The sequence below is a fragment of the Streptomyces sp. A1277 genome (assembly GCF_004795015.1).
Classification (GTDB): Bacteria; Actinomycetota; Actinomycetes; order Streptomycetales; family Streptomycetaceae; genus Streptomyces.
The window spans coordinates 1-115,343 of record NZ_SSBI01000002.1 but is presented as its reverse complement, the minus strand read 5'-3'; the positions used below and the strand labels follow the sequence as shown (position 1 = coordinate 115,343).

General features: G+C 69.8%; 90 protein-coding genes, 1 tRNA gene and 14 pseudogenes. 65 read left to right on the top strand and 40 right to left on the bottom strand.

Going from position 1 to position 115,343, the window contains the following annotated elements; genetic code table 11:
- Nucleotides 1-278 precede the first annotated feature (278 nt).
- The 4 genes and pseudogenes from E6R18_RS01965 (at nucleotide 279) to E6R18_RS01945 (ending at nucleotide 4,177) form a co-directional block, all read left to right on the top strand.
- Nucleotides 279-860, top strand: coding sequence for a TetR/AcrR family transcriptional regulator (locus E6R18_RS01965; protein WP_276607251.1), 582 nt, complete (start codon nucleotides 279-281; stop codon nucleotides 858-860).
- A gap of 270 nt (nucleotides 861-1,130) precedes the next feature.
- Nucleotides 1,131-1,203, top strand: a tRNA-Gln gene (locus tag E6R18_RS01955).
- A gap of 3 nt (nucleotides 1,204-1,206) precedes the next feature.
- Nucleotides 1,207-3,512, top strand: a pseudogene (locus E6R18_RS01950) (hypothetical protein).
- A gap of 146 nt (nucleotides 3,513-3,658) precedes the next feature.
- Nucleotides 3,659-4,177, top strand: coding sequence for a hypothetical protein (locus tag E6R18_RS01945; RefSeq protein WP_206308195.1), 519 nt, complete (start codon nucleotides 3,659-3,661; stop codon nucleotides 4,175-4,177).
- Between the two features lie 83 nt (nucleotides 4,178-4,260).
- Here the strand turns inward: E6R18_RS01945 and E6R18_RS01940 are convergent.
- From E6R18_RS01940 to E6R18_RS01925, 4 genes and pseudogenes are all read right to left on the bottom strand, one after another.
- A pseudogene (locus tag E6R18_RS01940) lies at nucleotides 4,261-4,636 on the bottom strand (ADP-ribosylglycohydrolase family protein); the annotation flags it as partial.
- A 46-nt stretch (nucleotides 4,637-4,682) separates the two neighbouring features.
- Nucleotides 4,683-4,916 (bottom strand): annotated as a pseudogene (locus E6R18_RS35195) (hypothetical protein); the annotation flags it as partial.
- Complete coding sequence (locus E6R18_RS01930; protein ID WP_240799565.1) at nucleotides 4,913-5,659, bottom strand: substrate-binding domain-containing protein; 747 nt, start codon at nucleotides 5,657-5,659, stop codon at nucleotides 4,913-4,915. The gene E6R18_RS01930 and the pseudogene E6R18_RS35195, both read right to left, overlap by 4 nt.
- Before the next feature lie 13 nt (nucleotides 5,660-5,672).
- Nucleotides 5,673-6,386, bottom strand: a complete 714-nt coding sequence (locus E6R18_RS01925; protein WP_206308194.1) for a ScbR family autoregulator-binding transcription factor — start codon at nucleotides 6,384-6,386, stop codon at nucleotides 5,673-5,675.
- A 551-nt stretch (nucleotides 6,387-6,937) separates the two neighbouring features.
- On the opposite strand from E6R18_RS01925, the gene E6R18_RS01920 reads away from it, so the two are divergent.
- Nucleotides 6,938-7,618, top strand: coding sequence for an HAD family phosphatase (locus E6R18_RS01920; protein ID WP_136315058.1), 681 nt, complete (start codon nucleotides 6,938-6,940; stop codon nucleotides 7,616-7,618).
- A 75-nt stretch (nucleotides 7,619-7,693) separates the two neighbouring features.
- Here E6R18_RS01920 and dhaL read toward each other — a convergent pair whose 3' ends face one another.
- The 4 genes from dhaL to E6R18_RS01900 form a co-directional block, all read right to left on the bottom strand.
- Nucleotides 7,694-8,356: a dihydroxyacetone kinase subunit DhaL gene (gene dhaL, locus E6R18_RS01915; RefSeq protein ID WP_136315057.1), complete on the bottom strand. Its 663-nt coding sequence runs from the start codon at nucleotides 8,354-8,356 to the stop codon at nucleotides 7,694-7,696.
- A 55-nt stretch (nucleotides 8,357-8,411) separates the two neighbouring features.
- Entirely contained in the window at nucleotides 8,412-9,410 is a 999-nt protein-coding gene (locus E6R18_RS01910; RefSeq protein ID WP_136315056.1) for a dihydroxyacetone kinase subunit DhaK, read from the bottom strand.
- Between the two features lie 446 nt (nucleotides 9,411-9,856).
- Entirely contained in the window at nucleotides 9,857-10,792 is a 936-nt protein-coding gene (locus E6R18_RS01905; RefSeq protein WP_136315055.1) for an aldo/keto reductase, read from the bottom strand.
- 101 nt (nucleotides 10,793-10,893) lie between these two features.
- The gene (locus E6R18_RS01900) at nucleotides 10,894-11,625 is read right to left on the bottom strand and encodes a sugar phosphate nucleotidyltransferase (RefSeq protein ID WP_240799573.1); all 732 of its coding nucleotides are present in this window, start codon (nucleotides 11,623-11,625) and stop codon (nucleotides 10,894-10,896) included.
- A gap of 313 nt (nucleotides 11,626-11,938) precedes the next feature.
- Here E6R18_RS01900 and E6R18_RS01895 point away from each other — a divergent pair, with 313 nt between their 5' ends.
- From E6R18_RS01895 to E6R18_RS01860, 8 genes are all read left to right on the top strand, one after another.
- Complete coding sequence (locus E6R18_RS01895) at nucleotides 11,939-12,301, top strand: metalloregulator ArsR/SmtB family transcription factor (RefSeq protein WP_136315054.1); 363 nt, start codon at nucleotides 11,939-11,941, stop codon at nucleotides 12,299-12,301.
- A 55-nt stretch (nucleotides 12,302-12,356) separates the two neighbouring features.
- Nucleotides 12,357-14,921, top strand: a complete 2,565-nt coding sequence (gene mgtA / locus E6R18_RS01890) for a magnesium-translocating P-type ATPase (RefSeq protein ID WP_240799564.1) — start codon at nucleotides 12,357-12,359, stop codon at nucleotides 14,919-14,921.
- Nucleotides 14,922-15,039: 118 nt separating this feature from the next.
- Entirely contained in the window at nucleotides 15,040-15,282 is a 243-nt protein-coding gene (gene tatA / locus E6R18_RS01885) for a Sec-independent protein translocase subunit TatA (protein ID WP_240799563.1), read from the top strand.
- Nucleotides 15,283-15,526: 244 nt separating this feature from the next.
- A complete protein-coding gene (locus E6R18_RS01880) occupies nucleotides 15,527-16,597 on the top strand; it encodes a glycoside hydrolase family 43 protein (protein WP_136315052.1) in 1,071 nt (356 codons plus the stop codon).
- 70 nt (nucleotides 16,598-16,667) lie between these two features.
- Nucleotides 16,668-17,213, top strand: coding sequence for a GNAT family N-acetyltransferase (locus tag E6R18_RS01875; RefSeq protein ID WP_136315051.1), 546 nt, complete (start codon nucleotides 16,668-16,670; stop codon nucleotides 17,211-17,213).
- 141 nt (nucleotides 17,214-17,354) lie between these two features.
- Nucleotides 17,355-18,458, top strand: a complete 1,104-nt coding sequence (locus tag E6R18_RS01870; protein ID WP_136315050.1) for a DUF5954 family protein — start codon at nucleotides 17,355-17,357, stop codon at nucleotides 18,456-18,458.
- 211 nt (nucleotides 18,459-18,669) lie between these two features.
- Nucleotides 18,670-19,281 (top strand): TetR/AcrR family transcriptional regulator, encoded by a 612-nt coding sequence (locus tag E6R18_RS01865; protein WP_136315049.1) that lies wholly within the window; start codon nucleotides 18,670-18,672, stop codon nucleotides 19,279-19,281.
- Entirely contained in the window at nucleotides 19,278-19,631 is a 354-nt protein-coding gene (locus E6R18_RS01860; protein ID WP_276607250.1) for a DUF6069 family protein, read from the top strand. The genes E6R18_RS01865 and E6R18_RS01860 overlap by 4 nt, the downstream gene beginning before the upstream one ends.
- Here E6R18_RS01860 and E6R18_RS01855 read toward each other — a convergent pair.
- On the bottom strand, nucleotides 19,618-20,241 hold the full coding sequence (locus E6R18_RS01855; protein WP_136315048.1) for a type III effector protein: 624 nt from the start codon (nucleotides 20,239-20,241) through the stop codon (nucleotides 19,618-19,620). The genes E6R18_RS01860 and E6R18_RS01855 overlap by 14 nt on opposite strands.
- A 127-nt stretch (nucleotides 20,242-20,368) precedes the next feature.
- Between E6R18_RS01855 and E6R18_RS01850 the strand changes: the two genes are divergently transcribed.
- Together E6R18_RS01850 and E6R18_RS01840 are read left to right on the top strand one after the other, a co-directional pair.
- Complete coding sequence (locus E6R18_RS01850) at nucleotides 20,369-20,800, top strand: Hsp20/alpha crystallin family protein (RefSeq protein WP_136315047.1); 432 nt, start codon at nucleotides 20,369-20,371, stop codon at nucleotides 20,798-20,800.
- Between the two features lie 580 nt (nucleotides 20,801-21,380).
- On the top strand, nucleotides 21,381-21,824 hold the full coding sequence (locus E6R18_RS01840; RefSeq protein ID WP_136315046.1) for a DUF2267 domain-containing protein: 444 nt from the start codon (nucleotides 21,381-21,383) through the stop codon (nucleotides 21,822-21,824).
- A gap of 447 nt (nucleotides 21,825-22,271) precedes the next feature.
- Here E6R18_RS01840 and E6R18_RS01835 read toward each other — a convergent pair whose 3' ends face one another.
- Nucleotides 22,272-23,663, bottom strand: a complete 1,392-nt coding sequence (locus tag E6R18_RS01835; RefSeq protein WP_136315045.1) for an MFS transporter — start codon at nucleotides 23,661-23,663, stop codon at nucleotides 22,272-22,274.
- Between E6R18_RS01835 and E6R18_RS01830 the strand changes: the two genes are divergently transcribed.
- Nucleotides 23,662-24,681: a LysR family transcriptional regulator gene (locus E6R18_RS01830; protein WP_240799561.1), complete on the top strand. Its 1,020-nt coding sequence runs from the start codon at nucleotides 23,662-23,664 to the stop codon at nucleotides 24,679-24,681. The genes E6R18_RS01835 and E6R18_RS01830 overlap by 2 nt on opposite strands.
- A gap of 233 nt (nucleotides 24,682-24,914) precedes the next feature.
- Here E6R18_RS01830 and E6R18_RS01825 read toward each other — a convergent pair whose 3' ends face one another.
- Nucleotides 24,915-26,384, bottom strand: coding sequence for an MFS transporter (locus tag E6R18_RS01825; protein ID WP_136315043.1), 1,470 nt, complete (start codon nucleotides 26,382-26,384; stop codon nucleotides 24,915-24,917).
- 157 nt (nucleotides 26,385-26,541) lie between these two features.
- On the opposite strand from E6R18_RS01825, the gene E6R18_RS01820 reads away from it, so the two are divergent.
- Complete coding sequence (locus tag E6R18_RS01820; protein WP_136315195.1) at nucleotides 26,542-27,189, top strand: TetR family transcriptional regulator; 648 nt, start codon at nucleotides 26,542-26,544, stop codon at nucleotides 27,187-27,189.
- Between the two features lie 935 nt (nucleotides 27,190-28,124).
- Here E6R18_RS01820 and E6R18_RS01810 read toward each other — a convergent pair.
- A complete protein-coding gene (locus tag E6R18_RS01810) occupies nucleotides 28,125-28,607 on the bottom strand; it encodes a TrmO family methyltransferase (protein ID WP_240799560.1) in 483 nt (160 codons plus the stop codon).
- A gap of 306 nt (nucleotides 28,608-28,913) precedes the next feature.
- Here E6R18_RS01810 and E6R18_RS01805 point away from each other — a divergent pair, with 306 nt between their 5' ends.
- From E6R18_RS01805 to E6R18_RS34615, 16 genes are all read left to right on the top strand, one after another.
- Nucleotides 28,914-29,609, top strand: a complete 696-nt coding sequence (locus E6R18_RS01805) for a hypothetical protein (RefSeq protein WP_206308193.1) — start codon at nucleotides 28,914-28,916, stop codon at nucleotides 29,607-29,609.
- A 387-nt stretch (nucleotides 29,610-29,996) separates the two neighbouring features.
- Nucleotides 29,997-30,899, top strand: coding sequence for a TauD/TfdA family dioxygenase (locus E6R18_RS01800; RefSeq protein ID WP_168712264.1), 903 nt, complete (start codon nucleotides 29,997-29,999; stop codon nucleotides 30,897-30,899).
- Nucleotides 30,900-30,926: 27 nt separating this feature from the next.
- Complete coding sequence (locus E6R18_RS01795; RefSeq protein ID WP_136315040.1) at nucleotides 30,927-32,030, top strand: hypothetical protein; 1,104 nt, start codon at nucleotides 30,927-30,929, stop codon at nucleotides 32,028-32,030.
- The gene (locus E6R18_RS01790; protein ID WP_240799559.1) at nucleotides 32,027-33,037 is read left to right on the top strand and encodes a cupin-like domain-containing protein; all 1,011 of its coding nucleotides are present in this window, start codon (nucleotides 32,027-32,029) and stop codon (nucleotides 33,035-33,037) included. Before E6R18_RS01795 ends, E6R18_RS01790 begins: the two co-directional genes overlap by 4 nt.
- 53 nt (nucleotides 33,038-33,090) lie before the next feature.
- A complete protein-coding gene (locus E6R18_RS01785; protein ID WP_168712263.1) occupies nucleotides 33,091-34,134 on the top strand; it encodes a methyltransferase domain-containing protein in 1,044 nt (347 codons plus the stop codon).
- Nucleotides 34,131-35,300 (top strand): hypothetical protein, encoded by a 1,170-nt coding sequence (locus tag E6R18_RS01780; RefSeq protein ID WP_168712262.1) that lies wholly within the window; start codon nucleotides 34,131-34,133, stop codon nucleotides 35,298-35,300. The genes E6R18_RS01785 and E6R18_RS01780 overlap by 4 nt, the downstream gene beginning before the upstream one ends.
- On the top strand, nucleotides 35,300-36,061 hold the full coding sequence (locus E6R18_RS01775) for an SDR family oxidoreductase (RefSeq protein ID WP_136315037.1): 762 nt from the start codon (nucleotides 35,300-35,302) through the stop codon (nucleotides 36,059-36,061). The genes E6R18_RS01780 and E6R18_RS01775 overlap by 1 nt, the downstream gene beginning before the upstream one ends.
- Before the next feature lie 57 nt (nucleotides 36,062-36,118).
- A complete protein-coding gene (locus E6R18_RS01770) occupies nucleotides 36,119-37,249 on the top strand; it encodes an amidinotransferase (protein ID WP_240799558.1) in 1,131 nt (376 codons plus the stop codon).
- A complete protein-coding gene (locus E6R18_RS01765) occupies nucleotides 37,242-38,297 on the top strand; it encodes a zinc-binding dehydrogenase (RefSeq protein WP_136315036.1) in 1,056 nt (351 codons plus the stop codon). The genes E6R18_RS01770 and E6R18_RS01765 overlap by 8 nt, the downstream gene beginning before the upstream one ends.
- Entirely contained in the window at nucleotides 38,294-39,541 is a 1,248-nt protein-coding gene (locus tag E6R18_RS01760; RefSeq protein WP_206308192.1) for an ATP-grasp domain-containing protein, read from the top strand. The genes E6R18_RS01765 and E6R18_RS01760 overlap by 4 nt, the downstream gene beginning before the upstream one ends.
- Entirely contained in the window at nucleotides 39,538-40,941 is a 1,404-nt protein-coding gene (locus E6R18_RS01755) for an MFS transporter (protein ID WP_136315035.1), read from the top strand. The genes E6R18_RS01760 and E6R18_RS01755 overlap by 4 nt, the downstream gene beginning before the upstream one ends.
- Nucleotides 40,926-42,542 (top strand): hypothetical protein, encoded by a 1,617-nt coding sequence (locus E6R18_RS01750; protein WP_136315034.1) that lies wholly within the window; start codon nucleotides 40,926-40,928, stop codon nucleotides 42,540-42,542. Before E6R18_RS01755 ends, E6R18_RS01750 begins: the two co-directional genes overlap by 16 nt.
- Nucleotides 42,543-42,562: 20 nt before the next feature.
- Nucleotides 42,563-43,741 carry a GNAT family N-acetyltransferase gene (locus E6R18_RS01745; RefSeq protein WP_136315033.1) on the top strand — a complete coding sequence of 393 codons (1,179 nt, stop codon included), beginning with the start codon at nucleotides 42,563-42,565 and terminating at the stop codon, nucleotides 43,739-43,741.
- Nucleotides 43,742-43,859: 118 nt separating this feature from the next.
- Nucleotides 43,860-44,387: a DinB family protein gene (locus E6R18_RS01740; protein WP_136315032.1), complete on the top strand. Its 528-nt coding sequence runs from the start codon at nucleotides 43,860-43,862 to the stop codon at nucleotides 44,385-44,387.
- Between the two features lie 308 nt (nucleotides 44,388-44,695).
- Nucleotides 44,696-45,196 carry a hypothetical protein gene (locus E6R18_RS01735; RefSeq protein ID WP_136315031.1) on the top strand — a complete coding sequence of 167 codons (501 nt, stop codon included), beginning with the start codon at nucleotides 44,696-44,698 and terminating at the stop codon, nucleotides 45,194-45,196.
- 1,601 nt (nucleotides 45,197-46,797) lie between these two features.
- Entirely contained in the window at nucleotides 46,798-46,908 is a 111-nt protein-coding gene (locus tag E6R18_RS34615) for a DUF6009 family protein (RefSeq protein ID WP_346764949.1), read from the top strand.
- 55 nt (nucleotides 46,909-46,963) lie between these two features.
- On the opposite strand, the gene E6R18_RS01715 is transcribed toward E6R18_RS34615, so the two are convergent.
- The 4 genes and pseudogenes from E6R18_RS01715 to E6R18_RS01690 form a co-directional block, all read right to left on the bottom strand.
- Nucleotides 46,964-47,509 carry a VOC family protein gene (locus E6R18_RS01715; protein ID WP_136315029.1) on the bottom strand — a complete coding sequence of 182 codons (546 nt, stop codon included), beginning with the start codon at nucleotides 47,507-47,509 and terminating at the stop codon, nucleotides 46,964-46,966.
- 4 nt (nucleotides 47,510-47,513) lie between these two features.
- On the bottom strand, nucleotides 47,514-48,494 hold the full coding sequence (locus E6R18_RS01710) for a TIGR03557 family F420-dependent LLM class oxidoreductase (protein ID WP_136315028.1): 981 nt from the start codon (nucleotides 48,492-48,494) through the stop codon (nucleotides 47,514-47,516).
- Nucleotides 48,495-49,058: 564 nt separating this feature from the next.
- Nucleotides 49,059-49,913 (bottom strand): SDR family NAD(P)-dependent oxidoreductase, encoded by an 855-nt coding sequence (locus E6R18_RS01700; protein ID WP_136315026.1) that lies wholly within the window; start codon nucleotides 49,911-49,913, stop codon nucleotides 49,059-49,061.
- Nucleotides 49,914-50,779: 866 nt separating this feature from the next.
- Nucleotides 50,780-51,065, bottom strand: a pseudogene (locus tag E6R18_RS01690) (hypothetical protein).
- Between the two features lie 108 nt (nucleotides 51,066-51,173).
- On the opposite strand from E6R18_RS01690, the gene E6R18_RS01685 reads away from it, so the two are divergent.
- The 4 genes from E6R18_RS01685 (at nucleotide 51,174) to E6R18_RS33930 (ending at nucleotide 53,199) form a co-directional block, all read left to right on the top strand.
- Nucleotides 51,174-51,803 (top strand): hypothetical protein, encoded by a 630-nt coding sequence (locus E6R18_RS01685; RefSeq protein WP_136315024.1) that lies wholly within the window; start codon nucleotides 51,174-51,176, stop codon nucleotides 51,801-51,803.
- Nucleotides 51,800-52,288 (top strand): hypothetical protein, encoded by a 489-nt coding sequence (locus tag E6R18_RS01680; protein WP_136315023.1) that lies wholly within the window; start codon nucleotides 51,800-51,802, stop codon nucleotides 52,286-52,288. The genes E6R18_RS01685 and E6R18_RS01680 overlap by 4 nt, the downstream gene beginning before the upstream one ends.
- A gap of 324 nt (nucleotides 52,289-52,612) precedes the next feature.
- The gene (locus tag E6R18_RS01675) at nucleotides 52,613-52,906 is read left to right on the top strand and encodes a hypothetical protein (RefSeq protein WP_136315022.1); all 294 of its coding nucleotides are present in this window, start codon (nucleotides 52,613-52,615) and stop codon (nucleotides 52,904-52,906) included.
- A gap of 122 nt (nucleotides 52,907-53,028) precedes the next feature.
- Nucleotides 53,029-53,199: a hypothetical protein gene (locus E6R18_RS33930; protein ID WP_168712261.1), complete on the top strand. Its 171-nt coding sequence runs from the start codon at nucleotides 53,029-53,031 to the stop codon at nucleotides 53,197-53,199.
- A gap of 181 nt (nucleotides 53,200-53,380) precedes the next feature.
- On the opposite strand, the gene E6R18_RS01670 is transcribed toward E6R18_RS33930, so the two are convergent.
- Both E6R18_RS01670 and E6R18_RS01665 read right to left on the bottom strand, forming a co-directional pair.
- Complete coding sequence (locus E6R18_RS01670; protein ID WP_136315021.1) at nucleotides 53,381-53,677, bottom strand: hypothetical protein; 297 nt, start codon at nucleotides 53,675-53,677, stop codon at nucleotides 53,381-53,383.
- Nucleotides 53,678-54,426: 749 nt separating this feature from the next.
- On the bottom strand, nucleotides 54,427-55,302 hold the full coding sequence (locus E6R18_RS01665) for a LysR family transcriptional regulator (protein ID WP_136315020.1): 876 nt from the start codon (nucleotides 55,300-55,302) through the stop codon (nucleotides 54,427-54,429).
- A gap of 123 nt (nucleotides 55,303-55,425) precedes the next feature.
- Here E6R18_RS01665 and E6R18_RS01660 point away from each other — a divergent pair, with 123 nt between their 5' ends.
- The 4 genes from E6R18_RS01660 (at nucleotide 55,426) to arsB (ending at nucleotide 58,490) form a co-directional block, all read left to right on the top strand.
- Entirely contained in the window at nucleotides 55,426-56,424 is a 999-nt protein-coding gene (locus tag E6R18_RS01660) for an NADP-dependent oxidoreductase (protein WP_136315019.1), read from the top strand.
- Entirely contained in the window at nucleotides 56,421-56,708 is a 288-nt protein-coding gene (locus tag E6R18_RS01655; RefSeq protein ID WP_240799557.1) for a hypothetical protein, read from the top strand. The genes E6R18_RS01660 and E6R18_RS01655 overlap by 4 nt, the downstream gene beginning before the upstream one ends.
- 355 nt (nucleotides 56,709-57,063) lie before the next feature.
- A complete protein-coding gene (locus E6R18_RS01650; RefSeq protein ID WP_136315018.1) occupies nucleotides 57,064-57,372 on the top strand; it encodes a metalloregulator ArsR/SmtB family transcription factor in 309 nt (102 codons plus the stop codon).
- Nucleotides 57,369-58,490, top strand: coding sequence for an ACR3 family arsenite efflux transporter (gene arsB, locus E6R18_RS01645; protein ID WP_136315017.1), 1,122 nt, complete (start codon nucleotides 57,369-57,371; stop codon nucleotides 58,488-58,490). The genes E6R18_RS01650 and arsB overlap by 4 nt, the downstream gene beginning before the upstream one ends.
- A gap of 653 nt (nucleotides 58,491-59,143) precedes the next feature.
- Here arsB and E6R18_RS01640 read toward each other — a convergent pair.
- A complete protein-coding gene (locus E6R18_RS01640) occupies nucleotides 59,144-59,524 on the bottom strand; it encodes a metalloregulator ArsR/SmtB family transcription factor (RefSeq protein WP_136315016.1) in 381 nt (126 codons plus the stop codon).
- Between the two features lie 105 nt (nucleotides 59,525-59,629).
- Here E6R18_RS01640 and E6R18_RS01635 point away from each other — a divergent pair, with 105 nt between their 5' ends.
- A complete protein-coding gene (locus E6R18_RS01635) occupies nucleotides 59,630-61,033 on the top strand; it encodes an NAD(P)-binding domain-containing protein (protein WP_136315015.1) in 1,404 nt (467 codons plus the stop codon).
- Nucleotides 61,024-61,230: pseudogene (locus tag E6R18_RS34610) on the top strand (MFS transporter); the annotation flags it as partial. The gene E6R18_RS01635 and the pseudogene E6R18_RS34610, both read left to right, overlap by 10 nt.
- A 356-nt stretch (nucleotides 61,231-61,586) precedes the next feature.
- Here E6R18_RS34610 and E6R18_RS34605 read toward each other — a convergent pair.
- Nucleotides 61,587-61,703, bottom strand: a pseudogene (locus E6R18_RS34605) (IS5/IS1182 family transposase); the annotation flags it as partial.
- Nucleotides 61,702-61,815, bottom strand: a pseudogene (locus E6R18_RS01625) (transposase); the annotation flags it as partial. The pseudogenes E6R18_RS34605 and E6R18_RS01625, both read right to left, overlap by 2 nt.
- A gap of 60 nt (nucleotides 61,816-61,875) precedes the next feature.
- Between E6R18_RS01625 and E6R18_RS01620 the strand changes: the two are divergent.
- The 3 genes and pseudogenes from E6R18_RS01620 (at nucleotide 61,876) to E6R18_RS01610 (ending at nucleotide 65,957) form a co-directional block, all read left to right on the top strand.
- Entirely contained in the window at nucleotides 61,876-62,859 is a 984-nt protein-coding gene (locus E6R18_RS01620) for a tetratricopeptide repeat protein (RefSeq protein WP_240799556.1), read from the top strand.
- A gap of 110 nt (nucleotides 62,860-62,969) precedes the next feature.
- Nucleotides 62,970-64,178 (top strand): IS4 family transposase, encoded by a 1,209-nt coding sequence (locus E6R18_RS01615; protein WP_136315014.1) that lies wholly within the window; start codon nucleotides 62,970-62,972, stop codon nucleotides 64,176-64,178.
- Nucleotides 64,179-64,836: 658 nt separating this feature from the next.
- Nucleotides 64,837-65,957: pseudogene (locus E6R18_RS01610) on the top strand (IS701 family transposase).
- 87 nt (nucleotides 65,958-66,044) lie between these two features.
- Here the strand turns inward: E6R18_RS01610 and E6R18_RS01605 are convergent.
- Together E6R18_RS01605 and E6R18_RS01600 are read right to left on the bottom strand one after the other, a co-directional pair.
- Nucleotides 66,045-67,261, bottom strand: a pseudogene (locus E6R18_RS01605) (IS256 family transposase).
- A gap of 251 nt (nucleotides 67,262-67,512) precedes the next feature.
- Nucleotides 67,513-67,710, bottom strand: a complete 198-nt coding sequence (locus E6R18_RS01600; protein WP_240799555.1) for a hypothetical protein — start codon at nucleotides 67,708-67,710, stop codon at nucleotides 67,513-67,515.
- 132 nt (nucleotides 67,711-67,842) lie between these two features.
- Here E6R18_RS01600 and E6R18_RS01595 point away from each other — a divergent pair, with 132 nt between their 5' ends.
- The 5 genes and pseudogenes from E6R18_RS01595 to E6R18_RS01575 all read left to right on the top strand — a co-directional run bounded on the left by E6R18_RS01595 (nucleotide 67,843) and on the right by E6R18_RS01575 (nucleotide 73,058).
- A complete protein-coding gene (locus E6R18_RS01595; protein ID WP_168712260.1) occupies nucleotides 67,843-68,448 on the top strand; it encodes an ABC transporter ATP-binding protein in 606 nt (201 codons plus the stop codon).
- Nucleotides 68,445-69,284, top strand: a complete 840-nt coding sequence (locus tag E6R18_RS34600; protein ID WP_240799554.1) for an ABC transporter permease — start codon at nucleotides 68,445-68,447, stop codon at nucleotides 69,282-69,284. Before E6R18_RS01595 ends, E6R18_RS34600 begins: the two co-directional genes overlap by 4 nt.
- Nucleotides 69,236-71,035, top strand: a complete 1,800-nt coding sequence (gene uppS, locus E6R18_RS01585; RefSeq protein WP_240799553.1) for a polyprenyl diphosphate synthase — start codon at nucleotides 69,236-69,238, stop codon at nucleotides 71,033-71,035. Before E6R18_RS34600 ends, uppS begins: the two co-directional genes overlap by 49 nt.
- Before the next feature lie 169 nt (nucleotides 71,036-71,204).
- Nucleotides 71,205-71,801 (top strand): hypothetical protein, encoded by a 597-nt coding sequence (locus tag E6R18_RS01580; protein WP_136315011.1) that lies wholly within the window; start codon nucleotides 71,205-71,207, stop codon nucleotides 71,799-71,801.
- Nucleotides 71,802-72,054: 253 nt separating this feature from the next.
- A pseudogene (locus E6R18_RS01575) lies at nucleotides 72,055-73,058 on the top strand (IS5 family transposase).
- 227 nt (nucleotides 73,059-73,285) lie between these two features.
- On the opposite strand, the gene E6R18_RS01565 reads toward E6R18_RS01575, so the two are convergent.
- Genes E6R18_RS01565 through E6R18_RS01545 form a run of 5 tightly spaced genes read right to left on the bottom strand, consistent with a single transcriptional unit; the run spans nucleotide 73,286 to nucleotide 79,289 of the window.
- Nucleotides 73,286-74,431 (bottom strand): IS701 family transposase, encoded by a 1,146-nt coding sequence (locus E6R18_RS01565; RefSeq protein ID WP_136315188.1) that lies wholly within the window; start codon nucleotides 74,429-74,431, stop codon nucleotides 73,286-73,288.
- A gap of 53 nt (nucleotides 74,432-74,484) precedes the next feature.
- A complete protein-coding gene (locus E6R18_RS01560; RefSeq protein ID WP_136315008.1) occupies nucleotides 74,485-75,552 on the bottom strand; it encodes a methyltransferase domain-containing protein in 1,068 nt (355 codons plus the stop codon).
- Nucleotides 75,549-76,910, bottom strand: a complete 1,362-nt coding sequence (locus E6R18_RS01555; RefSeq protein WP_168712259.1) for an MFS transporter — start codon at nucleotides 76,908-76,910, stop codon at nucleotides 75,549-75,551. Before E6R18_RS01555 ends, E6R18_RS01560 begins: the two co-directional genes overlap by 4 nt.
- On the bottom strand, nucleotides 76,900-78,414 hold the full coding sequence (locus tag E6R18_RS01550; RefSeq protein ID WP_136315006.1) for a TfuA-like protein: 1,515 nt from the start codon (nucleotides 78,412-78,414) through the stop codon (nucleotides 76,900-76,902). Before E6R18_RS01550 ends, E6R18_RS01555 begins: the two co-directional genes overlap by 11 nt.
- Nucleotides 78,411-79,289, bottom strand: a complete 879-nt coding sequence (locus tag E6R18_RS01545) for a YcaO-like family protein (protein WP_136315005.1) — start codon at nucleotides 79,287-79,289, stop codon at nucleotides 78,411-78,413. Before E6R18_RS01545 ends, E6R18_RS01550 begins: the two co-directional genes overlap by 4 nt.
- 590 nt (nucleotides 79,290-79,879) lie before the next feature.
- On the opposite strand from E6R18_RS01545, the gene E6R18_RS01540 reads away from it, so the two are divergent.
- Nucleotides 79,880-80,731, top strand: a complete 852-nt coding sequence (locus tag E6R18_RS01540) for a hypothetical protein (protein WP_136315004.1) — start codon at nucleotides 79,880-79,882, stop codon at nucleotides 80,729-80,731.
- A 38-nt stretch (nucleotides 80,732-80,769) separates the two neighbouring features.
- Nucleotides 80,770-81,171, top strand: coding sequence for a hypothetical protein (locus tag E6R18_RS01535; RefSeq protein ID WP_136315003.1), 402 nt, complete (start codon nucleotides 80,770-80,772; stop codon nucleotides 81,169-81,171).
- A 219-nt stretch (nucleotides 81,172-81,390) separates the two neighbouring features.
- Here the strand turns inward: E6R18_RS01535 and E6R18_RS01530 are convergent, their stop codons facing one another.
- A complete protein-coding gene (locus E6R18_RS01530; protein ID WP_136315002.1) occupies nucleotides 81,391-81,846 on the bottom strand; it encodes a hypothetical protein in 456 nt (151 codons plus the stop codon).
- Nucleotides 81,847-82,157: 311 nt separating this feature from the next.
- On the opposite strand from E6R18_RS01530, the gene E6R18_RS01525 reads away from it, so the two are divergent.
- Together E6R18_RS01525 and E6R18_RS01520 are read left to right on the top strand one after the other, a co-directional pair.
- On the top strand, nucleotides 82,158-83,372 hold the full coding sequence (locus E6R18_RS01525) for a hypothetical protein (protein WP_136315001.1): 1,215 nt from the start codon (nucleotides 82,158-82,160) through the stop codon (nucleotides 83,370-83,372).
- Nucleotides 83,373-83,638: 266 nt separating this feature from the next.
- Entirely contained in the window at nucleotides 83,639-84,484 is an 846-nt protein-coding gene (locus tag E6R18_RS01520) for a hypothetical protein (protein WP_136315000.1), read from the top strand.
- Nucleotides 84,485-84,840: 356 nt separating this feature from the next.
- On the opposite strand, the gene E6R18_RS01515 is transcribed toward E6R18_RS01520, so the two are convergent.
- The 3 genes from E6R18_RS01515 to E6R18_RS34595 form a co-directional block, all read right to left on the bottom strand.
- The gene (locus E6R18_RS01515) at nucleotides 84,841-88,350 is read right to left on the bottom strand and encodes a DEAD/DEAH box helicase (RefSeq protein ID WP_136314999.1); all 3,510 of its coding nucleotides are present in this window, start codon (nucleotides 88,348-88,350) and stop codon (nucleotides 84,841-84,843) included.
- Nucleotides 88,335-89,225 (bottom strand): hypothetical protein, encoded by an 891-nt coding sequence (locus tag E6R18_RS01510; protein WP_240799552.1) that lies wholly within the window; start codon nucleotides 89,223-89,225, stop codon nucleotides 88,335-88,337. Before E6R18_RS01510 ends, E6R18_RS01515 begins: the two co-directional genes overlap by 16 nt.
- 121 nt (nucleotides 89,226-89,346) lie before the next feature.
- Nucleotides 89,347-90,711 carry an ATP-binding protein gene (locus E6R18_RS34595; protein WP_240799551.1) on the bottom strand — a complete coding sequence of 455 codons (1,365 nt, stop codon included), beginning with the start codon at nucleotides 90,709-90,711 and terminating at the stop codon, nucleotides 89,347-89,349.
- Nucleotides 90,712-91,148: 437 nt separating this feature from the next.
- Between E6R18_RS34595 and E6R18_RS34370 the strand changes: the two are divergent.
- Nucleotides 91,149-91,365, top strand: a pseudogene (locus E6R18_RS34370) (transposase); the annotation flags it as partial.
- A gap of 11 nt (nucleotides 91,366-91,376) precedes the next feature.
- On the opposite strand, the pseudogene E6R18_RS01490 reads toward E6R18_RS34370, so the two are convergent.
- The 3 genes and pseudogenes from E6R18_RS01490 to E6R18_RS01480 form a co-directional block, all read right to left on the bottom strand.
- Nucleotides 91,377-91,530, bottom strand: a pseudogene (locus E6R18_RS01490) (IS110 family transposase); the annotation flags it as partial.
- 311 nt (nucleotides 91,531-91,841) lie between these two features.
- Nucleotides 91,842-94,079 (bottom strand): trypsin-like serine protease, encoded by a 2,238-nt coding sequence (locus E6R18_RS01485; protein WP_136314998.1) that lies wholly within the window; start codon nucleotides 94,077-94,079, stop codon nucleotides 91,842-91,844.
- A 51-nt stretch (nucleotides 94,080-94,130) separates the two neighbouring features.
- A complete protein-coding gene (locus tag E6R18_RS01480) occupies nucleotides 94,131-94,622 on the bottom strand; it encodes a hypothetical protein (RefSeq protein ID WP_136314997.1) in 492 nt (163 codons plus the stop codon).
- A gap of 366 nt (nucleotides 94,623-94,988) precedes the next feature.
- Between E6R18_RS01480 and E6R18_RS01470 the strand changes: the two genes are divergently transcribed.
- Complete coding sequence (locus E6R18_RS01470) at nucleotides 94,989-98,240, top strand: ALF repeat-containing protein (RefSeq protein ID WP_168712257.1); 3,252 nt, start codon at nucleotides 94,989-94,991, stop codon at nucleotides 98,238-98,240.
- A gap of 363 nt (nucleotides 98,241-98,603) precedes the next feature.
- Here the strand turns inward: E6R18_RS01470 and E6R18_RS34590 are convergent.
- Nucleotides 98,604-98,741 (bottom strand): annotated as a pseudogene (locus E6R18_RS34590) (IS30 family transposase); the annotation flags it as partial.
- 360 nt (nucleotides 98,742-99,101) lie between these two features.
- A pseudogene (locus E6R18_RS34365) lies at nucleotides 99,102-100,865 on the bottom strand (Helicase associated domain protein); the annotation flags it as partial.
- A 294-nt stretch (nucleotides 100,866-101,159) separates the two neighbouring features.
- Here E6R18_RS34365 and E6R18_RS01460 point away from each other — a divergent pair.
- The 4 genes from E6R18_RS01460 to E6R18_RS01445 are packed head-to-tail and all read left to right on the top strand — an operon-like array spanning nucleotide 101,160 to nucleotide 105,904.
- On the top strand, nucleotides 101,160-102,329 hold the full coding sequence (locus E6R18_RS01460) for an ATP-binding protein (protein ID WP_136314994.1): 1,170 nt from the start codon (nucleotides 101,160-101,162) through the stop codon (nucleotides 102,327-102,329).
- The gene (locus E6R18_RS01455; RefSeq protein ID WP_136314993.1) at nucleotides 102,326-104,041 is read left to right on the top strand and encodes a Mu transposase C-terminal domain-containing protein; all 1,716 of its coding nucleotides are present in this window, start codon (nucleotides 102,326-102,328) and stop codon (nucleotides 104,039-104,041) included. The genes E6R18_RS01460 and E6R18_RS01455 overlap by 4 nt, the downstream gene beginning before the upstream one ends.
- Nucleotides 104,038-104,781 (top strand): ATP-binding protein, encoded by a 744-nt coding sequence (locus E6R18_RS01450; protein ID WP_206308191.1) that lies wholly within the window; start codon nucleotides 104,038-104,040, stop codon nucleotides 104,779-104,781. Before E6R18_RS01455 ends, E6R18_RS01450 begins: the two co-directional genes overlap by 4 nt.
- A 13-nt stretch (nucleotides 104,782-104,794) precedes the next feature.
- Nucleotides 104,795-105,904 carry a hypothetical protein gene (locus tag E6R18_RS01445; protein WP_240799550.1) on the top strand — a complete coding sequence of 370 codons (1,110 nt, stop codon included), beginning with the start codon at nucleotides 104,795-104,797 and terminating at the stop codon, nucleotides 105,902-105,904.
- A 33-nt stretch (nucleotides 105,905-105,937) separates the two neighbouring features.
- Here the strand turns inward: E6R18_RS01445 and E6R18_RS33915 are convergent, their stop codons facing one another.
- Nucleotides 105,938-106,495, bottom strand: coding sequence for a helix-turn-helix domain-containing protein (locus tag E6R18_RS33915; protein ID WP_168712256.1), 558 nt, complete (start codon nucleotides 106,493-106,495; stop codon nucleotides 105,938-105,940).
- 488 nt (nucleotides 106,496-106,983) lie between these two features.
- Between E6R18_RS33915 and E6R18_RS01435 the strand changes: the two genes are divergently transcribed.
- The 4 genes from E6R18_RS01435 (at nucleotide 106,984) to E6R18_RS01420 (ending at nucleotide 111,447) form a co-directional block, all read left to right on the top strand.
- Nucleotides 106,984-107,577, top strand: coding sequence for a hypothetical protein (locus tag E6R18_RS01435; protein WP_136314991.1), 594 nt, complete (start codon nucleotides 106,984-106,986; stop codon nucleotides 107,575-107,577).
- A 536-nt stretch (nucleotides 107,578-108,113) separates the two neighbouring features.
- Nucleotides 108,114-109,133: an ABC-three component system protein gene (locus tag E6R18_RS01430; RefSeq protein WP_136314990.1), complete on the top strand. Its 1,020-nt coding sequence runs from the start codon at nucleotides 108,114-108,116 to the stop codon at nucleotides 109,131-109,133.
- Nucleotides 109,130-109,609 carry an ABC-three component system middle component 2 gene (locus tag E6R18_RS01425; RefSeq protein WP_136314989.1) on the top strand — a complete coding sequence of 160 codons (480 nt, stop codon included), beginning with the start codon at nucleotides 109,130-109,132 and terminating at the stop codon, nucleotides 109,607-109,609. Before E6R18_RS01430 ends, E6R18_RS01425 begins: the two co-directional genes overlap by 4 nt.
- Nucleotides 109,606-111,447, top strand: a complete 1,842-nt coding sequence (locus tag E6R18_RS01420; RefSeq protein ID WP_136314988.1) for a hypothetical protein — start codon at nucleotides 109,606-109,608, stop codon at nucleotides 111,445-111,447. Before E6R18_RS01425 ends, E6R18_RS01420 begins: the two co-directional genes overlap by 4 nt.
- A 39-nt stretch (nucleotides 111,448-111,486) precedes the next feature.
- Here E6R18_RS01420 and E6R18_RS01415 read toward each other — a convergent pair whose 3' ends face one another.
- Together E6R18_RS01415 and E6R18_RS01410 are read right to left on the bottom strand one after the other, a co-directional pair.
- The gene (locus E6R18_RS01415; RefSeq protein ID WP_136314987.1) at nucleotides 111,487-114,165 is read right to left on the bottom strand and encodes a DEAD/DEAH box helicase; all 2,679 of its coding nucleotides are present in this window, start codon (nucleotides 114,163-114,165) and stop codon (nucleotides 111,487-111,489) included.
- Between the two features lie 37 nt (nucleotides 114,166-114,202).
- The gene (locus tag E6R18_RS01410; protein WP_136314986.1) at nucleotides 114,203-114,892 is read right to left on the bottom strand and encodes a hypothetical protein; all 690 of its coding nucleotides are present in this window, start codon (nucleotides 114,890-114,892) and stop codon (nucleotides 114,203-114,205) included.
- Between the last annotated feature and the right edge of the window lie 451 nt (nucleotides 114,893-115,343).

Here is a 115,343-nt window from a genome sequence, read left to right as displayed (position 1 = left end):
GTGCGGCTCTCCTTCGGTCATGCCTGGGGGGAGGTGCGGCTGCGGCGACATGAAAGCACACTCACTAAGTGGTTAGTAAGTGGTCGGTACGGCTTTGCTGCACGGCGCTCCCGGGCTCGCGACGGCCCCCAGGTCAGCGCCCCGGACGCACCGCCCGCCCCGCGTCACGGCCGGTCTAAGCTGGGCCGGTGAGCAACCAGTCAGCGGGCAGGTCCGGCCGAGCGGCCAGGCCCCGCACGCCCCGAAGCCCGGAAGCCCAGCAGCGGCAGCGGGACATCCTGCACATCGCGATGGACACCTTCGCCGCCCGTGGCTACAACAACGCCTCACTCGCCGAGATCGCCGACCGGGCCGGGCTGACCCAGGCCGGTGTCCTGCACTACTTCCGGTCCAAGTCGCTCCTGCTCACCAGCGTCCTCGAACTCCGCGACCAGTCGGACATCGAGCAGCTGGGCCCCGACCGCCCGCACGGCCTCGCCTTCCTGCGCCACCTGGTCGACACCGCACTCCGCAACGCCGAACGCGAAGGGATCGTCCGCCTCTACGCCGTGCTGTCGGCGGAGTCCGTGACGGACGACCACCCGGCGCAGGACTACTTCCGCGACCGCTACGACGGGCTGCGGACCTTCGTCGCCGACGCCCTGCGCGAGGCGTGCGAACTCCCCGACGAGGACACCGAGAAGGCCGAGAACGCCGCCAATGCCGTCATCGCCGTCATGGACGGCCTGCAAGTGCAGTGGCTCCTCGCGCCCGATTCGGTGGACATGGCCGCCTCGACCGATCTCGTGGTAACCGCCCTGCTGACGGCGCTCGCCCCCCACCGCTTCGGCCCGGACGGCCGGAGCACGCCGGGCGGCTAGGCCCTGGCGTCACATTCCCGTCTGCCGTGCGACGCCATGTACGCACTCTCGCCGCGCCGGGCCCGGACCCAAGTGCATCCAGTACGAGGGTCTGGGCCCGGCACGCCGAGGAGTGGGGTCTCCCCTGTTCGAGCGAAGCCGAGAACTCGGGGAAGCACCTGACGCCGCACGGCCCGTCCTCCGGGCGAACGACGGGAATGTGACGACAGGCCCCAGCACCACGATGCACGCTTGTGCGATCTTCGACCCCGCGTCTCACCTCAACCGCACCGGCGTGTAGCTCAGCAGTCAGAGCACCGGGCTCTGGTCCCGGAGGGCGCAAGGGCAGAACCTGCCACGTCGGCTCATGAACGCCAACCACGCACGCGCCGAGCGGGAGTTCCCCGCAGGGGCCGACGGCTCCGCCGCCTATCCCGAAGCCATGCCGGCCCGGGCCTTCCTGACCGCACACACCCACCACGACGCCGGCACACGCGAACGCGCCGAACGCCGCGTGGCCCGCTGGCGGGCCGTGCTCGCCGGCATGGCGGACGGTAATCTGACGATCGGCTCCCGCACCCCCGTCGCCGGGCTGCCCGCCTGGGTGACACCGGACGTCATCAGGGGCGGATTCGCCACGTCCGAGGCGAGCGCCGGAGGCCCGCTCCAGCCGTACCAGCACGAGCTCGCGGCCCACGCCGGGGTGCTGCCCGCCGAACGCCGGGCCCTGTTCGCGCACTGCCTGACCGAGGCGGGCCTCGCGCGGCTGTACGCGATGCTCGACAGCGGCCGCTACGAGATCACCGCGCCCGAGGAAGCCGCCCTGCTGACCGTGGCCTGGCTGGCGCGCCCAGGACACGGCCGGCGCGCTCGAACTCGTAGAGACCCTGGCCCCCTTCGCCGACCGCCTGCGCTTGACACCCCGCCCGGCCGCCCTGCCCGCACCGACGGCCCGCGCCGTCCACCGGCGCACGGTGGGGGAGGCCGGCGCGACGCTGGCCCGCCGCCGCCCCAACACCGCGATCGAGACCCAGCGCGAGGCACTCACCGTCTGGCAGCCCTTCACCGACGAACTGCTCACCCACTGGCTGGAAACGGCGGGCCCCGGCCCCGTACTGGACCGAGCACCCGACGACGCCTGGAAGGAACGCGGCGCGACGCTCCTGCGACGCTACCGGGAACTCGCCGCGAACCACACCCTGTGCACCGCACACCGCGACCCGAAGGAGAACGCGGGTATTCTGCGCTGCGCCCTCGAAGAGACCGTCGCCGGCCGCCCGCTCGCGCCCCGGCAGCTCGGCCTGCTGCGGCACGCCGTGGAATCGATGGTCCGCAAGCGAGGCCGCCCCGGGTCCGCCGGGCACACCGAACTGCGCACCCGGCAGGCGGCCCAGGCCGCCCAGCCCTCGCACCACGCCTTCGCCCAGCTGGTCCTGCACCGCCTCCCCGCCCTCGCACAGCACACCGGTGCGGCCGACACCGCACCGCTGACCGCCGCCGTCTCACCCCACGAGGCGCAGCGCACCGGGCTGCCCGCGGGCGCGGTGGTCCCGGCCCCCGTCCGGCACGTGGTTGAGAACGCGTTGAGCGCTCCGCTCGGCACCCTCGTGGAACGCGGCGTCGTCCCCTCCGCCGAAGTCCTGGCCGAGCTGGTCCCGCAGCTGGTCGCCTCGACCGGCGCGCAGTCCTACCGGGACGAGGCCCTGTGCACCTTGACGGCCGCGCACTACCGGGCCTTCCGCAACCGCCGCTCGCTGCTCCTGCTCGACCTCGCCCGGCAGGTGCGGGCGGACGAACTGCCGTGGGTCCGCGCGACGGCCGCGTACCGTACGGCCGACGGCCGGCACCCCGCGCGCACCGCACTGACCGAACTCGGCGAACTCGGCGAACTCGGCGAACTCGGCGAACTGGCCGTGCAGGCATTCCCGGGCACGCTCCTGCCCAACCCACTGATTCGTGAACTCGGCTTGCTGGCACGGCAGGCCGAGGTCGACGCGCCGTTCGTCGAGGAGCTGGCCGCCGACACCTTCACCCCAAGTTCGCCGCCGCCGCCGGGATCGCGGCGGGACTGCTCGAAGGCACCCTGTACGAGCGCTATTACGGCATCGACTACGCGGCGGTCCGCGGTCTCGCGACCACGGAGGCGGGCGAATCGCGGGCCCGGACCGCGCCGGGCTTCGCGAAGCTGTGCGCCGAGCGTGCCGGCCAGGTCCGGGGCGGCAACGGCTGGTCCCTGAGCGCGAGTGGGGTGATGATCGAGCAGGCGCAGATCCTCACCACGCACAACCTGGCCACTCTGGTCAGCCGCGTCGGCATCAGGCCGCAGCCCGGCTGGGAGCACCTGGCGGGAGTCTGCTTCCGTACCGTGTGCAAGCGGACGGCCCGCGTCCAGGGCAGCCCGAGCCCACTGGGCACGATCAAGGACGCGGCATACGCCTGGCGCCAGACGGTGTTCCACCTCTCGCTGTGCACCCCCGCGGAGCAGGCCCGGGCGATCACCCGCCTGGACGAGGAGGCGGCCCGGCACCCCGGCCACGTCTCGTCCCCGCCCTGACCGGCCTGCGGCAGACCGCGGCCGGCGGCGCGCCGGACACCGGCGAGGGGCGGCTCTTCCTCGGCTGGAGCACGGAGCGCCACTGGCTCCGCCCGGCCCGGCCGGACCTGCCCGCCTGACCAAGACGAGCCTGTCGGTTGGCGCCACGCGTTCGTGCGTTCCAGTGAATTGCGGGCGGGAAGCGATCCGTTCTGCCGCGAATGCCCGTTACCCGTGGGGTGCGAGCGCACCCACGCACACGACGAGCAAGGGTGTGAGGCAGGCGATGACGGACATGGATCGCAGGAGCATTCTGCAACTGACCTCGGCGGCGACCATCGCCGGGGGACTGGTGGTCGGGGCCGGCGGGGCAGCCCAAGCGGCACGCAGGGCCGCTGACCGCCGGATCACCCTGAAGGGCAGGCGTACCGGCGCGAACATCCCGGACGTGCTCACCACCGGCGTCCCGTACTTCGTCAGGTACGACCTGTCGGACGCGGAGGGCCGCAGCGTCGGCACCGAGAACGCGCACTGTCTGCCCGTGACCGTGGGTACGGACGGCTCGTACGTCATGGCGACACTGGTCCTGAGCCTGGACGACGGCATGATCACCGCGGCCACCGCCTTCCAGCGGCCGCTTCCCGCCGTGACCGAGCTGCCGGTCGGCTCGCCCCGGTGGACCCACGAGTTCGCGATCACCGGCGGCACCCGGAGCTACGTGGGTGCGGCGGGTTCGATCACGATCGAGCACCCGACCCGGGACGAGGACGTGCTCACCATCGACCTGACCGACGCCACGCAGTAGCAGGCCGGCCCTACGCACCCGTGGCCTGTCACACGGAGAACCGCGTGACAGGCCACGGGGCTGCGTGCCGCCCGTTCAGGACCGAACCCCGGCAGGGGCGCGTGCAGTGGCTGGGTCCAGCGGTCGGGGATCGCGTCCAGCCCGTAGTACGCCCCGCCGAGGCCGCCGGCCACCGCGGCGACGGTGTCCGTGTCACCGCCGAGGTCGACGGCCGCGCGTACGGCCTCCTCGAAGCGGGTGGTGGTGCGCAGCGCCGGCTGACCTGGAAGTGGACCGCGGCGGCGAGGTCCCAGGGCATGCCGTGGGTGAGGGCGTCTTCGGTCCGCAGCCGATGTCCTTGGGTTCCGCGGCCGTCCACCGCTGGAACCGGTCGAAGACGTCCGGCACATCCAGTTGGTCTCGCTCCGGCAGGGAGTCCGCGACCAGGACGGCCGTCTGGCCGCCCAGGGCATCACCCACCGCCGCGCCGACGACCGCCCCAACGGATGACGGTCGCGCCGGGCTACCGGGCCAGTTCGCGTGAGGCGCCCAGGGCCGTGACGGCGGACGGCGAGACCGGGGCGCCGTTCTCGTCGACGACGAAGCACCGGTCGGCGTCGCCGTCGAAGGCGAACCCGAGATCGGCGCCCTCGGCGCGCACACGGGCCTGCAGATCTCCGAACTGTTCACGCGCGGCCTCGTCGCCGCACGGACTTCCCGGTCGGCGCCGGCACGACCGGTGGGTTGCCCCGCGCGTCAGCGGCGGGGCGCGGGCCCCATCGAGGCGCGGGGCACGAACTGCGCCGGTGGCAGCCGCACATGATCGGCGACCCCCTCGGCGACCCCCTCGGCGACCCCCTCGGCGACCCCCTTGGCGACGACCGCGTCCAGAACATGGGCGGCCGCCTCCCCCCAGCCCCGCGCGTCCGCGCGGGCGGAGGCGAGCGGCGGGTAGCTGTACCGCGTCAGGGGAGCGTCGTCGTAGCCGACCAGCGACAGCTGATCGGGCACCCGGGCACCCAGCTCCTGGGCGACGGAGAGCCCGGCCGTGGCGGCGAGGTCGTTGCCGTAGACGATCGCGGTCGGCGGCTTCGCGGACCCCAGCAGTTGCCTGGTGGCCTGCGCACCGCCCTCGGGCGTGAATCCCCCGGGCAGCTCGGGCGCCTCGGGCGGGCCGAGTTCGCGCAGAGTCTGCTCCCACGCGGTCCGGCGCCGGTGGGCGTGCAGCAGTTCCTGCGGCCCCTCGGCGTGGGCGATGAGCCGGTGACCCAGCTCCGCGAGGTGCCGGACGGCCGCCGTGTAGGCCGGCTCGTCGTCCGGACTCACCGCGGGCAGCCCTCCGCCCCACTCCGGCTGACCGACCACGACGGCCGGCAGACCGAGCTCCCGCAGAAGCGCGGGGCGCGGATCGTCGCGGCGCAGGTCGGTCAGGAGGACACCGTCCACCTGTTTCTGAGCGGTCAGCCGCCGGTAGACGCCCTGCTCCTGTTCCGGAGTGGTCACGTGCACCATGAGCCTAAGTGGCGGCCGCGGTGGCGACCGCTGTGGCTGCCGTGCCCCGCGGCGTGTCCGCCGCCCCGCTCCGCCCCCGGGCATCGGCTTGCGCGGGGATCCGGGCCCGTGCCCGGGCGAGCAGGGCCGCCGGATCGGGATCCGCCTGAAGGGAGGTGAGGACCAGCTGCCACCACTGTTCCAGCCGCTCCCGCCAGCCCCACTTGCCCGGCATCTCATCGGTCAGCGTGCAGTGTCCGTAGAACCCGCATACGAGCGCCACGGCCGCCGCCGAAGGCGCGACCCCCTCCGCGAGTTCACCTCGCGTGCGGGCTTGGGCGAGGAGCCGGGTGGCGGCCAGGGCCCAGGCGCCGAACGGCGTGGGTACGGGCGCCTCGATGGCGCGGCGCTCCGCCCACAGCCGCGCGCCGGCCCGCGCCAGGACGTCTTCGCTGAGCGACTGCGCGACGCCGAAGCTGAGGGCGACCAGCTTCTCCAGGGGAGGGACGCCCGGCGCGGCGTAGGCGGCGACGAGCTGCGGCCAGGTGGCGAACTGCTCACGGACCACGGCCAGCGCGAGCTTTTCCTTGCTGGAGTAGTGGAAGTAAATCGCTCCGCTGGTCTTTCCCGAGTGGTCACTTATGTCGTTGACACTCGTTCCCGCATATCCGCGTTCGACAAATAGGTGTGCCGCTGATTCCAGCAACAGTTTGCGGGTTGCGCGCGCCCTGTCCTGCACTTGTTCCACCTTCGCTCAAACGTGCTAGCGCTGCGACACAGGCGTTCATTCCACTCCTCCGTTGAGGGTGTAGTCGCATCGCGCGAAGATCCTATTATTCCTTGCCTGGCGGGCGGGTGGGCGGCTCGGTGCAATCTGACCTTATGTCGGAAGAAACGTTTCTGAAGGGGTGGGCAATCCGCCCCCGATCGAAGCGGTGATGGACTGGAAAACTCTCCCCACCAGTCATGTTGGCCGATCTTCGGTGGTCGCTCCCCGCCCTTTCGCGGGTCGCTCCAGGACCCGGCCGGCTGCGCCCGGAATCTTTCAATGCACTCGAATTGGTGATTGCGGAAATTGAAGGCGGCAAATTAACGTAACCACCATGATGTTTCGGATGGGCCGGTTTTGTAGGCCCATGTCCGTCACGGCGTGATCAGCGGTATCGAGCTGGTCGCAGCAGCCGCAGGGCAGCACCCGCATCCGATTCCACCCCTCACGCGTGCCTCCGGGGCACCCGTCTGCGCCCCTACCCCCAACCGGTCGGCGCAGCCTCCGAGAACGGCAGTTACATGACAGCTGATCGAATCTTTTCCTGGTCCCCGTCCGCCATCGTCTTCGACTGCGACGGCACCCTGATGGACACGGAACGACACTGGCAGGAGGCCCGCAACATCACCTTCCGGATCTTCGGGCTCAAACCGCCCGCCGGATTCGCCGAGCGCGCCAAGGGCGTGCACTACACCGAGTGCGGCGCGCTCATGGCCCAGGAGACCGGGAAACCGGACCTCGTGGACGACCTCGCCGACACGCTGCTGACCACCTTCACCGCATTGGTCGAACAGGACCCGGTCACCATGCCGGGCGCCGCCGCACTGGTCCGGCTGGCTGCCCGCCACCGCCCTCTCGCGGTGGCGAGCAACTGCCCCCGCGCCATGGTGGAATCGTGCCTCGACCGCGCCGGACTCCTCACCTGCTTCGAGCACGTCGTGGTCGCGGGCGACGACGTACGGCCGAAACCGGAGCCGGACGTCTACAGAGCGGCCGCCCGCCTCTGCGGCGTGCCGCCCGAGGAGGCCCTGGCCGTGGAGGACTCGCTGACCGGCATGGAGTCGGCCCGCCGGGCGGGCCTGCGCGTGATCGGCATCGGAACGCGTCCGCCGGGCCCGGACGCCGAGCAGGCCGACCTCTGGGTCACGAGCCTCGCCGACGCCGAACTGCTGACCTGGGCCCGCAGCCGGCTCGGCGCCTAGGGTCTGTCCCGCCGTCTGCGCGCAATGGTGCCTGGGCCGACCGGGCCCGCCCCGGGGCCGGGGGCGTACGTACGGTCAGTCGCCGGCGAGGTGGGGCGCCAGCGACCGCACCGTTTCGGCGGCCGAGTCGAAGAACAGCGCAACGCCCACCGCCCCGGGGTCCGGGACACCGGTCGCCCGCTCGCCCAGGTAGCTCGCCCGCCCCATGCGCGCCGCCTGGGACGCCGTCTCCCGCACTCCCCGCCACGCTCCTTCGGCAGCCGTCGCCAGCGCGGCGGCGGGCGGTTCGCCCTGAGCCTCCCGGAGGGCTGCGGCCGCCGGAGCCAGGGCGTCGACCAGTGTCTTGTCCCCGGGCGAGGCGTCACCCACTCGGCGGATGGCGGCCAGCCCCTCGGCGGCGCCCGTGGCGAGCGCGTCGGTCGTCAGCCCGGGCTCCGCGCCGGCGGCCCGGCCCAACGCCTGGAACAGCAGGCCGAACAGAGGACCGCTCGTTCCGCCCACCTCGTCGAGAAAGGCAGTGGCCATGGCGCCGAGACACTCCGCCGGACCGGCCGACTCCGCCGCCCGGTCGAGCAGCAGACCGGCGGCCCGGACCCCGGCGGCGAGGTTGGCACCGAAGTCGCCGTCGCCCGCCTGCTGGTCGAGAGCGGTCAGTTCCGCTTCGGTGGCGTACACCGAAGCGGCGAAGCGCTCTGCCCATCCGCGGGTCTGTGCGCCGTCGAGAGCGTTGCTCGTCATGGGCCCTCCTCGTGCTTCCGGTCCAGGGGCGCCGGGAGCCCGGCCCGCCGGCCGCTCACCACCGCAGAGCCGGGGTGTGGACCGGCGCATCGTAAAAGTTCAGCGTGGCCTCATCGGCGACCATGAGAGTGAGGGAGAAACCCCGCATGTCCAGTGCCGTCACGTAGTCACCGACCAGTTGCCGGGCGAGCCGCACCCCCCGGGCGTCGAGCACCCGGCCCAGTTCCCCGAAGATGCCGTAGAGCTCGAGGGACGTGACCGAGCCGAGCCCGTTGACGAGAGCCACAACCGGCTCTTCGGGCCCGGGCCGCAACGCGTCCAGCAGGGCGCCCGTCATCTCCTCCACCAGGTCGCCCACCCGCCCCTGGCTCCGGGTGCGGGCGGCGCGCTCCCCGTGGATGCCGACGCCGTACTCCAGCTCACCGTCCGGCAGCCCGAACGCGGGCTCACCGGTGGCCGGCGAGTGATGGGCGGCGGAGGCGACGGCGAGCGTGCGGCACCGTCCCGCCAGGGCGGTGCCGAGCTCCGCCAGCTCCTCGTGCGCCATTCCGGTGTCCGCGGCCGCGCCCAGGACCTTTTCCAGCAGCACCGTGGCTCCCGTACCGCGGCGTCCGGCGGCGATGTCCGCGGAGTCGGTGGCGAGGTCGTCGTCGACCAGGACCCGCGAACAGGCGATTCCCGCGTCGGCGAGCCGTTCAGCCGCGATACCGAAATTGATCCGGTCACCGGTGTAGTTCTTGACGATGTGCAGAACGCCTTCGGGCCGTGCCACCGCGAGCGAGGCCCGGAAGATCTGCCGGTTGTGCGGAGAGGCGAAGACCCTCCCGGGGCAGGCGGCGTCCAGCATGCCCGCACCCACGTATCCGGCATGCAGAGGCTCGTGCCCGGACCCACCACCCGACAGCAGACCTACCCGCCGTTCGGGAGCCGTGTGCCGGGCGGTGACGAATCCGTCGGAGGAGTCGTACCGGACGAGATCCGCATGTGCGCGGGCGAAGCCGGGCAGCGCGTCGGAAACGAGTTCACCGGTGCCGTTCTCGAAGTACCTGGCCATATGCCGCACCCATCCCGTCCCTGGCGGTGGAGCCGTACGAGCCGACCCCGGACGATACGTACATGGTGCGGGTAACGGTCCGCATGCGGCAACTCGCGCTACGTGCGCCGCACCGGCGACCCCGTCACCCCCGCCGCTCCCGGCTCGGCGACCACACACGCCGAAAGCAGCCCCTCGAACCATGCGCCGGGCGAGAGTTCGCACCCTTCGACCGGCGGCGCCGCCCGACACCGGCGCCCACGCTGAACCGAGTAGCCGTCTGTCCGGCATCCACGGAGCTCCGCCGGCCCCGGAGGCGGTACTCGCCGAACCGGCGGCAACGCCGACCGCGAACTCCTCGCATACGCCGATGCCAACGCGACACGGTCCCGACGGCACACCGTGGCGCCACCGAGAGGCGGGAGCGGGCACGGGAGATGCCCCTCGCGCCCACCGATACCGGCCCCCTACCGCGCTGCGGCGAAGCGCGCCATGTGCTCGTCGCCGAGCCGCAGGCGGTGTGCCGCAAGTGCTTCCTCGACCTGACCCACCCGGCTCGCGCCGACGATGGGATCGATGCCCTGGTGCATCAGCCATGCCAGGACCACTTGGTTCCTCGTGGCCGAGAGCTCGCCGGCGGCGTCGTCCAGGGCCGCGAGCACCCGGGCGGTACCCGGATGGTCGTAGGTGGACGGCAGCGGCTTGTCGGCGCGCACGTACGAACCCCACATCAGCGAGCTGTACGACCACACGGAAAGCCCCTCCGACCGTGCGAGGTCCAGGTCGTCGGCGGTGAGCAGACGGTGCCCGCCCTCCGCGAGAGGGGTGAGCGGGCGGGGCTGAACGAGTGAGTGACGCAGTTGCAGGGCGCTCCACGGCTCCACACCCCGCTCCCGCGCCAGCGCCCGGCCGCGCTCGACCCGCCAGGCGGCATGGTTCGCCGCCCCGACCCGCACGGCCACGCCCTTCACGGCCAACTCGCCGAAGGCACCGACCGTTTCCTCCAGCGGCACACCACGGTCCTCCGCGTGCGCCCAGAGCAGATCGACGTGATCAACGCCCAGGCGGCTCAGACTCCCCTCCACACCGTCGTGAACGGCGCGCGCCGAAAGTCCTTCGGCGGTTTCCGGCGCGTGCGCGACGAGCGGGTTGTGCCGGACCTTCGTGGCGATGCGCACGGTGTCGCGCACGCCCGGGCGGGCTCGCAGCCAGGCACCGATCACGTGCTCGCTGGCGCCGCCCACACCGCCGGGGTCGTTCCAGAAGGAGTAGCAGTTGGCGGTGTCGAGCCACACACCACCACCCGCGACGAACGAGTCGAGGACCGCGAAGGCAAGGTCGGGAGCGACGCGGGTGCCGAAGTCCATGGTTCCCAGGACGACCTGGGGGCCTGTGATGTCCATGCCGCCCATACTCGGATGTGAAGCGCACTCGAGGTCAAGCGATCCCGCGCCGGACGGATTTTCCGCCTTCCCGGCCCGGCTCCGAACGGACGCGACCCCGGTCATTGCGAGGGCGCGGTGCCGCCCGGCCCTTGAGCGAGCCTGCGCAGGTGGGGGCCGTAGTCCGGGTCGGCGAGTGCCGCGGCGAACTGAGCGGTGAGGTATGCCCGAGGGTTGCCGGTGTCGTACCACTGGCCCCGGATGACCTGCCCGTACACGGCTTGGGTGCGCGCGTACGCGTTGATCGCGTCGGTCAGGTAGATCTCGCCGGTGCGGTGTTCGTACCACCGCTCCGTCTGCCGGCGCAGTTCGTCGATGATGCCCGGGGTGACGACGTACCCGCCGATCGCCGCGTACGCGGAGGGAGCGTCCGCCGGCTCCGGCTTCTCGACGAGGCCGGTGATGCGCAGGAGTCCCCGGCCCAGGTCCTCCCGGACCACGGGCACGCCGTAACGCTGCGAGTCGCCGGGGTCCACCGGCATCAGGGCGAGCACCGGGCACCCGGTGGCCTCGTAAGCCTGGATCAGCTGCTGCGCGCGCGGCGTCCTGGCCACGAACACGTCATCCGGCCAGAGGACGAGCTTCGGCTCGTCGCCGGTGTTCCGAGCGGCGTTGAGCACCGGGGTTCCATTGCCGTACGGCCCGTGCTGGTCGAGGTAGGTGATGTGCCCGAGCCGGGACAGCTCACCGACTTCCTCCACGGCGTCGGCGTACTCGGTCTTGCCGTCGGCGCGCAGCCGTGCGACCAGCGCGGGGTTGGGGCGGACCCCGTCCTCGTCGGCGCACGCCCGCATCGACGCCCCGGTCCGCGCCGCGACCACGCATGCGTGAGCGAAGCGACGAAGGACGATCCGCTGAAGGCGGCTGTCCGACTGGGCGAAGAGGGCCGACCGGGTCCGCGAGCGGAGCTTGAACGAGGAAGGGCCTGGCCGCCGAGGACCGGCGCGGCACTTTCCTCGGAATCGTAAGCACCTACCGAATCCGAGGGCTCGGGCGCACAGCGGGCCCTACGGCGCGCGTTTCGGGGGCGGGCCCCGCGCCTAGAATGAGGCGACACCGGGGATACCGGCTGCCTGCCGGCGGCTGACAGGGGACAGGAGCGCGGCTGTGGCGGCACGGGCCGTAGGGGCGGATCGGTACGAGGAACCGTCCGGTGACGTGCTCGGCCGTGCGGCCGAAGCCTTCGGACTGCTCGCCGCTCCCGCGCGCCTGCACATCGTGTGGATCCTCGCTCAGGGGGAGTGCGACGTCAGCGGCCTGGCCGAACGCGTCGGCGGCGCGCTGCCCGCCGTCAGCCAGCACCTGACCAAGCTCAAGCTCGCGGGCCTGGTGGGGTCCCGCCGCGAGGGCCGCAGGCAGGTGTACTTCGCCGACGACCCGCATGTCGTGGCTGTCGTGCGCCTGATGATCGGACAGCCCGCCGAGCCGGAGGACACGCCGGTGCGCCGGCTGCACGGGGCCGGTGCCTGAGCGGCGCGCGGCTCGACCGACCCGACCCGCTCGACCCGCCCGCCCGGCTCGGCCGGTGAGCTCCGCGCCCCTGCCCGGCGAGGCGGCTCACGGCCTGACGTCACTACAGGTACTGCGAACGCTGCACACGTCACCGCGGGGACTGACCGAGGACGACGCGGCGGTTCGTCTCGGTTTGCACGGCCCCAACACACTGCCCGCGTCCCGGGCCCCACGGTGGCCCGTACGACTGGCGCGTGCCGCACGCGACCCGTTCACGGGCGTACTGCTGGCCCTCGGCCTGGTCTCCGCCGCCGTCGCGTCCTGGGGCACGGCCGCCGTGATCGTCACGCTCGTCGCCGTCAGCTGCGTCCTGCGCGCGCACGGAGAACACCGGGCCGAACGGGCCATGGCCCACCTCCGGGACATGGTCGCCACCACCGTGAGCGTGCAGCGGCGGCCGGAACCGGGACGCGGACCCCGGGTACGAGAAGTGCCTGCCGGCGACCTCGTACCGGGAGATGTCGTCCGGCTGGGGCCCGGAGACCTGGTCCCCGCCGACGTACGGCTGCTGCGCGCGCACCACCTGGCCGTCGACCAGTCGGCGCTGACCGGGGAATCGGCGCCCGTGTCCAAGGATGCCCGCGACGTGCCGGACGATGACACGTCCTTCGCGCGCAGGGACCTCTGCTTCCAGGGCAGCACGGTCGTCGCAGGCAGCGCCGCGGGCGTCGTCGTCGCCACCGCGGCGGACACCCGGTTCGCCACCGCGCATCTCCCGTCGGGCCCGCGCCCGCCGAGCGCCTTCGACCGCTCGGTGCACGGCATCGCCTGGGCGCTGATCCGCTTCATGCTGCTCACCCCACCGCTGGTACTCATGGCGAACGCGGCACTGCGCGGCCGCGGCCTGGAGACGCTGCCGTTCGCGATGGCGGTGGCCGTGGGGCTGACGCCCGAGATGCTTCCCGTGGTCGTCACGACCTGCCTGACGCGGGGCGCCGCCCTGCTGGCGCGCAGCCATGAAGTGATCGTCCGCAGCCCGCAGGCGTTGCACAACCTCGGTGCCATGGACGTGCTCTGCCTGGACAAGACGGGCACGCTCACGCAGGACCGCCCCCGGGTCCTCGGCGCCGTCGACTCCCAGGGACGCACGGCCCCCGCCGCGCTGGCCTGGGCGACGGTCAACGCGTGGTGGACCCTGCAACTCGCCGACCTGCCCGCTCCGGACGCACTCGACGCGGCCCTCCTGGACGCCGGCGGCCTGGACGAGGCCATGGCCCACGAACCGGTGGCCGTCGTCCCCTTCGACTCCGCGCGCAGGCTCTCCACGGCCGTCGTCCATGCCCCCGACGTTCTCGGACGCCACATCCTGGTCGTCAAGGGCGCGGTCGAATCCGTACTCCAACGATGTGCCCTGGCTGAGGCGGAGCGGGAAAGGCTGCTCGACGATGCCGCGCGGCTGGCGGCCACGGGAGTACGCCTCCTCGCCGTCGCGACCGGCGAACGAGAGGCGCGCCACAGCCCTTACGGACCGGCCGACGAGCGGGACCTGACATTCCGGGGCTTCGTCACCTTCCATGACGCCCTCGCGCCCAGTGCCGCCGAGGCGCTCGCCCGTTTCGCCGACCACAAGGTCGACATCAAGGTCCTTACGGGGGACCATCCCGCCACAGCCGCTCGCGCCTGCCGCGACCTGGGCCTGGAGCCGGGCGAGGTGGTCGACGCGGGGAGCCTCGACACGCTCGACGACGGGCAGCTGACCGCACTGGCCGGCCGCGCCACGGTGTTCGCCCGCTGCGGACCCGAGGACAAGGCACGGGTGGTGGCCGCGCTGCGCGAGCACGGCCGCACAGTCGGCTTCCTCGGCGACGGAGTCAACGACCTGCCGGCACTGCGCACCGCCGACGTCGGGATCTGCCCGGTGAGCGGTGTGGGCATGGTGCGCGAGAGCGCGGACGTCGTCCTCGCGGACAAGAACCTCACGGCCATCGGCGACGCGATCACCGCGGGCCGTCTCGCGGGCGGCAACATCGCCTCGTACCTGCGCATCACCCTCTCGTCGAACCTGGGCAACGTGATCGCGATGCTCACCGCGGGGGTGCTCCTGCCGTTCCTGCCCATGCTTCCGGCCCAGGTCCTGGTGCAGAACCTCTGCTTCGACGCGGCCCAGCTCGCCCTCGCCCACGACCGCCCGGCGCCCCGCCTCCTGGCACGCCCCACAGCCCTGCGCCCCGCACCGTTCCTCCGTACGATCACCGGCTTCGGCCTGCTCGGCGCGCTGGCCGACCTGGCCACCTTCGTGACGCTGGCCGCGACGGCGTCCGCCGCCCACGACGAGGGCGCGTTCCACTCGGGCTGGTTCACGGAGAACCTGCTCACCCAAGCCCTGGTAATGGTCCTGCTGCGTACCGGAACCCGGCCGGCGCCCAACCCCCTGCGCATCGCCGCCGCGGCACTGGCGGCCGTGGGCATCGCCCTCCCGCTCACCGCCCTCGGAGCACGGCTCGGCCTGGAGCCGCTGCCGGTGTCCTCCTACCTGCTGTTGGCAGCCGTACTGACCGCATACGGTGCGGCCCTGAGGCTCCTGACGCGACACGGGCCCCGGAGCGATCACCTGGACGCCCCCAGTCCTTCGCTGTAGGGGGCCCGCGGCCGCTGGCTCTTCCAGGAGCCCCGGGAACGGCCGGTCATGGGGCGGGGCTCCCCAGCTCACCCGAGGCTTGTACAGTTGCGCAATATGGCAATCGACATCGGTACGTGTGGATCCTGAACGCGCGCCGCCGGTGGCAACGACGACGGAATGGGGTGGCGTGTTGCTCCGCAACGGCCTGGAACCGTGGCACCTGCTCATCGTGGCGCTCGTGATCATCATGGTGTTCGGTTCGAAGAAGCTTCCCGACATGGCGCGCTCTCTGGGCAAGTCGGCCCGCATCCTCAAGAGCGAGGCCAAGGCCATGAAGGCTGAAGCGGTAGCCGGCCCGGCCGCGCCGGAGCAGCCGTAGGCGACGGCTCGGCCCCCTCATGAGGCCGCTTCCGCCGGCCGGTGAGCCGGGCCCGTCGGGGCTTCTCTCTTGACATGCCCAGTGCAAGCTATGATGCTGAGCATCAGTTCTTACATCGATGTAATCGTTCTGGTGTCGACGGCCTGGGCTGCCCCGCGGCCTCCTCCGATGCAGCCCGGGCCGGGCTTCCGTCCGCGTGTGACGGCCGGTGGCCGAAGCGGAGACGAACCGATGGATCGGGATGATGAAGCTCGCTCGCCACGTTTCCGGTTGTGCCGCCTTCGCACTGTCATGCCTCCTGGCCGTGGCGCTGTCCTTGTCCGCCGCGGGGCCCGCAGCGGCGGGCCGGACCACGCACCGTGCGGCGGATCCCAGCGTGCTGCGCGTCGGGTCCACCTACATCTCGGTCGAGTCGGCCGGCGGGGGCATCGCTGTGCGCCAGGCATCGTCGACGGCGGGCCTGGCGGGGGCGCCCGCCAGGCAGGTGTGGTCGGACACGCGGGACCGCGGCGAGATCTGGGCCTCGGAGATCGTGCGGGACGGGGGCCGCTACCACATCTACTTCTCCGCCGGCCGCGCATCGGCACACCGGATGTACGTCATCAGCTCCGCAAGCGCGGACAGCGGCTACACGGCAGAGACGAAGCTGGCCCTGCCCGACGACAAGTGGGCCATCGACGGCACGATGTTCACCTTCGGCGGCACGCGCTGGTTCGTCTGGTCCGGCTGGGCGGGCGACACCAACGTCGAGCAGAACCTCTACATCGCCCGGATGAGCTCCCCGACGGCGCCGACCGGTGCGCGGTACGTGATCTCGCAGCCGCGAGAGAGCTGGGAGCGGGTGGTCGGCAACCCGTTCATCAACGAGGCCCCCGAAGCGATCAGGGATCCCGACGGACAGCTGCACATCGTCTATTCCGCCAACGGGAGCTGGAGCGACCAGTACTGCTTGGCCGATCTGAGGCTGCGGGCAGGGGGAGACCCGACCTACGTGTGGGACTGGTACAAGTCGAACGGCTGCCTGTTCGGCTCCAACCGCGCCACGATGATGCCGGGTTGGGACCCGACTCTGCAGGTCGACGGACCCGGGCACCACACCTTCGTCCTGCTCGACGGCGACATCGCCACCAGCCCGCCCGCCGGCCCGACGTTCCCCTTGATGTTCCACGCCGTCCCGAAGGGAACGCCGTACTCCTGGGCGAACCGGTACTGGTACACCGGCACATTCTGCTGGTGGGGCAACACCACCTACAGCCGGGCCAACGTCCCGGGTCCGAACACCGACTCGGGCTGGAGCCTGAAATTCTTCGAGTAGACCGCTCCGCGGGGCCGGTGGTGAGGTCGCCGATTGCCCGCCTATCGGCCTGCCGGCCAAGCCGGCCGACATGACTGACCTCAGGGCCTTCGCATGGCCGGCGGCCCCGATCAGGACCGAGCGGCTCGTCCTGCGGGCGTCCGAAGCCCGGGACCGCGCGGCGGCCATCGAGCTCAACGCCTCGCCGGAGGTCAACGCGTACCTCGGCGGCCCCCGACCGCGTGCCGAGCTCGAACGCGGGATGCCCGAGGTGCCCGGGCAGCGTCCCGGCTTCTTCGTGATCGAGGTCGGTGGATCGGCGATCGGCACCCTCATGCTCGATCCGCACGCCGAGCGACCGGGACACATCCGCCCGGACGTCGCAAGGACCGAGCTCGGCTACCTGTTTCTGCCGCAGGCATGGGGACACGGTTACGCCACCGAGGCGTGCGCGGCGGCACTCGACTGGTTCGCCGGGGCATGCCCCGGCGAAGCGGTGGTCCTCCGCACCCAGTCCGCCAACAAGCGCTCGATGCGCCTCGCGGCGAGGCTGGGGTTCACCGAGGTGGAACGGTACGAGGATTTCGGCGCCGAACAGTGGTTCGGCGTGTGGACTTCGGCGCCGTCGCCCGCCTGAGCACGTGTCTCGACGGGCGTATGCGCGCGGCCCGGCCGGATCATACAAAGCCCGGAGCTCCACGTGCCGCTCCCCGCCCGAAGGGGTGGATGATCCGGGAAAACCGGGATGCATGCGGTCAGTTGAGGCCAGGATGTGCCCATGAGCGAAGAAAGTGCAGTACCGGCCGAGAGGCCGGTAGTGGTGAGGTTGCCCGTGGAGCCGGTCGAGTCCGCGGTGGAGGCCGACGCCCTGGACGCGGCGGTGCGCAGCACCGGGATCGCCGTACGGGGCCCGTTGTTCGGGGTGGCCACGCAGACGGGGGGTGAGCGATGGCGGGTGTTCATCGCCGTCACTCACGGCTGCCCGCAGCAGGCGCGTGACGAGTTGAACTCGGCGTTGTGGTTCCGGGCGAAGGACGCGGCGAAGGACCGGGCGGAGCGCAGGGCGCTGCTGGCGGCAGTCGCGCGGCTGGAGGCGGAAAACGTCACCGACCTCACCGTGCTCGACACGCGCTACCGCGTGGTGCGCGCCGACGAGTACGCGAACCTGGACACGCACGGCGGCCTGGAGACACCGCGGCCCACCGACCCCGAGCCTCTGACCCGCGATTGGAGCCATGTCTCCAATCGCCCAAAGGTCGATGACGGCCTGGTCCTGGACCCGGACGCACCGCTTTCTCCCATGCAGGCCAGTGAGCGGCTGGCCATGCGCTCCCTGGCCTACTCCGGGGCCAGATTCCCCAAGGCCATGCTGCGGGATTCGGCGCGGGCCTTGAGGACCCACCCCGACATCTTCCTCATGCCGACCGCGTTCACGATCGTGGAGCGCTCGGGCGACGGGCCGTGGTCGGTCGGCAGCCGCCTGCACACGACCCCCCACGAGGCACGGCGGGCACTGGACTCCTCGCTCACCTGGATGAGCCCACGCGAGCGCGGGCTGATTCCGCTTGAGGCCGGGGGTGATGTCGATGCGCGCAGCCTCGTCGCGGAGGGCGGCCGTACCGGCGCCGAGGCCGCGGAGCTGACGGCGCTCGTACGGGCCTCGGACGAACTCCGTGCGGGCCGGCTCAACCAGATCGAGGTCCACGGCACCGCCTTCCGGATCGTCCGAACCCGCCGCCTGGTGCGCTGGGGCCCGGACGGACCGGAGAGCGCGCGCCCGTCCGATGTCAGCATGACGACCCCCATGGCCCTCCACCCGCGCCTCGACGAGGACGGTGTCGTGCACTTCAGCGATTCCAGGCAGGAGGAGGCCGCCTCGTGACTGTGTGAAGGGGCGGATCAGCGTGGGGGCCGTTCTCGCCGAGATGAGGCAGCGGAAGGAGCGGGCGCGCAGGAGGCGTGCCGGCGCGGCGCCCTCGCTGTACCAGGATCTTGGTGGGCTGTCGGCGACAAGGGGCCGAGCCCACGCAGGTGTGACGGAGTGAGTGCTCACTCATTGACGGAGTGAGCACTCACTCCGTTCGCTCGCGGTCATGGATGCACCCAAGGAGAACCAGACCACGCGACGCCGCGCCCCCGCCATGTCCCCAAAGGAGCGGCGCGCGATGATCGTCCGGACTGCCATCCCGCTGATCGCCGAGTGCGGCGCGGCGGTCACGACCGCGAAGATCGCCCGCGCCGCGGGCATCGGTGAGGGCACGATCTTCCGGGTCTTCGCCGACAAGGACGAGCTGTTGCAGGCGTGCATGGCCGAGGCGCTCTCACCCGAGCACGCGGTCCGCGAGCTCGACGCGATCGACGTGTCACAGCCGCTGCCCGAGCGGCTCGCGGAGGCGGCCGAGGCGCTGCAGGCGCACATGTCCAGGATGGGTGCGATCGCCGGCTGGCTGGGGCACCGTGGTGGCAAGCACCCCGGCACGGTGCGCGGCGCGGGCCGCAACGAGTCGACGGCCCGTATCCGCGCGGCCCTCGTGGAACTGCTGGAGCCCGAGAGGGCCGCCCTGCGCCGGCCGCCGGAGCAGATCGCGGCCCTCTTCTTCGGGCTGCTCTTCACCCAGCCGCGTACGGAGGACGAACCCGACCTGACCCCGCAGGAGCTGGTGGAGGTCTTCCTGTACGGGGCGCTCTCGGGAGCGCCCGACTGAGCGCGCGCAGAGGGCGCTCAGGGGTTGCGGCCCTGGCCGTGTCGGCGCCCGTCCTGGTGTGGCTGGTCGCGGACCCGCTGCTGGAGCACCGGCTGCGGATAGCCGACGGTGAGCAGGCGCTCGGCATCGGCGCCGTGCCCGTGGCGGTCGTCGCACTGCTCGTCTCGCTCGCCGGCTGGGGACTGCCGGCCGCCCTGGAGAGGTTCGGGGTACGGCGCGCCCGCGCCATGTGGACCGGAGTGGCCGGCGTCGTACTGGCCGTTTCCTTCCTGCCGTCCATCGGCGACGGCATGGACGGCGGCACCCGGGTCTCCCGCACCCGACAGCGAGGCGGACTCAGGGGGGAGTGAGGTGGTCGGCCTGGGCGGCCAGGTCGGGGTGTGCACTGGTCAGATGAAGCCGGGCGGCGGCCAGGGGTGCGAGGAGGTCGGCGGGGTCGTCGTGGGCGAGGGCCGCGTGGAGCTCGCCGACAGGGTGACGGGCGGCGGGGGGAAGGTCGGTGAGCGCGATGATCTGACCGGCCAGACGGCGCAGGTCGGCCGCGTGGTGGCGGGCCCAGGTGGCGGAGTTGCGGTCGGCGGCCCGGGCCTGGCGGGTGGCTCGGACGCGCTGCTCGCCGGTGGTCCCGGCCGGGCCGGGGCGGCCCCGCAGGTAGCGGCGCTCGGCGGCCTGCCGGCTGGCGACACCGAGGGGAGGGGCGAGGTCGGCCCAGCTGGCTCCCGCGTCGCGTGCCGTTTCGATCAGGCCGGTCTCCCATCCGGCGAGCTGTTCGCGCACCTGTCGCAGCAGCGACAAGGAGGCCAGTGCCTGTTCCGGGCCGGGACCAGGAGCACCGGGAGGCTCGTGCTGGGCTTCGCGCAGAGCATCGTCAATGGCTTGCAGGGCCGCCGCGGCGGCGAGGAACGATGCCGGGCTGTGAGCGCCGACGCTGGGCGACGACGGCTGGTCGGCCGGGGTCACGGGTGCCTCCCTCGGGATGTCATCACACAGACGACACTGAACTTGTCATCCAATGGATGACATGTTACAACGATGTCAGCGAGGCGCATTGGCAGTAACTGCCTGAACCTACTGGAGGTGTTTCACCATGTTGATGCGCACTGACCCCTTCCGTGAGCTGGACCGGCTGGCGCAGCAGCTGATGGGCCCGGGCACCTGGTCGAGGCCGTCGGCGATGCCGATGGACGCCTACCGCGAGGGCGACGAGTACGTGGTGGCCTTCGACCTGCCCGGCGTCGCCGCAGACGCGATCGACATCGACGTCGAGCGGAACATGCTCACGGTCAAGGCCGAGCGCCGGCCGGTGGCGAAGGCCGACGACGTACAGATGGAGCTGTCCGAGCGGCCGCTGGGCGTCTTCTCCCGTCAGATCGTGCTCGCCGACACCCTCGACACGGAGCACATCCAGGCCCACTACGACGCGGGCGTGCTCACCGTACGCATCCCGATCGCCGAGCGCGCCAAGCCCCGCAAGATCTCCATCGGCGTCGGCGCCGGCCGCCAGGAGATCCCCGGCTGACGCCGGCCGTACGGGTGCGGAGGACGGGCGCCTGATCTCCCCTCGCCGCCCTCCGCACCCCAGTGGGCAGTCCGAGGAGCAAGGGGGCCGCCAGGATGACTCCGCCACGCGAAGCGTTCCTCGGCCACGTGAAGGAATACGGCGAACACTGCGCATGCGGCACTCCGGAGGAGGAAGGCCGAGCGCGGAGCACGCGTGGTATTCGCCCTTCTCGGTGTGGTCCGCACCCAACCTGCGGCGCATCCAGCCGGAGGAATTGGCCCGGGCCCTCCCGAACCCGCTGCCGCCGGAGCGGTTCGGCGGCAGCCTCGTACACCTGAGCCCGGCTCGCCTCGGGAGGCGGGGCTACGATCCGGGCGGGCCGGCGCCTCGATCGAAGGCGTCACCGGACCGCGAACCGAACGTCAGCGCCGTGCCATCCACGGTTCCGAACCCACAGGTGACGACCTGCTGGGACAGTTCCTGGCCCAGCTCTCCATCGGCTACGACCAACTCCTCGGCCGCCCCGGCCGCTTGGTCCTGATCCCGCCGCCACACACCGCAACCACCCACCCTGACTCAGCGAAAGGCATACACCGCAGTGACCACCGACGTGCGCGCACCGCTCGGGTACCAGCAGCCGTACGGGACGGCGTACGAGCAGATGCTGGAGAAGGTCCGCTACGAAGGCGCCTACCCCACCCGCGAGAGAGCCGAGGAAGCCGTTCGCCTGGTCCTCGAAGGACTGGGACGCCAGCTGACCGGCGACGAACGCGTCGATCTGGCCGCCTGCCTGCCCCTGGAGGCCGCCCGGGCCCTGACCGCGCAGATACCCAGCCCCCAGCCGATGACCGGCTGGACCTTCGTCAAAGACCTCGCCACCCGCTCCGGCGCCTCCCTGGCCACCACCCGCTGGGACACCGGCTCCGTCTTCGCGGCCGTCGCCACGTGCGCCGGCCCCGACCTGATCACCCGCATCCTCCACCAACTGCCCACCGGCTACGCGCTGCTGTTCGGCCGCGCCGAACTCACCCCGGCCGCGTAAGCGGGCGACAGGGGTCGCACCAGGGACAGCCCCGGCCTCCCTCCGGCATGACCCCGCCAGGTGAAGTCCCCGGTCGTCGGATCGGGGACTTCACCTGGGCCGGTCACCGTCACCAGAAGCCGTCCGAGAGCCACAGCTGGGCGGCCTCGTCCCACCGGTCTTGGAGCGCTCGCTCACACACCGGCGCCCGCTTCGTCAGCCGCCGCCGCGGCTTACTCGCCTTGCTCCGCCGGACATGCCCGTCAGCAGCTGTTGTCGATGAGGTACCACGGGACCGGGGCGACCGGGGTCACACGGGAACGCTACCGCTTCGTGCGGCGGGGCGAGGCTCGCTGGATGTCCGCGCCCGAGCCGACGTGCCGCTTGGTTTCTTCGGGGCCGTGCCAATCTACGCCGTCGGCGATCGGGGGCCCGCCGCGCGGTCAGCCCGCCTGGCCCATGTCCGGCCTACGTGCCGGTCTCGGGCTGGTTGCCGGAGGCACCCCCGGGCGTCAGCGCGAAAGCGAGCCAGGCGAGGGCGCAGAGGCCACTCGACAGCAGCAGGGACCACCCCGTGCCGGTGCTCGCGGTGGCGCCCATGAGAGCCACACCGAAGGTGGCGCCGATCTGGCGTACGGCGTTGAGCAGACCGCCGACCGAGCCGGCCGTGCCGGGCGGGGCGGCGCCGATGACGGCCGCCACGAGGGCCGGCAGGATGAACGAGATGCCGAAACCGGTGAGCAGCAGGCCCGCCGCGAGCCAGATGTAGGCGCCTTCGGCGAACACCGTGCCCGCCAGCACCGAGCCCCCGGCCGTCAGGAGCGCCAAGCCGGCGAGAATCGGGGGCCGCGAGCCGACGCGGGTGACGATCCTGCCGGTCAGCGGCGGATTCGCGGCGAAGGGCACGGTCAGCGGCAGGAACGCCAGGCCCGTTTCCAGGGCACTGAGGTGACGTTCGCGCTGCAAGAGCAGGGGCAGCACGAACAGTGCGCCGGACAGGGCGAAGTTGGTGACCGCGCCCGCCAGCAGCCCGGCCCGCACCGGTGCCGACCGCAGCAGCGTCCGGTTCACCACCGGGGTCGGGCTGCGTCGTTCGAGCACGGTGAACACCGTCACCGCGATGCCCAGCCCGCCCGCCGACCACACGGTGTGGTCCCATGCGCCCGCGCCGGCGGCGATCAGGACATCCGTAAGCAGTGCCAGCACCGCGACAGCCGCGGCCTGGGCCGGCCAGTCGACACGGTGGGCGCCGGGCGGGCAGCGCACCGCCCGCCCGCGGGCCAGGGCCAGCACGACCAGCCCCAGAGGCACGTTGACCAGGAACACGGCCCGCCATCCGGCTGCCCCCACCAGGGCGCCACCGGCGATCGGACCGGCGGCGACGGCCGCTCCGCTGACCGCGGCCCACACCGAGATCGCGCGGGCGCGCGCCGCGGGCTGAGGATAGAGACGGGCGATCAGTGCCATCGAGGCCGGAACGCAGGCAGCCGCTGCCGCGCCGGACACCGCCCGCAGGAGCAACAGCACACCGAGGTTCGGCGCCAGGGCGCTGAGCAGGGACGCGAGCGTGAACACGGCCGTGCCGGACCGGAAGACCCGGTCGGCACCGAACCGGTCTGCCCCCGCTCCCGCCGACAACAGCAGCGCCGCGAACACCACGGTGTACCCGGTCGTGGCCCACTGCAGGCCGGCCATCGACGTATGCAGCGACGCGGCGAGGTCCGGTTCGGCGACGGACAGGACGGTGGTGTCGAGGAGCACCATGAAGTAGCCCAGCGACACGCCGGTCAGCGCGACTGCGCTCCTCGCCGGGGACAGTGAGGGCGGCGTCGGCACCACGGCAGGATCTACAGCGGACATGGAAGAGGAAGCCTCCGGTGAGCAGCCAGTTCGGGCACGACGCCCACCATCCGTCCGGCGAGGCAGGGCGCTCCACCGGCGCAGCCGCACACCGCGTTCGGAATTTCCGAACGCGCGCACGGTGTTGGGCGCTTACGTGGAACTACGCCAACTCGCCACCTTCGAGGCCGTGATCCGTCATCGGACGGTCACGGAGGCCGCCGTCGCCCTCGGCCTTGCCCCCTCCTCCGTCTCGCAGCAGATCCGCACACTTGAAACCGCCCTCGCTGTCGCCTTGTTCACCCGTGGCCCCAAAGGCATGGAACTGACTCCCGCCGGGGAACGCCTGCGCGGTTGGGCACGTACGCTGCTCGACACCGCCGAACGAGCCGTCCACGATGTCCGCGGTGAGTGCCGACGGTTACGGCTCGGTGCCCTGGAGACCCTTGCGGGCTCCCACGTTCCCCTTGTCCTGGCCCGACTGGCCGAACGTCGCCCCGACGTCACGGTCGACGTGCGCTCCGACCGCACTCGCCATGGGCTCTTCACCGATGTCGCGGACGGGCACCTCGACGCGGCCCTCCTCCTGGACGCAGGGGAAGCCCTCGGCGGGCTCGGCTTCCCCGCGCCCGCCGAACCTCTCGCCTTCGTCGACCTCGACCCCGTGCCCCTGGCCCTCGTCGCGGCCCCGACCCACGCCCTGGCTGCCCGTCCCGCACTGAACCGTGCCGACCTCGATGGTGAACGCCTCTTGGTCAACGTCCCGGAATGCTCATTCTGGCTGGCCGGACAGCACCTCCTCGGCTCCGGACCCCGACGCGTCCGAGCCGGTGGCGTCCCCGTGATGCGATCCTGGGCCGAACACGGCCTCGGCGTCACTCTGCTGCCCCGCTTCGCCGTCGCCGACAGCCTGCGTGCCGGCACCCTCGTTGAACTCGCCCTTCCCGTGCCCGACCTCAGCCTGCGCCTCGTGTGGCGCAAAGACCGGGAGAACCTGCCTGAACTGCGCGACGTCCTCTATGCAGCCGCCCGTCCCTGAACGGCGCTGGCGCTTCAAACGCCACCTGGTCGGCCAGGGCACTCGCGGGACCGGGGAGAAGCGTGGTCATGGCTGTCCCAACGGGGCACGTCCGGGCCGGGAAACCTGCCCCTCCCTCCGAGGCGCACGACGGCGGACCGGCGCGTCCGGTTCTGAGAGCCGGCCACGAGGAGCGTCGGGCCATCGACCGGGCCCCGCAGGGAGGCGGGCCGCCGGGCAGTTGGCACCCGTTGTCAGACGGGCTCCTCGACGGGGTGTTCCTCGACGGCGCGGGAATCGGTGAGGCTCAGCGCACCGCCGGCCGCGATCAGTCCGACGAGGACGGCGAGCAGTGCGTAGGTGATCCGTTCGCCGTGGAAGAAGGACGCGACGAGGTCGCTGCTCCAGATGCCGGCGGGGAGCCGGGTGGTGACCAGTGCGGCGATCAGGGTGCCGACGACCGCGGTGCCGACGCTGGAGCCGACCTCCTGCGCGGTGTCGTTCAGGGCGGCACCGATCGAGGTGCGGTTGCTCGGCATCGCGTCGACGAGGGCGACCGCGCAGATCGTCATCACGGTGCGCAGACCCACGGTCATGAGCACCATGCAGACCGCGATGACGGCGTAACCGTGCGCGACGCCCCAGGAAAGACCGGCCAGCGAGCCGGCCAGGCAGGCAGCGCCGACCAGGCAGGCGATGCGGTGGCCGAAGCGGCGGGCGAGCCACTCGGACAGGGGAGTGGCCATGAGCATGGTCACGATGATCGGCAGGTTGGCCAGGCCGGCCCGGACCGGGCTCCACCCGTAGGCGTACTGGAAGTGCAGGATCAGCCCGAACATCACGCTCGCCATCGCGATGGACGTCCCGACCTGCGCGATGGCGGCGCCGCGGACGGTGCCGTTGGAGAAGAGCCGCAGATCCAGCATGGGGGCTGCGCTGCGCCGCTCGTGCCGGACGAACGTGAACGCGGCCGCGAGGGCGCCCACGATCGACGCCAGGGTGATCGCGGAGAGCCATCCGTGCTCGACACCGCTGGTCAGCGAGTAGCAGGCAAGCCCGATGGCGGCGACGCTCAGGACGGCGCCCGGTACGTCGAGCGCGTCCTTGGTGAGATCCTCGGGCCGGTCGGCCGGGACGCCGAGCCGGACGCCGATGCACGCGATCAACGCGATCGGGGCGTTGACGATCAGCAGCCACTCCCAGCGCACATGGGCCAGCGCCGTGCCGCCGAGCAGCGGGCCGAGGACGAAGCCGGACATGCCGACGACGATCATGACGGTCATGGCACGCATCCGCAGGGCCTTGTCGTCGAACAGGCGGAAGACCAGCGAGTTCGTGATCGGGGCCATCGCGGCGGCGGCTATGCCGAGTGCGGCCCGCAGGGCGATGAGCTCGCCCGCGGTGCTGACGAGGACGACGCAGAGGCTGAGCGCCCCGAACACCGCGAGCCCGATCAGCAGCATCCGGCGGCGGCCGAGCCGGTCGGCCATCGATCCGGCGGTGAGCAACAGGCCGCCGAAGGTCAGCGAGTAGGCGCCGGTGACCCACTGCAGCGCGGTCGTCCCGCTGCCGAGGTCGCGGCCGATCGTGGGCAGCGCGATCGACAGCAGCGTGTTGTCGACCATCTCGACGAAGAAGGCCAGGCAGAGGGCGGCCAAGGGGATCCACGCCGCGCGCAGGGAGGGGTAGAGGTGGTGCCGGGATTCGGGTGGGGCAGTGGTCATGACGCGGTCCTTCCGATCGAACGGCGTTCGGCTATCGAACGGCGTACGATGAGCTAAGATAGAACAACGTTCGATAAGATGCAAAGAGGTGGAGGGCGAATCCATGGCACACGTGCAGAGGCGCACCAGCGGGGGACGCCGACGCGCTTCGCACTCGATGGAGTCCGTGCTCACCGAAGCGGTGGCGCTGCTCGACGAGGCGGGGGCGCCGGCGCTGACGTTCCGGGCGCTCGCGCAGCGCCTCGGTGGCGGCGTCGCCAGCATCTACTGGTACGTCGCGAGCAAGGACGAACTGCTCGACCGCGCCACGGACCACGTGGTGGGCACAGTGCTGGCCGACGTCGAGAAACTCCCGCGCGGCGCCGACCCCATCGACGACCTGCGCGTGATGGCCATGACGCTGTTCGACGCCGTTGTCCAACGCCCCTGGCTCGGCGCCTACTTCATGCGCAACACCGACGTCCAGAGCAACTCCCTGCGCCTGTACGACAAGCTCGGCCAGCAGACGCTCCGCCTGGACCTCACCGCCCGCCAACGGTTCCACGCCGTCTCCGCGATCATCGGGGTCGTCGTCGGCTCCGCCGTCGACATGGGGCAGGAACCGCCGCAGGAGGTCCTCGACGGAGCCGTGGACCGCGACGAGTACCTCGGCCGCTTCGCCCGGACCTGGCGGGAGCTCGATCCCGGTGACTTCCCGTTCGTGCACGAGATCGTCGAGGAGTTCGACGGCCACGACGATGTCGACCAGTTCCGCTCCGCGCTGGAGCTGACCCTGACAGGTCTCCGTCTGCAAGCAGGGGCGTGAACCGGCCGAGGACCGCACATGCAACGGCTCGCCGCGGCCGGTGAACCTCATACGGGGACGCCGCGGCACTAGCTCCGGAAGAATTCGACACGAGGCGTCGCAGCAGTTCGACGCAGCGTGTCGCCTGCCGAGTACCGGATCTGCCGGGCCCCGGTGAAGCCCGGTTCGCGCAGGGTGCCGAAGTGCCGGTGCGGGCGACGGCTCGGCCGTCCTGCGGACGGGACCGCTACAGCTCGGCCAGACGTCGAAACACGGCGCCTGCCTTGCCCGGTGCCTCCCCGTCCAGCACCGAGGTGGAGTACCGCCAACGCGATCAAGTCGCGAGGCGGCAGGGTCCGGCTCCGCAGCAGATCCGTGGAAGGGCCGGCCAGCAGGAAGGCAAGGGCGTTCGCCGGCAGTTGGCGAAGGGCCCGGCCGGTGACGGCCCGGAAGCGGTCCGGTGCGAGCGGGGCACCGGCATCCGCGGCGGGTGCGGGCGGCGCGCCGAGTGCTGCGAGGCGCCGCTGCAGCCGTCCGGCGGCGGAGGCGTTGCCCGTCACGGCCAGCGCCAGTGTGACGAAGGTGACGGCCTGTACGCCACCGGCCGGTCCCGGGGGCATCAACCGAAGCCGGGATGCCGCACATGAAATACAGAGACCGCTTGCAGTCCTCATCGCGGGCAGGGCCGGGGCTCCGTTTTTTGAGGCACCACTGCGGACTGCGCGCCTCTGGGCAGCGGCTCCGCGCGAGTGCGAAGGCTGCCACCTGACACTTGGCGCCGATCGCCTCGTGGCCGGCGCCGTCTTGACGCCGCTGTCTCAGCGGGCGCTGGTCGTCTCCCTCCCGGCTTTCGTTACGACACCCCGTGACCGGCTTCAGGCGGCGTGCTTCGCCGGTCGCTTGCAGGGGCGGTCGCCCAGCGGCAACCGACACACCCGCAGATCGAAACGTCTTCCTCAGTAGTAGTCGTGCATCAGCACGGACGCCCACTCCGGTTGCCGGATGTTGCCGCGCGGGCCGAACTTCCGCACATACGGTTTCAAGTCGAGCACCGGAGTCCCGGCCGCAGCGTCAAGTCCGCTGACGTGGACGTCCAGGCCCGACACCGAGGTGATCCGGCAGCGTGAAACGCCGAGCCTGTTGGGTCGACGCCGACTGCGTTGAGCGAAAATCCCGACCAGGGCTCCGTCCTGCCCGCCCGGCACGGGGCGGGCGCCCCGGTCGATCTCCAGGCTGTCGACCTGGTCGAAGAAGAACACCACTTCAAGGTGGGAGAACCCGTCCAGGCCGAAGAGAGCCTCGGGGCCGAACATCGACGAGTCCAGCCGCATGATGGCATTCTCGCGGCCCCACCCGGACTCACGCACTTCCTCGCGTCCACCCACTACGCGGGCGATCGGCCGTGATTCAACAAGCCCTGCCCCGTCCTCGCTACCCACCGTAACCCTCCAGTCTCAGTCGCACGCGAAAGCCTGAAGCCTGTCACAGTCACGCGTCAGGGGCAGGAGCAGAAACAACTACTAACCAGCTACAGCCCGGTTGCGGCAGCTCCGGACCGGCATGCGGACGTCGAGGGTTGCGCCTGGGAGGTCGGCGGGCGCCGGACGCCCGCGTCGGCAGGCGGATGGGGACACGTACGGGTGTCGCTCGGAGTGAGCCCGATCGAGACAGGACCACCACTTCCGTGAAGGCCAACTCGGCGTAAAATCAGGGACGGTGGCTGGGCAGGAGAATCAGGAGCCCGCGTGGAGATTGTCGTTTTCGCTCTGTGCGCCGCTGCCGCGTACGGACTCTTCCTGAAGCTTCGAACCGTGCACCACACCCGGAAGCTCCCCGAGCCATCCATCAGCATGGGCCGGCTGGACATCTACCAGAAGCAGGCGCTCCAGGAGATTTGCCGAACATCCCGAAGCCTCGGTGTCCCGGTCCGTCTGGGGCCCTACTTCGAGGAGCGGAACTGGAACCGCGCAGAGGCCCTGCTCGTCCTCGCGGAGCCCGTCAAACACAAACTCGTACGCATCGAGGGCTGGCGGTTCGGTTCCTACGCGCTTACCCGCAAGGGATGGCGCGAGTACCGGAAGCACTTCATGTGGACAGGGAGCATTGACGAATCGATGCATATAACGGCATCAGCTGGCGGCTTCGCTGCAGTCAACGTCAACAGCCCCCACGGGGTGGCCCAGAGCAGCGGGCGTGACAGCAGCGCCGACCTGTCCGGCATCTCGTATCACCAACTGGCCACTGCCCTCAGAGCCGACTCGGAGAGTGCCCAGCCCGAGGAGGCGGTCAGGGCGCGGGAGTATGCCGAAGACCTGACGGACGCGGCCGGTGCACAGGACACCGACCGGGCCGACCGCGTTCTCGCCCGCGTCAACGCCCTCCTCGCCACTGCGAGTTCCGCCTTCGCTCTCACCAGGGACCTGTTGCCCCACGGCGACTGAGCCCGGACCAGAGTGACGGAGGCGCAACCGGCCCCCGGTCGCCGGTGCGGGCGAGCGTGAGTGTGTCGGCCTGCGGGCGTTCCCGATATTCGAGAGCCGAGCGTCCCCACTCTCGCCTGCCTTTGACCGGGCGCTGTTGCACTGAGCACGGTTACCCCCGCAATTCGGCCACAAACAAGTTTGCCGAAGCGCCGAAAACAAATCCCCCGACTGGCCAGCAATTTAACCTGAATGTGATCTATATCACATGTATGACCGGTTGCTCCGTCAAATGGACGGCGGTCTAGTGGAGTTGTTGGCGCGCATGATCTGCCGCGAGAGCGGCGCCGCGCGGACGTCAGTGGCTGCGGATTCGCCATGTGCAATCTTCTTCCGATGGAGGAAAGCATGGAAATAAAGACCGCCGAGATAGGCAGCAGTATCATCGCGGGTGTCGGCGAGAAATTATCCGACTGTAATCCGGACGAAGTGCGTCGTCTTCTCCGGGAGAACGGATGGGTGTATTTCACGGGCTTCGACCCGACACTGGAGGAGTACCGGGCATTCACGCAGAGGTTCGGGAAGTGTGCTACCCCCCGCTCCATCGTCTACCCTCCGGGCGGTGTCGCCCTCGGCTTTCACGCCGAGGACTCCTACAATCCCTGGCGCCCGGACGCCCTGTGGTTCCTCTGCCTGCACGCCGGCAGTGACGGAGGGGCGCCGACCGGTGTCGTGGACGGCGTGTCACTGCTGGAATGTCTGAGCGACGAGTGGCGCTCCTTCGCCCTGGACAACGACCTGTGCTTCCACCGCTCGTGGCCCCGCGAGCAGTGGCGTAAGGCGGCCGGAGGCGATGACCCCGCCGAAATCAGCGCCTTCCTGGGCACACTGCCGCAGTTCGAGTTCGACTTCTCGCAGGACGGCACCCTGCACACCAGGTACACGACTCCGATCGCGGTGACCACGCGAGCCGGTGCGCGGAGTCTGAGCAACACCGCTCTCCACGCGGTGACCGACCCCGAGTACTACGGCATGAAACTCGCGACCGGTGAGCCCGTGCCGCAGGGGTTCCTCGACGCGGTGGAGAAGCTGGCGCTGGAGCGCGAGATCCCGCTCGGCTGGTCCGACGGCGACATGGTCGTGATCGACAACTACCGGCTCATGCACCGTCGTGGCGAGTTCCACGGGAGCGGCCGGGAGCTGCGGGTCGTGCACGGCGAGGAGTTCTTCGGGACCCCGCTGCCCACCGCCCACACGCCGGCGGCGATGGCCATGAAGGAAGCGGTGCAGGGTGAGGAAGACCTGCGCTGAACGGCCGGCTCGACCACGGGGTATTCGATGACTGCTTCCACTCGGACGACGGACGGGCGGGTCGGGTACGAGAAGTACTCACTTGCCGGCAACACCTTCCTCATCGTGGACGAGACCCGCACCCCTCTCCCCGACGACGCGACCCGGTCGTCCTTCGCCCGATGGGTCCTGGACCCCTTCTTCGGAGTGGGGGGTGCGGACAACGTCCTGTACCTGGCACACGCCCCGGACGGCGCCGCTCTCACGTTCCGCATCTTCGAACAGGACGGCAGCGAGACCCTTTCCTGCGGGAACGGCCTTCTGTCCGCCGGGCATTACGCCGCACGGTCCTTGCGGGAAGCGCGGGAACCCGGCGGCGAGGGACGGGCGTGGACGTTCCTGACGGAAATCCCCCGTGGGCGCCCGCGACAGGTCCGGGTGGGAGAAGGGGCCGAGAACGGGCACATGTGGGTGAACGTCGGAGCACCCCGCGCGGTCCCTGAGACGTTGTACCGCCCAGGGGCCGGCTTACCCGGGCACGTGCCGTCCGCAAGACCGGGCGACCCGGCGGAACACCAGAGTCTCCTGGAAGTGGAACTCGCCGTCGACCGCCCGCCCCGGAATTGCCTGCCGGATACGGGAGTTCCGTGGCCCGATCGGCTGTCGGGACACCTGGTCTTCACCGGTGAGCCCCATCTGGTCCTCGTCAGCGCACATGGCGCACCCGCGCTCGGGAAGGAATTGTTCGCCCGCGCCCCCACACCCGAATCCATCGACCTGATGGAATTCCTCGGGGCCCGGATAAACCTGCGCTACAAGGAAGCCTTTCCCGAAGGCGTCCACGTCAACTTCGTCGACCTCGGCGGGAGCACCCCCCGCTACCGCACCTGGGAGCGGGCCATCAACCAGGAGACGCTCGCCTGCGGCACCGGTGCGCTCGCGTGCGCCCATGTCCTCCTCGCACGCCACCTCGTGCCCGACGGCCCGGTCACCTTGCAGCCCCACCGCGCGAACTGGCACAGGCCCGGCACCCACCTTCGCGTCACCCCGGGCCCGGACGGCCTCGTACTGGACGGCCGGCCGGCACACATCTGCTCCGGAACCGTGCCGAGTCGGCAGGACCTCCCCCCACGGCAGGAGATACCCCAGTGACCACCTCGCATCCGGGCGGCGACACCGTCCTCGCCCGGCCCCCGCTCCGGGCGCACCCCGTGCACGCACTCCAGAACGCCGGTGTGGACGTGCGCCCGCTTCCCCTTGCCTCCCACCACGACCCACAGGGCCTGCGGCGGGCGGTGCGGCAGCACTCGGTCCCCCAACTGTTCCGCGGTCTGGCCGAGGACTGGCCCGCGATGCGCACCTGGCAGCCGGAACGCCTGCGCGAGCGCTACGGGCACCACCGTGTGCGCGCTCTGATGAACCTGCCGGGGGACGGCGTGCTCTTCCCCCAGGACCAGCAGCGCTACGAACGGGATCTGAGCTTCGCCGCTTTCCTGGACGCCATGGCGCATGCGAAGCAGGACGCGCCCTGCTACCTCGCGTACCAACGCGCGGGAGACCTCCTCGACCTGTCCGAATGCGAATTCGGCGCACTGCTCGGCCCGGCCGACACCGACGAACCGGACACCCGCGCCTGGATCGGCTCGGCGGGTACCCGCTCGATGCTGCACGCGGACCTCAAGGACAACCTGTTCTGCCAGCTTGCCGGGGAGAAGCAGGTGACCCTGCTCTCCTGGCGGGACAGCGCGGCCGCCTACCCCTTCCCCGACAATCTGGTCAACAGCCAGATCGACGTCTGTGCGCCGGATCTGGCCGCACACCCCAAACTGCGCGACGCCACCTTCTACAGCGGCGTCGTGCGACCGGGGGACATCGTGTACATCCCCCGCGGCTGCTGGCACGACATCCGGGCGCTGACCCCCTCCGTCTCGGTCAACCACTGGTTCGGCCCGGCACAGCCGCTCGCCGAGTACCTCGTACTGCTGGCCAGGCTCGGCCCGCGCTACTGGGCCAGGACCGGTACCGACTTCGTCCGGCACGGCGTCCTGGGACGCCGTGAGGAGACCCGCTTCTTCTTCTCGCCCCCCTCGACCGGCAAGCGGCTGTACCAGGCGCTGCGCACCGGCAACTTCTCCCACGACAACGACCCCTCCACCTGAGGACGGCCATGGTCAACGGAAACCCCCCACTGCCCCCCGCGCGCCTTCCCGGCGTGGACGAAGGCTTCGAGCAGCGCCTCATCGACGGCATCCGGCCGATCGCCGAGCTGTTCCTGGCCTCGTGCCTGCACCATCTCTTCGCCTCCGGCGTCTACGACGCGCTGAACACAGCGGACGGGCCACGTGACATCGAGGCCCTGGCCGAAGACCTGGACCTGGACGCCGAACGTCTCACGGGCCTGCTGCTCTTCCTGGCGAACGAGGGTGTCCTCACCGTCCGGGACGGCCGTGCGACGCTGGGCGCGAAGGCCCACTCCTACGCCGAGTTCCGCAGCTGGTACACCTTCTTCGTCGGCGGCTACGCGGGCACCGTCGGGCAGATCGGCCAAGCACTGCGCCACGGCGCGCCGTTCTGCACACGCGAGGGACGCGACGTCGGCACCGGCAGTTGCGAGATAGCCCACTACGACGGCATGCCGATGATGCACACCCTGCTCACGGACGCCGGTCTCGAACCCGCCTGCCTCCTCGACCTCGGATGCGGCGACGCCCAGTACCTCATCGACCTGTGCCGGCGGATGCCCGGCGCCACCGCGTGGGGGGCGGAGCCGGACCCGGACGCCTTCGAGCAGGCCCGGACGAACATCGAGGCAGAAGGGCTCGGCGACCGGATCACGCTGGTGAACGCCTCCGCCGAGAGCTTCCTGGCCGATCCGCCGTCCGGATGTTCGCCCGACACCATCGTCTTCGGCTACGTCCTTCAGGAGGTGCTCGGCCAGCAGGGCGAAAAGACCGTCCTGCAGATGCTGCGCTCCCTGGTGCGCGCCTTTCCCGACATCGACATCGTCGTCATCGAGGTCGACCAGAAGGTCACCGAGCCCTCGGTGATGCGCCACGGGCTCGCCCGCAACTTCTGGAACCTGTACTACCTGCTCCACGTCTTCACCAACCAGCACCTGGAGACCCGCCCCTTCTGGGAGGACCTGTTCGAACGGGCCGGCCTGGAGTGCCGGGCGGCGGTCACGACACCGGCGAGCGTGGACAGCAGCGGGGTGGAGCTGGGCTACCTGCTGCGCGGACGGGAGCCGCAGGCATGAGCGCGCACCTCCGCGAGCGGATCGCCGAGTGGGTGGGCGAGCAGCACCTCGCCACCCCCGTCCAGCTGTTCTCGAACGCGTCCGTGGCCGACGCCCTGCGCCGACTCCGCGACGGCCTCGACTGCCGCATCTCCTATGCGCTCAAGGCCAACACGCATCCGCTGATGCTTCAGGCCGTCCGCGGCGTCGACGCGTACAACGTCACCAACCTCGCCCACCTGCGCACCCTGCTCCAGTTACGCGTGGAGCCGGAGCGCGTGACCTGGGTGAACCCCGTCATCGACGGACCCACCGCGCAGGCCGTGCTCGATGCCGGAGTCACCCGTTTCGTCGTCGATGACACGAGGGGGCTGCGGCTGCTGGCCTCCCTGACGGACCGCGCGCGCCTCACGCTGCGGCTGCGGCCGGCCCGAACGGGGGAGTCGGCCCGGTCGGTCGTACGGTTCGGCGCCCTGCCGGAGGAGGTCGTGGAGCTCGGCAGCCTCGCCGCCGAACGCGGTCTGGAGGTGGAGGCCCTCTCCTTCTTCGTGGGCACCGACACCGATGACCTGGCCGATGCCGTCCCCTACCGGCGTGCGCTGGAGGAGGCCGCGGAGGTCCGGGCGAAACTCGCCGCCGACGTGGGTGAGGTGCCCGTGATGAACATCGGCGGCGCCTTCCCCGGCGCGCGGCGCCGCTTCCACCACGACCACCCGGACTTCTTCCACCGGCTCCGCGAACACGCCCAGCACCTGCTGCCTCCCGGCGTCACGCTGCTGTGCGAACCGGGAAGGTACCTCGCCGAGCCCGCGTTGGCGACGCTCGCAACCGTCGTCGCCGACCGCGTGGCGGGCGGACGGCGGCTGACCCACCTCGACGTCAGCGGCTACTCCGGCCTCTTCGAGACCACCTTCATCGAAGACGGGGGAGGCAGCCTCGACGTCGTCGCCCCCGAGCGCGGTGACCCCTCCCTCACCCAGTTGGTCGGGCCGATCATGGACTCCTTCGACGTGATCAAACGGAACGCCCTGCTGCCCCCGCTCGTGGACGGCGACGCACTGCTGTTCCCGAACACCGGGGCGTATTCCTACGGTTACACCGCCGCATGCGAGGGAGTGCGGGCCCCGCACGTCGTCCCCCTGCCGGCGCACCTCGACCGCGCGCTCGCCGACACGTGGTCGGCGTGATGCCGGTGTCCGGGGAGACGAGGACCGTCGCGGTCACCGGAGGCGCCCGCGGCATCGGCGAGGCCATCACCGAGACCTTCCTCGGCCAGGGCTGCCGGGTCGCGGTCCTGGACAACGACCTCGAAGCCCTCGACCGGTGCGCGGCCCGGGACGACAGCGGCATGCTGCTCACCGTGGGGACGGACGTCGCCGACGAGGCGTCGGTGGCGGAGGCATTCGCACGGCTGGACCACGAGTGGAACGGCATCGACGTCCTGTGCAACAACGCGGGTGTCAGCATCCGGCGGGACGTCCTCGACACCTCCGCCGCCGAGTGGAACAAGGTCCTCGCAGTCAACCTGACCGGAGCGTTCCACGCCGGCCGGCAGGCAGCGCTGCGCATGCACGCCCGGGGCCGGGGCGCCATCGTCAACACCGCGTCGGTCAGCGGCCTCGTCGGTATGCCGCACTATGCCGCGTACAACGTGAGCAAGGCCGGACTGATCGAGCTGACGAGGACCATGGCCCTCGAACTGGCCCCGGCCGTGAGGGTCAACGCCGTTTGCCCGGGCTACGTCCTGACCCCCATGCAGGAAGCCGAGTACACCCCGCAGATGCTGGCGGAGTGCGCGGCCGCGATCCCCCTCGGCCGGCTCGGAACCCCGCGCGAGATCGCCGGGCTCGTCTCGTACCTCGCCTCCGACGACGCCGCGTTCATCACCGGCCAGAGCTTCGTCATCGACGGCGGTGAGAGCGCCGGCGGCCTGGCGAGCACCGTCTGAACCCCTGCCCGCCGGCCCCGCCGGACGGGCACCGCAACCTTCACCAGAGGTGACCCCATGCCCCACGAAACCGTATCCGTCCACCCCGGCACCACCGCGACCCGGACCGCCGCGGGGGCCTGTCCGGTGAACTCCTTCACCGAGTGGGACCCCCTGGAGGAGGTGGTGGTGGGCCGCCTCGACGACGCGGTCTTCCCGACGTGGCAGTCCTCCATGGCCGACACCATGCCGGAGAGCTCCTGGGAGGACCTGCGCACCCATGGCGGCTCCCCCTTCCCCGACGAGCACCTGCGGGCCGCGCGGGAGGAGTTGGAGAACCTGTGCGCGGTACTGGAGACCGAGGGCGTGCGCGTGCGGCGCCCGGACCCGGCCCCGCACGGCAGCCCGTTCACCACCCCGCGCTGGTCGAGCAAGGGGGGCCTGTACGCCGGCATGCCCAGGGACTGCCTGATGGTCGTCGGCGACACCATCGTGGAAGCCCCGATGTCCTGGCGCTGCCGGTACTTCGAGACGGACGCCTTCCGCGAGCTGATCAAGGGCTGGTTCCGGCAGGGAGCCCGCTGGATGGCCGCCCCGAAGCCGCAGCTCACCGAGGACCTGTTCACCGACGAGGGGGCCGAGGACGGGGACGGCTGGGCCGTGGGGGAGTTCGAGCCGGTCTTCGACGCGGCCGATGTCATGCGGTTCGGCCGCGACCTGGTCGTCCAGCGCAGTCACGTCACCAACGAGTTCGGGATCGAGTGGCTGCGCCGGTCGCTCGGCGACGGCTTCCGCGTCAGCCGCATCGACGTGGACGACCCGCACGCGATGCACATCGACGCCACCCTCGCCCCGCTCGCTCCGGGCAAGCTGCTGGTCAACCCCGAACGGTATGTCCCCAACCAACTGTTCGACGGATGGGACATCCTCCCCGCACCCAAGCCGGCCCTGCCCTCCGACTGGCCGATGTACTTCTGCAGCCCCTGGGTGAGCATGAACGTCCTGTCCCTTGACCCCGAGACCGTTGTGGTGGAGAGCCACGAGGAACCCCTCATCGAAGCACTCACCGCGTGGGGCTTCCGGTGCGTGCCCGTCGACTTCCGCCACGTCTACAGCTTCGGCGGCTCCTTCCACTGCGTGACGCTCGACGTCGCGCGTGCGGGCGGGTGCGGGAGCTACCTTGCCGGGGCGGAGGCCGTCCATGACTGATCCGGCCGGGCAGATGGACGTCGTACGCATCGACGGGCCCCGCCGGGCCCGGACGGTGCGCAAGCCGATGCCGCGGATCGACCGGGACTACGTACTGATCCGGGTCCTGGCCGCGCCCATGTGCAACGAGTACGTCGCCTACACCGACGGCGTCTACCTGGAGCGCAACAGGTCCGACTCGCTGGGGCACGAGATGGCAGGGGAGGTCGTGCAGGCCCCGGTCGGGTCCCCGGTCCGTGAGGGAGACCGGGTAGTCGCGTTCTGCGGCTACCCCTGTGGACGCTGCGAGCCCTGCCGGCGCGGGTTCTACGCCCACTGCGTCGCCACCGAGGACCCGCGCGGCGTCTGCGGCGGCGAGTCCGGCGAGTGCGGCTTCGCCCAGTACGCGGTCAAGCCCGGCTGGATGTGCGAACCGATCCCCGACGCGATGTCCTACGAGCACGCCGCCATGGCGTGCTGCGGGCTCGGCCCCACCTTCGGCGCCATGGAACGCCTCGGCGTCGGGCCCGGCAGCACCGTACTGATCACCGGGCTGGGCGCCGTCGGCCTCGGCGGCGTCATCAACGCCAAAGCGCGCGGCGCCACGGTGATCGCGGCCGTACGCACCCCCTACCGGGCTCAGCTGGCGCGCGAGCTCGGGGCCGACTTCGTGGTCGGACCGTCCCACAAGGAGGTCATGACGGCGACCGGGGGCCGCGGGGCCGACCACGTCATCGAGTGCTCGGGGCGGGAGGTGTACCAGCGACTCGCCCTGGACGCAGTCGCGCGCCTGGGCAGTGTGGCCTTCCTCGCGGAGCCCGGGCGCCTCACCCTGCGCGTCGACGAAGACCTGATCCAGCGCGGGGTCACCCTCCTGGGCACCCTCGACATCAACCGCAACGACGCACGCCGGCTGCTACGCCTCATCGCCTCCCTCCCGGACCAGCTGGACCGCTACATCACGCACCGCCTGCCGCTGGCCCGGGCCGCCGAGGCGTTCGAGGCACAGGCCACGTTCGAGACCGGCAAGATCGTGCTCTTCCCCCACGGAACCGAGGAGGCACGTTGACCCCCCCTTCGCTTCTGCTGGTCGGTGGCGCGGGACCCGCGCCGCTGGGCATCGATGTCGCCGTCATGGCCATCGAGCAGGCTCGCGCGCGCGGACTCGCGGTGCACCTTATCGGCCACGCCGAGGACCTCGCCGCCACCCGGGACGCCGTCGACCTGGCCGATACGGCCGAGGCCGTGGACTTCGAGGACTCCGAGGCAGCCGTCACCTGGGCTCTCGACCGCGGGCGGCGCGGCGAGGGCTTCGACGCCGTGTTCACCTGCCGCGAACTGGCCCTGCCGGCGACGGCGCGCATCGCCGAGGCCCTGGACCTGCCGGGCAACAGCCCCGAGGTGATCGACCTGATCCGCAGCAAGGCCGACTGCCGCCACCGGCTCGCCGAGGCAGGCTTCCCGCAACCGGCCTCGCACCACTGCACCTCTGCCGCCCAAGCCCGTCGCGTGCTGGACGAATCGCACGGTCCCTGGGTCGTCAAGCCCCGCGTGGGCAGCGGCAGCGAGGGAGTCAGTCTCGTGTCGTCCCCCACCGGACTGCCCGGCGCCCTCGGCCACCTCCCGCCGGAAAGCGCCCAGGACTTCCTCGTCGAAAGCTACGTCAGCGGCACCGAGTACAGCGTGGAGGGGCTCTTCCGCGGCGGTGAGCCACAGGTACTCGCGATCACCGCCAAGGAGAAGCTGCCGCCCCCGTTCTTCGTCGAGCAGGCCCACACCCTGCCGGCACCCCTTCCCCCGCCCCTGCGGCGGCAGGTGGAGGAGACCGTCACCGAGGCGCTGCGCGTCCTCGGCCTGCGCCACGGCCTCTTCCACGTCGAGCTCTGGGTGACCGACGACGGGATCGTCCTCGGCGAGGTCCACGCCCGGCTCGGCGGCGACTACATCCATCGCCTGCTGGCCCACGCCGTCGAGGGGCTGGAGATGTTCGGCGAGGTCTACGACGACTCCCTCGGCCGGGACACCCCGGCCGGCCCCCGGGGCTGCACACGTGCCGGCGCCACCAGGTACTTCAGCCCGCCCCCCGGCCGACTGCGGGAGGTACACGGATGGCACGAGGCCGCGCACCATCCGGCGGTCCTGGCCGCCGAACTCGCCGTCGCGCCGGGGGAGCGCGTCGCTGCCACCGACGAGTCCGACGGGCGCGCCGGAGCCCTGGCGGTGGGAGCCGCTGACCCCGGACAGGCGCGCGCCCTGGCGATCGAACTGGCCGACGGCGTGCGGTTCGACGTCGAACCCGAAGAGACCCCGTGACCGCGGGGAAGCCGCCCCCGAAAGCCCCTGAGCACGGCGACCGGGAGAAGGAGAAGGGGCTGTGGCACAACGACGACTTCCTGCGCCTGTGGGGCGGGGAGACGCTCTCCCAGGTCGGAAGCCAGATCTCGCTCATCGCCCTCCCCCTGACCGCCATCACCCTCCTCGACGCCGGGGCCGGCATGGTGGGTCTGCTCGCGACCGCGCAGTACGCACCCGTCCTGTTGGTCTCCCCGCTCGCCGGACACTGGTTCGACACACGCCCGTGCCGTCCGACGCTCGCTGCGACCAACTTCGGCCGCGCCCTGCTGATGGGAGTGATACCGCTCTCCTGGGCCCTCGGCTTCCTGTCGGTACCGCTCCTGCTGGCGGTCGCCTTCGCGACCGGCGCGCTCACGGCCGTCTTCGACATCGGATACGTCTCCTATCTGCCCAGACTCGTGCCTCCCCGGCAACTGACCTCGGCCAACGCGCGGTTGGAATCGACCTACTCCATCGCCGGCGCGGGCGGCCCCGGACTCGGGGGCCTCCTGGTCCAGGCGCTGGGCCCGGCCGGGGCGGTGATCGCCGACTCGGCCTCCTACCTGGTCGCCGGCGGGCTCAACCTCGGCATCCGGCACCGCGAGACCCGCCCCCCGCGGGAGAAGGGCGTCTCCCCCTGGCCCGCAGTCAGAGAGGGCATGGCCTTCCTCGCGCGACACCCGGTGCTCCGCCCGGTGCTGCTCCAGTCGGCGGCCTTCAACCTGCTGGGGCAGGTCACCTTCACCCTCTTCCTCCTGTACGGGGTTCAGTCCCTGCACCTGACCTCCGGAACGCTCGGGGTCGTGCTCTCCGTCAGCTGCCTGGGCGGACTGCTCGGCGCGGCGGTGGCCGGCCGGGTGGGCCGCAGGCTCGGGACGGGGCGCGCCATTGTCTGGTCGATGGCTGTCGGCTCGCTCTCCCTCACCGCCATCCCGGCGGCCCACGGCCGGGCGCCGGTCGCGGTGGCCGTCCTCGTCCTGGGCCTGATCGTGCACGAACTGGGGCTGGGACTCTTCAACGTGCACTCGCTGACCCTGCGGGCCCGGCTGATCCCCGCGGAACTGCTGGGGCGGGTCACCGCGGGCTGGCGACTGGTCAGCACCGGTTCCATCGCGCTGAACGGCTTGCTGGCCGGCGTGCTCGGCGAACTCCTCGGCGTGCGGACGGCACTCGCCGTCGCCACCGGAACCCTGGCCGTCAGCTGCGTCGCGTTCCTGTTCAGCTCCGTGCGCACGGTATCCGTGGAGGGCCCTGCCGAGCCGGAGGAGGACGATCCCGCCGTCTCGGGGAAGGGCCCGGCGGCGGATGCCTCCGCGGCGCCTGGGACGGTTGACGGCCCGGACGAGCTGACGGGAGGACAGCCGTGGACGCGGGGCTGACGGCGGGCACGGGCGGACCCGCGGACGCGCTGCGGCTGGCCGCCGGACACTCGCCGGCGCTTCGGGCGTGTCTCGAGGAGCACGGCGGTCAGTCCCTCGGTGCCTTCGTGCGGACCTTCGCGCCGCCCCCGCCACCATGGGCCGCACGGGCGTGCGAGGACCTGTGGCCCGTCATCGCCACGCACGTCGAGGCCCTGTACGGCGCGGAGACGGCGCGCATCGCGGTCGCTGAACTGCGGGCGGACCCCCTGGTCCCCACCTCCAACCACTTCGGCGTCGACACCTTCGCCGACTCCGTCCACGGCACCCTGCTGTTCGGGATGCGGCCCCTGCCCCACGGCCGCCCCCGCCGGACGGCGGTGATCCTGGGGTGTTCCTCGGTGAGCATGGACAATCTCACGTACCCCATGGGGCTGCTGCTCTACGAGCCGGGCGCCGGACAACCCTCCACCGTCCCCCTGCGGTTGCCGCTGTACCCGAACCGCTACCGCCGGTGGACGGTGGGGAGCGTCCCGCCGCTGACCGCCCACATGGTGGAGCGGGCCTCGCGCCGGCTGGCCGCATGCGAACGCGAGGGCCGTGTCGGCGCGGCCACGGTCCAGGCCGCTCGCGGCTTCCTGCGGGACGACCTCGGCCGGGCCGGTGTTCTGGACCTGCCCCGGCACGGGACACAGGCGGCGGCGATCAACACCGCGCTGTGGAGGCGGCTGCTGCCCGCAGGGGGCACGCGACCGGTGCAACTGGCTCTGGAAGCCGTGTGCGCTGAGTTGGCGGCCGGCGACGTGCGGCGGCCCGACAGCTTGCTGAGCCTGCTCCTCTTCGATCCCGGCGTGCGTTCCGCAGTGCTGCGTCTGCTCGACGGGCAGCCGGCCTGCTGGCGACTGGACGACCTCGACCGCCGGCTCGGACGCTCCGCAGGCGGGCAGTCCCGGGAGGGCACGGTCTTCTTCTGGGGCATGCGTGCGGACGGGCGACGGGTGCCCCTGACGCACCGCACGCGGGGCGGGCAGCCATGGCTGGAGGGCCGCGACGAACACGGTGAGGAGATGCGGCAGCCGCTCGCGCCCGAGGCCCTCGCCGAAAGTCTCGGGCAGGGGCGGCTGGTGCCGTCCCTCCTGACGTGCTTCACGGTGCTCGCCTTCGCCCGCGGACTGACCTGCGTGGGCGGCTATTACCAGGCCGGCTACCTGCCCGTCATGCGCGACGCCGTGGCGTCGGCCGTCTCGGTGGTGGACGCCTCCCTTGCGGAGCGGGTCAGCGAAGTGCCCGCCGCCGTGCACCTGGCGGGCCTCCAGTGCGCGGCGCTGGTCACCCGCACCGGCGCGAGCGGCCCGGCCGGACCGCTGGAACTCATCGCGGGCGGAGGGTTCACGCCCGCCCTGCTCGAACGGGTTCGCGACATTCCCGTGGCGACGGCACAGGCCGCGGCTCTGCTGGAGGTCCTGCCGCACGTGGTCGCACGCACGGCGCTGCCCGCTGACTGGCGGCAACGGGCCGCGGACGCGCTGCGGGCCCGGGACGACGGGCGCCTGCCCCGGCTGCGGCTCCGAGAAGGGCCGGCCCTGCCGGACCACGTACGAGAAGCGGCGAAGAAGGTATGAAGAGTGAGGAGCGAGAGACGATGGCGGACTCGGCTGACGTGGGCGCGTCACTGCGAAGCGAGGCGGTGACGGCCTTCGGCGGGCTCGACGCGGGGGAGTGGGACCGGCTCGCGGGCGAGCACTTCTACTCCACGAGCGACTGGCTGCGCTTCTGCACGGCGGAGACGGGCACGCCGGGCGACGCGGTGGTCGTGGACGACGACGCGGGGCGGTGCGCCGTCCCGGTCAGGGAACTGAGCGGCCTGCCCGCGTGGTCCACCTATCGGTGGAACGACCACCTGCGTGAGGCGGGGCTGCCCCTCCTCGCCCCCGACGGACTGCTCGTGGGCTCATCGGAAGGCTTCCAGACCCATGTGCTCCGGAGCGGAGACCGCTCCCCGGACCGTCTGGAGCGCCTGGTCGGGCGGCTGCGCGAGGTCAGCGGCAGCGGCCCGGGGAACGCGCGTTCCTGCGTGGGAATGTATCTGACCACCCGGGACGTCAGGGAGCTGCGGGACGCAGGAGTCCCCGCCGCGCCCGTGCTGCTGGACGCGGATGCGTGGATACCCGTGCCCGAGGAGGGCTGGGACGCCTGGCTGGAGACCTTTCCCCGCAAGAGGCGGCGCAACATCCGGCACGAGGAGAAGGTCTTCCGCGAATCCGGGCTGCGCATCAGCCACCTGCCTCTCGCCGACTGCTGGCACACCCTCGGCGCATCGGCGGCGTCCACCCTCGCCAAATACGGGCACAGCACGACTCCGGAGACGGAGATGGTGTCGATGCGGCGCGCAGTGGACATTCTGGGGGACAAGGCCAGGGTGGCGGTGTGCCACCGGCCCGACGACGCCGCGCGCCCCGTCGGGTTCTGCATCTACTACGAGTCGGCGGGCAAGGTCCTCATCCGCTGGGTCGGCTTCGACAACGACCGCCTGAGCGGCCTGGAGGAGTACTTCAATGTGCTCTTCTATACGCAGGTGCGGCGCGCGCCGGACCTGCGGACGCGCTGGATCCACGCCGGAGCCACCACCCAGGCGGCCAAGGCCCTGCGAGGCGCCGAACTGCACCCGTTGTGGATGCTGGACCTCACGGCCGGCAGCCCGCTCGCCCGGGCGGCCGACGAGGTCCGCGCGTACAACCGCCGCTTTCTGGAACGCTTTCTCGACGATCCGCGCACCGCCGGCGCCCTTAGCCCGATCGAGGACTGGGAGGCATTCTGCTGACTTCGGCCCCGGCCCTCCTCACCCGTCGCACGTCTGTGCCGTTCCATCACTCCCGGCCATGATCGACACGGCCGCGCACGGCCGGTAGAAAGGTTACGGCCGACGAGCGAGGAGACGCATGGAACCCTTGGCGCAACGTGAACTCTTCACCGGTCCCGGTGCCGGTGTCGAGGACCCGGGAGCACTGCTGCCCGCGTACCTCGACTGGTTCCGGGACACGCTGCGACGCAAATGCGACGGACTGCCGCAGGAGGTGCTGAGAGCCCCTGTGGTTCCCCTCGGGTGGTCGCCGCTGGGCCTCGTGCAGCACCTCAGCTGGGTGGAGCGGCGCTGGATGCGGTGGGGGTTCGCCGCGGAGGACGTCCCGCCCTATCCGCAGGGTGGGGAGCAGGCCGAGTGGCACGTGCCCGAGGAGCTGGCGGTCGCCGAGGTGTGGGCACGTTTCGAGCGGGAGGCGGCGGCGAGCCGCGCCCTGTCCGCAGGCGTCGGGCTGCACACGCCGGCCAGGACCGGCGGACGCTTCCCCGAAGGCGGGAAACCGCCCGTGCTGGGGCGCATCCTCTTCCACTTGTTCCAGGAGTACGCCCGTCACATCGGCCACCTCGACGTGGCGCGGGAACTCATCGACGGCGAAACGGGGGAGTAGCCGCAGGCACCTGACGGTACGGAGGCACCGGTCCGCCGGACAGCGAACCGCCCAGGACACCGGCGCCGTCGGCGTGGCCTGGTGGCCGGCGTCGGTTCCGGCAGGACCACCGAAGTCGCCCACGCGGCCCCTTGCGCGATGCACACCCGGCCGCACCTTTCAACCTCAGATTCTTCTCAGATTCGGAACGAGCCGAACGAATTTTGAATCCCGGTTCCCTCTTGCGTTTCTGATCTATTCCTTGACGATACGCTTGCCGCTCCATACGGTCTGCTCATGCCAACTTTGAAGTGCTGGGAGACGGCGTCGTGACCATTGGACGATCGGCGCCGACGCTCGGCACGGCCGGCGTCCTGCTCGCGGCAGGGCTTGCCACGGTCGGTCTGACGGCCTGCTCCGGGGCATCCGGTTCGGCGAAGGGCCATTCCTCGATCCCTGCCTCGGGGGCCACGCACTCGTCGCCCGGCAAGAGCCTGGATGACACGGCCAGGCCAGCCGTGGCCCTCGTCGACCAGCACACACCCAGCGGCTACGGGACGTCTTCCGTCGCATCCGGATATGACTGGGCCCAAGCGTCCGGCCAGAAGATTTCTGAATCGCTGGCGGGTGACCATCTGTTCCAGGTCGCGTGCTCCGGCAGTGGTGCCATCTCGTTCCATCTGTCCCTGCTGAAGGGGGGCAGTCAAGAAAAGGTGGAATGCGGAGCGAAAGCCAAAACTGTTTCGTTCGACGGAAAATTCGTTGCCGTCATCGACGGGAACGAGTCGAACAGTGGCGCCTACGCATGGCGAATCCTAGGTCGTACCTGACAGTCCCGCCCTGCGTGGTGGGTGGTCGCGGTGTGATTCCACCGCGACCCGTGCGTTGTTTGAGCATGCCGGGAATCAGTAAACCTCTTCTGCGTCTGGGCGAAGCACGGCTGAACCTCGGCTCCGCGGGAGTGACGTTGGTGCCACGGATCTACCGGGCACGGGGGGAAGGTCATGGGATCTGACGTGATGCCGTCCGGGTGTGGCACCGTTCGCGTGCTGGACGTGGTGCGCGATGTGGTGGCGCAGGTCGCCCCGGAGGAGCTGCCGGTCGTCGCAGGGATGTCCCACATCGAAGACGGGGCTGTACTACGGCGCCTGGAACGAGGGGGCAAGGGACGCCGGGTTCCGCTCGGGTTCGGTCTGGGGGAGGTGGTGGTGATGGCGGCGCCGGTGGTCTGGCTGGTGGTGGATCAGACGGCCCGGCAGCTGGGGAGCGCCGCCGCGGACAGCACGACCGTTGGACTTCGGTCGCTGGTGCGGTATCGATCAGCTGAGTCTGTTGCAATCGTCCTGCGCCTGGCGGCCCGGCCTGATTCCCCGCTGGACCGACCTGCACCTCATACTCGACTTCGCGGCGATCACCAACACCATCGCCGCGGTTGCCGTGGCTGCGGCTGTTTCGGCCGTCCGTCGAGCGCCCGTGTTCCAGCGGCGGCGCAAAGTCGTCCCGACCTCACCCGGGGTCGCAGGACCCCAGCCGGCGGCCCCCTGCGCATCGTCTTCACCGAGGGCCCGGGCCGGTACGTCTCGGGTGGGGCTCCCTGGGATCGGGAGACGTGGGGTACACCCGTGGTGCCTCCCTCAACCTCCACGAACCCGGCGCCGTCCGAGCTCTGCTCGAAGCGGCGTCGACCCGGGGAGCAGCCGGGGGAGCGGCGAGCGGTGGATCGACGGCTGGTCCCTGCTGGAGGCGGCAGCCCCGCCCGGGCGGGGGCCACTGGCCTCGCGGGCCCGAAAGAGTGACGCCCTCCCCGGCGTTACCACCGCGGGGACACAGCGTGCACCGAACCGGCCACCCACGCAGATGACCCAGTGGCACCTCGTCACCGGTCCGGCGCCGCCCAGGACGGATGACGGGAGGCCGCAACCGTCTTCCAGAAGTTCCTGAAGGCGGCGCGGTCGTATGGCCCACGGGCGGGGCCTTCACGCGCCCTCAGGTCGCCGAAGGGCACCGGGCCGCGTACACAGAGGGGATGGGCGACGAACAGCGAACCTGGCACCCCGGAGAGATCGTCCCTGAGAGCGGCATCTACGAGTGCGACTGCGGGGCGGGCCACCACTGGAGCACGGACGTGAAGGGCCACCGCTTCCCACCACTGCCGGCCGGCTGCCCAGGGGGCGCGTGGGCGCTGAAGACAGACGCTCACCCGGACACCTGATGTGCCGCTGAGACCGCCCCTTGAGCCGATGCCCACCCCGGCCCCGAGAGAACTTCCTGCACCCCGGGCCCGCCAGGCGCTGCCCTGGATGGCCGCGTCGCAGTTGCTCTCGCTTACCGGCCCCCCGTCCAGCCCCCGGCGGGCCCGGCAGGCGGTCCTGGCGGCCGGCGGCAGCCGCGACCACATCCAGCGCACCCTCACTGTCAGTCCTCGACGGCATTGCCGCGATCTTCCGCAGTGGTCTTCCGCCGCCGCGGGTTCTTGCCGCTACCCCACGACCGCGACGCCCGGCCGGATGGCCTCTACGAAACCGGCGCCCCGTCGCCGTAGGTCACCGCCCCCCGGCGCTGCACTGACCGGAAGCGGGGCAGGGGCTGACCCAGCGCTAAGAAGGGGCGTCCTTCTCGGGTGGCCGGTGACGCCGAAGCGAAGTGTGCTCTTCGTAGGGCTGCGGGTCGGGATAGGTGATCAGCTCCAGCGAGCTGCCCCACGGTGTGCGCGTGTAGACCATGCGGTTGCGTGGCCCGGCCTCCGGGCCCGGCAGCGGGTGCGGTCCGGACAGAGCGCGCCCGCCCGCCGCTTCGACACCGGCGACGGCGCGGTCGAGGTCGTCGACGTAGACGGCGAGGTGTTGCCAGCCGAAGTCGCAGGGGAGCGCCGCATCCCGCTGCCGCGGTCCGTCGAACTCGAAGAGTTCCAGGCCCGGCCCGTAGGGGAGGGCGAGCATCCGGATCGCCCACTGCCGGCTGCCGGGCGGTACGCCCAGCCGCTGTTCCAGCCCGGTGCCGCTGTTCGGCCCGTCCTCGCGGCGCAGCGTGTCGTAAAGCACCTCGGCCCCCAGGGCGCGGACGAAGAAGTCGGTCGCCGCGTCGAGGTCGGGGACGGTGACCCCGACATGGTCGATGCCGCGGCAGGCGGAGTCCTGTGCCACGGGCTCAGGAGGCGGCGTCGGACGGGCGCAGGCGGCGCAGGGGCTGTTCGAGTTCGCGCTGGTAGAAGTCGATGAACCCGTCGGGGTCGGGGCCGGCGTTCTGCAGCACCAGCCGGTCGAACCCGGCGTCGACGTACCGCTGGACCGCTGCCACGTATCGCTTCGGGTCGGGGCCGCAGGCGAACTTCTCCAAAATGTCCTCCTCGCGCACGGTGGCGGTGGCCGCATCGAAGTTGACCGGGTTGGGAAGTTCACTCATCACCTTCCACCCGGTCAGCGCCCACCGCGACGTCCTCAACACCTCGCGCGCGGCCGTCCGCTCGTCCGGTGCCCACGCCATGGGCACCTCCGCGTACCCGGGCCCTGAACCACCGGCGCCCCGGTAGTGCCGGACGATCGAGGCTTTGTCCTCCGTGGCGAACAGACCGTCGCCGAGTTCCGCGGCGATCCGTGCCGAGCGGGGGCCGCTCGCGGCGACGGCAATGAGCGGAGATTCCTCGGGCAGATCGAACACCCGGGCATCCGCCAGCCGCAGGTGCTTGCCCTCGTACGAGCGGTAGCCGCCACGCCACAGCAGACGGATGATCTCCAGCGCTTCACGGAGCATCTCGTGCCGCTCGCGCACAGTGTCGGGGAAGCCGCGCCCCACGACGTGCTCGTTGAGTCTTTCGCCGGAGCCGACGCCCAGGACGAAACGGCCGTCGGAGACCAGGGCAAGGGTCGCCGCGGCCTGCGCGATGATCGCCGGATGGTAACGGATGGTCGGACACGTCACTCCGGTCACCAGCGCGACGCGTTCCGTCTTGGCGGCGATCGCACCCAGCACCGTCCAGGTGAAGGAGGAGTGCCCTTGGACGTCGAGCCACGGGTGGTAGTGGTCGCTCATCTCGACGAAGTCGAAACCCGCCGCCTCCGCACGGATTGCCTGTCGGACCAGCTCTTGCGGACCGAAGGCCTCCGAGGCCAGCTTGTAGCCAATCTTCATACGCCGACCCTGTCACCCGGCCGACCGGAGCTGGGCGAACACCACCGGGGCGGTCTTCCACCTCCATCCGAATGGCCGTTCAGCCGGCACCGGCCGACGGACAGCAACACGGCCGCCACAGGGCGCACAGCGCCGAGCCGGTCGCCGGGACAGTCACCTGCGAGGAGAGCGGCATCGAGAAGGGCGTCGGCACCCGGTCGCTTCTCGGGTGCGGTGCGGTGCGCCGTGCGCGGCTGAGGCGCGAGGTGCGGCAGTGGCCCGGCCGGGCAGGAAGAAGCGGTCGTTGTCGAGTCTGCAGCGTCATCCGCTCCGAGGTGTGCCCCTGGTCGGGCTCGGTGTACCGCAGCACCCCCTGGCAGTTCTGCACACCTGCGGAGACCAGGTGGTGGATCGCCCGGCGCAGCAGTACCAACCGGCGGTCCGTGTCAGCCTCTGCTCCGGCCGGGCGACCCGGGCCCCGCTCTTCCTGCACCCCGAGCTCGCGCACTCGCTGGTCCGCGCGGCGCAGCGGGCAACCGGCTTCGCCCTGCGAGGCGCCGCCCGCCATGCATGCGGCAGCGCAGGTCACGCGGTGACGTTGGCACTGTCGCCGCCGGTGGCCGCGAAGCTGGTGCCGCTGACCATCCGCGCTTCCTCCGAGGCGAGGAACACCACCAGCGGGGCCACGTCCTCCGGCTCGACCCACGGCACGCCGAGAGGAAGCTTCCGCCGCTGCGCGTCCGCCGCGGTCCGCCCGTCCTTCTCGACATCCCCGGTGGGCTCGTTGCCACCGGTGCGGATGATCTGCGCGTACCGGCCCTCGTGCCGGGTCAGCTTCGTGTCGATCAGCCCAGGGATCACGGCGTTGACCGTGATCCCGTACCGCCCGAGATCCACAGCAGCCGACTTCATCAGCCCGATCAGCCCCCACTTCGACGCCGAGTAGCCGGCGCCGTCGAGGGTGCCGTGCTGGCCCTGTGTGGAAGAGGTCAAGATGATCCGCCCACCACCGCGCTCGACCAGCAGCGGCGCGGCGATCCGGAGCACGTTGGCGGTGCCGGTGAGGTTGATGTCGATCTGGTCGTGCCACAGCTCGTCGCTCATCTCCAGCAGCGAGGCGAAGCCCTGCACGCCCGCATTCGCGAACACGACGTCGACGCCGCCGAAGCGGTCAGCGACCTCAGCGAACCCGTCGCGGACGGCCGCTTTGTCCCGCTGGTCGAAAACGACCGGAAGCCACTCGGCACCCGCCTCCTCCACGAGCCTCCCGGTCTCAGCGAGATCTTCGACGGTTGCGGGCTCGTACTCCATCGCCGAACTCGCGAGCGCTGCGATATCGGCCCCAGCCACCCGGTACCCGGCCCTGGCGAACGCAACAGCGGTGGCGCGCCCAATCCCCCGCGCCGCGCCCGTCACAACCACAACTCGACTGACGCTCACAGATCTCTCCTTCGCTTCTCGGTCGGTACCGTGATCCGGGATCCTCCGTCCAGCTTGACGGCTCGTGCAGGCATGCGCCCGTCACCGCCGCATTAGACGGCATCCGCCCCTGGTCCTACGTACGCGCCCCGCTACGCCACCCACTCCACGCGAAGGGCACGCAGACCGGAACGCCTCGGAGGACCAGGAACACGAGGTTGCGCCAAGGGGTTGCGCCGGTCTTGGAGGACCATAACCACAGTGGTGCAGCGTCCTGTTCCTTCGACGGATGCACCAGATCCCGCATTTGGGGCAGTTAGCACCGGGCACCGTGCTTCTGGCCTCTGTGTGTACCGCCTCGTCGTTCACGGCGACGGACAGCACCGTCACGTCGGCGATCGACGGGAACAGCAGCTCCTCCAGACGGAGGACCATTCTTCCACGGCCGAACTGTCAGCTACACCGCCCCCGGTACCGGCCGGTTCAGGCAACTTCCCCAGGGCCCGCTCGCCTCAAGCCCGTCACTCAGCGTGCACGCTCCACGGGAAGTGAGCCAGAACCACTACTCGTGGACAAAGCCAATAGGTAGAGACACGGCCTGGGCCATGTTGTGGAAGCGGTGCACGATGGGGTCGACCGCGTACCAATCGAAAGAAGCCTCGTGGTTGACCCTGTGCTCAAGCGCGGCCTGCGCCGTCTCCGCTCTGTTAAGTCGCAGCAGCCGTCCGATGCGTGCCCCGCCGAGTTCGCTGACTGGCGGGAGAGGATCGCTGAGACCTTGGACGCGTTGACCCCCGTGCTGGTCTTCGAGGAGGACAGGGCCAAGGCCAGAGCGGAGGCAGCAGGAGCACGGGAACAGGCCGCAGACGTTCGACGCCGGGCTGGGATCAGGGCTGGCGAGCGCTGATACTGCGGGCGGTCATCCAGATGGTGAGGTCGCGGGCGATGTCGTCCATGCTGGTCGAGGTGGTGACCTCGTGCTTGTTGCGGATGGTGTCACGGCGAACGATCTCGTAGCCCTTCGTCCAGGACACTCAGTGAGGCGAACCAGACAGTGCCGTCCTCGTCCGGCGGGACGACCACAAGGGTGTTGTCGGAGTTGTTGGGGTCGCTGACCAGCATGAACAGCGCGTCCTCGGATAGGCCGTCGATGCGGTCTCCCTCCTCACTCAGCTGCGTACCCGCCTGGACCTTCTGGCCGTCGGGCGCGCCCCCTCACGGCCCTCCGCATCGTCGCTGCGCTCGAATACCCCATCGCCGAGGCCGCCGAAATCGCCGCCCGTGCGCCTGCGCCGACGACCGTCCCTGGACGCCAGCACCATCGCCACCGCACTCGGCCTCACCGAAAACCGACGCCCGCACCCGCTTCCGCCGCTACTGGCCGAGGAGGCGTTCAACCTGCTCGTGCCGCACGTCGACGGCTGGGTACTCGCCACCGCCCTGGCCGACGTCGCCTCCGGTGCCGGCCACGACGAGGAGGCCGCGGTGCTGCTCGTCGGCCGCATCCGGGTCGACCACTGTTGCGACGGCCCGTGGTGCTGTCGCGGTCTCGGTCCCGATACGGTGCTCGGCCTGATCGCGACGATCCGCGAGCGCCAGGGCCACATCGATGAGGCCATCGCCCTGCTCCGCCGCCGCCAGATCACCTCGGTCAACAGCTGCGACCAACTCGCCGACCTGCTGGCCCGGCACGACCGGATCGAGGAACTGCGCGCCTACGCTGCGGCGATCGACGGTAACGAAAACGCCGTTCGCCGGCTGTCGGAGCTGCTGGAGGAGGATGGCGACGTGAAGGGCGCTATCGCCGTATACGGGCAGGCCGACGGCTCCGCAGCCTGGACCCGAACGCGGCGTACGAGCTCACGAGACTCCTGGCCCGACACGGACGGGGCGGGGAAGCGATCGCCGTGATGCGTGCCCAGGCCGACGCCCACCACGGCGACGACCGGATTTTTCACGCCTTCTCCGATCTGTGCCTCGACCAGGGGCGCCCGGCCGACGCCCTGGCCCACCTCGACGCCCTCGACGCCCAGCGCGGAGGGCGAGCGAGAGTGGGAGCTGTACTGGATGCGGTTGCCGCTGATTGCCGCCGCAGTGGGGCCGACGAGGCGGTTGAACGGGCCCGAGCCCACCCCGAAGGCAACACCTGGTATGCGGCGGAGCACATTGCACACCTCCTCGCCGGCGCCGGACGCACCGAGGAAGCCGTTACTCTCCTCCAGCAGCACGACCACAGGAACAGCCATGACCTCGCCGGCTACCTCATCGACCTCGGCCGCGTTGAGGTGGCCCTGGCGATCCTCCTCCACGCAAACCCCCGCCACCGCTCGTGCCGACGACACACTTGTGGTCCGACGAGCCACCCTTCTGAAGTCCTGACCGGATACGGGCGATGACGGCCCATCACCCGATTGTTGGCGGGACAGCCTTGCAGTTGACGGCGGCCAGTGCTGGGGGCCGCCGTCCCGGGTGGACATACGGGCTTCGTATCGGCGGCGCCGCAATCTCCCCCAGCCCGTCGGGAACGAGTTCGTACTCAAGATCGATATGAGCATTCACCGGTCGCTACGTAGAAGCTGTGCCGACATGTGAAGCGGCCCCTGGGGCCGAGCCGGTGAGGGCGTGTGCACGCGATGTGCCAGAAGTCGCGCGCAAACCGACACCGCACCGAATGCTCTCCGACCTGATGGCCGCGGTACATCGGGGGTACACGGCCCGGCATGGCACCGAAGACCGAACGCATCCAGTTCCTGCGGGCCGCACGGCAGCTCCACCGCGCCCGCTCCTTCTACGCTGTGGGCGCTCTGCTGTGGGCGGGGTCCGCCGCCTGGACCAGCTGGCAGGCACCGGGAAGCCGTCAGATGTGGGTTTCCGCCCTCCTCCTGGCCGTCTTCATCGGTCTCCTCGCCACCGCCGCGCTGTCCTTGCGGCGTCTCACGGCCCACACCACGCGCCCGCCCGTACATCACGCCGCTCCGCGCAAGGCGGCGAACACCCGCCATGCCCACGCCTGAGGCCCCCGCCGGGGAAGGCCAGGCCGCTGGCGGGTGGGGCGCGCGGCTTCGGAGGCGAAGCCCATGTCTGCGGCGGCGAGGGCCGGGTACACGGGCTTCACTTCCTACGAAAGAGGTTCATCATGCTCGGCATAGTCGCGGCGGTACTGTTCTTCATTTCGTTTTTGATCAATGCCGCAGACCTCAGCACCAACGACGTGTTCTCTTCGACGAACGTGATGCTGCTGGGGCTGACCGCTCTGGCCCTGCACGTGGCCGGAATAGGCAGCGGCTGGGCCCGCAGCAGGCGCTGAGCCCCCGCGCCGGGCCGACTCGTACCTCGCGCGTGCCCGCTTGTCATCCGTCGGAGCCGCCTTGTCCGGCAAGCACAGCACAAGTCTCGTCGCAACCGGCGGCTTCACCAGCACAGTGGAGGCCCTGGGCCACCTCACCCTCAAGTGGCCTGGAGGCAGCCTCCTACGAACTACAACGAGCTCACCGAGATGGGCGCCACCGCACGCGGCGCGGGTTCCAGCCGCGCCGCACGCTCCAGTTGGAACGGGACGCGGCACAGCTGGCGGCGGTCCGCATCGCCAGTGGCAGGTGCCCGCAGAGCGCCGACACCGAGTCGGCGGCGTCCGGATCGTCGTCGGCCCGGCCGTCGTCGACCATGACACGCAACAAGGCGGTGGACTCCCCTCCGCTGCACATCCCGAGCTCCACGTGCCGCACATCGGCCGGTCCGGCCAGGTGACGACGGCTGGCCGCCACGATCAGCCTTCGCCTCTCCACTGGAAGCAACAGCCTGATCTGCGTTTCGTCGCACGCATCGTCCAGGATCACTACTCAGCGTCGGCGTGCCACGGTGGCGTGGCAGAGGGCCAGCCGTTCGTCGCTGTCCAGCCAGTACGTCCGGGTTTCTTCGACGCCTCAGGCATCCAGCAGGCGCGTCACCGAGTCCTCAACGGCCAGCGGCCGGTCCTCGAGGGGCCGCGCATCTCAAGGAAGGAGGCGCCGTCCGGAAAGGGCCCAAGGCACTTCTCGACCCACTGGACCGCCGGCGCCGTCTTGCTGCACCCCAGTACCCCGGTGCATCCGGTGGCCATGACCACCGGGTGCACCGGAGGCGTGCCTCCGCTCTACTGCCGGGACTTGTGCATGCCCCCGGTTCGCCGCACAACGAGAGCCCGGAGCCGGGCGGGCTCGAGCGCGCGCCACGAAATCCGGCACGTCTCGCGGCAGCATGGCCGGACGTGTCGCCATCAGCGCAGGCCCGGCGGTGGCAGGGCGGTCCGCCCGTGCGGCGTGCAACATACTCATCCGACTCGTTCTCCCCCAACCAAAGCCCAATGCGCGAGTGCCGTGACCGTCCCGCTGCGGCCGGTTCGCCTCCGGCTTCCGGACCGGACGCCGCCATAGCGACGACCACGCCTGACCGCCCCCTTTTTTTGTCTCGCTCATCGAGTTCGAGCCTGGGGGCATCGTGGCAACCCCGAGTCCGGGTCACCCACCACCACATCAACCGGCCGCCGACTCCCCGGTCAGGCTGCCGGGGCGGTCAGGACGGTCTTAGCCGCTAGCCGGAGATTCCTGATCATCGGATTCGGGTCGCCCTTGCGGCTGACCAGGACGACCCGGCTGGGAGGAGCGCCCTCGATCGGGACGGTGACGAGGTTGGGACGCAGTGAGCTACGCCGATCGCCGACCGGTAGCACGGCGATCGCCCTGCCACTCGCGACGAGTTCGAGCTTGTCCTCGTAGCTCTCGATCGGCGGCACACCGGCCCCGAGGATCCGGTAGGACGTCCAGTCCGCGGTCTCGAACGCGCACGGAGCCGCTTCCTCGCCGGCCAGTTCTTCTGCGGTCACCGACGCGCGGTCCGCCAGGGGATGGCCGCGCGGGACAACGAGCATCCGGGGCTCCTCATACAGCGGCGTGGTGGACACATCGTCGGTGGCGAGCGGCAGCGGGGCCCGCGCGATCAGGGCGTCGACGCGCTTGTCGGACAGGGCCCTGACGTTGTGGCAGCTCAGATGCTGGGTGGTGATCTCGGCGTCGGGGTAACGGCGGCGCAGCTCCTGTACGGCGTCGGTGATCACCAGGTCTTCGACGTAGCCGATGGCGATTCGTTCGGCCTGGGCTTGTTCACGCACGGCCTGCTGGGCCTGGCGGGCGACCTGCAGCAGAGCTTGGGCCTGGGGGAGGAACGTCTGTCCTGCCGACGTGAGCCGGGTGCCCTGGGGTGTGCGGTCCAGCAGGCGTGCGCCGAGATGATTCTCAAGCCGTTGGATCTGGCGGCTCAGCGCCGGCTGGGCCACGTGCAAGTCGGCGGCGGCCCGGCCGAAGTGCTGGTGCTCCGCCACCACGGTGAAGTAGCGCACCAGCCGCAGTTCCAGGTCCTGTCCGAGGTCGTTCACTTTTCCAGCGTACGCCGTCATGCCGTTTCGGAATGATCGGGTTTCCGAACCGGTCTTGGACGGCCATGCCCTCCTGGGCCTTGACTGAGGGAGCAACGTTTCCCCGGGAAAGCGACAGGTGCGATGAAGGCGATCCAGTTCCACGAAGCAGGCGGGCCGGAAGTTCTGCAGTACGACGAGGTGCCGGCTCCCGAGATCGGCCCGGGCGAGGTGCTCGTCCGGGTCCACGCGGCGGGCATCAACCCGCCGGACTGGTACCTGCGTGAGGGGATGAAGGTCATGCCGGCCGAGATGAGGCCGGCGCTGGAGTTCCCCCTGATCCCCGGAACGGACATGTCGGGCGTGGTCCAGGCGGTCGCCCCGGACGTGTCGGGGTTCGCAGTCGGTGACGAGGTCTTCGGCATGCTGCGGTTCCCCGGATTCGACGGCCGGACGTACGCCGAGTACGTGGCCGCGCCGGCTTCGGACCTGGCGCACAAGCCGGCCGTGATTGACCACGTGCAGGCGGCTGGGGCGCCGATGGCCGTGCTCACGGCCTGGCAGTACCTGGTTGATCTCGGCCACGACGTGCCGTCTCCTTTCACCGGCCAGGTGCACCAGCCGGTGCCGATCACGCCAGGAATGACCGTGCTGGTCAATGGCGCCGCGGGTGGAGTGGGACACTTCGCGGTGCAGCTGGCGAAATGGAAGGGTGCACACGTCATCGCGGTAGCCTCGGGCCGGCACGAGCAGTTCCTGCGCAAGCTAGGCGCCGATGAGTTCATCGACTACACCACGACGCAAGCCACAGATGTGGTCAGCGGCGTCGACCTGGTTATCGACACCGTCGGTGGCCCGGACAGCTCACGCTTCCTGACCGTGCTCAAGCGCGGCGGCACCATGCTTCCGGTGTTCTTCGCCCAGTACGACCCGGAAGAGACGGCGCGTCTGGGCATCACAGTCTCGAACATTCAGGTGCGTTCCAACGGCCCCCAGCTCGCCGAGATCGGGCGCCTGTTCGGCGAGGGCAAGCTGCAGGTCGGGGTGGACAGCACCTACCCGCTGCCCGAGGCGGGCAGCGCACACACGCGAGCCACGCAGGGCCACCTCCAAGGCAAGCTCGTGCTGACGGTGGTCTCGTGATCGCCGAACTCCAGCAGGCGGTGGCGAACTACGCCCACGCCCTGGACGAGCTCAATGTGTCCGAGCTGGAAGCGATCCTGACCAAGACACCACCTGGATCTTCACGATGCCCGGACAGAGAGTGCTCGGTCCGGTCGCCGGACGCGCGGCGGTGCTCGACTTCATCCGTGACGGGCACACAACCCGGACCGGAAGGGTGCGTCACCGTCTACCTTCGCCCGGCCAACCCCGCCGCCCACACCGACATGTCGTTCAGCTGGTCGGTTCACGCGCTGGTCGTATGACTCCACCAGCAGGCGGCCGGTAGGCGGACCCTGCTGGCCCCGCTCCGCGAGGGCGCCGGAATGGTGGGCGTCCGAAGGCGTATGAGGTGCCTTCGGACGCCCACCCCGAATCTGCCGGATCACCCTGGTGGCACGGGGCGGCCCATCGCCGCTCCCTGACGGACCGATCAAGCACCGCGTCCGACCGCCGCCCACCCCAGTCGGGGGTTGTTGCAGTGGAGTGGGCGGCCTGGGGGTCCGATGGCCGGTTGGCCGACCGCGGTGGTCGCTCTCCCCGGTTGCGGGGTGGGGCCCCGGCCGCCGTGACTTCAGCCCTCACTGATGTCAGTAGGTAGTGATGTGAGAGTGTCGGTGGATGCTGACTTCAGTTGATGCTCATGTGGTCCGGGCGCTGGGAGATCCGCTCCGCCTGAAGATCGTGACCTTGCTGGCGCGCGAGACGCTGTGCACGACGCACCTGGTCGAGGAGACGGGAGCCAGGCAGACCAACCTGTCCAACCATTTGAAGGTGCTGCGCGAGGCCGGGGTCGTGGATACCGAGCCGTGCGGCCGCTTCACCTACTACAAGCTGCGCTCGGAGGTCCTGGCCGGCCTGTCCGAGCAGTTCGCCGCGCTGGCCGACTCGGCCCGAACCGCCGGCGAGAACAAGAGGGCCTGCCCGTGACTTCCACCGAATCCACCACTACCCGGGCCCTTCAGGCCGGCGGTGACAACTCGATCGTCAAGAGGCTCTCCACCCTCGATCGCTATCTTGCGGTGTGGATCCTGCTGGCGATGGCCGTAGGTCTGGCGTTGGGCCGCCTCGTTCCGGGGATGAACGGCGCGCTCGCGAAGATCGAGATCGGCGGGATCTCCCTGCCGATCGCACTCGGCCTGCTGGTCATGATGTATCCGGTCCTGGCCAAGGTCCGCTACGACCGGCTCGGCCGCGTGGCCGGCGACCGCAAACTGATGGTGTCCTCGCTGGTCATCAACTGGGTCGTCGGCCCCGCAGTGATGTTCGCTCTGGCCTGGATCTTCCTGCCGGACCTGCCTGAGTACCGCAGCGGCCTGATCATCGTGGGCCTCGCCCGCTGCATCGCCATGGTCATCATCTGGAACGACCTCGCCTGCGGCGATCGCGAGGCCGCAGCCGTCCTCGTCGCCCTCAACTCCATGTTCCAGGTCATCGCCTTCGGCCTGCTGGGCTGGTTCTACCTGGACCTGCTGCCGCGCTGGATGAACCTCGGCGACGGCCAGGGCCTGGACGTGTCCGTGTGGCACATCGCGCTGAACGTAGTCATTTTCCTCGGTATCCCACTGTTGGCCGGATTCCTGACCCGCCGCATCGGCGAGCGGACGATGGGCCGTGGGAACTACGAAGCGAAGTTCCTGCCGAAGATCGGCCCCTGGGCGCTGTACGGGCTGCTCTTCACGATCGTCATCCTCTTCGCCCTGCAGGGGAAGACGATCACCTCGCAGCCTCTGGACGTCGTACGGATCGCGCTGCCGCTGCTGGTGTACTTCGCGGTCATGTTCTTCGGGGCCTTCCTCCTCGGAAAGGGCCTGGGCCTCGCGTACGACCGCACTACGACCCTCGCGTTCACAGCGGCGGGCAACAACTTCGAGCTGGCCATCGCCGTCGCCGTCGCGACGTTCGGCGTCACCTCCGGGCAGGCGCTCTCGGGTGTTGTCGGGCCGCTGATCGAGGTGCCGGTCCTGATCGGCCTCGTGTACGTCGCGCTCGCCTGGCGCAAGAGGTTCGAGCCCGGGGCGGTGGAGACTCCCGGCAGGGACCACTGAAGGGAGGGGATTTGCCGCGTCGGCCGGCCCCAGGCATTCGCCCGCGCCCTGGGACCGGCCGGGCGACAGCCCCTGCGTGGCATAAACCAGCAGATCAGTTGATCCGTGCGGGAAGCGCGCATCCAACATGAACGCTGCACCAGCGGGCTCCCGTGCCCGGACTGCGGCGCTTCGTTGATGACGACCACCCCACGGAACTCACCCTCATCGTCGACACCCCGGCCGGGCCGCATGTGCGCCGTATACCTCCGGATCCCTCCGGCGCTTCCGCTGCCGCCCGGTGTAGAGCCGGGTGTCGCAGCGGAGCTGGCCATTCACCGGGCAGCGTCGTCCACATGGGGCTGCCGGACTTCGACTCCGGGCCCACCTACGCGGTCAAGGGGCCCGGCCGACGCGAGCAGGCAGCCCGGCTTCTCCTGTCCGGAGGCCACGGCGCGGACCTGCGGAGCAAGCGCCGCACGGTGCGGCCCAAGGACGACGTCGGCGAGCGTTCACGGCTCCAGAGGAATGCGGCCAAAGCCCTCACGGCCGGCAGGTGTTCTACCGTGCCGACGGCGCAGCCATGGCTGAGCGGCTCTCGGCGCTCCAGGCGTACGTAGCGGTCTGCTGCCCGCCCGGCGCCGCCTGCTGCAGCCGGGCGGCCCGGCCCGAGCTCAGCTGTCGACGGAAGTCGCGCGGAGGTCGAGCATGGCGGACATGGCAGCCACGACGGAGGGTGCGACCTGGTAGTAGACCCAGGTCCCGCGCCGCTCCGAGGTCAGGAGCCCGGCCTCGCGGAGCTTCTTCAGGTGGTGGGAGACGGTCGGCTGGGAGACGCCGACGTCCTGGATGTCGCACACGCACGCCTCTCCTCCCGGATGCGAGGCGATCTTGGAGAACAGGCGCAGCCGCACCGGGTCGGAGAGCGCCTTGAACATCGCGGCCATCCGTTCCGCGTCCGGCACGGACAGCTCCCCGGCGGTTATGGGCGGGCAGCACGGCGCGACCGCTTCCGGGTTCAGGACCGGCAGCTCAACGACCTCAGACTTCGGCATCTGTCTATATTGACAGTCCTCGATACTGATGGCAAGGTCCGGACATAGACAGCAATCGAAACAGCGGCCCGGACCTGCCGCCTCTTCCTGGAGGGCATCACCGCCATGACCACCACCACCGAGGGCCTGCCGGTCGTCGTGATCGGCGCGGGCCCGGCCGGGCTCGCCGCCGCCGCCCACCTCGCCGAGCGCGGCCTCGTCCCGCTCGTCCTGGAAGCCGGGCCCCTCGCCGCCGGCGCCGTCCGGGAATGGGCGCACGTGCGCCTGTTCTCCACCTGGGATGAGCTCGTCGACCCGGCCGCCGAAAAGCTGCTGGCCCCCACCGGCTGGACCCGGCCCGACCCGGCGACCTACCCCTCGGGCGGGGACTGGGCCGAGCAGTACCTTCAGCCGCTCGCCGATGTGCTCGGCGACCGAGTCCGCCTCGGCGCCCGGGTCACCGGCGTCTCCCGCACCGGCCGCGACCGGATCGTGGACGCCGATCGCGACCAGCAGCCGTTCGTCGTGCACATCGCGCACGCCGGCGGCTGCGAGGAGCGGATCTTCGCCCGCTCCGTCATCGACGCCTCCGGCACCTGGACCACCCCGAGCCCGGCCGGAGCCTCCGGTCTGCCCGCCCTCGGCGAGAACGCGGCCGCCGACCGGATCACCTACAGGATCCCCGACCTCAAGGACCCGGCCGTGCGCGCCCGGTACGCAGGACGCCGCATCGCCGTGATCGGCTCCGGCGCCTCCGCCTTCACCGCCCTCGCCTACCTCGCCGACCTCGCCACGTCCGACGACGGCGCAGGCACGAAGGGCGTGTGGATCCTGCGCCGGGGCATCTCCGGCTCCACCTTCGGCGGCGGCGCCGCCGACCAACTCCCTGCGCGCGGCGCCCTGGGCCTGGCAGCCAAGGCCGCCGTCGACGAGGGCCACGCCGACGCGGTCACCGGATTCCGCACCGAAGCGATCGAACACGACACGGACGGTCGTCTCGTACTGGTCGGCGAGGACGGGCGCCGCCTGGACCCGGTCGACGAAGTCATCGTGCTGACCGGCTTCCGCCCCGACCTCAGTTTCCTCGACGAACTCCGCCTCGGCCTGGACGAACGCCTCCAGGCCCCGACCGAACTGGCCCCGCTGATCGACCCCAACCAGCACTCCTGCGGCACCGTCTACCCACACGGGCACCGCGAGCTCTCCCACCCGGAACCCGGGGTCTACCTGGTCGGCATGAAGTCCTACGGCCGTGCCCCGACCTTCCTCGCCATGACCGGCTACGAGCAGGTCCGCTCCGTCGCCGCCGCCATCGCCGGCGACCTCGAAGCCGCCGACCGCGTCGAACTCACCCTCCCCGAAACCGGGGTCTGCGGCGGTGCCGGGCTCTTTGACGGCCCCGCCGCCGCCCCGTCCGACGCCGGAGGCTGCTGCGCGACGCCGCAACCCGCCCTGGTTCAGCTCGGTGTCGGCGCACCGGCCGCTCCCGTAGCCGCGGACGAAGCACCGGCGGGCGGTTGCTGCGGCTAGAGACCGACCTCAAGGTCCCTGAGCGCGGGGCCGTGACCGGGAGGAGGACCCGGCCACGGCCCCGCTCCGCGCTGCCCGCGCTGTGCGTCACCCAGATCACCAACGCCACCGGCTGGCCCACCGGAGCGACCGTCGCGGCATTCTCCGCCGTCGCCGGCATTCGCGTCGGTCGGATCATCGACCGCCACGACCCGCGCACCTTCGAACATTCGACGCCCGTCAAGTGCACCGCCCCGCCAGAACAACTCCGTAGCAGCACCTACCACCGCTCTCCGCTGGGCGACCAGCAGGCGGGCGCCAAGTCCAACGATCACTGCGCTGGAAACCAGGGAGGCGGACAAACGGCCGTGAGGGTCCGTCAGCACGCGGCCGAGCAGGGCTCCGCCGACGGCGAGCCGCGCTCACGCACGGTGCAGAGCCGACCTCTGCGGACAACTCGGCTGCTGCCTCCGCTCCGCACCAGCAGAGGAGGACACCGGCAGCATGGAAACAGTGGTCGTGGTCATGGGCGGATCCTCGGAGGTGCGCGCCCGGTTAGGCACTGTCCGGCGGATCACGGGCGGAGCCATGAGCGGACCGCCGTGACCGTTACGGTGCCATGAAAGACGTAGGCCCTCTTGACGTAGCGGGTTGCGGCGGCTGGAGAGTTCTTGAGCCGGTCGACCGGCCGCCTCCGCCTGGACGGCACGCAGGATCCGGCCCCACGTGCTATCCGCCGACCAGCGCTGGTGTCGCCCATAGACGGTCTCCCAGCTGCCGAAACGCTCAGGTAATTCCCGCCACGAGGCCGCCGTCCATGCGGAAGTGCTCAGAGAACCTTTGGCCACGGGTATTCTCTGGCGATGTCTAATCAGTCAGTGGCGGCGGGAGTCAGTCTCGCTGGTGTGATGGCGCACTGCGGCGGAAGCCCGGTGGGCGCCGTGCAGCTTTTGGTGGGGGCGATAGCCTCGGCACCAGCGGCTCCGGAGCCCTATGATGCCCTCGCCGAGTTGTGGCAGGACCTACGCTCGGAACTGAAGGAGGGCCTCGAAGGGGACGGCTCCTTGAGCGCTGTGCTGGCGCAGGCGTACTTCTTGTTCCTCGAAGGGGACATGGACGACGCGGTGATGGCCCTTGGTTCGGTAACGGGTGTGCGGCCCGACGTGGCCTGGGGCGCTGCACCCTGGTTCGGCGATGCGCGCTTTCTCGGCGCGGTGAGTGCTGCGGCGCTGGCCGAGGCGTGTCTGCGGACGTTGGACTACGGCCACGATCTGGACACCGACGAGATGCGGAAGCGGTTCGAGCCCTGGTTCCTTGCCCTCGACGTGGTGTCCGAACGGGATCCCGTGCCGGAGTCGCTGGCCGCCATGGCCCGGCTGCCCCGGGCCTGTGGCCAGTACGAACTGTCCTTCGTGCTGTGCGACCGCGCTGATGCCGTCGATCGGGTCATGTGGACGGCAGTCGCACGAGCGGCCACCTGGCGTGTGCTGGGCGACCTGGATCAGGCTGCTGCGTCCTTCGAATGCGCCCTGCTCCTAGACCCCTCCAACTGGTCCCTCTACCTGGATCTAGCGGACGTGCGTGCCGAGCAGGGCGACTTCGCCGCAGCCGCCGGCCTCGTTGAACAGGGCCTGGAATACGAACCTCACGAAGTCACTCTGCGCGCGGCGAACGCCGCCTACCGCACACGCCTTGCCGGCTCGCCCGACGACCTGAGGGCCCTGATCACCCTGGCGCCAAAGATCGCGAACGCCACCTACCGAAACCTGCTGATCGACTACGCATGCGCAGGGCCGAAGCTGCCCCGGACACTTGTTGCCGAGGCCCACCGTATCCGTAAGAACTGAAAGGGCTGTCGCGCCAACCGGTGCCAGTCAGGATGGCCTTCCGGTTCCTAGCTCAATACCAGTGACTTAAGGGTTTTGGCTGGTAGGGTGCGGTTTCGGGAGGTGTCTGGATGCCGCGGCCTGGACAGGTCAAGCAGGAGACGGATGAGCGGTTGTCGGACCGGATTGCGGTCGGGTTGCTGACTCGTACGTTTCCGCCGGAGTTGGTGGACCGGGTGGTGGTCGAGTGCGGTCGGGCCGGACAGCGGTCCCGACTGTTGCCGCCGCGGGTGGTGGTCTACTTCGTGCTGGCGATGTGCCTGTTTTCCGGGCAGGGTTACGAGGAAGTCGCCCGGCTGCTCACGCAGGGTCTGACCTGGGCCAAACGCTGGTCGGGCTCATGGCAGGTGCCCACCACGGCAGCGATCTCGCGGGCCCGGGTCAGGCTGGGCCCGGAGCCTTTGAGGGCATTGTTCGACAAGGTCGCGCGGCCGTTGGCGACGGAGTCGACTCCGGGTGCTTGGTACGGGCGGTGGCGGCTGGTCGCAATTGACGGGACCGTCTTCGACGTGCCGGACAGCGAGGAGAACGCCGAACACTTCGGACGCCCGAAGACACACCGCACCGAGCGGTGCGCGTATCCACAAGTGCGGGTCGTGGCCCTGGCCGAGTGCGGCACCCACGCCATCACCGCCGCGGTCCTCGGGCCACGGACCCAGTCCGAACCGGCCCTGGCCCGTGAGCTGTTCGGCCGGATCGGCGAGAATGACCTGCTGATGGCCGACCGTGGATTCACCGGACTGGAGTTGTGGCGGGCCGCTGCAGCAGGCGGCGCCGACCTGCTGTGGCGGATCCGGTCCCATCAGGTCCTGCCCGTCCGTCAACAACTCCCCGACGGCTCCTACCTGTCCGAGATCGTCGCCGCGAAAGACCACCGCAAGCGCGCCGACCCCACGGTGGTGCGGGTCATCGAGTACACCCTGGACGATCCGGGCCGGCCGGCACAGGACGTTCCCTACCGACTGATTACCACCATTCTCGACCACGAGTCGGCCCCCGCGAAGGAGTTGGCAGCCCTCTATAACGAGCGCTGGGAGATCGAGACCGCCCTCGACGAGCTGAAGACCCACCAGCGCGGACCGTCCCAGATCCTGCGGTCCCGCTCACCGGGCGGGGTGGAGCAAGAAGTCTGGGGCCACCTGCTGGTCCACTACGCCATCCGCTCCCTGATGCAGGACACCGCCGACCAGGACGGCCTCGACGCCGACCGCATCTCCTTCACCCGTACCATCCGCCTTGCACGCCGACAGGTCACCGCGCAGGCGGCCTTTTCCCCCTGAGCACCCGGCCACGGCTCTCACCGAGGGCCTGCGCGAGATAGCCCGCCACCTGCTGCCCGAACGCCGTCGACGCTCCAACTCCCGCACCGTCAAACGGAATATGTCTGGCTTCGGCGTCACACGCCCCGAACACCGACACTGGCCCCAGCCCACCCGAGACCCAGCCGAAGCCGTCGCGCTCGCCCTGCCATACCGCACCGCATCCATCAACCCGCCGACCAAGGTCCTACACACCCGGGATCATTTTTAAGTCACTGGTATTGAGGTTAAAGTGGACACCCACTACCGCATCATTGAAGACCAGTAGCTATCCCCGGTGAAACGCGGTTTTCACTTCCGAGTTGACTATGCCGCCCGCCCAATCCAGTCTCAAGCTGGCGAGGGCGGCCGGCTGGTCCTCGCTTAGTACTCCAGCAGTACTTCGTGGCTTGACCTGGGGAAACGTGGAGCGGTGGGAGTGTAGCGGGCAGAGTGCTGTCATGGACGGTTTCTGTCCGCGGGTCCCTCGAAGGAGTGCCCACGGCGGCGATGTCGTCCTTGGCCGGGGGAGCCTCAGGCCGTGATAACCGAACAGGCAGCTGAGACCTGGGACCGTGACCTGGACCACCTCTTCACCACCATCGGGCACCACTTCGGACGCGTCGAACCCCGCCGCCGGATGCGGGACTACGTACGCGCGCTGCTCGCCCCGGTAGCCCGCAAGAACAGCTGGCAGCTCGCCGAACACGCCGGCTACTCCACCCCCGACGGTCTGCAGCACCTACTCTCCCGCGCCCGCTGGAGCCCCGACGACATCCGCAATGGCCTACAGACCTACGTCGCAGAACACCTCGGCCGCCCCGACGGAGTACTGATCCTCGACGACACCGGATTCTTGAAGAAGGGCACCACCTCCGCCGGTGTTCAGCGGCAATACTCCGGCACCGCAGGCCGCACCGAGAACTGCCAGATCGGCGTTTTCGCCGCCTATGCCAGCGCGGCCGGCCGCGCCCTGGTGGACCGGGAGCTCTACCTGCCCAAGTCCTGGACCGACGATCCGGACCGCTGCCGCGCGGCCAAGGTCCCCGAAGAGCGAGAGTTCGCCACCAAGAACACCCTCGCGGCGACGACCGTCCGCAGGGCACTGTCTTCCCCACTGCCGATCGCCTGGGTGACGGCGGACGCCGCTTACGGACAGGACAACCGCTTCCGCCGGATGCTGGAAGCATCCGGTGTCGGCTACGTCCTGGCCGTCCCCAAGTCCCAGTTTTCCCTGGCCGGCCCACGCATCGACATGGTCTTCGACCAGGCCCCCGACCAGGCGTGGGAACGCCGTTCCTGCGGGGCTGGCGCGAAGGGGCAGCGCGAGTACGACTGGGCAGCCGTCCAGTTACGCCCGGTAGCCGAGTACGACCACCAGGACGGTGTACTGATCCGCCGGCGGTGGGCGCTGGCACGGCGCAGCGTGAGCCGGCCGGACGAGAGCGCCTACTACCTCGGCTACGCACCGTTGGATGTCGGAGCGGACGAACTGGTGCGCGTCGCCGGCGCCCGGTGGGCGATCGAGGAGTGCTTCCAGACGGCGAAGAACGAATGCGGTCTGGACGAGTACGAGGTCCGCTCACTGTGGCAGAAGTGCGGCGACTCCTGGCAACTCACGCACCCCGAAACCCCCGCGCCCGCATTCACACGCTGAGTTGGTCGCATTGGCGCCGCCGACGCCAAGCGGTGGCCCGCCGCTGCCACTATCGCCGCCGTGGGCACTCCTTCGAGGGACCCGCGGGCAGAAACCGTCCATGACAGCACTCTGCCCGCTACACTCCCACCGCTCCACGTTTCCCCAGGTCAAGCCACGAAGGGTCATGTCCCGTGACGTGGTGTAGGTGATCACTCGGTTGTGCCGGGCAGGAGGGTGGTGGTGTCCGGATGGAGGCTGTTCATGCTCTCGGTGGAGAGGTAGCGGCGAGGGAAGGCGTTCCACTCGTCGTGGAGTTCAGCCAGGACGGCGGTGGCGAGCCGGTTGACGGCTGCGGTGTCCGGGAAGACCTGGACGACGTCGGACCGGCGCTTGATCTCCCGGTTCAGCCGTTCGAGCGGGTTGGTCGACTGGATCTTCTTCCAGTGCTGGTGAGGGAAGTCCGCGAAGGCGGTCAGGTCCTCCTTCGCGGACAGGAGCATCTCTCTGACCCTGGGGAACTGTGCGCCGAGCATGTCCGCGACGGTGTCGAGATGAGCCCGGACGGTTTCGGTGGTGGGCTGAGCGAAGAGTGTGCGGATCTCGCGGCGACCATCTCCGCGGCGCCCTTGGGGATCGCGGAGAAGACGTTGCGGACGAAGTGGACCCGGCAGCGTTGCCAGGCGGCGCCGAGCATGACCTTGCGGATGGCTTTGACCAGGCCGCTATGGCTGTCGGAGATGACCAGGCGGACCCCGCTCAGGCCGCGCTCGCGCAACGAGCGCAGGAACGTGGCCCAGAAGACTTCGGTCTCGCTGTCGCCGACCATGACGCCCAGGACCTCGCGGCCGCCGTCCTCGGTGACACCGGTGGCGATGACCACGGCCTGGGAGACGATCCGGTGGTCCACGCGGGCCTTGACGTAGGTCGCGTCGAGATACACGTAAGGGAAGCGGGTGTGGTCCAGTGGGCGGGTGCGGAACGCGTCGAGCTGTTCGTCGAGATCGCCGCAGATCCTCGAGACCTCGCTCTTCGATATACCGGTGTCCGAGCCGAGCGCCTTGACCAGGTCATCGACGCTACGGGTGGAAACGCCGTGGACGTATGCCTCCATGACGACCGCGTAGAGGGCCTGGTCGATACGGCGCCGGCGCTCCAGCAGGCTGGGGAAGAAGCTGCCGGCCCGCAGTTTCGGGATCGCGAGCTCGAGGTCGCCGGCCTGTGTGGTCACCGTCTTGTCCCGGTGCCCGTTGCGGTAGCCCGTCCGCGTGGTCGTCTGCTCGTTCCACTCGGCGCCGATGTGCGCGGTGGCCTCGGCCTCGATCAGCTCCTGCAACAACCGCTCGGCGACTTCACGCACGAGTTCAAGACCATCCGCCGAACGCAGTGACTCCAGCAGGCGAAGTAGGTCATGCTGGGACAAGGCCATCGTGTACCTCCTTGGGTCGAACTGCCCGTTCACCCAGGACAGTTACACGGTGGCCGACCTCGTTCTCAGGGAGCACTCGCAGGCAGCCGACGCACACGACGGCTCAGAGCAGGCGCACATCCCCGCCAAGATCGGCTACACCACTCCACGGGACGCCATCCGTGGGCCCCCGAGCGGCGCGCCCTGCGGTGCCTCTTCGTAGTCCGGCGCGTGCAGCGCCCCCCGGGCCAGCCCCTGGCTTTCGCGGGCCTTCACCAGTTCCCAGCCCGAAGGCCGGCGCTCCACGGAAGCTCGTCAACCACCGACTGCGGCGTCGGCGGGAGGCGCTCGGTGGGGACCTGGCCGTAGTCGACGCCGTCGACCGGCCGCACATGGCCCCGGGGGCCGGGGCGCGCATCCGGTGCGTGGAAGGGCCGGGTCGGGATGCTGGGGAGCTGGGTGATGGTCAAGGCGTCGATCCCTGTGGCTCCTGTGGATCGTGGCGTTTCCGGCTGCGCCCTGTTGGCACTGTTGCCGGGCGTGACCATTGCCTGCCTGGGGCGTTGTTGGTAGCGGAACGGGCTGGTCTATAGGGGGTGTTGATGAAGGTGGCAGGTATTCATCATGCCTACGGTGGCCGGGTGGTGTTGCGCGGTGTGGATGTGGAACTGCCGCGGGGTTCACTGGTCGGCATCGTGGGGGAGAACGGTGCGGGGAAGTCCACGCTGCTGAAGATTTTGGCCGGTGAGCTGCGGCCCGACCGGGGGGTGGTGCGGCACGAGGGCCGGTTCGGGTACTGCCCGCAGCAGGTGGTCCTCAACGACGCGTTCACCGTCCGCCAGCACCTTGAGCTGTTCAGGACGGCGTACTCGCTCCCTGATCTGTGCCGGGCCGAGGAGGTCATGGAGGTCCTGCGCTTTCGCGAGTACGCGCAGGAGCGGGTCGGAGCGCTCAGCGGGGGAACCCGGCAGAAGCTCAACCTGACCCTCGCGTTGATGCACGATCCTGATGTGCTGCTGCTTGACGAGCCCTATCAGGGCTTCGACTGGGAAACGTACGTGCGGTTTTGGGAGCTGGCCGTCCAGTTGCGTACCGCCGGCCAGTCCGTGCTGGTGGTCTCGCACCTCGCCTACGACGTGGGCCGGCTGGACGTCTTGTGGCGCCTGGAGGAAGGCGTGCTGTGCGCCGGGGCGGAGGTGGTGTCGTGAGCCCCTGGCTGGCGCGGTTCGTCATCGCTACGCGGTTCACACTGATCGAGCATGTGCGCAACCAGTTCGCCGTGGCGCTGGTGTTCCTTTTCGTGCCCCTGTGGATCTCGCTCGGGCAGTTCATGATCGTGGACGTGGGAGTGTCGTTCAGACTCTGGGCCACCGGCGAGATCCTCGTCGCCCGCGGCAACGAGCTCACTCAGATCAGCGGTGCACTGAACGCGGTGACGCTGATCGTTGGGTTCGCGATGTTCTCGGCCACCTTCAGCTCGGGAACGTTCGACCGGCGTCTGGCCATGGCCGGCTATCCCCGCCTCCAGCTGCTGCTGGCGAAGGTGTCCTCCCTCGTTCTGGCCTCGGCCGTCGTCAGTCTTTACGCCACAGCGGTCATGTGGGCGTACTGGTCGCCCCGCCAGCCCGTGCTGCTGGCCGTTTCGCTGTTCAGCGCGGCCATGACCTACGGAGCCGTGGGCGTCGCCCTGGGCACGGTGGTGCGCCGTGAGCTGGAGGGCGTCTTCCTCGTCGTGATGATCAGCGTCATCGACCTCGCGCTGCAGAACCCCATCGCCAGCAAAGGAGCCGACACCGCCTTGGTGCGTCTGCTGCCCTCCTACGGCGCTATGCAGTCCGCCTCCGCCGCCGGCTTCTCCCACTCCGTTCTCCTAAGCTGCCTGGGCGTGCAGCTGGCCTGGTTCGCCGGCGCGGCCCTCCTCAGCCTGCTCGCCTTCCGTCGGCGCACCCGGTCCGCGGTGACCGGCCAGGTCCCGTCTTCCACCCAAGGAGCACCGTGTTCGCTGCCGACTGCGCGCAGGCCGAAATTTATGACCCGCAGCTGAAAGCCGCGTACAAGACGTGCCACGATTATCTGCGGTCCACCAGGGCTGAGGAGTTCTGGTGCCTGCAGCTGATGCCCCCTGCCCTGCGTCCGGCATGCTGGGCCCTGTTCGCCGCGTACTGCCTTGCCGATGACCTGGCCGACACCACCGAGGGCGACGGTTCCCAGCGGCTGCGGGCATGGCGCGAAGCCCTGGACACCGACCTGCGGCTGGGCACCAGCCAAGACCCGGTGCGCCAGGCGGTGGTGCACACCATGTGGTGCTGGAACCTGAAGGCCGACGCCTTCGACGTCACCTTCACGGCCCTCGAGAAAGACGCCCTGCGGACCGCTCCCGGCCCGGCGACCTGGCAGCAGTGGCGGGCCCGCAGCAAGGACATCAACGTGCCCTTTCTGCTGCAGTGCCTGACACTGCTGCGACACGCCGGCCTCGACACCCCTCTCCACCTCACCCGCCTGGACGCCTACCAGCAACTGTCCGACGGCCTGTTCCTCACCGACTCGCTGACCGACCTCGCCGACGACCTCAGCCGTGGCGACATCACCCTTCCTGCGGAGGAACTGCACCGCTTCGGCACCTGCGAGACAGACCTCTCCCAACGTCGCTGGACCCCCGCCGTGCAGGCATTGATCAGCCACCTCCTGGCCACGGCCCGCACCTGGCTGGACCAGCCGGAACTGTGGACCGGTCTGCCGCCCGGCCCCGCCGTCGTCCTGCGCACAGGCTGCACTCTCTACCGCGCCCGCCTGCACGCCGCCGAAAAAGCCGGACCCGCACTGCTGCAATATGCCGCCCGCCCGGACCTCGCCGCCCGCCTGCGCGTCATCGGCCCGGGTCGACTCCTTGCAGCCACGACCTGGCACCTCTTCCCCCTCCCCGAACTGCGCACCGCACCCCCGCCCGTCCACCCGGCGCTCCCAGCGCCGCGGACCGCTCCCACCGGACTCCTGGAACCACCACAGCCCCACGCCGGTGGCGCCCGCCCCCCGGCCCTGCCCGCCAAGCGCATGCCGCGGCATGTCGCGATCATCATGGACGGCAACGGCCGCTGGGCCGGCGCACGCGGCCTCCCACGCAACGACGGCCACAAGGCCGGAGGGAAGGCGCTCATCGATGTCATGCACGGCGCCGCGGAGATCGGGCTGCCTCACCTGACCGTGTACCTGTTGTCCACCGAGAACCTGGAAAAGCGCCCGCCGCAGGAGATCAACAAGCTGTTGGCGTTCGCACGCCAACAGCTGCAGGCCGGAGACTTCCTCCGCTATGACGTACGGATTCGCTGGGCCGGACTCCCCGACGGCCTGCCGGGCGACTTCGTCGACCTCCTGCACACCAACGAAGAGGCCACCAAAGGCCGCACCGGTCTCAACGTGACGTTCTGCCTCAACTACGGCGGCCGCAGCGAACTCACCCAAGCCGCCGACTCCCTGGCCGACGCCGCACGCACCGGACAGCTCAACGGCACCAGAGTGTCAGAACACCTACTTCGCTCCCACTTGCCTTTGGGCGACCTGCCCGACGTCGACCTCCTGTGGCGTACCGGCGGCGAACAGCGCATCTCCAACTTCCTGCCCTGGCACACCGCGTACGCCGAACTGCTCTTCACGGACAAACTCTGGCCGGACATCGACCGCCGCGATTTGTGGGAGGCCATGACCGAATACACCCATCGCCACCGCCGCTACGGGGCGGTCCCCGCCCTGCAGCCTGTGGTCTCCGCCCAAGAAGCCCACAACGGCACAAGCGGCTGACAGACCACAGAGGCTCGGTTCGCGGCGCGGCAGGGACGGTCCCGGACGAACGCCCATTCGCCAGGTGATCTCTCGTGTCCTGCGAGGCTCCGCAGGAGTTCTCCGAACGAGCAGCGGTCTGCATCAAGCCGATGCCTCCCCAGTCGTACTCACAAAGGAGTCTGCCGCCATGAAACCCAGCCGCCGTACCTTCAAGCCCCTTCTCCTCACTGCCACCGTGGTCTCGACGGCTGCCGTCGGCGTGTCCTTCCTCAGCATGACCAGCCAGGCACAGACCCCGCCCGAGCACGCCGTGGCCGCCTCACAGCTGACCGCCGCCTCCCGCCTGCAGGCGGCCCCCCTGCCGCCCGCCTGCCAGGAAGCGATCTTCAAGACCAAGGAGAAGTTCCCCACCACCCGCTACGCCATTCCCGACGAACCGTGGAACGCCGCCCTGAACGCCGTGGCCAATCTGAGCGACGAAGACAAGGCCCTGCTCACCGAGTCCGCGTGCGCGACTTGGAACACGTGGGCCGTCGTCAACGGCGCCGCTGTGGCAACCGAACTCGACGACCACTACCGCAACGCCGCCGCTCCGGCGTGCAACAAGTGGGCCGTCGCCACCCTCGCGACGATCAAGAACCACGCCTCGGAGGTCCCCGCTGAGTACAAGCCGCAGGAAGAGGCGGCCAAGAGGATCTGGAAGGAAGTCGTGACCAAGCTCTCCACCGAGTCCGCCTACCCAGCCTGCCGCACGGCCTACACCAACGCCCAGGCGGGCTGGTAACCACCCGGCCCAGCGCGCCCACAGAACGTGAGAGATCGTCCCGGCCACTGCCCGGGAAGCTGAACCCGGCTGGGGAACCAGCCGGATTCAGCTGTGAGTACACCCCCATAGCAACATCAGCGGCGTTGGCCAAGCGTGCTGAGCGGAAGAGCCGGGAATGGCGCGGACGAAATTCGACTAGGGCCTGTGTGAGGTCGTGATCAATATCTGCGTTCCGCTGCCGTGCCGGGACGGATCACGGTAGAACGCCGGTGTGACGCGCCGACAGCTCAGTGACGACCAGTGGGAACTCATCCAGCCGTACTTGCCGGTCGGCGAGTACGGCCCCTACCTGGTGAAGTTGCGGGACCGGTTCGAGGGCGTGATCTGGCGATTCCGGTCCGGCGCCCGGTGGCGGGAGATGCCCGAGCAATTCGGTCCCTGGCCCACCGTCTACGGCCGTTTCCGGGTCTGGCGGGACGCAGGCGTGTTCACCGCACTGCTCGAGGGGCTGATCGTCGAGGCCGCCGGGCAGGGGAAGATTGACCTGTCACTGGTCAGCGTGGATTCCACGACCACCCGCGCGCATCACGACGCCGCCGGAATACACGTCGCCCCCGAGGTTATGGAGGCCCTGGAGAAGGTCGTGCGGGAACAGGAGCAGGCCCGACAAAAGGGGGCGGCCAAGGGGAACAGAACGGACAGGGCGACGTCGACGATCCTGGACGGGAAGAACGGCGACGCATCCGGCGAAGACGCAAAGCCCGCCTGAAGCGGGCCCTGCTCGGCCGGTCCAGAGGCGGCCTGACCTGCAAGATCCACCTCGCGTCCGACCGCAAGTGCCGCCCCCTGGCGATCGTGTTGACGGCTGGACAGGCCGCCGACAGCCCGCAGTTCCTCCCCGTCCTGAACAAGGTCCGCATCCGATTGCCCGTCGGCCGCCCACGCACCCGGCCGGACGCGGTCGCCGGCGACAAGGCATACTCCTCCCGCGCCAACCGGGCCTACCTGCGTAAGCGCAGCATCAAGGCCGTCATTCCGGAGAAGAAGGACCAGGCCACCCACCGCAAGAACCGCGGCCGCAAGGGCGGCCGGCCCGTCACCCACGACGCCGAGCTCTACAAGGACCGCAACACCGTCGAACGCATGATCAACAAACTGAAAGCCTGGCGCGGCATCGCCACCCGCTACGACAAGTCCCCCGAGAGCTACGACGCCGGACTCCACCTCCGGGCCTCCCTGATCTGGATCAACGACCTCTTACCGACGACCGAATGATCACGACCTCACACAGGCCCTAGTACTGCAACCGTGTTTGGCGTGATGGCGGTTCAGTTCAGGGGTGGTGGCCTCGTCGTTTGTAGTGGCTGATGCGTGCTCGGTGTTGTGCTTGTCGTCGCCAGTGGGACCAGTGCAGGACGTGGGTAACCGGGGGTAGGAGGCGTGCTGTGAGGTGGGCGGTCAGGCGGCGGATCTCGGGCAGGCTCAGCGGGACAAGGTGCTGTTCACCGGGTCGCGATCCCTTTTTTGAGCTCCCGCGCACGGATCGTGGTCAGGTAGGCGTGGGCTGCCATGGCGAGGGTGATGTGCCGGTACCAGGCGTGGTATTTACGGACCTGGTAGTGGTCGAGGCCGCATTCGTTCTTCGCGGTCTGGAAGCATTCCTCGATCGTCCACCGGCGGCCGGCTACGGCCAGGAGGGTGTTCAGGGTGGTGCCTTCGGGCGCGAAGCACACGCAGTAGGCGATCTCGGTGGGATCGGTGAGGCTACGGCGGGCCAGAACCCAGTGCTCGACACCCTCCTCGCGCCACGGACGGATCGGGGCCCTGGCCCAGTCGTAGACACGCTCGCCGTGGGCACCCCGGCCGCACGATCGGCGCTTCCACGCCTGCCGGGGCAGACCGGCGACCAGTTCGTCCACGGGATGGTCCATGCGTGAGGCGGTGACGACGGTATCGGTGCGGCGGGTCGCCAGCACGTGGAACACCCCGCGCTGTTCAAGCCAGTAACGCAAGCCCTTGACCTGCCCGTATGCCTCATCAGCGGTCAGCCACGCAAACGGCACCCGCGCGGCGAGTGCCCGCTCGATCATGGCCTTGGCGTGTTCGTTCTTCGTGGCGAAGGCGACCTCGTCGGGGACCGCCGCGGCGCGGCAGCGTTCACGGTCCTCGGTCCAGGACGCGGGCAGGTACAGCTCCCGGTCGATCAACATGTGACCGGCATCGGTTGCATAGGCCAGGAATGTGCCGACCTGGCTGTTCTCGACCCGGCCCGCCGTGCCGGTGTACTGACGTTGGACGCCGGCCGAGCGGATCCCCTTCTTCAGGAACCCGGTGTCGTCCACGACGAGCACCGCCTGCGGGTCACCGAGATGCTCGATCACGAACTCCCGAATGTCGTCCCGGACTTCGTCAGCGTCCCAGTCGCACGTATTGAGCAGTCGCTGCAAGCGGTCCGGCCGTTCATGCCCCGCCTGCTCGGCGACCGTCCACGCGTTCTTCCGCTCCAGCGACGACACCAGCCCGCGCATATAGGCCAATGCCGGCTCCCGGGGCTCCGAGCGTTGAAAACGGTGCACAAACCGCCCATGCACCTCCTCCAGCCCCGCCACCCACCGCCGTACGTCACCGACTCCGAGATCCCCACCCATGACAGGAACAACGACCACGGCGACACACCGTCACGCCAAACACGGTTGCAGTCCTAGGTCCGGGTGAAGAGGACGACGTCCACGATGTAGAGCCTCCAGAAGCGGGAGTAGTCGCGCCATAGCCAGGGGACGCGGTCGTTCTCCCAGGTGACCTTCAAGCCGCGGGCGGTGCCGGCGGCGCGGAGGGCTGTCGGGGAGGCTTCGTCCGAAGTGCCGCCGAGCCAGCGGCTCCTTGGGACGCCGGACCAGCCGTAGGGCGAAGTGATCAGCAGGTGGCCGCCCTCGGCGGTCTGGGAGATCAGCGTGTCCAGCAGGCGGGCAGGGTCGGGAACGAGGTCGATGAGGTTGACCGCGCAGGTGAGGTCGACGGGGTCGCGGACCAGCCGGGTCAGTCCCGATCCGACGATGAAGTCCGCGTACCGAGGGTCCCCCTCGACGGTCAGCGGACGCTCGTCGTAGAGGTCGCCCTCGCGGTAAGCGCGGTAGCTGTTGAGCGGGTGGGGTGTGAAGAGCAGGGCGCGGCGGGCGACGAGGACGGACAGGAACGACGTGTCGACGCCGACGGTGGCGCAGCCGCGTCGGGAGAGGAGGGCCGACAGACCGCCGACGCTGCTGCCGACGTCCAGGGCACTGGTGGGGGTGGTCCGGTCGAACAGGGTCGTCGCCGTGGACCACAGGTCGCGGGTGGCGTTCGCCGCCAGGAGACCGGCGATGAGCGGGTCGGTGTCCGCGTCGGTGGTGCGGTGGTCGAAGTGGGCGCCGAGGAACGCGTTCACATAGCGGTCTTCCAGCTTCATGCTGCGGTTGACGTGGCGGGGGTCGACGGCGGCGGGGGCGCGGGAGGCGAGCCAGCCGGTCATGGCGTCGGATGGTCCGTGCGCGGTGAGGGAGGTGATGACGCCGAGGTGGTCGCGCAGGTAGGCGGCGAGGTCGTCGAGGAGGACGAGTACGCCGCAGACGATGGGGTAGGCGCCGCCGCAGGCGTCGCACGTGACGACGCCTTCGACGAGTTCGTCCTCCCCGGTGTCCAGGACGGTGGCAATCCAGACGTCGGCGGTAAGGGGTGCGGTCCCGCAGTTGTCCCTGGGGCAGCGCAGCAGTGCGAGGGTGGATCGCTTCATCGGGTCGCCGTCTGCTCCTCGTGTGCGTCGCCCGCGAAGGCGTGGGGGTAGTCGCGCAGGTAGATGTCGTCGAGTGCGTCGTCGGGCAGGTCGAGGTAGGCGGTGAGGACCCGGTCGCGGGCGGCCACGAGGGCGCACAAGCAGATGAGGACGCCCAGGACGGCGAGTGCCCACAGTTCGCCGGAGGTGCGGGAGACGACGCCGCTGGCGACGGAGCCGAGCGGCATGACGACGCCGGAGAGGAACGAGGCGGCGGCGACCATCCGGTTCCGGTAGGCGGCCGGGGTGGCCAGCAGCCGGACGGTCCCGGTGTTGGTGGTGATCATGCACAGGCCGACGCCGGACAGCATCAGCAGCAGCGAGGCGGCGACGGTGAAGATCACCGGGAGGTGGAGGCCGAGGGCGCCGACGAGGCCGGTGCCGGCAAAACCGGCGCCGAGCATGGCGAAGCCGGTCAGGACGGTGCGGCGGCGGCCCAGCAGTCGGCCGCTCAGGCCGGCCAGGGAGGCGCTGCCGACGATCAGTCCGACCGCGAACGCCGATTCGACGATGCTGAGGACCCAGGTGCGGTGCGGGAAGCGCTGGGCGACCAGGACGGGCACGATCACGTTGAAGACGGGGTAGAGCGCGAAGTTGACGACCATGGTGAGCATGGCCAGGCGCCATTCGGGGCGGACGCGGCGGATGGCCCGGAAACCGGCGCGGGTGCCCGAGGCCCAGGCGGTGAAGCCACCGCCGGGCGCGGGCCGGGGGCCGGGTGCGGGGGTGCGCAGGACGACGATGAGGACGGCGGACACGCCGACCACGCCGGAGGCGGTGGCGAGGACGGCGGCGTAGCCGAGGGGGCCGATGAGCACGCCCGCCGCGATCGGTCCGGCGAAGGAGGACAGCGACATGACGGTGCTGCGGACGCGGACGGCGCTGGCGACCGAGGTGGTCTTGAGCAGACTGCGGATCGTGGACATAAGGAGCGGTTCGCGGACGCCGAGGCTGACGCCGAGCAGCATGATGCCGATGACGATGGTCCACAGTTCGTACACGCCACGGTAGGCGAGCCAGGTAAGCAGGCCGCTGACCAGTGCCGAGCCGATGAAGCAGCTCTGGATGACCCGGCCGGGCGGGAACCGGTCCCCGAGCCAGGACAGGGCGCCGCGCGAGAGGACGTCGGTGGCGACGCCGAGCGCGATCAGCACGCCGAGCAGCGCGTCGTTTCCGGTCCGGTCCAGGACCCACCAGGCCAGGGCGATCTCCACGCACCGGGTGGCGATGGTGCCGCAGAACGCGGCGGTCTGGAGGAGGGCGAAGTCCCTGATGCCGGTCCGGGGCGGTTCGAGTACGTCGCTGCTGTCAGCGGACAAGGTGGCCACCGGAGGTCGTGGGGTCGTGGAGGTGCCGGACGAGGTCGTCGTACCGTCGGGTCAGGGTGTCCTTCACCAGTTCACCGGTCGGGCTGGCGTACGGCCGCTCGTTCATGGCGGTGAGGCATCCGCCGAGGTATCCGGTCAGGTGGTCGAGGCGTTCCCGTACCCCGGTCTCACCGTCGAGGTGGCGTCGGCGTAGGGCCGAGGCAGCGGCGGCGGCGAAGTGAGCGGCGAACATGACGCCCCGGTACGTCTTGCCGGAGGTGCCGGAGGGCAGGACGTAGTCGTTGGGGGCGTCGGGGAGCTGGAGGTCGTAGACCTCGGCGATGAAGTTCAGCCAGATGTGGGCGTGTTCGTGGACGAGGGTCTCGCGCAGCGTCTCCTCGTCCCGGAACGCTCCGGGGCCGAGGTAGATGGTTTGCGGGACGAGGACGGAGGTGCTGCTGGTGCTGGCCGCCATGCGCCGGTACCGCTTGGGCAGCGTGAACAGGCTCTGCCATGCGGGCATCGACCGGACGACGAGCCCGGAGGCGTGCGCTACGTCCTCGGTCTCGGCCGGGGCGAGTTCCGTCCAGGCGATGTCGTGCACCCTGGAGGTGGCGTGGCGGTCGAAGATGCTCTTGGCGTTCTCCGGGTCGAGGCAGGCGCCGAGCGAGGTGAACGCCTCGGGTTCGGCGCTGCGGCGTACCACGGCTACGGCGGTCAGGAGCGCCTTGGGCCGGAACCCGTCGTCGTCGATGAACGGCACACCGCCGATCTCGGTGAGCAGTGCCCGATGGTCCATGTTCGTACCCCCCTGTTCCGCTCGCTCTGCGTGTGAATGCTGTTTGTGTGGGTGCTGTGCTCGATCCGCTTGTATCGCGTCGTCCCAGGGGCGTTCGGCGAGGAAGGCTTCCAGGTCGTGGGTCTTCAGCCGGAAGCGGTCGAAGTCCTTCATGTCGTCGCGGGCGGCCGGATGGCCGAGTTCTGTCAGGCGGCGGGCCAGGGACGGCAGGGTGCGGTCCCCGTACCAGCGGTTCTTGAAGTCGGTGAGGACCTCGTCGACGCGAGCTGCGGGGAGCGTGCCTTGGTTTCGCAGGTGGTCGAGGTAGGCCCGGATGTGAACGAGGGGTTCGGAGACCGCGCGGAAGGGGTGTTCCAGGCCGTGGACGAGGGCGACCTCGTCGTCGGCGAAGTCGGGGTCGTCGACGAACCGCTGGTGGACGGTTCCGTAGCCGCGCATCCCCAGGGGGTGCATCTCGGCGGCGCGGATCGCGCCCATGGAGCACAGTCCCCAGACCCGCCAGCCGGCGGTCAGGGCGTCGCGCAGCTCGCGGTGGCCGACCGAGGGGTAGCTGTGGAAGGTGCCGTCGGCGAGGAGGATGACACCGGGGCCGGGGCGGTCCGCGAGGAGCCGGTCGATGTCGCCGCGACGGGCGGGCGCGTGGACGTGGATGTCCTGCGGTACGGGTATGCCGAGACCGTGGGCGGAGGGGCCGACGAACAGGTGGGTGCGGGTCATGGGGCCACCGTTTCCCGAGGTGCGGTGCTGGTGCCGTGGGCGGCGAGGCGCCGGCCGACGCGTTGCAGGGCGGGTTGGAAGGACTCCAGCCGGGGGGCGATGACCCGGACCACGTGGAGGCCCGAAGCGGGCACCGGGGTCAGGTCGACGGTGAGCACCTGGCGTACGCCGGCCGCCCGCGCGCGGTCGAGGAGGAGGTCCAGTGCGTCGGTGAGGCTGTCCACGTCGTGGCTGTGGTCGGGCAGTTCGGCCATGGGGACGGCGCCGGCAGGGTCGCGAACGCGGCGGCGCAGTTCGGCGGTGGCCCGGACCTCGGCGTCGCGGACGGCAGCGTCGAAGTAATCGTGGCGGTCGATGATGTCGTCGCGTCCGCCGTGGATGTGCGAGAGCCGGGACTGAGCGGCTTCGGACAGGGCCCGCACGGCGGCGATGTCCCGGTTCACGTGCAGTCCGGCACCGAAGGAGATGGCTACGGGGGCGGTGTCCTCGGGTTCGAGCAGGTAGGCGTGGAAATACGGCAGACCGAAGACGTTGGGGGTGGCACGCAGGGCGACGCCGAGTCCGGCGTCCTCGGCCCGCCGCACGAGTTCGGCCGGGTGTCCGGCGAGGCTGTCAGTCCGGACGGGCAGTGAGGTGTCCCGGATCAGGTGGAAGGCGTGCACGTCACGTTCCAGGAGTTCGGCGATGCAGGGGCGATGTGAAATCTTGCCCCCTTCTAGAGCGTGTGCGCGCGTGATACCGAAACCCGCAGGCACAATCAACCACCGACACGCCGTGGCTTCGCTGCTGTCCTCAGGTCCGACTGGCCCCGAGCTGCCGTGGCTGAGGCTGCTTCGCGTGCGGGACGGTGGCCCCGTTTCGGCCGTAGGCGGCATCAGCGGCTCTGCGTCTCGGGCGGTGCTGGCCGTGACGGACAAGCGCCAAGGCAGAGGGGCTGATCTCTGTGGAGGGTTCCGCCGCCCGGCCCGAGGGGCCGTTCGGCTCCGGTGCCTCCGCACGCGGCAGTTCACCTTTCCGTTGTCCGGGGTGCCGTTCTGTGGGTGAGGTCCTAAGCGCTCAAAAATTCAGAACTGGCTGGCAGAACCGCATGCAGCACCAGCACGCGGAGGGGGGGGTACCGTCCGTACCCACGGTGCCCCTCATTCGTTCCGGCTGCCGTCCTGTCCAAGGGTCGTGGGGGCCGTGGCAGCCGTACGGCGGTCAGCTCCTGTCAGTGGCCCACTGTTCCGGTTCGCTCGGGCTGCTCTTCAGCAGGGTGCCATGGCGACGTCGGTAAGACGGTTCGTCTGGGGTGCCGAATGTCTCCGTACCGGTCCTCGTATGCTCGGGCCCGCCGGTGCCCGTACGATCTGCGGTGTCGCTTGCGCGTCGCTCGTCCGGGCCCAATGCCCACGAACGAGTCCACGCTCCCCATGAGCCTTGATGTACTGGCCGTCAAAGCCGGGTGAGGGCGGGAGAAGTGCGCGTGAGGGACTGGAGCGATTTCGAGTGGGTGGTGTGGCGCCTTGGGGTCCAGGACCCCCAGCACCTCGCGGGTGGGGGCCCCGGCCTTGCCGAGCGGACACACGCGACGATGACGGACCTGTCGGGTTCGCTGGGCTGCGTCTACGAACACTGCGTCGATACCGACACCTACCCCGACGAAACCCCGTACTACGCCTGGTGGGTCCGCCTGCCCGCAGCCGAGCACGCCCGACGGCACACCGACGGCCTCCCGCAGGCGCTCCACCCGCTGCGCGAGTACCTGACCACCCAGCTCCCCGACGGTCTGAAGTGGGAGATCACACCGGATCGCGAATACACGCTCGACCAGGCCGGCAGCAGCGCCATGCGCACCGCCTACGACGGGCTGATCGCCCCGTTCGAGCGCGCCCTGATGCCGCTGCGCCGCGACGGAGCCGATGCTCTCGATCCACGGGCGAAGGTCTGGCAGTGGGAGGAGGACCTGCTGGTCGGCACGTTCGACCTGTGGCTGTGCAACGACCCGAACCGGCTGAACACCTGGCTGGTCGTGACCGTCGGGCTATGGACCGAGCCCCACTTCTCCGACGAAGAACCCGCCCACCGTATGGGCAGCTTCGGCTTCACCCCTCACCACCCGCTGCTGCTCCTGCCCCGCCCGCCCGGGCCGGTGACCTTCACGGCCCGGGCCGAGTCCGGCCCGTTCTCCGGCAAGAACACCTCCAGGACGAAGGAGGCCGACGCCATCGGGACTGCCCACCAGTGGACCGCGACCGACCCCGACGTCCTGGCCGAGCGGGTTGCCCGCGACCTCCAACTCCTGTGGCCCCACCTCACGACCCCGAAAGCGAGCTGACGATGGTCTCGTACGCGAAGGACTCATGCTGCACCGCCATGGCCGACGCCCTCGTGCCCTTGCTGCGCCGCAGCTGCCCGGAAGGCGCTGCGGGCTACGGCGGCTCGTACCAGGTGAACCTGGATGACGAGGAAGCCGTCGAATTGGGCGGGGTGGAACTGATCCGGGCCGCGATACGTAAAGCGGCCCGGCAACTCGGCTGGAGGGTCACCACGATCGGGATGACCGGCACCCGCCACGGCACGATGGTCTGCGTCCAAGACGTACGCGAGGTACCCGAGAGGCGCCAGGCACTTCTCACCGATGCCATGAACGACCGGATGCGCACCGCCCTGCACAAGGTGTGGGGAGCGCTGGGCCCGGCCCCGGTCCAGCGCGGCTCGGTTGCCCTGATGACTCAGGAATTCCGTGCGGCCATCGCCACGAACAGCAGCGCCTGACGCCCCTCCCCGCCCCGGCCAGCTCCGATCCGTAGCTCCGCTCGCCCCGGCAGAGGGCGTGCCCGCCGCATTCGGACGCCGGGTACGGGCCCCGAGCTCTTCCACGATGTGCCCTGCGCGCTCTTCAGCCGCCACGCACCGCATGGGCCGAATCAAGGGCCACGAGCTGCACCTCGACGGCGCCCTTGCGATCAAGCCCGCCGGTCGGTCCGGGCCCAATCAGCCCACGCCGACCTCCTCGGCCCCGATGGACCCCTCGGCCAGGATCCCGTCGATGCCTTCGATCAGCCGTGAGAACTCCGTGTTCCCGAGTCCCGCACGTACACAGTCCACGACGCGGGCGGCCCATTCCACGCGCGGATGCTGGACCAGGTCGACCCCCGCCGTTTCGCCCCCTGCCTTCCCGTCGTCGGCGAGCTCCTGAAAGATGTAGGGCAGGAACCCGGCGGTCCTCCACACGCCGGGCGCGGTGTACTTTCGGTGTGCTTCCGCTGCCGCCCGCACGAGGCGTGGGGCGTTGGTCGGGTCGTACGTCGTCATCGCGGTCTCCAGTAGAGCCCACGCACTGGCCAGGTAGGGGTCCAGCCGCGGGCGCAGCCCCGGGGCGGAAGTACCGAACCGAAGCCGTACCTCTGAATTCAGCTCGGCGCGATCGATGACGTCATAAAGGTCCATGCCGCATCGCTACACCCGCGGACAGCCGGGTGCCTGAGACTCAACCGCAGCACACACCCTGTTCACCTCGATGGCGCAGTGCAGCGCGGCGAGCGCCGGCCTGCCTACAGCGCGCGGCTGCTCCCGGTCGGACGGGCGGGAACTCTGCGTCGATAGAGGCGGCCCCGGGTACCAGAGTCGGTGAACCGCTGAATGCCGGATCCAACCAGTTACTTCGTACGGGCGACACGTTGTCAGTCCCGCTCTCTACCGTCCGATTCGTCTCCCCGCGCGCCCCCAGGCCGCGCCCGACGAACGGCGGTGAACCCCTCGTGTCCCTGACCACCGGGCTGCGTAGCCCCCACTCCCCTCTGCGCCGGTTCCTGGACCGCGAGCTGTCCGCCGGACCAAGCGCCCTGCGGCAGAACTTCCGCGCCCAGCACCGCGCCGACCACATCCTGCTCCCGCCACCCGGCGTCGGCACCGAGGCCGGCACCGTCGGCACAGCGATCGACCAGCGCCTGCGCCTGGCCTTCACCGCGGCCGCCCCCGTCGACGACGCCGCCCTCATCGGGATCGAGCTCATCGGCGAGTTCGGCGCGAACGGCGTGGGCCTGCGGATGCGCGCGGTCGGCAAAGCACTCGCCGCCCGCTTGACCGCGACCGTCCGGTCCCTCGACCTGGACAACCGGACCCTGCCCATGGACCGTGCCCAGGACGAGGAGGAGGACCTGGCCCGCATGCTCATCACCGCGACCTGGTACCAGGTCCTTGCCCGCACGACCATCGGCTTCGCCTACACCCCGCTCGCCAAAGCCACCCTCAAGGACCCCGACGGCTTCACCCTCGCCCGCCTGCTGGCGCTCCCCCACCCCGACCTGGTCGACGATGTCGTCAACCAGCTCCACCACGCCGCCCGCAGCCCCCTTGAGGACCTGCGCACCCGGACCCGGCCCGAGGACTGCCACGGCGGCCCCACGTTCGCCAGCGCCTGCATCACCGCCGATGCTGACCTTGTCGTCGACGGCTTCCTCCTCGACTTCAAGAGCACCCGCCATCCGCACAACGAGATGTCCCAGCGCACCGCCTGGCAACTCACCGGCTACCTTCTTCTGGACGCCACCGACACCTACCGGATCGACACCCTCGGCCTCTACCTCACCCGCACCGGCGCCCTCACCTCCTGGCCCGTCGAGGACTTCCTCGACCTCCTCGGCACCTGCCGCCGCGACCTCACCGAACTACGCCGCCTCTTCAACGAACTCCTCACCGGCTGCCACGGCTACGCCGATGCGCCGTACCTGGCCACCCAGGAACAGGTCGACCGCATTCGGCGCCTGCTCGAACGCCTCGCCCCCGTCGCCGGGCCCGGATGCTGCCCGGTCTGCCTCCAGGCCCTGCTCGAGACCTGCTACCGCCGCACGTTCTGCACCACCCGCTGCCGCACACGGGCCCAAACCCTGCGCAACCGCGGCCTTATGCCCGGAGGCCCACGCCCCCTGCTCCCGGGCCCACGCCCAGACCTCGCCGAGAATGCGCCGTTGTGAGCCGGACGGCCTGTTCCTCGCACACGCCGGGGAACAACATGCGTCCGTACGCGTGCCGAGCGCGGGCGTTGCCGGGCAACGAGAAGCTGGTGGATGTACCCAGAAATTCGACTGGACGACGGCGGAGTTCGAGGCCTAGCGTGCGCGAACACTGTCATCCGGCCGGGATGCTGTGGTGAGCATGGTTTCGTACCGAGGGCGGGCTGCCGTCTACCACCCGGCCTCGGTGGTTGTAGGCGAAGAAGCACTGAGGGAGGCGAGCGCACATGACGAGTTTCAGTCCCGACTTCGAGGGGTCTGAACTTCCCGACTCAGCTAGATATGCCCATCTCCTGGCCCCTGAGAGCGCGATGTGCTGGTGGTGTGAGAGTCGTCCGGCCACCACCGGAGAGCACAAGTTCAAGCGAGCCAGCCTCGCGCGCCTGATGGGCAATGGCGAGATGCTGGTCTGGGCGAGTGGGAAACAGCAGCGCGAAATACGAGGGAAAGGCGGCCTCAAGCGGGATCGCTACGGTTTGGTCAAGTTCCCGAAATCGATGTGCGCGCCGTGCAATAACGAAATATCGAAGTCTTTCGATATTTCATACGACACCTACGCACAGTATGTCGAGGCGCACTTGCTGAGGACCATGCCAGGAATCAGCATGGAATCGATCTACGGATCCGAATGGCGGCAGAAGTCATTGGATCTGGCCAGGTATCATGCCAAACACTTTGGGTGCCGGATGGTCAGGGACCGCTTTCCCGTCCCACGGTCGTTGCGCGACTTCATGAACGGCGCGGAAGACATGCCAGACAGTCGCATGGTGATTATATGCACCGACTCCGTAACAAAGGCATATGGAAGCGGAATGTCGATCAGCCCGTTCGTGCCCCGGGTGTCGGCTGACGGGGCAAGATTTACCTCCTGCGTGATGGCTGCTTACATCGGCCCCATCGGCATCAGGTACGAATGGGTCGCCGACGGAATCCCGGATCAGTTTAGAGATCAGTTCTTTCATTACTCGAACCCTGTGATCAATTATTTCCGGGATGAGAAAGATGTGGTGACGGGAGAGACTCGAAAGCCGGGGGGCTTTGCGCGCTTCTTGCAATGGGTGCATAATTCTTGATGTTGCTGGAATTCTGCTGCGAAGTGTGGAATCTTGGGGTGCGCAATCTCGCATGCAGGGACTCCTTCGCTATGCCGTGCCGTCAGCGAGGGCACTCAGGCCGAGAACGCGAACAGCCTTACTCCGGCGCACGCACCGGGCTCCCCGGTCGGCCAGGAGCAGGACGTTGCAATCGGGGCCGCATCTACTGTTGCTGGCCCCAGCGGCCGGCAACGTGCTGGCGGAGGCCCAGCGGGGCGGATCCGGATGCGAAGAATTCGCACCCCGAGCCTTCCGGCCCGCGCACGTACAGGCGGGCCGACTCATAGCCGCGGCCGTGAATTCGCGGGCGTGGCGACTAACGCGGCTCGATGGAGCTACACCGAACGGCCCACGGTCCCCAAGGCGGTGACCAGCTTTCCTGCCACCAGGTGGTGGGTGAGGTCGAGGCCGCTGTCGATCATGGTGAGGACGGTGTGGTGCTGGGCGGCGGGGATGGCCGCGATCTGGAGGCCGTCGCGGTTGACTCTGATGGTCGCCGGCTTCTTTCCCGGGTGGGTCAGGGTGATGGGCCCGTCCACGGCGTCCGGCACTACCCGTGCGAGAGGGGTGGTCACGGGGCGCCCCTTCAGTAGCCGCTCAAGCGGGTTGGCCGGTGTGCTCACGTAGTCGAGGAGGTCCTCGATCTCGTACGCGTTGGCCTTGTACGCGGTGATCCAGCCGTCGATCTGCTGATCGGCGAGCCAGCTACGCAGGCCGCCGGAACTGATGCCGGCATCGGCCGCGGCGCGGCCGATCTCATGGGCCAGGCGGCGGGAGGTGATCCCGGAGGTGAGCAAGGTGATCGCCTGCTCGGTATCGACGCCGTGCCGGATGTGCCAGGCCGTGTGCGCGAACAAGCGGGGCGTGGTGGGGGTGAGCAACGGATGGGTGTTGACGAGGTTGATCAAGGCACCGGCTGTCCAGCTGATCGCGTGCTCGAAGGCCGTGCTGATGCTGCGCACGGCCTGCTCCAGCGGCCGGGGATCGAACGGCTGGCGGTCGGGCATCCAGGTGCGCGCCAGTTCCGGAATGGGGGTGCCGGAAATCCAGTCTCGGATCGCGCCGCTGATCGGCACGTCGACGGCGAGCTTCTTCTTGAAGTCCCAGCAGCCCTTCGTTTCGGGCAGTAGCAGGAGGTTGTCGAAGACGCCGCGCTCGGACAGGAAGTCCAGGGTCTGCTCCAGCGGCCACTCAGGCGGACCGAAGAAGACGCTTATCTCGTCCAGAGCGCCTGCGGGGACCGCTTGGGCGACCAGTTGCTCCGCGAGGTCTTGGGCGACGATGTCGAGCAGGAGCGCAGAGCCGATGCTGGTACCGGTGCTGGCCCAGCGTCGTGCCGAGACGGGGTCGGTGGCGTCGTAGATTGTGGCGACCCTCTGTGCGAGCGCCATCCAGCGGGCCGGGACCGTTTCGTCGGTGGCCTGCTCCATCGCGAGCAACGAGCGCACCGGTTCCAGCCGGTCGCCGGGTGCACCGAGGGTCTCAGCATGGGTCTGCAAGACGAGCCACACGAACGCGACGAAGTCGGCCGCGACATGCCCCCTCACAGCGAACAGGAGGTCATGGAAGAGGCGTAGCTGACCCTCGGCCTGTGCCAAGGCCCCCAGCGCCTCCTCGCTGAGCAGTTCAGAGGTAACGGTGAGCTGCTCGGAGTCGGGGGTGAGGATGTCGAACTCCGCCGGCCGCGGCGGGTAGGGGCGGGTGAGAATGACCCACCCCTCGCTCTCACGCCCGGCCCGCCCGGCGCGGCCGATGGCGTTCAGCAACTCCGCAGGACTGAGGCTGCGCTGACCGGCGCGCGCGTAGTCACCCTCGACCGTGTGATTGATGACGACGGTACGTACCGGGAGGTTGACGCCGTCGGTGAGGGTGGTGGTGCTGGCGATGGCCAACAGGTCTCCTTCGCGAAGCCCTTGCTCGACGGCGTGGAGGACGTCGTCGGGAAGGTCTCCGTGGTGGAAGGCCACGCCATTGCGGGCGCAGGCGACCAGGGGGTGCTGCTCGCCGAGAGTCTCGGACAGGAACTCGGTGAGCGCCGCCGCCTCGGGGCGCACATCCAGACGCTTGGCCATGGCGGCGGCAGCGCTCCTGGCGAGGGTTTTGCTGGCGACGACCATCAGGACGCTGCCAGCACGGGTCAGGGCGGCGGCGCCGGCGGCGAACACCTCGTAGTCCGCGGTGCCGCCGGTGAGCTTGGTGTTCCGGTTCCACTGCCAGGCGTCTCGGGAGGCGTAGGACCGGGTGCCGACATTGGGAGTGGTCAGACCGAAAGTGCGGCTGGCAGCGGTCGGCCGGACATCGAGCCGGGCGGCCACCGGCACATTGGCCCGGGTAGTGGAGGGGTGGTTCTTGCTCGGCCTGCGCGGGATGAGCTCGGCCTGGTCCTTGAGCAGCTGCGGGTACATAAGGCCATGCATCCGCCGGGGGCCGCGCCAGTCGTCGGTGAAGTACACCTCCTGCGCCGGCCGAGCCGGGTCCAGCCACGACGCCAGGGCGGCCCGGTTGCCGACAGCGGCCGACAGCAGCACGAGCCGGATCTCGGAGCGGGTCCGCAGGAGAGCGAGCAGGCTCTCCAGTACGAAGCCGCGCCGGCCTTGGGTGAGGTGGTGGGCCTCGTCGACGACGACGAGGCTGACGTCGTCCAGCGCTTCGCCCGGGTTGTGGCGGATCATGTGCATGAGCCGTTCCGGGGTTACGACGTCCACGTCCCCGACGAGGGACCCGCTGCCGTCGGCCAGCGGGAAGTCCGGCTGTTCGGCGACCAGCTTGCGTTGCATCAGCCGTAGCCGGCCACGCAGCGCAGCCCGCATCTCCCGGCCGAGACTGCGCATCGGCGACACGTAGACCACACGGCCGGGCTTCTGCGCCAGGTGGGAGCAGATGACCAACTGGGCCATCAGCGTCTTGCCCGCACTGGTCGGCACGCTGATCAGGCTCCGGCCTGTGCCGGGGGAGACCGGGTTTCCCCGCTCCAGGTTCAACAACTGACGCTGCGGCCGCCACAGGGTCATGACCGGCGGATCGGACACCGCGAACGTCCGGGCCACCGCATCCGGCGTTCCCTCCGGAAGCAGCGTGTACAGGCTGCTGGCGGCCATCTCGCCGCTCAGCCCGAGAAGGTGGGCCGCGACCCACCTCGCGGTCGGATCCCCGCGCCCGGCACGCCCGTCCAGCACGCTGCCCAGCAGATCCTGAGCGGCCTGCAGGCGGTCCAGATCACCGAACGAGAGAAACAGACGCAGGAGATGAACCGCCTCGACCACGGCCTCGGCGGGTCCGTACATCGTGCCCGCCAGCGGCTCGTCGTTCATCAACGCCCGCAGCTCCGCGAACTGACGGCGCCAGGCGGACAGGGCCCGGTTCAGGTCGGGACGGTCGAACGCCAGGAAAACGACACCGGCCTCCACAGCCAGCGTGTCGAGGTGCGCCGGGAGCGATGAGGCGAAGTCCACCAGGTCCTTGACCTGCCGGTAGACGGCCGTGGCGTTGGGCTCCTGCTCACACCTGCGGTACCCCGCCTGGGCGGCGAAGGCGATCCTCAACCGCTCGTCGGGAGAGTGCCGCTCGTCAGCCAGGGCCAGGTCCATCACGTGCGCACTGACCGCGAGAGCCTGCCGGGCCCGCACCGGGTCGAACCCCCGAGTCTCGGGCTCGACCGCCGCCAGACCGTGCAGAAGCCACGCAGTCGCCAGCACATCGTCCGGGATCTCCTGGTCCCCCCGGAAGGCGGCGATCTCCAGATCGGTGATGGCCGCCAGCAGTTCCTGCGCCGAGGGAAGGACGCCGCCGGGGCGGTGGTCGCCCAGGACGGTGTCGAGTACCGCCGGATCTAGAGTGCGGTCCACACGTACTCCCTCACCTCATGGGCGAAACCCTCAAGATCATCGATCGCCACCACCAAGCCCTGCAGCGCACCGGGGTGCTTGTGGGTGGTGAAGTGCTCGTGCGCGAGGTGGAAGGCATTCGTCGGGATCGCCGTGGCGTTCAGCGCGACGCTCACACCGGCACCTGCCGACTCCTCCTCATCGACCCACTGCTCGGCCAGACTGCCCACGAACTCCCGGGCGTCATCACGGAGCAGCTTGTCGCCCCAGGAGAGCATCCCCAGGTAGGTCGCCCCTTTGCTGCTGAGCTGTGTCCAGCCCTTGCGGATCACCCCACCCGGGTCATCAGACTTTCCGGTGTACTTCTTCATCTCCCACAGACGGAAGGAGAAGCCCCATGCCCCTGCACGCTCCCGGTAGACGACGAGTCCATCGCTGCCCCCGTCGTTCACGGCGGCCTTCGGCGGTCCGAGGATCTCCACAGTGCGCGCCGGATCCTCGGGCAGGTCGCGGGTCAGCAGGTACCAGAGCCATTCACCGACATACCCGGCCAGTCCATGGTTGCCTTCCTTCTTCGCGGCCGCCGCTTCGAAGACGGGCTCCGCGAAGGCCTTCACCAGGGCGTACTCCGTCCCGGTCAGTTTCGTGCCGTTCAAGGCGGCTTCGCGCCACTTTCCGTAAGACCGGGGCCGCCCGGCGGTGCGTTCCCGCATGATCTCGTCGGCGATGATCCACGCGGCGGCGGCGCGATCCCCAGTGCTCCCGCTGAGGGTCACGACGAGCTTCCAGGGGCACGTCTGATCCTCTCCCTTGGGCTCCCATTTCACCAGGTTGGCCACCCGCCCACCAACGGCCGTCGCTCGGGCCAGCGCCTGCACGGGCGAAACGTCCGTCACCCGAACCCCCTGCTCGTCCCAAACACCCTCACCGCACCCGATGCAGGGGACCGAGGCAGCCCCTCGGCCAGGTCACCCTATCGAGTGGTCAGCGGAGAGGTGGGTGCCGCAGTAGACACCCTCAAGAGGTGAGGCGGGGACCGGTAGCAGGCGACCACGACCTTGGCGTCCTACGGGCTACACCGGCGTCGGGGCGGTGGCCCGGTAGCTCTCGACCAGGCTCTCCATGCCGGTCAGGCCGGCGTCTAGGCCGAGCTGGCGGAGCCAGTTGTCGACCTGCTCCTGGCGGTCGGTGAAGCTGCGCAGGCTCAGGGCCGGCTTGGCGCGGAAGACGCCGCCGGCCGACGCCCGGGATCTCCTGCAGACCGTGGGAGGAGAGGAGTTCCTTGATGTGCCGGTCCGCGACGAGGTGGAGCTCGCGCGGCCGCGCCACCAGGGCGGTGTCGATGTCGGCGATGCGGGCGATCTCCGCGACGACCTTGGGATCGACGGCGCTCTCCAGTAGTCCGTCGAACAGGACGGCCAGGTCCGGCACCGGGTACCGGTGCGTCCACCCCTGCTTTCCGCGTCCCTCGGCGTACTGGCAGACCCGGGCGATGATGTCGATGGTGACGCTTGCGACCGGAGATATCGCCGCAGAGGCATAGGGCTCGGGAAGGTCGATCGACACGATTGCTTCGACCAGGTGCGTCTTGTCGGTGGGCTGGCCGGTGGTGGCCTGCCACACCAGCCGCGCCTTCCGGGCCTTGTTGTGCCCGAGCCGGCGGAATCCCGTGACGTAGTCAATCGCTCCGTTCCCGAGGTTGCGCAAGGCTTGGGGGAAGGCAGAGTCGTCCAGTGCCTGGGCGAAAGCGGCGACAGCCCTCTCCGACAGCGGGCGCCAGGCGCCGGCCTCTCCCATCGGGAGGTTGATGCCGGTACGCAGGATGAAGTCGGCGGTGGCCTTGCCCTCGTTGTCCCTGTCCAGGTTCGGGGACATGACGTTCTGCCCCATGGGCAGCACCCTCGCCGACGGCTCCTCCCGGACGAGCTGGAGAATCCGGTTACGGTCGGCGGTGGCATTGCGCCCGCTCAGCCGGATCGGCGCCTTCAGCTTTATCAGCACCGGCCGGGGCGCAACATCGGCGTCCACGCGGACCACCACCACGCTGCGCCCCGACCCGTCGTCGAGGGGCACGTTGAAGAAGGCCGGCTCCCAGGGCGGATCGAGAATCGTGCTGCACCCGCTGACGATCTGGTCGATCGTCGGCTGAGCGTCGACGCCGACGACCCGCTCGACGCCCGGTCCCACCTTGTCGTTGATACCGACCAGGATCATGCCACCGTAGGTGTTCGCCATCGCCGCGATGGTCTGCACCAGGCTGGAGGAGTACTCGCTCTTGTACTCCAGCGTCAGGCTCTCCACCTGGTCCGGACGCGCGGCGAGGGCACGGATGCGATCGATCGTCAGATCCGCCGCCGACGCGGCGAACAAAGAGTTGTTCATCCCCCCCATACTCCACCGATGACCCGATCTCCACACCGAGTTACCGGGTCCGGCTGGGCGCAGCAGCCCCGACCCGACGCGGTGGACCACCGCTCCACCAGCGGCTCGAACTGCGGATCCTCGACTAGAGGTTGCCCCCGCACCCGGTGCGGTGCCCCGGGCTGAGCGGCGAGTGCAGGTGGGTGGGCTCGTCTGCCCCTGCCGTATGACTGCTTCCATCTCCCCTCGCGAGGGGAGATGGAAGGACTGCCCTGGACCAGTCCGGCGCGGTCTTCGCCGCTTTCGTACCGGCCGCGCGACGCTGTCCCTGAGGGGGATGGCGCAGGTGGTCGCGGTAGGGGTCGAGGGGGGTGGGGCCGGTAGGCTGGGGCGATGCGCAGGGCCTGGGGTTCGGGCATGCGGGCGTAGCGTTTGACGGTGTTCAGGGCCACGCCAAGCAGACGGGGGCTCCGTGGCGGGATCTTTCAGAGCGGTCCGGGCCGTGGCAGGCGGTCATGAGCGGTTCGCCCGCTGGGAGGCGGACGGAACCTGGGGCCGCCTGCTCAAAGATGTCCAGGGCCCCAACGACTCCGTCGGGGCTGTGGAGTGGACGGTCTCGGACGATCCACGATCAACCGGGCCCACGAGCACGCCGCCGGCGCCCGCGAAAGGGGGCGCCGGCTGGGGACGGTGCCGAACTTGTCTCGCCGCTTGTCGAAGGCCCGCAGCTTGGGTTCGATGTTGGACAGCGGTTTGTCGAAGACCTTCTTGCCGGCCGGGGTCAGCCCGTGACCGTGGTGTGTTGCTATTGCCGGCGTCCAGGCCGAGGAAGACGCCCATGCTGCCGGTGTCGATCACCGTGCCCCCACTCACTCGGTGCCGGTGGTGGCCTGGCTTCGGGGTCGTCCTCGCGCATCCACGTTATGCAGACCTGCCGCCCGCAGATGGCCGGGCATTGCGCCCGGCCGGGCGGTGGTCGGACCTCTCATCAGCGTCTCCGACGGCACCCCTCGGGCCCGGTGACACCACCCCCCAGGTCATCCGTTCGACAGGGGGACACAGCCATGCCGGGCCCGGAGGCCGGGAGCCCGTAGCGGGACCTCAAAAAGGTAATGAGGGCAGGCCTGACCTGTCCCTCGGAGGGCGCGGGGCTACCGCGCCGTGTGGCCGAAGTCGACGCCGGCGGCCGGGAGGCCGCCCTGGCCGGGCTGGTAGGTGGTGATCGCGGTGACCGCTTCGCCGGCGGTTACGTTGGACATCGGCAAGGCATGCAGGGCGCCGTAGCTGGACGGACCGTAGGGCATGCCGACATACAGCCTGGTGCCGGTGAAGTGGATGCTCGAGCCCAGGGACTGGTTGGCGCCGGCGGTGCCGGGGAGGCCCCTCTTGCCTGCCTCCAGAAAGACGTCGTTGGCGCCGGGCGCGCCCAGGAGCGAGAAGGTGCTGATCGCGCCCGCCTTGGCCACCGTTCCGAGGGCCTCGTCCGGGACGCCGACAGCCATTTTCACGGTCGCCGTGGTGCTCACCGCGCGCGGCGCGGTGTTCACGGCTGTCACGGTGGCGCCGAAGCGGTCACCGGCCTCGGAAGTGCCCGTCACGTCATCGTCGGCAGTGCCCGACATGTACGTGTTGAGCTCGCTGTACGTGCCCGAGGAGGTGACGCGGAACGTGTGGGCCATGCCCGCGTCGACCTTGTCGACGCCGCCGATGCTCACGTCCTCGCCCGGCGAACCGACCGCGAGGATCGACTCGGTGGCGGCCACCGCGCCCGAGGGGCGGTACGGAACGAGAGCCAAGGACGCGCCGAACTGGTCACCGGGCTCGGCAGTGCCGGAGACCGTGTCCAGATCCTGGTCGAGGCCGAACAACGCGGTGGGGCGGTGCTCGGAGTTCAGCGTGTGCCTGAAGACCGCCAGGGTGCCGGCGTCGGCTTTGGACCCGACGGCCTCGCCGGGGGCGCTGATGACCATGTGGTTGGCGTCGGCGGCGACGGCGCTGCCGAAACCGTCGTCCTTCTCTGCGGTGCCCGGCACGCCCGTGCTGTCCTGGCCGAACGTGACATTGGTGGTGCCGTACGCGTAGACGGCCATGCCCGCCTTGGCGACGCTGCCGAGGGACTCGCCGGGCACGCCGATCACCACGAACGGAACGCCGGCCGCGGTCGTGCCGGCGGCGAGGGCGTGGCCCATGCGGTCGCCGCTTTCGCTGGCGGACGAGGCCAGGGAACCGGAGCCGACACCCTGCTCGAAGTGGGTGACCTTCGTCGCACCCGAGCCCAGGCCGCTCGGGGCTCCGTGCAGGATGTCGACCATGCCGGCGTCGGGCGCGGTGCCGATGTCCTCGCCCGGGGTGCCGACGACCAGGTCGGTGCAGCCGTCCTCGTCGTAGTCGACGGTGGCGAGGGATTCACCGAACCGATCGCCGGCCTCGGAAGTGCCCGGCACCCAGCCGAGGTCTTGGCTGATCTCCGCAGTGCCCTTTCCGCCGCCGTACACGACCCGGACGAGTCCCGCGTCGTTGCCGCCGCCGACGGCCGCACCGGGGTCGGCGATGGCGATGTCCTCGGTGCCGTCGCAGTTGATGTCGGTGATGCGGACCGCCCCGACCTTGGAGTTCACCCAGGAGGCCAGGTCGTCGACGCGGGCGGCGATGCCGCCGGTGTCGGTCACGGTCGCGTCGACGCCGAGGCACCCTGCTTGGTACGACTGGCTGGTCAGGGCTGCCAGCTGGTGTGTGCCGCCCGCCACCCGCACCAGCGGGCCGCCGGTGTCGCCCATGCACGCGGCCACGCCGTCCTTGCCGGTGACGGTGGCCGTGGTGGCGGTGGACGTGTCCACCGAGAACGCACCGGTGTGCAGTTTCAACGGCACCCACTCGGTACTGGTGCGGCCGTAGCCGGCGAGCTTCAGCTCCTCGCCCGCGGTGGGCGCGGTCGTAGCCATGGCGACGGGGGCGACGTTGGTGACCGGCCGGTTCAGGCGGGCCAGGACCACGTCGCGGTCGGTGCGCGGGACGAGCTCGACGACCTCGCGTACCGCGCCGTCGGTGCCGGTGAGGTCGGAGCGGCCGATGGTCGCGGTGGTCTTCCGTTGCGGCTTGCCTGCGGGCACCGCGAGACTGCTTGACGGATCGTCGGCGAAGCAACTGGCCGCGGTGAGCAACCACTCGGGATCGATGAGGGTGCCGGAGCAGGCCCTTTGAGTGTCGCCGATGAGGAGACTGGCGGTGTACGCGTAGGCATCGTCCGTCACCGGGGCACCGGCGACCGCTTGGGCCGGAGTACTGGTGAAAGCACCGACGGCGGCTGTGGCAGCCAGCAGTGCGGTGCTCCGCGCGAGGCGAAATCGTCTGGTAGGCACGTTCTCAGAACCTTCTGTGAGAGGAGACATGGTGCTGTGAGAGGTAGCGGGTGAGCGCACGCCCCGCGAGCGTGAGGGGAGTCAGCTACCGGTGGTGATCTCCACGAGAACGTGGTCACGCTGGCTCGGGTCCGTGGTCTCACCCACGCCCTGCCACTTGTTTTTTGCGATGTCGTAGGTCTCTATGTCGTCGTCGACCGTCATTTCGAGATGCGCTGTGTGGTCCTTGGTCTGCACGCCGGTGACGTTAGGGACTTCCAGTGTGAGATACCCCTTCGGGCCGGTGACCCGGAAGCAGAAGTCATCGCGGTCACGACCGATGAACCGGAGGATGTCGGGATCGCTTCCGCAATCCGTGAGCGTGATGTGCCCATCGCCTCGCTTGAGCTTGAGCCCTTGCTCCGCAAGGATTTTATCTGCTCCCGGATAGTTGAAATCCTCGACCGCGTAAGGCATTTTATCCGCACCAGCCCGCGTGACGGACGGTGCTGCACCTACGGCCTGGGCTACGCACGCGAATGCAAGGGCTCCCCCGGCAAGGGCCACGCCGATCAGGCGCACAGACTTCTTCATCGAAACTCGCTTCATGGGTGAGGCGCACTCGACTCGCAGCAGGGGCACTTGAGTTGAGCACGCGCATGACTGTCGGAAGAGGATGAACCTATCACCGGTAAACCGGCCCAGTAAAGAGCCAATAAAGCAACAGCAAATAGTCCCGGATTATGCGCCCGAAAACCCAACTGCGGTATTTGTCCGCTCAGTTGCGCCATACTCTCGCGCGCTTGTACTGTTTGCGACCCTGTCCGGGGCATCCCATTGCGCAGGGGCTAAAAGTGCTTTCGGGTGCCGCAGTTTGACGCACATTCGGGATGGTGATTCTTCGACATGAGTCGATCAGGGAGCGGAAACGGGCCACGCGCCGGTTGGACGAGACGGCGGGTGTTGACTGTATTGGCCGCATCGACGGTCATGCGCGCCACGGTCCCTGCGCAAGCAGCTCCATCGGCCGGGCTCACCGGGCTGCCGGCAGGTGCCCGGTCCCAGGCCGTCGAGGCATGGATGAACGGCGGCAGAGGAGTGCAGCGTGAGGCAGCGAAGGCACTGACCGGCACGGTTGACGACCTGCGCGCCTTTCTGGACGGAGGACTGCACCGCGCACAGGTGGAAGACGCGCGCATGGCGATCCTTAGGATGCTTTCGACTTCAGGAAAGGGAGTCGACGCGGCGGCACAGGCAGCTCTGTCCGGCACCGACCAGGACGTACTCCACTTCGTGGAGTCCGGATACAAGGCGCCGCTGCAGGACGACCGGCGCGTCGCGGTGCTGCGGGCGATGAGCGAGGGCGGCAGGGGTGTGCAGCGCGAGGGTGAGGCGGCCCTTGACGACGGAACCCCGGAAGCCCTTGAGGAGTTCTTCAAGACAGGGTGGCCCAAGGGCGAGGAAGAGGACAACCGCGTCAGGATTCTGTCCCTCATGGCCGCCGGCGGACCGGCCGTGCAGCTGGCCGGTGAGCGTGCGATGAACGGTTCGCCGCAGGACCGGGTCAAGTTCCTGGAGTCCGGGCAGCATGTGGCGCGCGCGCGCGACCAGGAGCTGCTGACGGTCACGCAGCTTGCCGAGCTCGCGGTCAAGGCCGGTGACACGGCCAAGGCCGAGTCCGAGGACGCGCAGGAAGCGGCCACCCGGGCGGAGAAGGCGACGGCTCTGGCGAAGACCGCCTCGCAGAAGGCGGCGCTGGAGGCCCAGGAAGCGAAGGGTGACGCCGACAAGGCAGGCCGCGCCGCCACCCGAGCCGCCCAGGCTGCCGAGGGTGCGGCCGCCGCAGCTCGTACGGCCATGAAGGCCTCGAACACCGCGGTGACCGCGGCACGTACCGCATCGCAGGCCGCTGCGAACGCGGCCACGGCTGCGACGCTCGCGGGCCGGGCGGCGGTCACGGCGTACCAGCGTGCGAACGCTGCGATCGCTGATGCCGGCCAGGCGGCCAACGCCCGAAAGGCAGCCGAAGCCGCGAGCAACGCGGCCAAGGGTGCCCGTACGGCCGCGACCGCGGCATTGCGGGCGGCGGACGCGAGTGCCGCGGCGGGCAAATCGGCGATCGCGGCCGCCAGCGCCGGAACGAACGCGGCAGCGGCAGCGGCAGCCGCGGTGACGGCGAGCGAGCAGTCGGGCGTCTCGGCGAGTGAGGCGGCACGCGCACGCCGGGCCGCCGCCCAGGCGCGCTCGGCGGCCGGGCAGGCCACCGCGGCCGCCGACCGCTCCCAGCGCCTTGCCGGTACGGCGGCTTCGGCCGCCCGCGAGGCTCACAGGGCGGCCAACTCATCGGCCGACCACGCGGAAGCCGCGGCCAAGGCGGCCAATGACGCGGCCGATCACGCGGGTGAGGCGGACGCGGAGGCCAAGAAGGCCACGGCACACGCGAAGGCGGCCCGCGATGCCGCCAACGTGGCCACGGACGCCGCCCTCCAGGCGGCCAACGTCCAGAAGGTGGCCCGCGAGGCCGAGCAGGTCATGCTCGAGCAGGACGAGTCGGACACCACTGAGGACGCGACGCTCCTGAAACAGATACAGGACGAGACCGCTGCCGTTGACAAGAACGCCCGGACGCAGGCCGCGCAGATGGACGCGGAGACCAAGCAGCTCATCGACGGCGCCGAGGCCAAGGCCGGTTCGGACAAGCCTGGCGCCGCCGCCCTCGCCCGTAAGGCCGCGGTGAACCTGCTCGGTAGCAGCAGTGTCTGGACCCGGCAGTCTGCGGGGCAGGCCCTGGCCGGCACCGATGACGACATGTTGATCTGGCTGGAGAGCGGTCGCGTCGAGGCGGCGGAGGCCGATGACCGGGAAGCGTTGCTGCACTTCGCGCAGATTGGCACGGCCAAGACCGCGGCCGCCGCGGAATCCGTGCTCGCCCAGGGCCACGAGGCGATCAAGGAGTACCTGACGGTCGGAATCCTCGAGACGCAGTTCGATGAATTCCGGATCCAGACCCTCCGTGTGATGGAAGGCGCGGGCCCGGGCGTGACGGCCGCCGGCAACGCGGCTATGGACGATGGTTCGGCACCAGCGCTGTGTACGTTCCTGACCTCGGGGTACCCCAAGGCGCTCGCGGACGACGAGAAGGTCGAAACCCTGCGGATCCTGGAGAACGGCGGATCCTACGTACAAGCTGCCGCGCGTAACTCCATGGCCGGTCCCGCATGGATGCGCTCGGTGTTCGTGACCCGGATCCAGTACGAGCAGGCTCAGGCGGACGAGGACACCGCCGCACACGTGGCGGCCGTCCAGGCGCAGGTCAGCCTCGCTGCGAAGGCCGCGTTCACCGCGCACCAGGACGCCAACCTCGCCTCGGAGGCGGCCGCCCGTGCACGGGGCGCTGCCGCAGAAGCCAAGGGCTACGCCGACGCGGCGGCGGCCTCGGCCAAGACGGCCGGGGAGCACGCGGACCGCGCCCGCGCCAGTTCGGAGGCTGCGGACAAGTCGGCGGAGCGGGCGGCCGCCTCAGCGCAGCGGGCCAAGTCGGCTGCCGCGACCGCGCAGAAAGCCAGCCGGGCCGCGAACTACTCGGCGAAGAAGGCCACCGCCTCCGCGGTCCAGGCCAGCAACTCAGCGGCGAGCGCCGCCTCGTCCGCGAACAAGGCCCGTGCGGCCGCGATCGCCGCCGGCGAGGACGCCGCGGCCGCCAACCAGGCAGCGCGGGAAGCCTATGCGGCCTACATAGCGAAGGATCAGGAGGAGCAGAAGGCCAAGGTGAAGAAGCTGCGTGAGGAGGCGCAGCACAACGAGGAGAACGGGTACCGTCCGCAGGACGATTCATCCAATGACGACGTCGAGTTCGACATGTATGACAATGCGGGGATTCCCGATGGTGTGCGGGACATCGTCGGCTTCTTCAGCCTGCGTGGAGCATTCGACACTGTTGCACTGACCATTCTCGGCCGCTTCGACGAAGCGAAGGAATCCCTCATGGGATTCATTGGCCCCTTTTTCACTGGACAGGTCGGTGGAGCGGTGAGTTCGGGAATCCAGATCGGCCCGGCGACACGTGTGATCGGCAGAGCAGGCGTCAGGCTCTTCGGCTGGCCTGTCGCCCTGGGGGCAACCATCGTAGACTATTTGCTCCCAAAGGGCGGCCCTGTCCGCTACATCGCACCCGGCCCGTTCAACCGTCCTACGCAGCCCCCGATCTCCTGACACGGTGATGAGATGACACGGAGAGAAAGCACCTGGAAATCGCTGCAGGGTGGCGGATTCATGAGGGCATCGACTGCCGGTTTGGGTGAAATGCTACTAGGGTGGCGATCACTGCTCCTCGGCATTTGTGGAACCTTGGCCGGCTTCATTGGAGCCATCACCAACAAGGGCCTCACGACACGCCTCACTCTCATCGCGATCGGTTGTGTATCCGTTGTACTCCTGGCGGTTTCCTGGAGATACATGAAACGTCAGCAAGATGAGAAGCAGGCTCAACGGCGCAATCAGTAGCTCCGGCCGTGCATGAAAGGGCCGCCGGGGCGGGCGGTTTCCAGGGGTTGTTGCAACACGTGGTCGTGTTGATCAGGCTGCGAGCAGTTTATGCAGGCGCTCGGCTGGGGTTTCCCAGCCGAGCGTTTTGCGTGGGCGGTCATTCAGTTCAGCAGCGACGCCGTCGAGGTGTTCGCGGGGGTGGGCGGCGAGGTCGGTGCCCTTGGGGAAGGTTCAATTTGATGTGGAAGGCACTTCCCTACAACATCGATACCTACTCTGTGCCGGCAATGTACCCGCCCATCGAGGCAAGGCTCTTCGGGAGGGGCCGGGGGCCTTTGCTGGGAGCGATGGAAGGGCTGGTGGCCCTCTGGGAAACGTCTGGATCGCCCAGGGCCCGCCGGAAGGGGCCGCAGCGCGCAGTCGCTGCGCCCCTCACCGCGCTCCGCTCTACGTCCGGCTTACGCCCCTCTCGGTAAGCGTTGCAAGCTGCTTCTGGATGAGACGGGCCCGAGGCGATCACTCGTTGTGGTGCCCCAGCACCGCTGGCGGCGCGGGCTCAGGGGCGGCCTCGGTGGTCGGGGCTGGGACCGCCCACTCCATGCCCAGCGCCGCGAGGGCGGCCAGCTGCTCCACGGTGAGCTTGTCCCGCCTCGCCTTGGTGTTGGACAGCCATACGCCCAGTCGCACCGGCACCGTCTCGCCGTCGACCACCGCGTCCACGACCGCCCCGCGCGGGACGGGCTGGCCGGTACCTTCGCGCTCCACCCACTGGGTGAGGGCTGCCAGGCCGCGCTGGAACGCGGCTTGGGCCTTGCTGCCGGCCTTCGCCGGGCCCCTGGCTGTGCGCGACGTCGCAGGGGCGGCCGACGATGCCGTTGCGCCCTGGATGCCGAGCTTGATGAGCTGGTCGCGCTGTGTGGGCAGGAGCTGCGCCCACGTGCCTGGCTCCTGTTGCCGCCAGCGCCAGGTGCCGATGTCGTCGCCGTCGAAGGTGACGCCTGGCGCGATGTCGGGGAGGTGGCCGTCGGCGTCGACGAGGTCGGCGAGGACCCGGTAGTGGCGTTGCCAGTTCAGCGGCCACGGGCAGTTCCAGTCCTCGTCGATCGCGGCGAGCTGCGCGGCTCGTTTCGCGGCCCTGTCCCGGTCCTTGCCGAGACCGTCCTTGCGGCGGAGGTTGACGAGGTGCTGCCCGATGGGCACGGACTCGGTGCCGGCCGGGTCGTCCCAGACCGCGTCTTGCCGGGGCGCGAGGTGCCCGGTGGCCCGCCGGTACGAGCGCAGGGCGGCGAGCTTGCTCTCCCAGGCTTCCTCGCCCGGCTCCCAGACCATCCCGGCCTCCGGCGCGTCGAGGAGTTCCTCGCGGTGCGGATCGAGCTCCCCGGCCCGCCGGGATTTCCGCTGTTGGTGCACCCACCTTCCAAGCGGAAAATTCTTCGTCACGCCGACTTCGACCTCGACGTCGTAGGGAACGGCGCGCAGGCCGGTGATCTCGTTCTCCTTCCGCCAGCGGAGCAGGGCCTGGTAGCCCTCCAGCCAGACCAGGGATTCCGGCCGGTAGACGCGGGTGCGCAGGAACGCGGAGATGGTGGCTGCGTCGCGGGGGCTGGAGAAGTGCAGCAGCGCGGACTCGGCTGCCGCGTCGGCGCCGTCGTGCTCCTGGCCCTCGCCGTCGCCGTCGCTCTCGCCGCCGGCGCCAACGATCTGCCCGTTCTCGTCGCGCTGGACGTGGATGGTGCGCTGGCCGCTGGTGAGTGCGCGGGAGGCCAGCTGCTCGACGAGGTGGGCGTCATGCGAGCGCAGGCCCTGGAGTACAGCGACCAGTCCGGCGTATGAAGAAGAGGCGACCATGTCGGTCGGGTCTTCGCCGGGCTCCAGGAACACCGGGACGATGATGCGGGCGACCTTGGTGGAGCCGTCGCGGTTGAGGCGGAGCGCGCGGCCGATGTTCTGGACGATCTCGACCTGGGAGCCACGGGTGTCGGCGAAGCAGATCGAGTCGACGCCCCGTGTGCCGGTGATGTCCACCCCCTCACCGAGGACGCGACAGCTGGCGAGGAAGGCGCGGTGGACTCGGTGGCCGGTGGTGTCGATGCCGTTGGCGAACTGCCGCAGGACCTCGCGCCGCTCGGTGACGAGGTGGTCGCCGCACAACCAGGCGGACCAGACGCGGTCCGGGGGTACGTGGCGGCCGGCCTCCAGCTCGTAGAACTCCGCGTCGATCGAGGAAGCGGGGAGCTGGTCGGCGGCGGCCAAGTCCTCGTCGGAGGCATCGTTGACGTACAGCTCGGCTGCGGTCTCTGGGAGCTTGTCCGCGAACGCGCGGGCTTCTTCGACTTTCTGGTGGAAGGTCATTGCGATCTCTCGGGTTCGTGTCGGTGGTGGTGAGAGTCGGTCGTGCTGGTCCAGGGGGACGGTGTTTTGGTGCTGGTCAGCGGGTGTTTGTGGGCGAGGTGATCGCTGTCATGAGGCGAGAGATTTGCGGGCGGGATCGCTGTCGTGGGGCTTTATCGCATGGGGGCTGATGCTGTCTCAGGTTCGTGAGTTCTGATGTGGTGAGGTTGGTGGGGCCGGTGTGATCGTGGGGTGGATCAGGGTGGAGGAGCTGGCCGGGGGGCCGGGCTGCCGAGGGCGTTGGTGGTGCGTCGTTTGCTGGAGCGGCAGCAGGCGGGGGAGTTGTCGACGCGGCATGTGCGTGCGGTCGCTGAGGTGGTGGGTGCTTCGGAGCGTACGGTGTGGCGCTGGCTGGAGCAGGCGAAGGCTTCCGGGCGGGTGGACGCGCCGGTCCGGCGGGGGTACGCGGTGTCGGACGAGGTGTGGGAGCTGCTGGGTGAGGCGGGGGGCAATGTCTCGGAGCTGAGGCGTCGGCTGGTGGCTGCCGGCGGGGAGGCCGACATTCCGTCGATGTCGACGTTGAGCCGGGTGATCCGCAGGGACCGTCGGGCGGGGCGGGCTTTGTTGACCGGGCGGGAGCCTGAGGTGGCGGGGCCGCGCCGGCCGGATCCCCTCAGCGAGCTGGGCCTGAACGTGGTGGCCGAGAAAGGCGTCGGTGGGCAGGTGTTTCTGCGGGAGCAGAAGCACCTGGCGCAGGTACCGGTCCTGGTCCCGGATGCTCAGGTGGTGCACACGCCTGCTGTGCGGTCGGTGCTGCGGACGGTTGCGCACGCGGCCGCGGTGGGGGCGGTGGTGTGTTTGTACGGTGACGCCGGCCAGGGCAAGACGGTCGCGTTGCAGTACGCCCTTTCCCAGTTGCCGCACCCGGCCAGGGTCCGTCGGGTCCATGTCGGTGTGCACCCGACGGTTCCGGAATTGCGCCGGGTGCTCGCGGATGCCCTGGAGCTGGGCAGGCGTCTGCCGCGTGGGGCGGGGGAGGCCGACCTGATGCTGGTGAACGCGCTACGGCAGCCCCGCGTTCTGGTACTGGACGAGGCACAGCGCCTTCCGGGGCTGGCGCTGGAGTTTCTGCGCGGGCTGTGGGACCACCCGGACACGGACACGGCGCTCGTGCTGGCGGGCGCGGGCAGCGAACGGGCGCTGCGCCGGGTGCCCGCGCTGGCCTCTCGGGTGCTGACCTGGGAGTTGGTGCCGCGCCTCAGCCCGCGCGAGGTGGCAACCGTCATGGCTGCCTTCCACCCGCTGTGGGAGGACGTCAGCGAGGACGATGTCGTGTGGGTGGACGAGCATGTGGGCCACGGCAATTTCCGGACGTGGGCGAAGCTCACCTCGCACCTGACCGCCGAGATCTACGGCAAGAGTCGTGCGGTGGTGGACCGCCGGTTGCTGGAGCGGGCCTGCGCACGGCTCATGGGGCCGCTGTGACCGGCGCCTCCGGTCCGGGAGAGGCTGGCGGCCACGAGGACGGTCCGCACGCGCGGGGAGGTCTTCCTTCTTCCTCCTTGTCGGCGCTGCGCGGTCCGGCCGTGCGCCGGCTGCTCGCTCTGCGACAGGACCAGAAACTGACGACCCGGCATGTACGGCTGATGGCTCAGTCGTTGGAAGTGACCGAGCGCACGGTGTGGCGGTGGCTTGCCGCTGCCGAGCGGGATGAGTCCGCGGCCGCGGAGCCCGGGGCGCGGGCCCAGAGTAAAGACCGCTTCTCCGTCACCCCGGAAGTGCGCCGCCTGCTGGCCTTGTGGAAGGGCAACGTCGCGGCGGTCCACCGTGAGCTGATCACTCGCGCGGCCAAGGGCGAGGGGGAGCCGCCTCCGTCGATTCCGACGCTGCACCGGGCGATCCGGCGTGATCTGACGCCGGGGGAGCGGGCGGGGCTCGCGGGTGGGGAGCGGGCGGCGCGCAAGCACGATGTGTTCCTGGCCCGGCCGCGGGGCTGGCGCAACCAGGCATGGGAGACCGACCACATGCAGGCGCCGGTGCTGGTCGATGTCGAGGGCAAGGCCCGCAGGCCGTGGATCACCTGGTTCACCGACTGCGCTACCAACGCGATCATCGGCGTCGCCGTCACGCCCGGGCATCCATCGCGGGAATCGGTACTGGCCGCGCTGCGCTCCGCGGTCCTGCGGGAAGACCCCTACGGCCCCTTCGGCGGTCTGCCCGAGAAGGTACGGGTGGACCGTGGCAAGGACTTCTTGTCTCGGACGGTGACGGCCGCGTTCGATCTGTTGGACGTGACGGTGGAGGACCTGCCCGCCTACACCCCTCACCTCAAGGGCACCGTGGAGGGGCTGAACCGGGCGGTGGAGAGCATGTTCCTGGCCGCGCTGCCCGGCTATGCCCGCCAGCCCCGCCCCGGCAAACGCGCCTCCCGCCCGAACGACGAAGTGCTGCTCGGCTTCGAGGACTTCACCACCCAGCTTCTGGCCTGGACGCTCTGGTGGAACACCGAGCACCGCCCCGCACCTCTGCGTGGCAGGACCCCGCTTGAGGCGTGGCAGGACGATCCCACCCCGCTGCGGGACGTGCCCGCGACAGATCTGTGGACGTTCACCCTGGAGGACGCCGGCACCCGCACGCTGACAACCCGCGGCATCCGCTTCAGGAAACGCGACTATGTGGGGCCGTGGATGACCGGCCAGGGCGGCATCCAGGTCCAGGTCCGTTTCATGCCTCACCATGATCACCGCATCGAGGTCTACCACGCGGCCACCGGCCGCTACCTTGGTCCCGCAGACCTGGCCGATGAGGCCACCGAGGAACAGGTCAGCGCCGTACGGAAGGTGCGGGCCGCGCGTGCCCGCCGCCTGAAGAGGGACCTTCAGGCTTCCCAGCGCGAGCGCTACGCCGCCGCCACCCAGGCCGGAGCCCCGCAGCGGCTCGGCGCACTGACCACCGCCCAGGCCGGGGCCGAACTTGCCCAGGCCACTGACACTGACCTGTCGGATCTGGCGCTGCCGGACCTCATCCCGCCGGCCGCGCCGCCGGCCGAGTGGCGCACACCTGCTTCCCTGGCCGCGCTCGCCACGCCAGGTCAGCCAGCCCCGCTCCCGTCCGTCAGTGATGACGCTTCCACCCCCGACGGCCTGGGCGGGCGGGCCGCACCTTCCACCACTGACGAAGACGGAGATGCCTCGTGACCGTGGCCACCTACCAGTACGTCGACCTGCCGGACGCCTCCGTGGTCACCACCCGTGCACTGCTGGCCGCCCGGGAGAACATCACCGACACAGTCGCCGCGCGGGCCATGATGTGCATCCACGGCGGCGCCGGCTTCGGCAAGACCCTTGCCGTCAACACGTGCCTGCGTGAACTCGAACCCAGTGAGGACGTCCGCCGGGTCACCTTCCGGGCCCGTCCCACCGCCCGCGCGGTGCGCTACGAGCTGTTCACCGCGCTTGACCTGGCCGGTGAGCCACCGCGCCACCCCAGTGAATTCGACCGTCTGCTGAAGACCTCCCTGGCCGAGCGCCCCCGCACCTTTCTGGTCGACGAGGCCCAGTGGCTCAACGGGGAGGCGTTCGAGTACTTCCGCTACCTGTGGGACGAACCGGCCACCCAGCTCGCGATCATCTTCGTCGGCGGGGAGGGCTGCCACACCGTGCTGCGCCGTGAACCGATGCTGTCCTCCCGCATTTTCATCTGGCAGCACTTCACTCGCCTTACCCCCAGCGAGGTCCTCGAGGCCATTCCCTTGTTTCATCCGGTCTGGGCCGACGCCGACCCCGACGACATCACGTTCGCCGACCAGCATGCCGCGCACGGCAATTTCCGCGCCTGGGCCCAGTTGACCGCCCACACCCGCACCGCCCTGGCCCGCACCGGCCGCCCCCGGGTGGATCAGGAGCTGCTGCGCTGGGCCTTCAGCCGCCTCGCCTGACCACCACGTCGCCATGCCGCCAGCCGTGCCACCGTCCGTCGCCGTGGTCCTCGACCCGGGCGACGACGCGGTCCACACGCACACAGCCCTGGCCGCCCACCATCCGCCGTCCGGCCGGATCACCCTGCACCCCGGCCCGGGCACCACCAGCGAAACCGGCCTCGCCCACGACCTTCTCGCCGCTCTGGGCAAACCGCCCCTGCTCCCGGGCCGTTTCCCTGCCGGCCGTCAGCCCGCCTGGGAAGCCGCTGCCTCCTGGATGACCGCCCTGCCCGTGAACCGGCTGACCGTCCTACGCGCCCACCGCCTCACCGTCGGCCGCGCGATGCGCCTGCTGCAGCTACATGGCCTCACCGGTGTCCACCTGACCCTGGTCTGCCACCGCCCGCACCTTCCCGCCGCTCTGCACCAGGCCCTGCGGACGGTCGACTACTCCGTCACCGCCGACTTCGAGGCTGCCCGCCGCCACTACTACGGCGCGACCACCACTGAGCACCTGCCTGCAGACGGATTCGCCCGGCCAGTCGACCGATGGCTCACCCTGCCCGCACTGGACCGCCTCGTCTCCTACGACAGCCCCCGCCCCTGCGCCGACCCGTGCACGCCACCGCCGATCGCCTGGCGGCACCGCCCACCGCCCGCGCCTCTCACCGCGCCCACCGCCCAGCGAATCGCCCACCGCCTGCACACGGCGACCGCACATCCTCGCCTCGCCGCAGCCGTCGCCGCCGCGCTGTTCACCGGCGCCTCCCTCCAACAACTCGCCACCGCCCGCCCCCGCGACTACGACACCGCCGCGGCCACGCTCGCCCTGCACGACCGCGCCCGCTACACCGACGGCTGCGCCACCCACCCCATACCGCCCTGGGCCAGCGTCTTCCTGCGGGCCGCCGTCTGCTTCACCCGGCTCGTCTCCAACGAGGACCAGGAACTGCTTGCCGCACCAGGTGACCGTGCGCACCTGCTGCGCGTGGCGGAGACGGCCAGGCTGCGCCCGCCCCAGCCGCCCGCGGCCCGCCGCAAAGGCCCGGCCGGCCGTGTGGAGTGGGACTGGCGCGAGCGGCAGGAAGCCGAGCAGTACGAAGCCATGCCGGCCAGTCGCGTCAGGCCCTCGCGACGCTGAACCCCCTGACGCATTTCGCTCGAAGGGGCAGGCTCAACCGATCGAGAAGTCGGCGAACTCGACGTCGCTGAAAGCGATGTGCAGACCGTGGGCCCGGCGGCCCCATTCGCGGAAGTAGGCGTGTCCCAGCGCGCGAGCGAGGATCACCGTCTGCTGCTGCTCGCCCGCGCCGGCATCCCGGGCGGCGAACAGCTCCCGGGCTACCTCTCCCGGCAGGTCCTGGGTGATCCACCGCACCCGCGGATCGTCAGAGGAGCCTGCAGGAGCCGCGAACCCGAATCGCGCCCTGGTATGGAAGACGAAGCCCTCCGCCTCTGCCTGGGCACGCCGCCGGGCCCGTATTCGGGGCTGCCACCGGGCCAGGACCGCTTCCTCGATCGCCTGCACCTGCAGCGGACCCGGCGGACGACGCGCTGCTGGCTTCTTCGTCACCCACCGCTGCACGGTGCGCTGCGACACCTCCAGCACGGTGGCGACCTGCCGAGTGGAACCACCGTGTGATGCCAGCAGAAACCGCAGGCGGGCCTCGGTGCTTGCAGGAACGGGCCGGGTGCGTAACGCGCGCTCCAACCCCTGCTCGATCTGTCCCACATCCGCCTCTCGAAGCGGCCAGCCGCCAGGGCAGGCATCTGCAGTCCGTCGTGTCAGTTCTCCCACGTCGCCTGCCCCTGCCTGCCCGTTCTTGCATTCTCGGGACAGCACTGGCTGCCGCAAGATATGAGCCCTTGGACGAGCACCGGCGACAAGCCGACGGCACGGGTCACGACGGAGTCGCCAGCGTCCCGGTGCTGTCCTTCGGCACGCACATGAGCCATCGATCCGTACGCGGACAGCGCCACCGCCCTGGTCGCCCGCATCTCCGGCGAGGGCGAAGAGCCGACGGCCGAGCCGGTATCCTGCCCGCGGGGCTGACGCCCTGGGCTTCGCCGACGCCCACACCGCATCCGGACACCCACACTTCCCGGACCACTGGTGGAAGGTCTTCCGGGATCGACGGACCGCTTGACGAGCACCTTGAGGATCCATCGAGCCGGGGTTGCCGTGTGGGGGCGAGGACCCGGTGCCGAGAGGACCCGTCCATGACCAAGCGCACCACCGAGCAGCAGCGCGCCCGCGAACTCCAGCGCACCGCACGCGAGCAGTGCACAGACCTCGGCTACCACGAAGCCCTCAACTGGGTACGTGATGCCGCCGAGTCGCAGGCCAAGTTTCCGGGCAAAATCGCCGTCCCTGTGCCGCACGATCACTGCGTCATGCTCTTCGAGGCGGACACGGACCCCGAGTACATCCGCAACGCGATCACGCCGCTTTCCGCAGCCGAAGTCGAGCTCCGTAATGAACTCCTCCAGCGGAGGAACGCTCTGATGGACGACCACACCAAGGCGGAGATCATTGCCATGATCCTCAGGAGGTGGCGCTATCCGGGCGAGAATCTCGCACGCTGGACCAAGCAGGAGCTCGCCAACGAGCTGGTGGACGGCGAGGACGGCCGCGAGCGCTACGAGGCGTACGGGCGGGTGGCACTGCGCAACGGAAAGCCAATGCCCGGCTCACGCTCCCTTTGCGGAGGCGCCGGCTGCTCCGGCCACGACAGTGCGACGCCCTGGCCGGAAACCCGCGCGCGCTTCCGCGCCCAAGGGCCCTGCGTCGACGCACAGAGCGCCCCTCGGTGACCGGCGTCGTCTTGGCGGAGGCCCGGATGACCATCCCGCGCCGCCGGTAGCCGGCCCTTGGGTATCCGCTGCAACATCCGAAGCGTGTTGCACCCCTGACCTGCACAAACGCCGACCAACGGTCGGGCTGGGCGCGTGCGATGTCCTCGACACCACCCTCGTCCAGCCGGCCTCGTCGCGGAGATCAGCGCTCACATGTCCGTCGACACCGCGGCAGGGTCTACCTGTATCCGACCCTGCGCCTGGACGTGGCTGCCGGGTTCGGCGCGGCCCGGCCGCGGCCGCAGGATGATCGACTACACCAACTCCAAGGGGCGAGGCTGCCCAGGCGCCTTCCTGACGGACCATGCGAGGTGATATCACTACCGTGAGTGATCTTGCGTGGCAGTAGGGGCCGGGGGTGGGCTGTGGCAGGGAGGCTTGAGCCGGGAAGGGATGGAGCCCGGCCGGTATTCGAGGGCTTTCCGGAGCCCAAATCGCCAGAGGTCGTCGTGCTTGCGCCGCCGACCCAGAGCGCTCCCTTGCCCACGCCTCAGGTGTACCTGCAATACATCTACGACGCTGACGACTGGGAGGACTTCACCGTCGAGTGGGTCCACCAGTTCGGTACGTGGTCTGGTCGTCCCTACGTCCGAGTTCAGCGGATGGGTGGGGCCGGCGACCGCGGAGCGGACGTCGCAGCCTGTCTCTCCGAGCAAGGCACCGCAGGCGAGTGGCACTGCTACCAGTGCAAGCACTACCTCAAGCCGCTCGGGCAATCAGACGCCTTCCCAGAGATGGTGAAGATCTTCGTCGCGAAGATCCTCGGCACGTACGAGCTGCCCACGCGCTATGTCTTCGTCGCACCAAAGATTGGCACGGGACTCGAACGACTCCTGCTCAACCCGCCCCAGCTGAAGGACGAGTTCTTCGCGGCGTGGGACGACAAGGACTCCAAGCTCGGGACCAAGCCCAAGCTCACCCCGGAGATGCGTACAGCTGTGGGCGCGCTGGCGCAGGCGACGGACTTCTCGATGTTCGAAGCCCGGAACCTCGACGAGATTCTCGAACTGCACGCTGCGACCCCCCACCACGTTAGGCGCTTCCCACAACCGCTTAAGCAGCGCCCTGCCGCCGATCCGGCCCCACCTGACCAGGCACCACACGAAGCCGTCTACGTCCGCAAGCTGCTGGACGCCTACAACGCGAAGCACGGCCTCGCCTTGGAGACGCTGCAACAGGCCCGCGACCATGCGAAAGTCAGCGGCCATCTCTTCCGCCAGCGTGCCGCCTTCTTCCACGCCGAGTCGCTGTGGCGTTTCGCGCAGGAGAGTGTCCCGGAAGCGACCTACACCGCGATCGAGACCGACCTGTACGACGCCGTGATCGAGATCGAAGACCGCGACCATGGCAGCGGCTACGCACGGCTGGAAGCCGTACTGGACGCGGCTGTCGCCCACACACCGAACCCGGCGAACATCCTCGCCCCCGTGGTGAAGGTCATCGACCTCAAGGGCATGTGCCATCGTCTGGCCAACGACGACCGGCTGACCTGGTGCAAAGAGGAGACCCCGTGACCCCCCTCAACGGCCCCGTGGAGGCCGGGATGCGCGCTCTGGTCCTCCTGGCAGAGACCTTCCCCCGCCGCCTGGACGTCGCCCAGCTCGTCTACCTGGACCACGCCATGCTCCACAGCGGCGACCTCGACCACGGCCCCGCCAGTCTCCACCCCGACCTCCCCGCCGGCCCCGGCGAGCTCGGCCTGCGCCGACGCCTCATCGAACAGGGCCTCATGGTCCTGCTACGCGCCGGCCTCGCCGACATGACGACCACCGACCACGGCTTCATGTACGAGGCCACAGACGAGGCAGCGAGCTTCCTCAACGCCCTGGAAGCTCCCTATGTCGGGCAGCTCATCGAACGGGCTGACTGGCTCACCAGCACCTACATGCATGAAGGAACGGACGTCCGCGAGGGCATGAAGCAGATCACCCAGCGCTGGTCTGACCGCATCCATGTGAGCCCCGGCGACCTCGGAGAGGACGTCCTGTGATCAGACTGACGCTCGTCCACCTGACCTTCCTCGGCATGGACAAGCCTCCGGCGGCAGTGGAATTCAGTCCCGGCCTGACGGTCATCTACGGAGCCTCGGACACGGGCAAGTCCTACGTCGAAGAGGCCGTGGACTACATGCTGGGCGCCAGCGAACTCAAGTCGATCCCGGAGGACGACGGCTACACCCGCATTCTCCTCGGCCTACGGGTGAGCGACGGTCGCAGCCTCACTCTGTCCCGCGCGATCGGCGGCGACACCATCGAGGTGTTCAACCACGATCTCCGAGAGATGCCATCGGAGCCAGCGGACGAGACTCTCAAGTTCAAGCACAACGCCAAGTCGAAGAAAAACATCTCCCGCTACCTGCTGACCGTCCTGGGAATCGACGGCCAGCGGATCCTCCAGAGCGGCCGCGGCAACGTGCTGCCGCTGAACTTTCGGGACCTCGCGCGCCTGGCCGTCGTCAACGACACACGCATGGCAGATCAGCACTCTCCGGTACTGGGCACCCGAAATCCCCTGAACGAAACCAGGGAGAAGTCGGTCTTCAAACTCCTCCTCAGCGGAGAGGAAGAGCCGGAACGCCCTGCAGCGCCAAGCAATCTGGAGAAGCAGTTCGGCAAGGGGAAGATCGCGGTCATCGACCACCTGATCGACGAGAACCGCGGAAAGCTCACGATGGAGGCAAACCAGTCGCAACTGCGGGAGCAACTCGACCGCCTGCAGGCGGCCCTCGGCGAGGTGACCACCGCCGCCGTCGAACTTGCTGAAATCCGCACCAGCCTTCTCCGTGACCGCCGGGGCCTGGAAGAAATCAACCTCGCGGCCCAGCAGCGGGGCGACGAGGTCGAGCAGCTGCTCGCACGATTCGCTCTGCTGAAAGAGCAGTACGAGTCAGACTTGGCCCGGCTCCAGATGGTCGGTGAAGCCGGAACCCTACTAGGCTACTTCCAGACCGGGACCTGCGTCTTCTGCGGCGCCGAGCCCCAACACCAGCACCCGGAGCACCACCTCGCCGAGAGCACCCAGCTGGCAGCGTCTGTATCTACCGAGACGCGTAAGACAACAGATCTGCTCAGCGACCTGCTCCTCATGATCGAGGACTTGGAAGAGCAGGCAGCGGAAATTGAATCGGCCCGTGCTGCCCGACACGAAGAGCTCACACACAACGCTGCGGAGCTCCGCGCACTCGATCAACGGATGCAACCTGTCGACACGGACGCCACCGAACTACTGAACGCCCGCTCACGGGTCGAAAACGAGCTGGCCCTGCACGCTCAGATCGAGCAGCTCGAAGACCTCAAGGCATCGCTGTCCACCGTGGCTCCCGCTCCGCCGACTGCCCGTCCCGACGGCATCCCCGCCGCCGACGTCGCCGACTTCGAGCGCATGATCCATGAGACCTTGGAAGCCTGGCATGTTCCGGGGAGCAACCGCGTCCGCTACGACCCAACGACTGCCGAGCTCTCCGTTGACGGACAGCCGCGAAAGAGCCGCGGCAGGGGCATGCGATCCATCCTCCACGCCGCCTTCGCCGTATCACTTGCGCGCCGGAACACAGCCCGCGACCTGATCCACCCGGGCTTCGTCGTGCTCGACACTCCGGTCCTCACCTACCGCCGGCCCGAAGACCCGCACGAAGACCGTCCCGAGCTGATGACCGCCGACGTCGCCGAGAACTTCTACCGCGACCTCCTGGAGAATCCGCCGGGCCAGGTCATCGTGATCGAGAACCCGACACCGCCAGCGAGCATCAGAGGGCGTGCCACCGTCCACGCATTCAGCGTGGACGGTTCGGAACGCCAAGGATTCTTCCCACCCCGAGAAAGGCAGTGAGCACCAGCCGCCCACCACGGACAGCCGGACGTGCCTCGGTCAGGCCCAGTCCACCCCCAGCTTCGTGAGGGCGGCGAGCTGGTCGGCGGTGAGCTTGTCGCGCCGGCTCTTGGTGTTCGAGACCCACACGCCCAGCCTCACCACCACCGGCTCCACCTCGCCCTCGACCGCGATCTCCTCCCCGTGGGCGCGCGGCACCGGCCGGTCCGCACCTTCCCGCTCCACCCACTGCGCAAGGGCTGCCAGGCCCCGCTGGAACGCCTGCTGCGCCTTGCTCGGCCCCTTCGCCGCACGGTCGGCTGCCGGGGCTGGTGGCGGCGCCTGGGCGGGTTCCACGCCCAGGGCGGTCAGTCGCTCTTGCTGCTCGGGCAGCAGCCGCGCCCAGGTAGCCGGCTGCTTCTGCTGCTGGAGCCACCGGCCGATGTCGTCGCCGTCCATGAGGACGCCTGGGGCGATGTCGGGCAGCTGGCCGTCAGCGTCGACCAGGTCCGCCAGGACGCGCTGGTGCCTCTGCCAGTCCAGCGGCCAGGGGCAGTTCCAGTCCTTGTCGATCGCGGCGAGCTGTGCGGCCCGGGTTGCCGCGGTGTCCTCGTCCTTGCCCAGACCGTTCTTCGTGCCCTTCCTGCGGAGGTTGGCCATGTGCTGCCCGATGGGCACCATGGCCTCGCCCTCGCCCCACACCGCGTCCTGACGCGGCGCGAGATGCCCTGTCGCCCGCCGGTACGACCGCAGTGCGGCCAGCTTGGCCTCCCAGGCTTCCTCGCCCGGGTCCCAGAGCATCCCGGCCTCCGGAGCGTCCAGCAGGGTCTTGCGGCGATCCTCCAGCTCCCCGACCCGTCGTGCCTTGCGCTGCTGGTGGACCCACCGCCCGAGGGGGAAGTCCTTGGTGACGCCGACCTCGACCTCCACGTCGTACGGGACGGCGTAGACGCCGGTGATCTCGTTCTCCGCCCGCCAGCGGATGAGGGCCTGGTAGCCCTCCAGCCACACCAGCGACTCCGGCCGGTACACCCGGGTGCGCAGGAACGCCGCGATCGTCGCCGCGTCGCGCGGGCTGGAGAAGTGGAGCAGCGCGGACTCGGCAGCGGCGTCGGTGTCGTCGCCCGGCTCCTGGTCGTCGCCCTCGCTCTCGCCGCCGGCCCCGACGATCCGCCCGTCCTCGTCACGCTGGACGTGGATCTTGCGCTTCCCGCTCGTGAGTGCGCGGGAGGCAAGCTGTTCGACCAGTCGTTCGTCATGCGAGCGCAGGCCCTGGAGGACCGCTACGAGGGGGCGGAAGCTGGCGCTGGCGACCATGTCGGTCGGGTCCTCGTTCGGCTCCAGGAACACCGGCACGATGATCCTGGCCACCTTGGTGGAGCCGTCCTTGTTGAGCCGCAGCGCCCGGCCGATGTTCTGGACGATCTCCACCTGCGAGCCGCGGGTGTCCGCGAAGCAGATCGAGTCGACTCCCCGCTCGCCGGTGATGTCGACGCCCTCCCCGAGCACGCGAACGCTGGCGAGGAAGGCACGGTGGACCCGGTGTCCGGCCGCGTCGATGCCGTTGGCGAACTGGCGGATCTTCTCGCGCCGTTCGGCGACGGTGTGGTCGCCGCACAGCCACGCCGACCACACCCGGTCCGGGGGTACGTGGCGGCCGGCCTCCAGCTCGTAGAACTCCGCGTCGATCGAGGACTTCGGCAGCTTGTCAGCGCCGGCCAGGTCTTCATCGGAGGCATCGTTGACGTACAGCTCGGCTGCCGTCTCCGGCAGCTTCTCCGCGAACGCGCGGGCCTCTTCGACCTTCTGGTGGAACGTCATGACCGTACGGAGGTTGTACGCGGCGGCGTGCTCCAGGAGCGCGGTCTGCAGGAGCGCCAGGCGCCGGCCCCGCCGCGCCTCCTCCGACTCCCCGATCGCGGGGGAGGGATCGCGGATCTCCAGCACGTCGATCTCGAACCCGGCGAGGATCTCCCGCTCGATCGCCTCGCTCAGCCCGAGCTCCGCGAGCCACGCGCCGTACGTCCCGTTCGGGTCGTCGGCCATGGTCGCGATCTCCGCCTCCTGGCCGTCCGCGCCCTTCTGAGGGCGGGCCGCGGCGAGGATGCGTGGCGTGGCGGTCAGGTACAGCCGGAAGTCCGCCGGGATGCGGGCGTTGTCGTGGATCGCCGCCCACGGACGGCCAAGATCACCAGCGGTTCCGTGGGCCTCATCCACGATCGCGAGGTGGAAGCCGTCCATGCGCTGGCCGTAGAGCCGCTCCCCGCCCGCCAGAGCGGCCTCCAGTGGCCCGCGAACCTTCCGCTGGCCCTCGGGTGCGTCGATGTCCTCGCGGTCCACGAGCGAGGCGTACGTGGCGAACACGATGACCGGCCCGTGCCCGGCCCAAAGGGCGAGCTGGATCGGGTTCGTGGTGGTGCGCACCCCGAGCGAGTTGAGGACCGCGTCGTTCTCCAGCGAGCACACCGCGACCATCGGCGCCCGGTGGCCCACCGCCCGCCACGCCTGGGCGGTCTGCGCGAGCAGGTCCAGGGTCGGGACGGTGACGAGGATCCGGCCGTCCGCGAAGCTCTCCAGCGCGCACGCGGCGGCCGTGATCGTCTTGCCCGAGCCGGTCGCTGACACGATCGTGCCCCGGGCACCCTGCGGGGGCACAGATGACCTTGCAGGGAATCCCACCCACCTACGAAACGCCGACCGCTGATCTACCTGGTGTTCCTTAAGCCGAATCGCTGACATTCTGTTCCTCCCCGAGCGCTGAATTCGTGTGGCCTTTTCAGAGGGCCGCATGCGGAATGCAGGCCGCGCCCAGGTCGTTCCAGATCGACGCACCAGCCTTGTGCCAGCCACCGGGCTTTCCGTCCTTGAAGGGCGGCTTGTCGTCCGGGTCGTAGTGACCGGCATCGAGCGTGCAGACGACGTAGTACCCATCGCTGTTGACCGTCTGCGCGGTGCACAGACCGCCGGCCTCACCCAGCGCCTCCAGCACCTGGCGGCGCACCGTGGTGTGCGGGTAGGTGGCCGGCAGTACGGCTTCCCGGACGTACCGCTCCAGCCGCACCAGGTCGGCCCGCTCACGCTGCCTCACGTCCGCGATGTGTACGGCCAGTTCAGCGGCCCCGGCCGACCGGCCGCCGCGCCGGGACCACTCCCGGTCCGCGATGCCCACCAGGGCCTCGCTCACGGCCGTCACGCCCTTGTCCCAGCCGTCCCCGAACTCCGGGCCACGCGGGCGCGGCGCCATGCCGCCCAGCTCCACGACCTCGCACTGCGCCCCTGCTACCGCCCCGGCCTCCAGCGCGGCCACCAGGTTGTCCGCCTCGCTCGCGGGCACGCCCTGCGCCTCCAGGAGCCCGAACAGCCGGAGCCGGGCTTTGACGCCCGCCGTCTGATACTGGCCCACCCGGCGGATGGAATCGCTGCTCAGCGCGGGATCGGGTCCGGTAGATTCGTGGTGACCGGTCATCTTCGGTCGTTCCTCTCGGAATTCCGGGGAGGTTCCCGGGTGGTTGGGGGTGTCCTGTGTTTCCGCCAACGGTACATGGTGCATCACTTCGATGTACTCGCTACACCAGAACTCACACGAACGAGCAACCCCTCACCTCGTAGCCAGCCTGGCCCGCGTCAGCGGGCCCAAAGCCCTGGAGGCGCGCCGGAAGGGCCGTCAGGTCGGGGAGCGGAGCGACCCGGCCTGACCCAGACTGGAGCGCAGCGGAAGCCTGGCAGCGGGACATAGTCCCGCCAGTCCGGGAGCGCAGCGGACGGACTGTCACCCCCGGTGCGCAGCACCGGGGGTGGGCGGGTGGCGAAGCCACCCGCTGGCGCTCTCGCGGAGCGGGAGCGCAACCCCCGCGCGCAGCGCGGGGGTTCGCTTGCACATCGCGCAGCGATGTGGTACCCGCGGAGCGGGTACCACA

What these genes read in the sequence shown, in the direction of transcription:
- E6R18_RS01945 (WP_206308195.1), top strand. Translation starts at nt 3,659, where the DNA reads ATGACGGACATGGATCGCAGGAGCATTCTGCAACTGACCTCGGCGGCG.
- E6R18_RS01920 (WP_136315058.1), top strand. Translation starts at nt 6,938, where the DNA reads ATGACAGCTGATCGAATCTTTTCCTGGTCCCCGTCCGCCATCGTCTTC.
- dhaL (WP_136315057.1), bottom strand. Translation starts at nt 8,356, where the DNA reads ATGACGAGCAACGCTCTCGACGGCGCACAGACCCGCGGATGGGCAGAG.
- E6R18_RS01910 (WP_136315056.1), bottom strand. Translation starts at nt 9,410, where the DNA reads ATGGCCAGGTACTTCGAGAACGGCACCGGTGAACTCGTTTCCGACGCG.
- E6R18_RS01905 (WP_136315055.1), bottom strand. Translation starts at nt 10,792, where the DNA reads ATGGACATCACAGGCCCCCAGGTCGTCCTGGGAACCATGGACTTCGGC.
- E6R18_RS01900 (WP_240799573.1), bottom strand. Translation starts at nt 11,625, where the DNA reads ATGCGGGCGTGCGCCGACGAGGACGGGGTCCGCCCCAACCCCGCGCTG.
- E6R18_RS01880 (WP_136315052.1), top strand. Translation starts at nt 15,527, where the DNA reads ATGAAGCTCGCTCGCCACGTTTCCGGTTGTGCCGCCTTCGCACTGTCA.
- E6R18_RS01875 (WP_136315051.1), top strand. Translation starts at nt 16,668, where the DNA reads ATGACTGACCTCAGGGCCTTCGCATGGCCGGCGGCCCCGATCAGGACC.
- E6R18_RS01870 (WP_136315050.1), top strand. Translation starts at nt 17,355, where the DNA reads ATGAGCGAAGAAAGTGCAGTACCGGCCGAGAGGCCGGTAGTGGTGAGG.
- E6R18_RS01865 (WP_136315049.1), top strand. Translation starts at nt 18,670, where the DNA reads ATGGATGCACCCAAGGAGAACCAGACCACGCGACGCCGCGCCCCCGCC.
- E6R18_RS01850 (WP_136315047.1), top strand. Translation starts at nt 20,369, where the DNA reads ATGTTGATGCGCACTGACCCCTTCCGTGAGCTGGACCGGCTGGCGCAG.
- E6R18_RS01830 (WP_240799561.1), top strand. Translation starts at nt 23,662, where the DNA reads ATGGAAGAGGAAGCCTCCGGTGAGCAGCCAGTTCGGGCACGACGCCCA.
- E6R18_RS01835 (WP_136315045.1), bottom strand. Translation starts at nt 23,663, where the DNA reads ATGTCCGCTGTAGATCCTGCCGTGGTGCCGACGCCGCCCTCACTGTCC.
- E6R18_RS01825 (WP_136315043.1), bottom strand. Translation starts at nt 26,384, where the DNA reads ATGACCACTGCCCCACCCGAATCCCGGCACCACCTCTACCCCTCCCTG.
- E6R18_RS01820 (WP_136315195.1), top strand. Translation starts at nt 26,542, where the DNA reads ATGGAGTCCGTGCTCACCGAAGCGGTGGCGCTGCTCGACGAGGCGGGG.
- E6R18_RS01800 (WP_168712264.1), top strand. Translation starts at nt 29,997, where the DNA reads ATGGAAATAAAGACCGCCGAGATAGGCAGCAGTATCATCGCGGGTGTC.
- E6R18_RS01795 (WP_136315040.1), top strand. Translation starts at nt 30,927, where the DNA reads ATGACTGCTTCCACTCGGACGACGGACGGGCGGGTCGGGTACGAGAAG.
- E6R18_RS01780 (WP_168712262.1), top strand. Translation starts at nt 34,131, where the DNA reads ATGAGCGCGCACCTCCGCGAGCGGATCGCCGAGTGGGTGGGCGAGCAG.
- E6R18_RS01775 (WP_136315037.1), top strand. Translation starts at nt 35,300, where the DNA reads ATGCCGGTGTCCGGGGAGACGAGGACCGTCGCGGTCACCGGAGGCGCC.
- E6R18_RS01770 (WP_240799558.1), top strand. Translation starts at nt 36,119, where the DNA reads ATGCCCCACGAAACCGTATCCGTCCACCCCGGCACCACCGCGACCCGG.
- E6R18_RS01765 (WP_136315036.1), top strand. Translation starts at nt 37,242, where the DNA reads ATGACTGATCCGGCCGGGCAGATGGACGTCGTACGCATCGACGGGCCC.
- E6R18_RS01745 (WP_136315033.1), top strand. Translation starts at nt 42,563, where the DNA reads ATGGCGGACTCGGCTGACGTGGGCGCGTCACTGCGAAGCGAGGCGGTG.
- E6R18_RS01740 (WP_136315032.1), top strand. Translation starts at nt 43,860, where the DNA reads ATGGAACCCTTGGCGCAACGTGAACTCTTCACCGGTCCCGGTGCCGGT.
- E6R18_RS01710 (WP_136315028.1), bottom strand. Translation starts at nt 48,494, where the DNA reads ATGAAGATTGGCTACAAGCTGGCCTCGGAGGCCTTCGGTCCGCAAGAG.
- E6R18_RS01675 (WP_136315022.1), top strand. Translation starts at nt 52,613, where the DNA reads ATGGCACCGAAGACCGAACGCATCCAGTTCCTGCGGGCCGCACGGCAG.
- E6R18_RS33930 (WP_168712261.1), top strand. Translation starts at nt 53,029, where the DNA reads ATGCTCGGCATAGTCGCGGCGGTACTGTTCTTCATTTCGTTTTTGATC.
- E6R18_RS01660 (WP_136315019.1), top strand. Translation starts at nt 55,426, where the DNA reads ATGAAGGCGATCCAGTTCCACGAAGCAGGCGGGCCGGAAGTTCTGCAG.
- E6R18_RS01650 (WP_136315018.1), top strand. Translation starts at nt 57,064, where the DNA reads ATGCTGACTTCAGTTGATGCTCATGTGGTCCGGGCGCTGGGAGATCCG.
- E6R18_RS01640 (WP_136315016.1), bottom strand. Translation starts at nt 59,524, where the DNA reads ATGCCGAAGTCTGAGGTCGTTGAGCTGCCGGTCCTGAACCCGGAAGCG.
- E6R18_RS01635 (WP_136315015.1), top strand. Translation starts at nt 59,630, where the DNA reads ATGACCACCACCACCGAGGGCCTGCCGGTCGTCGTGATCGGCGCGGGC.
- E6R18_RS01620 (WP_240799556.1), top strand. Translation starts at nt 61,876, where the DNA reads ATGTCTAATCAGTCAGTGGCGGCGGGAGTCAGTCTCGCTGGTGTGATG.
- E6R18_RS01615 (WP_136315014.1), top strand. Translation starts at nt 62,970, where the DNA reads ATGCCGCGGCCTGGACAGGTCAAGCAGGAGACGGATGAGCGGTTGTCG.
- E6R18_RS01595 (WP_168712260.1), top strand. Translation starts at nt 67,843, where the DNA reads ATGAAGGTGGCAGGTATTCATCATGCCTACGGTGGCCGGGTGGTGTTG.
- E6R18_RS01580 (WP_136315011.1), top strand. Translation starts at nt 71,205, where the DNA reads ATGAAACCCAGCCGCCGTACCTTCAAGCCCCTTCTCCTCACTGCCACC.
- E6R18_RS01565 (WP_136315188.1), bottom strand. Translation starts at nt 74,431, where the DNA reads ATGGGTGGGGATCTCGGAGTCGGTGACGTACGGCGGTGGGTGGCGGGG.
- E6R18_RS01560 (WP_136315008.1), bottom strand. Translation starts at nt 75,552, where the DNA reads ATGAAGCGATCCACCCTCGCACTGCTGCGCTGCCCCAGGGACAACTGC.
- E6R18_RS01550 (WP_136315006.1), bottom strand. Translation starts at nt 78,414, where the DNA reads ATGACCCGCACCCACCTGTTCGTCGGCCCCTCCGCCCACGGTCTCGGC.
- E6R18_RS01545 (WP_136315005.1), bottom strand. Translation starts at nt 79,289, where the DNA reads ATGCCGCCTACGGCCGAAACGGGGCCACCGTCCCGCACGCGAAGCAGC.
- E6R18_RS01535 (WP_136315003.1), top strand. Translation starts at nt 80,770, where the DNA reads ATGGCCGACGCCCTCGTGCCCTTGCTGCGCCGCAGCTGCCCGGAAGGC.
- E6R18_RS01530 (WP_136315002.1), bottom strand. Translation starts at nt 81,846, where the DNA reads ATGGACCTTTATGACGTCATCGATCGCGCCGAGCTGAATTCAGAGGTA.
- E6R18_RS01520 (WP_136315000.1), top strand. Translation starts at nt 83,639, where the DNA reads ATGACGAGTTTCAGTCCCGACTTCGAGGGGTCTGAACTTCCCGACTCA.
- E6R18_RS34595 (WP_240799551.1), bottom strand. Translation starts at nt 90,711, where the DNA reads ATGAACAACTCTTTGTTCGCCGCGTCGGCGGCGGATCTGACGATCGAT.
- E6R18_RS01485 (WP_136314998.1), bottom strand. Translation starts at nt 94,079, where the DNA reads ATGTCTCCTCTCACAGAAGGTTCTGAGAACGTGCCTACCAGACGATTT.
- E6R18_RS01480 (WP_136314997.1), bottom strand. Translation starts at nt 94,622, where the DNA reads ATGAAGAAGTCTGTGCGCCTGATCGGCGTGGCCCTTGCCGGGGGAGCC.
- E6R18_RS01445 (WP_240799550.1), top strand. Translation starts at nt 104,795, where the DNA reads ATGCCGCCAGCCGTGCCACCGTCCGTCGCCGTGGTCCTCGACCCGGGC.
- E6R18_RS01435 (WP_136314991.1), top strand. Translation starts at nt 106,984, where the DNA reads ATGACCAAGCGCACCACCGAGCAGCAGCGCGCCCGCGAACTCCAGCGC.
- E6R18_RS01415 (WP_136314987.1), bottom strand. Translation starts at nt 114,165, where the DNA reads ATGTCAGCGATTCGGCTTAAGGAACACCAGGTAGATCAGCGGTCGGCG.
- E6R18_RS01410 (WP_136314986.1), bottom strand. Translation starts at nt 114,892, where the DNA reads ATGACCGGTCACCACGAATCTACCGGACCCGATCCCGCGCTGAGCAGC.